We start from the raw sequence: 89,132 nt of genomic DNA, 5'->3' as shown, positions 1-89,132 counted from the left end.
GTCAAAATCGCGTCGGAGATAATTTAAGCACTTGCGTAACGCCCCGCGCATGCGCGCGAACTTGTGAGCGTCGCAAGGGCCGCAGGCCCTGAATGACGCGGATTGTTATATTTTTTATGCTACAAATCTCTTGGCAACATTGGCAACACGCTGCCCCAGATACTTTGCCGTTACTAAATCGATTGCATTTAGTTCGCCATCAGTAGAGTGTGCAATTAAGCCAGATTGAGCGCCAAGCCTGTTACGCCCTTCAGCATCACAGTTACCTGGTACATCTAAACTTGCCCATAACATGCCATGTTGGCTTGCGAAAATTTGCATGTATTGAATGGTGTTTAACTGATCACCACTCAGATTTGAGCCAATGGTAAAACCACTAGCAATTTTATTAGACCACGCTTTTTCAGCCCAAAGATCACCCGTTGCATCAGCAAAAGCTTTGAATTGTGCCGATACACAACCCATAAATGTAGGTGAACCGAAAACCATTGCATCGACATTTTTAAGTTGCTCTATCTGGGCTAAGTTTTTAAAACGTCCATCAACAATATCAGTACCGACAATTTCAGCAAAAACAACATCAACCTCAGAGACAGAACGAATGCCCGAAGCTACTCCTTCAGCAAGCTTCTTTGTCGTGCCTGATGCTGAGTAAAAAATAATGGCGACTTTTACCACTTAACTATCCTTAAAAAATATAACATCTATATATTGCGCGTGCGCACTTAGGAGCTCGTTCACCCGATAATTTTGGTTGTTAAATTACTGATAAAGCTAGCATTAATGCCTTGAAAGGCTCCAGCTTAGCAAAGGCAAGTTGAGCATGCTCAGTCACACTCTGCCTAGCGGACAATATTTAATTTTTTACTTTTTGTTATGTCATTGATAGTAAACGACTTAAATACACTACACAATAACAACACGCGTAATATTTCAGAGATAAGCATGCCGTGCCTGGTTCACGTCATCCTTCGTTATTAATGACAGGAAAGCGAGTCACTAGTTGAATTAAGCAAAAAGCCCGATGGTTCGTTCATCGCTCACAACAGACTCTCAGCTTAGAGCCAGTAGCGAAATATCAAAACTACCAATAAGAACAACTAAGTTTCACAAACTTTCTTAGGAAGTTTTGACTCAGACTTTTGTAGTTTCAGACCAAATACAAAGCGAGTAGGATTATAAGGTCTGATTAGGTAGTGATATATCCCCCAGGTCACCACAACGGTGCTAACTGTGACCAAAGCAAATTTGGTAAACCAGTGCAACGTTAGTGGTACTAAAAAGTACACGGCTATGAGAGTTACGGTCTGATGCAAAATATAGAAGGGATAAACCGCTTCATTGCAGTAAGTGAGGAAACGGTTGGAAAAGGTTAAATAGCGTCGACCATAACCTAGTGCGGCTAATATAATCATCCAGCTTGAGCCAACGTTAATAAAGTCATACAGGCGATGAATCAAGCCGGAGTCGGGTACTGTCACCATATTAAATAACACCAAATAGCGTATTACGAAGAGTCCAATACCAGTCACCAAAAAGGTGCGACGGGAATCAAGTAAAACTCTCCAGTACTTCTGGTTCGAGCAAAATAAGAAGCCAATAAGCAATATCATTGTCAGCACGCTGAAGCGGGTCCAGTCGCCAATCAGATACTGGTCAGTTGGGGGGAAAATAGGCGCCAGAAACCAATCGGCCGCAACTATCGGCACTGCGAGTAAATGAATGCCGTAAGGATGGCAGGTAATACGATACAGCCAGTTCAACCGACCTTGACTATTTTTCTGCCGTATCCAGCTAAACAGTGGCAACAGAACCATAATACTGGCAACCAGGTACACAACGAACCAAAGGTGATGCCATGAAAAATTACCTTCCGGGTAAATTCCATCAAAAAAACGAGGGTAAAATTGCCAGTAAGATAGAGTCATCCCCTCGGTCAACCGCTGCACGTATATTTGCGGAGGAACGACCACCAAAATGCCAAATATAAGTGGTAATAGCAGCCGTGTAGCACGCTCCTTAATAAACCGTACTATTCCCCGACTATTAAGGCTAAACCAGATTCCCGCTCCAGAAATAAGATAAAGCAAAGGGATACGCCATTGATGAGGAAAGTACATCAAATCAGTTAACCACTCACTTTGCTCCGTATTTTTGATATGCCAGCCCCAACTATTAAACGCCATCCCGGCGTGAAACAGTATTAATAAGAAAAACGCCAATACCCTTAACCAGTCCAGCTCGTAGTACCGTTGATGCTCGACGTTCATTACCTGACTCCTGCCTACATCGTAGACGACAATTTATTAACAGGCTTTGATAATGGCATTCAGCAATTAGGTCTACCGCCAGTTTGTGACCAGTCGCAAAACTATGTGATAAGCAGGTTAAGGGGGCATAAAAGATCGCAAGGTGCGATCAACCCTCACCTAAATCTTGAAAAGAAGGCGTCGCGATAATAGCGACTCAATTTGACCGTGTTTCCATCACTCATCGTCAGTTGATAGTCGCCCTTAAATACCGCTTCAACCTTACGGACCTCATCCAGCTTAACTGAAAAGCTGCGATGAACCCGAATGAAACGAGAATCTAAACGGGAAAGGAAATTATTCATTGTATCGCGTTCGATAAACTTGCCGTCTTCGGTATGCAGCTCCAGATAGTTGCCCATGCTGGCAATCCAGTTAATGCTAGAGATGGATAACGGCAACATTCGCTCACCAGTCCGAACCAATATGCGTGGCGCGTGTTGGGGGGACAGATTTTTTGCTAAGGCCAGAAGCTCTTTGCTCGGTATTGTAGCGGGTTTATCAATGCGCGAGTAGGCTCGCTGCATGGCAACGTCCAGCCTTTGTAGAGAATAAGGTTTAAGTAAGTAGTCAACGGCAAACACTTCAAAGGCTCTTATAGCATACTCGTCATAAGCGGTAACAAATATAACGGGGAACCTATCTCCAATCTCCAGTGCCACTTCAAGTCCAGTCATTTCCGGCATATGAATATCAAGCACTAAAATGTCAGGCTTCTGCTGCTCAATCAGCTCCATTGCTTCAAGCCCATCTCTTGCCTCAATAATGCCATGGTCTGGCGCTAATTGACTTAACATGCGCTTAAGCTTTTCCCGTGAAGGAGCTTCATCATCAGCAATAAGGATCGTCATGCCTCTGCCCTTGTGGCGGGAAACACGATCTCCAACCGTGCTCGATTATGACCGACGTCGAGCGTCAACTCGCCCTCGTCGCCGTACAACAATTCCAGTTGTTTTTGGACACTTTTCAGGCCAATACCTAAAGATTCTGATGCCGGTTCAGCAGTCGGCAGGGTATTGGTCATCTCAATATGAATATTTCCTTCATACATTACTATTTTCAACGCGATTGATACTTCACCACGGCTGCGGTGAACCGTATGCATCACCGCATTCTCCAGAACCGGTTGCAACAACATCGAAGGTACATTCTGATGCAGTAACTCATCCGCTATGCTTTCCTCATAATGGATTTGAGAGGGAAACCGCTTTTGTAGGATAGCCAAATAACTATGCAAAATAGTCATTTCCTGTGACAACTTCACCAGGGAGGTTTCTGACTGAGCCAGATAGTAACGAAGCAAGTCAGACAGCTGTTGTAGAAGCCCTTCTGCCAACAGAGGATCTGTCACTATTTTTTCCGAAATCATATTCAATGTATTGAACAGAAAGTGCGGACGCAACTGAGACTTAAGCTGCAACAGTTTTACGCTGCTTAACTCGCTTTGCACTTGCATGCTTCGCTGTTTCTCTTTCCCTCGCTTTAGTTCCTCCTTCCGATAAAAAATGGCGAGTACCATAGATAGATAAATCACACCGATACGCGGCCACTCCAACAAGATTCGCTTTGAGAAATGCTCGTTGAGCCACAGATAGTGATCCATGCCATAGGCTGCGGGCAGATTGGCATAGAATGGATAACGAACAATATCCATCAACACACATATCAGCAAAATAACAACAGGTAAGATAGCAATATGTCGCAGCCACTGGCCAAGCGTCGACCAATGACTAAAATAGGGCAACTCGTAGTATTTTTTTACTAACGGAAAAATCAGCCCGAGCAGATAAGCCGCGGTCATTTCCGTATACCAGATAACCCACCAGGGTATATCGTTATCTGTTTGTTCCGTTGTTCTCGCTATGCTCAGGTAAACGCCCAGAAGGGTCCATATTAGCCCATAACGTAAGGCACTTTTCCACGAACTAGGCATAAAATGGACTCTCAACTTTATCAGACTTAAGCCATATTAAGAGAACAGCCTTATTGATCAACTTAATTGTGACCAGACGCAAAATTGAGGGACTAGTAGCATAAAGTGCATTACTAATTTCCGCTTTGAGCGAAGAGCGGACCATCGGGAGCTTTGCTTAATTCAACTAATGACTCGCTTTCCTATCATTAATAACGAAGGATGACGTGAATCAGGCACGGCATGTTTATTTCTGAAATACTGCTAGTGTTGTTATTGTGTTGTGTATTTAAGTCGTTTACTATCAATGACATAACAAAAAGTAAAAATTAAAAATTGTCCGCTAGGCAGAGCGTGACTGAGCAAGCTCAACTTGCCTTTGCTAAGCTGGAGCCTTTCAAGGCAGGAATGGCTGCTTGATCGGTAAGTTAAAAACCGAAAACTATCGATTGGACGAGTTTCTAAATGCGCATGCACAATATACAAATATTATATCGCTAAATGTTCGCGTTAGTATTGATGTTAGATTATGTAATTTTTAATCTGTAATGGAAAATAATATGAGTGTTTTTGATAACTTCCTGCATCTTAAAAAAGATATGGAGGATAATGGTTGGGTTATTGATGCTTTTCCATTTCAATACAATAACTTTAACTATATAGTTTTAGCTAAGTTATATCAGGATAATGAAAAAAAACCTAAATTTGCTCTCATGAAAACTAAAATAATGAGAAGGTGTGATGTAAGTATAAATATAACCATTCCTGTGAATGTAAATGGATTTATTATCAAAGATATAAGAGAATTCAGAGAGTTTTTTGGTATAGAATATGCTCCAAATCTTGGTGAGATTTTGACTCAGTTTACTGAAAACTTTGCTAGGTTTATTCCCTCCCAAATTACTTTAAATAAACCGGATTGGTTAAAAGATCCAATGGTTAACGATTTATCTACAAGTGACAGTGAGAACCCCAATAGACGGTTCTGCTATGACGTCCGAAGAAGTGGAAATAGATCGCCATTTAATGATAATAAGACAAGATTGCTTAGGCCTAACCTTTATTCACTATTTTGTGATGATCAATCAATTAGTTTTCTCTATTCAGTAGAGATCGAGCAAGAAGAAACTGATGAAGAAATACTAGCAAAATTTAGTAGAAGGCAATCTACTTAAATAACACTTCTTTAAGAGCAATATAACAAGGCAACTAAACGGAACTAAAACAGTGGGTTAGGTTTCGCTTCGCTACACATTATAACCCACCATTTTAGTCCGCTTATTGCGGCGTTAGCTTGACGAGGAAGTTATGTGGAAGTTCTCCGGACAAATTGAGTATGAATGCCTAAATTGCGGCCATACTGAAACTGTCGACATGGATTTTTTCGAGTGCGATTGGGTGGGTTCACAAGAAAGGCAAATGGGGCCGGAAAATATTTATGAACTGAGTTACGGAATTGACTGCAATAATTGCAGAAGCGACATCAACATCAATTTCACGGCATATGAATACCCGGTTGAGTCGCTAAATTATGTTGAGCCTGAAGTTACGGGGGCCTCTACGAGAGATAAGCCTTACCTTGAGCACTTGCCAGACTTATATGAAGTGCAACAGTTTGAACGTGCCAGAGCAAGTACTAAAGAGATAATCCTTGAAGTTCAAAATAACCCAGCCCTCATCCGCAATATAGATTCACGTCAATTTGAAGAGTTAGTTGCCGAGCTTTTTAGGAATAAAGGGTACGAAGTAGAGTTGACTAAACGAACCCGTGACGGTGGAAAAGACATCATTGCCATTAGCAAAGACCACTTTGGGATAAGGCTTAAATACTTCATTGAGTGTAAATATTACGGCGAGTCGAATAAAGTTGGGGTAGATGTAGTGCGGGCTCTGCATGGTGTAAAAAATACTAAAGACGGGCCGAACAAGACAATTGTAGCAACAACATCTTCATTCACGGCTGACGCGGTAAGCTTTGTCGAAAAAGAGGCCGCTAGTAGTTGGGATATATCGCTAGCCGATTATGATCAAATTATGGAATGGATTGGTTCGTATGGCCGTGCAAGCTAACGCCGTATTGCAGCGGACGAGCCGCTGCAATGCGGCGTTAGGAGGCAGAAATGTCAGACATCATCGATGACCTCTTAGGCGGAAGAATGAGGGAGCTCAAGGGGGATGATCAGCTTTTTATTGAGGCGGAAGACTGGTGGATGAATGCTTGTCTTGATTGGTATCACGATCCAACAGAGCTTTACATCGTCGGATACAAAGAGGCAGGAGACTCTCTTGTAAACTCTGTGGCTGATCGTAGCGGCACTGCCGACTCGCTGATTTTTCCCATTGTATTCCTGTATCGGCATTACATTGAGCTTAGGCTAAAGTCCTTGTTGCATGATGGCAGGCGCCTGCTTGATATAGAGTATAAGCAAAAGTCCGAACATCAACTATCTAAGCTGTGGCCAAAGGTGCGCGATATTTTAGTTGAACTATGGCCAGACGGTAGTAAAAGTGACTTGGCGGCATTTGACAGCTTGATTAATCAGTTTGAGCAAGTCGATCCACGTTCGACGACTTTTAGATACCCAAAGGATTTTAACGGAAATAACTCTCTTCAAATGGACTCCCCGAGAGTTAACCTGAGGAACTTGAAGGAGGTGGTGGGAGCAATGGCAATCATCCTGGAAGGTTCGGCAGCAGCCATTTCAGAATATCAGGGCTACAAAAATGACATGCAGCGCGACTGTTGGTAAGGCTCCTAACAATCAACTGCAGCGGATCAATTTTCGCTGCGCAAAAATTGCCGGCTCAGTTGGGCGTTAATGTCCGCTCTTGGCACTGAGCCGACTGTCAGGTAGGTTTTAGACCAATTCAATTGACTTTGGTAGTCAATATTTCTAGTATTTATTTGGTGAGCTTCGGGTATCACTGCATTCGCAGCCCTCCGAAGACAAAGAAAGCCTATCTAACATGATGGGCTTTTTCTTTTTCTGGCCATTATGTGATCCCAAAATTGTTTGGGTTTGTTGATAGCGTATCTGCTATTAGTTGCATAGTTGAGGCTTGAGCTCCCGAACGTCACGTTTATATTGCGAAGATAACTAATATCTTATAAGCGCAATGGAGTTCTTTATGAGGCGGTAGCCAACTATGTACTGGTTTGGCTCCTTTTGACTGATTAGTTCCATCATCGACAGCGAGTAAACTCGTTGGTTCGTTCGCAAAGTACTCTCGTTTTCCATAATTCTATGTTGAAGCATCACTGTTCCATTCGAGCTTTAACGCTACGATATGATCTATATCCACATCAGAGCTGTTGAGGAATATTTGACCGGTATAAGAGTCATTCTAGTGGCGACGTATCACCCGAAAGGGCCCATCTGAATAATGGACGGAACCAGTCTCCGAATACAACTTTGATGAGCTATTGTCCCAAAGCTCTTCAAAAGCTTTCTCTTTGGAATTAGGAGATAAGCAGTGGTTAATTGGATTGCTTATTTGAAGAGTCTAGGGTTATCTAATTAATTCTATTGCTCGTAGCTGCTTTCCCTCAATGGCCAGCTCTTTAAACCGAGGCTTTTTCTGCGGAAAAGCATTAGTATTCACATGGATAGTTACCGAAATCAAATTTAGTAGTCTTTAAAAGTAGCACTACTAAAATCAAAGTATTGATATATATAGGTAAAAATATAAATAGTAGTTTTTAGAGGGTGCTTTCGATCAATCCGCGTTCTCAGATCTATCGCCTAAGCTCGCCGCCCACGACACCTTCTCCACTGTTTCGCGGCGCTCCACCCGCCAAAGGTGTTCAAGCTCCTGTTGCAACTTTTCATAACCGCCACGGGTAATTAAATTGGTTTTCATACGCTTATTCGTTACTGCCTGCGTTTAAAGATAACTCATGATTTTACTGGGTTATTGCTCCGAAGGAAATGGCAGCGAGGGGAATGTTAGATTGTCTAGCGGGCTAGACGTACCAGCGTAATGTTGACCAATAACATGCGTATATATTTGAGTGGTTTTAACATCGTTATGGCCCAGCAGCTCCTGAACCGTACGAATATCGCAACCGCCTTGTAGCAAGTGCGTGGCGAAGGAGTGACGAAAGGTATGACAATTTACCTTTTTATAAACCTTTGCTTGAACGACTGCTGGTTTAAGGGCCTTTCTAATGACGCTACTGTGAAGATGATGTCGACAAAGAACGCCGGTGTAAGGGTGTGCGCACAAGGAAGTTGATGGAAAGACAAACATCCAACCGGGTTGCTTAAAAGCGTTGGGATATTTTCTATCAAGCGCACTAGGTAAGGATGGGCCGACACCTTTTTTGTTATCATCAGCTTGTACCTTTAATGCTGTACTTATCGCCTCCTTAATCTGAGGAACTAAGCGTTCGCTCAACAACGTTTGCCGGTCTTTTTTACCTTTTCCATCACGAATAGTAAGAGAAAGATTTTCTAGGTTTACATCCTGAACTCGTAAGCCTAGTGCCTCACTTATTCTAAGACCGCTACCGTAAAGCAACTCGATAACTAAGCGATTACGTCCGGTTAATTGGCTCAAAATATCGATGACTTCGCTGGGCGATAAAACAACAGGTAACTGTCGCTGTTTGGTTGCTAAACTGAAGTTTAAATCGCCGAGTTTTTTGCCAAGAGCTTTATGATAGAGATAGACCAAAGCATTAAGCGCCGTTTTCTGAGTATTTATGGCGACATGGCGTTCGTTAGCTAGCCAACTTAGAAACTCTCGAACTTCATTACTGCCCAGTTTTTTAGGGTGCTGTTTTTTATGAAAATAAATGTACTGACGAATCCAGCCTAAGTAGGACTTCTCTGTTCTTAAACTGTAACCACGTAAACGCATATCAGCGCGTATTTGTTCAATAAATGGGCTAGGCATAAACTCTCATCCTTGAGTTTTGAAATTAGCCATTAACTTTAGCCTAACTTGCGGCTCACTTTTGTCAGCAATATTGCATAGTTTGTTGTTGTATTGCGTATTTAACTCGTTTAATGTCAGTTACATAATAAAAAAGTAAAGTTGGATATTGTGCACTCGTGAGATCAAAAATGAGCATGCTCGAATTAGTTTGTCTGTTTTTGGTGGTTTTTTTGAAAAATAAAACGAGTTATTAAAGGGTTGCAAAGAAAAAGGGAGCAATTTAATGAACGCGCAAAGTGCGCACGCACAATATACAAATGTTAGCTGGTAGTGCCTCGGGTCTTTTTGGGGTGTTTCGGTGCCATCGGGCCTTGGCCGAAAACTGGCAGCAGAACTGAGATTTTCGGGGTTCCGCCAAGGCCGTTAAAACTCGCGATCTTGCTGGCAGCTCAATCGGAATATTGGGTAAGTATCAAGCTCGGTGTTCACCGTGCGGGGCAATCCGCCGAAAACTGAATCTCGATCTGCTACTCTGAAGTTCAGGTTCATTCACCGCATCAAAGGCGGTGGTTTTAATTACGTTGCATTGGCAGGTGTCGGTGCAAGGGCAATGGAGCAGGCCGTGATGTTGGTTGCCAGGGAATGGTCTTCAGAGTTACCCCCAGCTAACCAGTCGCTTAAGTTTGTTCCCGGCCTGACGGCCGTCCACCGGACGCCCTTGTCAGGGCGCCGCTTAGCTTCGCGTTATGTGTTAGACATCTGGAGAGCATTATCGTTATGAAAATTGAGTTTCAGGTTATTGTAAACAATGAGATTAACGATTCTGTTCGAAAAGTTGTCGCCGAAGCTCTTTATCGGCAAGGGAAGGTTCAAGGCAACTTGAGCGAAAAAGCTGATAGATGCAAATTCCTTTGCATCGCAAGAATTAATGGTGAAGTTGTTGGCATAGGCGCGATTAAGCCCAAAACGAAATCGGATTTTTCTGAGCAAAAAGCTGATCTCTCGAAGCTGGCTGATGATTTTAATGCGGAACTGGGTTACTTGCATACTAACCCTGCTCATGCCCGTAAAGGTATCGCTAGGAATATTGCGAAGCTGTTGGTTGATGCGTACGGGAAAAAAAACCTTATGGCTTCAACAGAAGTTTCTGCTAACCCTGGAATGGTGAAGATCTTAGAAACACTAGGCTTTCGACATTATGGCAAGCCGTGGAAGAGTGTTATTCATGGTAACTACCTTGGCTTGTTTTTGAAGTTTCAGTGAGAGAGCCAATAATAACAATGACTTGAAGTACATTTTTAATTAGAGATACGCTCGTGGATAAAAAAGATAGCTTTAAAGAAAAGTTTAGTCTCTGGGAGAGCCTTCCAGAGCGGAGTAGCTTCTACTCTTTTGCCTTTCATGGCTCTATGATTGTTTTGTTAGGTGGTATTTTTACGGGAACTATTGGTCTATATGGGGTGTATATACTTGCTATCGTTATATCAGCGCAACTCATAGATTTTATTAGGTTAAAATATTTAAAAAATGTATTGATGAAAAATCAGTCGAGTCAGACAATATTGGCCATGATGCTTTCTGGAATTATAAAAATTCACTTTTTTTGTATGGCCTTTTTTACAGTTATTGGCTTTATTGTGATGACATACAATGCCTTTGAGTTTTTTGAGAACAGTACTTATTTAAAATTCATACTAACCTATTGGAATAGAGGAACGCCCGCATAGTAGAGCACATAACCAAGCCATTAAATGCGCTTCCTTCGGTCGCCGGACGCTCGTTCCTCGCGCCGTTTATGGCGGCGTTATGTGTCGGGATAGGAAATGACATCACCACTAGAAGGCGCAAAAGAAGCTCGGCACGAACTTAAGAAATTTCATGTCTTGCTGAACCAAGAAAATTTAGTTCCTGAGCAGTGCTACCGGAGGAATCATAGGAACTATCCCATGGTTTCATATGTTAGCCAAATAGCTGCCTTATTCTTCAGTCATAACTACGAAGTCATTCCCGTATTTATTAACCGTACTATAACTGAGCTTGATAGAAACGTAGGGCAACCAGTTACGGAGAACTATAGAAAGATTGTTAAAGATTATCTTTGCCAAATGGCGTATTTTTTGGAAAAGTTCACGCAAGTTGATCGCGAAAAACTTGAAAGCTATATCCCAGAAGAGATCCGTAGTGCTGGACCAACAAAGGCGCCAGAAATTGATCATCAGACTTTGCAGTTTAAAAACACATAACCAGGCGCGTCAGTCGGATGTCCTTTACGCCGCTTCGCTACGTAAAGGCCACCGCTGCGCTCAGCGTTATGTTTCTAGGAGAGAAATTTGAGTATCTGCCTCAACCTTACATCAGCAGACATCAGCCTCACTAAAGATTTAGTGGCGATCATTGGAACTTTCGGGGCGCTGGCAATCGGTATCCTTGGGTTGAATACATGGCGTCGTCAGCTGCATGGAACCTCCAAGTTCGAAGTTGCTAAAAATATACTTACAACAACTTACAAGATTGAGGACGCGATTCAGGCGGTAAGGAGCCCAATGCTTCATCTGCGAAAAGAGGAAGTTGAGGCAGGCAGAGCCCTGGAGGAAGAGCAACGAATATACTCTGAACGGTTGCAAAGGCTGAATGAAAAGCGAGCGGAATTGAGAACCTTGGCTCTCGAAGCACGAGCCATATGGGGAGAGCAAGATCACTTCGATGCACTTCAAAAGCTTATCGGTAAGCTCCATTCCGAAATTTGGCTCCATTTCTGGTTAAAGGGCGCTTATGCAGGGCCTGGTGCCCAAGTAGATCGAAGCCCCGAGCGAGTAGCCGCGAATGATAAAATTGTCTATTTCATTAATGATGAAGATGACTTTACTCAGCAGATCAAAAATGCTGTCAGTGATATTGAGTCAGTTTACAAGAAGCGGCTCCGCGAATGACGAAACATAACCAAGCAATTAAGTACGCTCCCTGCGGTCGCCGGACGCTCGTTCCTCGCGCCGCTTATTGCGGGCGTTATAACGCAAGCTACTACGCCAATATCATCATCTTAGAGGTACAGAATGGCAAAAATTGTGAGAGATGACGGGAGTTGGGTTCCAGACCCAAGCGGTGCTACCTCCGGCGATTTGCAGGCTTGGCGAGAGAGAATGTACCAGGAGTGCCCTAATCCGAATGCTGGAGACATTGTCATTGTGCTCCATGCACAGCAGGGCAAAAGAACTGGATATAGGGCATTGAATTCAGAGGGCTATGATACTCGTTGGCAAAGAGTGTCAACCGAGGAAATTGAAAAGCACCTGCGTCTAATTGACGTAAAGGATGGCGGTGACAGTCTGACTAATCCAGATGACTATGTTTACCTTGCGGACGGGGTTTACGTTCACAAAGATGATGCTTGGTTTTAGCCAAGCGTTATAACAAATCGCAGCAGTACGCGGCCGATGGCCGCCGGACGCCCTTTCCATGGCTCCTTCGTCGCCATTCCAAGGTCGCCGCTGTGCTCAGCGTTAGCTTTACAAACCAACCACAATGAAACAAGGAGACGTTATGTCGACAATAACCGAACTAAAAGACTCAATTAACACAAAAACGGTGAATTTGGTCTTGCTTACTATTGCAACCGGAGGAATCTACCCGATTCTTTGGATGTATAAAAATTGCTCAATACTGGAGTCAATAACTAAAAAGAAAATCTCCGATAATGTATTTATTATATGGTTAGCAGTTTGCGTTGGTCTTGGTGGTGCTCTTACTGGCACTGGCGAAGAAGCGCTCGATATTATAGCTGGACTTTTAACGATCGCGTCATGGGTTCTGTACATTGTTTGGTCATTTAAAGCCAAGGCTGCCCTGCAAGAATATGCTCTAAATGAGCATAAAATCGACCTGCGCATGAATGCTTTTTATACGTTTATATTTACCATTTATTATATTAATTACTGTGTAAACGACTTGCCTGAAGCAAAGCGTAAGCAAGACATTTTATCTGGCCAACCAGCTACAACCGAAAGCTAACAAGCACAGTCAGCAGGACTCAAAAACCGCCGCTTCGCTTTGGTTTTTGAGCCTCTGCTGTGGGCGTTAGCATTCTCCTATTAAGAGGATCGTGATGAACACTAAACCTCAAATATTATTTTTGTCTCATGGCGGCGGGCCGATGCCACTTCTAGGTGATGTTGGGCATAAAGAAATGATTGATTGCTTGCAAAAAATCTCATCTATTTTGCGTAAGCCATCAGCCATTTTAGTGGTAAGTGCGCACTGGGAAGAAAAAATCCCAACCATTACTTCGGGCGCCAACCCTTCCCTTATTTACGATTACTATGGATTTCCAGAAAAGTCTTATAGTATTACCTATCCTTGTCAGGGAGAGCCATCACTGGCGGAGCAGACCTATAAGCGGCTGGAGCATTCAGGTATTTCCGCAAAACTTGATGAGCAGCGCGGTTTTGACCACGGTCTATTTATTCCTCTGAAAATCATGTACCCGGAGGCAGATATTCCGTGCATTCAGCTCTCTCTTGTCGATAATCTCAGTCCAGCAGCTCATGTCGGGATAGGGCGAGCAATCCAAGACTTGGAGTATGAAAATTTACTTATAATTGGTTCTGGTTTCTCCTTTCATAATATGAAAGCATTTTTTTCATCTGAAACCAGTGAATCAAAAACTTTAAATGAATCTTTTGAAGCGTGGCTGCTAGAGACTTGCACTAACAGTAGTATTACTGAAGAAGAAAGAGAACAAAGATTTATCCAATGGGAAAAAGCCCCCGGTGCTCGTTACTGTCACCCAAGAGAAGAGCATTTATTGCCGTTGCACGTTTGCTATGGAATAGCTAATAGTGTTTGCACTAAGTCGTTTGAGCTAAAGATTCTAAATAAAAAATCGAGCATGTACATCTGGTCATAAAATGCTAACAAACGCGTCAATTAGGACGCTCGCAAGCTCTCGCCTATTACCCGGGCGTTAGGCAGAAAGCTTAGTTTTAATTATTGCTTCCTTAGCTGCTGATAATTCGAAGGGGTCATTTTCATTTTTTGTTTGAAGAGGCGACGAAATACACTATCGTCTGAATAACCTAGAGAGAAAGCGATCTCTTTTACCGATTTGTTGGTAGTGACCAATAATGTACATGCATGGCTTATTCGAACTCCATCAATAAAGGCTTTGGGTGTTTCACCTGTTAGCTCTTTTAGCCTCCGGTTTAATGTGCGCTCAGAAACGGCCATGATTTTGGATAAGTCTTTAGCATTCATCGTTTGATAGTGCGCCTTACGAATGGCGTATTCTGCTTTTGCTAAAAATGAGTTTTTTGAAGTTTGATAACCTTCTGGTACATACAAATTTTGAGACTTAGGTATTGCATCAACCACTGAAAAATCAGCGACTACTTTTGCGGTTTCGGCACCCGCTAGCTTTTTGACTATATGGAGTGTAATCGTTACCCAAGACAGTGGGCCACCCGCAGTAATAATCCCTCTATCATCAATTAATTCGCTGGCCCACTCTGCACTTGCTCTAGGGAATCGTTGTTTTAATTCATCATGTAACCACCATGTGGTGGTGCATCGCTTACCATTCAGAACCCCTGCTTCACCGAGCGCAAATACGCCACTGCATGAACCGCATACCAGTGCGCCTTGTTGGTAGCGCGCGCGCAACCAAGATTGCGTCTTCGAGTTGGTCATAATTTGTGGTGGGCAGCCTTCTCCATTGGGGATGAAGCCAGGTACTAAAATAGCATCGCAGTGATCAATGGAACCAAGATCAGAGTCAGCCTCAAAAGCTCGTCCGTGTCCATCTGTGATAGGCTTTCCATCATGGCTCGCCAATTTGACGGTTGGATTCCAGTCTACATTGCCAGAATCGCTATCTTCAGATTTTTGAAAAAAGTTCAAACCGCTTAATGCCATCATATCATTTATGCCCATTAGGGCTGATGGTAGTACGCCTTCAATAGCTAGAATCACAATTGTCGTCATAAATTAAGGTTTATCTGTGCTTGGCAAATATTGCACGTATAGTGTCTTTTTTGCCTATGCGGGTCAAGTGATTTTAAGGCATAGAATTGTGCTTCAATTCAAACATGAGGACAAAAAGATGAAAGTACCGAACCTAATGCGTAGCGCGACAGTTTATTTAGCAACATCGCTTTTTATTTTAACCAATGCATCACTATCACATGCTCAAAACACACTACACCAGGAGCCAACCATGAAAGAAGCAACTTATATTCCATTTACAGCTAAATCTGAGCAGGACAAAAACCTAGCTAATTTTCTGACTGAAGGCGCAAAGCTCGTCACTCAAACTGAGCCTAATACCTTATATTGGTATGCACTTAAAAAAACAGACGGTAGTTTTGGTATTTTTGATTTTTTCCCAAATGCAGCCGGTAGAGAAGAGCATTTCGTTGGGCAAGTGGCTGCTGCATTAAATGAGAATGCAGACATCTTAGTTGCCCAAGGCTGGGATAAAGGCGTTGTCGCTAATATCACTGATTCTGCTGTCTTATCATACAAAGAACCGAGTGAAAATTCGCTAAGCGCAACTCAAGCGACTTATATTGTGCTTAACGCACAAGCAGGCAAAGAGCAAGCACTAGAGGAGTTATTAACAGGGGCAGCTTCTGTTATCGAGCAAACAGAGCCAAAGACGTTGTTATGGACAGCACTTAAATTAAACGATAACACGTTTGGCATTTTTGATACCTTTACTGATGAAAGTGGCAGAGAAGCTCATTTTGCCGGCAAAGTTGCTGCCGCACTCAACGCTCAAGCTGACGACCTTGTTGTGGGAGGCTGGGAAAACGGTGTTCTACCCAATATTCACAACTTTGAAGTTATCGCAGAAGCAGAAAAATAATTTTTAACCCCTAATTTGCTAAGTTACAATATGCCTAACAAGTTAATTGTGTGGGGTGCGCTAAACGCGCACCCCACATTATGGTGTTAACTGTCTCTATCTATGAAAGTTGTAACCTGGAACTGTAATGGAGCACTCAGACGAAAGCTTGCAGAAGCAGATAGCTTGCGAGCTGATGTTTTGGTGGTTCAGGAGTGTGAAGACCCTGCGCTATCGACCCCCGAATATAGAGAGTGGGCCGGTTCTTACTTGTGGGTGGGTGAGTCCAAAAATCGTGGCATCGGAATTTTTCCCCGAAACGGTCATCGAGTTGAAAAATTAGATTGGAGGGGCAGCTTTTCCGTCCCTGGGCTGTTCAGCAAAAGTGAAACGCTGAATTGGAGCACGGAAGATCTCAGGCTTTTTCTCCCTTTTACTGTCAACAGAGATTTCACTGTGCTGGCTGTCTGGACGAAGGGGCGTAACGAAGAAGCCTTTGGCTACATGGGGAAATTCTGGAAGTACCTTCAGATTCACCGTGACGATCTTAGCGGGTCAAAGACAGTCATTCTCGGCGATTTTAATAGCAATGTGCGTTGGGATAAGCCGGATAGCTGGTGGAATCACTCAGACGTAGTTGCTGAGCTCGGAGATATGGGTTTCAAGAGCCAGTATCATCGAGTATTCGAGGAAGAGCAGGGTAGTGAAAGCAGTCCAACATTTTTCTTGCAACGGAACCGCGAGAAGGCGTATCACATTGATTATGTTTTTACCTCGTCAGACTTTTCCGAAGAATGTAATTTGCAGGTTGGTCAGCACGACGAGTGGATTTCAATAAGTGACCACGTCCCGTTGACGTTGGACATCAACAGTTAACAATCGGCTGCACAGCGACCGATTTTCCGCCGCTGCGCGGCTCCAAACCGGCGCGTGAGCCGGGCGTTAAATTTTCAATCGGGTTTAGTGATGAATATTGAGATCGTAGAAAAAGCAGATTACCTTAAGCTGATAGAAATCTGGGAAGCGTCGGTCAGGGCAACGCATGATTTTCTGGCTGAAGATGATCTACAGGAGTTAAAGCCGTTAATTCTGGAGCAGTATTTTGGCGCAGTTGATTTAAGGTGCGCTAAAAGCGGTAACGGTGAAATTCAGGGATTCAGTGGAGTACATGACGGTAATATTGAGATGTTGTTCATCTCACCTGATGCACGAGGGAAAGGCATTGGTGCCATGTTGGCGGCCCATGCTATCGAAGAGCTGGGAGCATCTAAGGTCGATGTAAACGAGCAGAATGAACAGGCGGTGGGTTTTTATCAGCATATTGGCTTTAAAGTGAGAGATCGGTCACCAGTCGATGGCCAGGGTAAGCCATATCCGCTGTTGCATATGGCGCTATAAAAATTTAACAAGGCCTGGCACGCGCGGCTATTTAACATAAGGAAATAAAATGTATCAGGGTAGCTGTTTGTGCGGTGCTGTAACAATAGAAGTACATGGTGGTATTGATTCAATTATTTACTGCCATTGCTCAATGTGTAGAAAAAGCAGTGGCACTGCATACGCGACAAATGGTTTTGTAGCTAAAGCGGGTCTCCTAATTAAAACTGGCGAGGAGCAAATTAATTATTATGAAATTGCTCCTGGCAAGAAACGGCATTTCTGTAGCGTCTGTGCATCGCCAATTTTTAGCAGTAACGACGAATCACCAGAACTATTACGCTTACGGTTAGGCATTTTAGATACTGATATTGTGGAGAGGCCGATATCGCACAATTTTGTATCTTCTAGCGCAAACTGGGATGATATTGATGCAGAACTACCTCGGTACAATGGGCATGAACCAAGCCGTGCAGTTAAGAAGTAGAAGCAAAGAGTGCCAACAAACAAGTCTTATCGCCGGCAAAAGGCGCTGGCTGCGACATCAACCCGCTGCGCGGCTTTCCGCGCTAAATTTAGGCGTTTTACGGTTTATCGGGCGCGGGGGCCATTAAGCGTTTGCCTTTTACAAAGTTAGCGTTAATTCTTATTGCCGGAATATTCTTACTGCGTGGTGTTTTCTTTGTAGGGTTAATGCCAATGTTCCCAGAAAATAGCCCAACGTTTTGGTTAATTAGCTCAGGTATCTGTTTGTCTATTGGTGGGCTTTTTGCTTTAGGTGTTTGGCAGCAATGGTCAATTCTAGGTCGTAAGACTGCCTAACAATGTGTTGTACTAGCGGCCAGTCGCTCGTGTGCGCGGCGTTACGTGTATTGAAACTGGAGGCTCCGTGAAGCCTGAAATAAGGGATAAATTTTCGACATACCCTGACAAGGCGAAGAAGCAGCTTATAGCCGTTCGTCAGCTCATTCTTGACGTCGCAGAAGAAAACGATTTGGATACAGTTGAAGAAGCTCTTAAGTGGGGCGAGGCCAGCTACCTGGTAAAAGGCGGCACTGCGATTCGCTTGGATTGGAAGCCAAAGAGTCCGGATTCTATAAAGGTATATTTTCATTGTCAGACTAAATTGATCGAAACCTTTAGGGAAATATATCGAGATGAGTTTGAATATGAGGGTAAACGAGCGATCGTTGTACCTCTGGACGCCGATATCAAAGATGGGCCCCTAGGCCATTGTCTTCAAATGGCGCTGAAGTACCATAGCTTGAAACACCGTCCTCTGCTTGGAGCTTGAGATGACGGAAATACGCAACAAAACCATTAAATTCGTCCCCCTTCGGTTGCCCGGTTCCCGTTTCACTCGGTTGTTTATGTAGGCCGCTATATTTCTGGAGAAACAGTTTGAAAACAAAAGCTTTATTATTTGCCTTAACTTGTTTTGCATTCAGCTTAAACACAATGGCAAATGCTATAGATAACAAGGAAGAACTTGAAGCATTAGTTAATAGCTACGAAAAGCTCGCGATAGATGCGCAAGAATGCACGGATTCAAGTAACCTTAAATCTGCTCCCTGTAGAAAATTTATTAGAGTTTTTAATGACGGTGAAATCAATGATCGACTAGGTTCATTTGGAAATAACCTGGAGCTCTATATCAGTATCGATCAAGAAATGGCACTTAAAGGGATAATTGCAGTAGGCACCATAGCTGACACTTTAGGTTTTGTATTTGAAGAGCGAGCCGAAACTGTACAAAAGCGAAAATAACAATCGCATCAAAAGGGTGGCCTAACAGTTGGCTGGTGTTCATTCTTCGCTAATTTTAGCTAAGTGTTAGCCGCAGTTTATGCGGGGCGTTAGTTTTTAAGAGGGTTCTATGAAAAAGTTTTTAAAATTGAGCATTTTAAGCATTGCTTTTTTTGTAACGGGTTGCGCCAACATGATTGGATTTACAGGCGCAGATGCGGGCAAGAGAGTGGGCGACTGGGTTGAATACAATGTGAATCACCCCGGGCTAACCATCAGAATCATAGAGCCATACAGTGAAGAGTTGCTGCCAATTTCAACGGTAGGTAAAACGTCACCATCACCACTACGGCACACTGTTATTTTTGGCGCGCAATCAAATCAGCACAAATTGGAAATTATTGGTCGCTATAACAAAGAATTGTATCTGGACAATAAATTTTATGGTTCAGTTTGGTTTGGAGATATTTTAATTCGCGCCGGAAGTCTTTCAATAGACGGCAAGTTAGTAGCGGCAGTTGAAAATTAACAAGTGGTATAGCAATGAGCACACATAAGAAGGGTTATCACAAACGTATATTGTCGGAATGGTCGGCCAACTATGACCTAAAGGCAATGCAATGTGGAAGCATGTAATAATATCTAGTATTCAAGCCGCTTTTGTAGGGGCTATGCTACTCATTTTAGTTAGCCTGCCAGCGTTTGGCGGTGCAGCAACAATATTTGGTGTAATGGCATTTCCTATCGCACTTTTTTGGTGCCTTGCTTTGGCGTATCCATTAATTAAGCTTCGCCAGAATTCTCAGCTTTCAGAATATGCCTATTTTATGATTTATTTAGTTTCTGGGGCTATATTGGGTGCTCTCACGCCAGTGTTAATGTTTGGCACACCGTTCGGCCTTCAATCAGCCGCTTTTCTTAGTTTTTATGGTCTATGCGGTGCGGCGTGTGCCGTTAGTGCGTGGAACTATGTGCGTAAAAATGTCAGTTTATAACAAGGCTAAGCAGGGCTTCGCTTCAACCTTGTCGCTTTTCTTGAACCGATAAACAAGCAGCTAAAGATCTCAGGCATGGTGGGCGTTAGGAGAGTTTAAAAAATGATGGAGCTGTACTTTTTAGTCAGCGTCTTTGTAGGAATGGCTGTAATTGTTGATGGTGTTGTTTTATATAAAGCCAGAGGCGTTTGCTGGACAAACAAAATACAGTCGTTTACAACCACTATTGAGTTTTTATGGGTTATTGCCTCTATTATTGCTGTTTTTACGCTAGAGTTCTCACAGCTCCAAATATTAATCCCTTCTCTTTACGTCGCGCATAATATTTTTGGCTGGGCGTACGGCTCTTATCTTGTGTCAAAGTCACCTGAAGTGAAGAATGGTACAGAAGCATTGGTTATACCGTACTGGTATCTTATGTTTGGCTTAACCGTTGGTATCGTATTCAGCATAAGCAGTTTATGGGCATTCATACTCCTATAATCAATGGCTTAAATAATTAACATGAAAATGGAAACACTTAGGTACCCAAATGGCATTACAGGCAACTCCTTATAAAATCTCACTGGATATATCAGATACTGATCGCGGTGTTTACGAGAGTGTGAAATTTACTGTTGCACGCCATCCATCCGAGACAGAGCAGCGTTTAGCCTCACGAGTACTGGCTTATGCGATGTTCTATCATCCGCATTTAGCCTTTGGCCGGGGGTTATCCGATACCGATGAAGCGGCACTCTGGGAAATTGATCTCACCGGTGAAATTCAGCATTGGATTGATGTTGGCCTACCGGATGCTGCGCGGGTTATCAAAGCCAGTCGGCGTGCACCAAGGATGTCTGTAGTTGTGTATGGCAATGCGCGTTTGTGGCGAGAAAAAGTGCTACCGAAGTTTGCCCATTTAACCAACGTGAATGTGTTTGTTTTACCGCAAAATGAGCTAGCGGAAATTGCTGAAAAATTACATCGCTCAACACACTGGGGCGTAATGATAAGCGATGGTCAGCTGTATATCAGTGATGGTGATGAGCAGGTGATTGTTGCGCTTGAGTGTTGGCATGGTGAAATGCCCGAGGCATCGCTGTAGGTTAATGGGCATTACAAATAAGTGGTGCAGTGGTTCTTCGTTGCGGCTTTGAATGCACTCCAAAGCCGCGCAGCGTCATTTCGTTAACTTTCAGTCAGATAGCCAAGTTCAATCAGTGTTTCGCGGACTCGCTTTTTGATGTCTTTGGAGTTCCGTATAAAGTACCGCTGAACAGAGGTGTTTTCTGCGTCGACTTTATCCAGCATCTCGTCTTTAAGCTTACGTGCTACGTGAGCTGGCGCTAAAGGGTCAGTGACTAAACCGATAGTGTGACTGCCAAGTCTGCTTTGTATCGCCATTGTGTCCGCGTACCGGCCTGATTCAGTTACTTTGGTATAAACTTCGTTAGCTGGCAAATCATAGATGTCCGCATAAATTTCACGTAATTCGTCGAGGCCTTCCTGCAGTTCCTGATCGGTGTAATCTCGCATACTCATCGCGTGCTCTACTGAAAGTTCCGCTGTGGTCAGCGGGTTGATAACACCGTCGTAGATGTCGCGGGCTCCAACGGCTACGGTTTCCCAATACGGAGCCATTGTTTCTGTAATTTTAGGTAAAGGGTCCTCTCTGGGCCAGGATGCGACTAAGTTGTAACCTAGATGAGGAGCTTCGGACTCCCAACTGAGCTCGTAACTGCCGTCGGGGTTGGTTGTGGTTTTAGGATCTTTTGAGTTGCATGCGAGGGTTCTTTTTAAATCGGCGCAGACTTCCACGTTGCCGACTCCCTCTTCAAATATAACCTTGCCGGATACTTTAATCGTACGGGTTTCTGGCTCGGCATTCGTCTGTTCAGCAGGGCTTTCATTGCTCTGAACCTGAGTCTCTTTAACTTCCGTTTCTGAATCGGAGTCGTTGCAACCGATTAAAACTGTACTCATTAAAATAAGACCAAAAAGCTTTGTTGGCATTTCAAAATCCTTTCGAAACAAAATGTAAGTATGTATATTCACATAGCGTAGTGGAAAGTAAAAGTTAAGAAAGCGTTAAGACAAGATGCCAGATGAAATTGGAGTTCAAAATCAAACATGCAGAATTCAAATAATGTTGTCGGGAAGCAGAGTAGTTACGACGAGCCAATGAATTCACCTGAAGAGAGGGTTAAGTCGTTTATTTCCCATTGGTATGAACAATGGTTGCAAGCCGAGGCAAAAAGCGAGACTGAAAAGAATAACGGTCAGGGGTTTGATTTTGGCTACTGGCGTGATCTTATGTCCGCTGTCGATAAAGCTCACTTTGTTGCCGGCAGTGGTTCAGGGTCTGACAATTCGTTTGGGCCCGCTGACTACGACCCGAATAACGAAAAAATCATTGAATGTGATATTCAAGGCGACTTTGCTCAAGTGCTTACCGAGCTGCGCCAGGATGAGGGTAGGCCTTCAAACTATCATGCCTACGAGCTCAAGTTAGATGCAGAAAAAGACTGGAAAATAACGCGGATACATACTCTTTTTCATCCTCCCAAAAGCCCGGTTATTGCCCCTGAACAACATGCTGATATTCTTGCTATGTCGAGCTCCGCTGCTCCGCTTATGAATAAACAAGAGAATTTAAACCTTAATGAACAGACTCTTTTTCAGCAAAACCGGCGTGTCACAATCCCGCATTTAGATGAAGGAGAGACAAAACTGGAAGAGGTTGGAAAGCTCCAAATTAGCTCAGGTATTCTCGGGATTCTAGATTTTGGCTATGATATTTACCGGTTTGAACCGCTGCAGCGAAAGGTAAAGCCCGGCGACTATCTCGTTGAAACAGTTACAGCATATAACCGGGTTGCCGGTATTCGGGTAAAGCTAAGTGAAAGCGAGCAGGCTGTAAAATGGTATGCAGCGAATACACCGAGCGGTAATGGCGTTTATGGTGTCGACGCTGGGAACTTGGCTATATTCGATGTTGCGAACCTTTTGGAATTAAGCCATTTGAGAAAAGAAAAACTCTTTAACGAATGGATTCTGGAGGGGAAAACAGAGCTGTTATCAATGACAGGGCAAGATGACTGCGTTATTTGCACCAGCGGTTTTGGCGATGGCGCTTATCCCGCATTTTGGGGCGTTAATGAGCAAGATGAAGTGGTCTCGCTGTACATTGATTTCATGATCCTTGTACAAGAAACTGAAAACGGCTCATATGAGTCGATTTAAAATATTCTGTCAGTACTTTGCAGCCTTTGAACAAACCGCTTATATTGGAAGCAGCGCTTAATAGGAAGAGGTAAGTCATTGCAACATGCATTGTTAGTGGTGAATCCGAAGAGTCGGAATGGTCACTCTGAGGTGCTAACAGAAGCTATCGATTTGCTCAGAAACTCCGGCATTGAGGTAGAGGTTTGCGTTACTGAGAGTGCATCTCATATGGCTTCCTGCATCGAAAATTACCGTGAGCAAGATGGTGTAGTTATTGTTGCCGGTGGCGATGGAACTATCAGCTCTGCGTTAGAGTCAATTTATAAAAGCAAACAAACCTTAGCCATTTTACCTATGGGTACGGCGAATGATTTTGCGCGGTCGCTGGGGCTGCCACAGGACGTTGTCCCGGCCGTACAGGCTATCATTGACGACGAGCGGGAACGCATAAACCTGGCAAAGGTGAACGGTAATTACTTTGTGAATGTTGCTCATGTTGGCTTAGGCGTAGAGGTGACCCGCGAGCTGACATCAGAAATGAAGAAGTATTTCGGAGTATTTGCTTATCTGGGTGCCTTTACCAGCGTGGTAAAGCGTAATAAAAGTTTTAAAGTCGCTATAAAAGCCGATGACTGGGAAGGCTCAGTAAGAGCTATTCATCTGGCGGTGGGTAATGGGCGCTTTTATGGTGGAGGGAATATTGTCGATGATGACTCCACATTGCTGGATGGACAACTGAACTTATTTTGTTTGAAGCCAATACGTTGGTGGCGGTTGCTATTGCTGGGGGTAAATTTCCGTCATGGTAATTTAGAAAAGGCAGAACGTGTGGTCTGTAAAAAAGCCCGGAAAATTAGCGTTAAAACTTCCAGGCCTAAGCGGATTCAGGCCGACGGTGAGTTTAAAACAGAGACACCGGCTGAGTTTGAAGTGATCCCAAAAGCTATTGAAGTTATTGTTGGCGATATGCCAGTGCCAAATAAAAACAAGGAATAATATGTCGATATTACGCACAGATAATCAGGCCGATAGCATGGAAATTCTGAAGCTCGTCATTGAGACAAAGGATTACTACCGTGAAATAGCGAAGGTGGTCGAGGATGATAGCCTTGCCAACGAGCTTGATAGTATTGCCAGTAAAAGAGCCTCCTTTATTGAGCCGTTTGAAAATATCGTTAAGGACTTCGGCGAGCTGCCGGCTAAACCCGACCCTGATAAAGAGCTGATGCAAATAATTGAAGGGGAGCTCACTCAATTTTTCTCTGCGGATTCTAAAACCGCTATTTTGGATAAGTGCCTGCAGGAAGATGAAGAGCTGGCATCTGTGGTAAATAGTACCAAACTGGGCGAAAATTCGGCGGAGTATCAGAAGCTACTCGACGCGTTGGCTGAGAACCTTAGTGCCACAAAAAAATCAATTCAGGCGTTAAAAAATTAGTATGTAATACGGCGAGCGGGTAAATAACCTAACCTACGATTCAGAACCATTCACACCTAAATTCCTACCGCTCACGCATTCCTTGTTTGTATCTGCACGGCAGAAAAGTGAGCAGAGAACCTTTGCAGGATTACGCCAATCCTGGGTTCTTTCAGTACATGAAGTTGTTTTTTGGGTTTGAGGTGTAGGAGAGCGTAAAAAAGTACTGCAAAACGGTGCATAAAAGGTCAGAATTAGAAGATACCGGATGTACAAAATTACCGTTTAGGCAGGGAAAGACGTTGTCACAAGAACAAAAACAATACGACATACATTGGCTGACGGGGCAGTTTTTCGATTCCAGCAAAGAGTCCCGGTATCGCGACTCCATTAAAGCGCGGGTACGTTTCGAGTCCCGTCTTGCATTGCCTCTGGTGTCGGTGGTTGTTGCCATGTTTGGCATTACTGATTACAACTTGCTGGGGTTAACCCGCGAGTTTTATTGGTTGCTTACTATGCGTATAGCCGTGGTGAGCTCTTGTCTTGTGCTGGCTTTCGCTATCGGGCGCTGGGGTGGTTATTCCCGTAACGCCTGGCTGCATAGTTTGCCGCTATGGATTCTGGCAACGGGCATTATTCTCATTGTTCCGTTGCGCCCGGAAAGTATTTCCACCCAGATAACCGCAGTGGTGGTTGCGATAATGGCTTTCTATCTTCTCATTCCAAACCTGCTCACAGTGGCAGCGTTAGCGAGCCTCTATTTAACCGTCGGATTTTTGTCTGCAGCGGCAGTTTATGCCGGAATTCCTTCAGAGAATGTGCTTCGCGTTAGTCTTTTGCTGATTATGGCCAATATTGTGGGCTACTGTGCTTTATTACGTATAGAGTTTCTGCAGCGCAAGCAATTTGCACTACTTCAGGATGAGCGTGATCAAAACCGTGATCTGCTCAAGGAAATAAAGCATCGAAAATCATTGGAAGCGCAATTGCGCATGGTGGCTGAGCGGGACGCTCTGACGGGGCTGGATAGCCGAAGCCATTTTATGAAGCGGGCCGAAGCTTTATTGCAACGAGCTCAGTTGGAAAAAACGCCGTTTTGCCTCTTTATGATCGACGTAGACCATTTTAAGCGCATTAATGATACCTGGGGTCATACTCGCGGAGATTTAATTTTGACGAAAATAGCCGAGGTTTGTGAACAGTCGCTGCGACCCACTGATGTTATAGGACGCTTTGGTGGTGAAGAGTTCGTCGTAGGCCTGCCGCATACCAGCCCCAGCGAAGCGCAAACCATAGCCGAGCGTCTCAAAGAGAACGTTGAAGCACTGCCATTAACCGACGAATTAAGTGAGTTGCGTTTGAGTGTTACTATAGGTATCGCAGTAGCACACGGAGAAGATGATGACCTGGACGCCCTCATCACACGTGCAGATAACATGCTGTATGAAGGTAAGCGCGAAGGCAGAAACAGGGTGGTGATGTTTGGAGAGGGGATGGATTCTTGAGTAATCAGCATTGATATCTAAATTACCTAAATGGATTGAGTATGGGGCGTTTGTGCTGGCGTTTGTCGCCGGCTGTATAAACGCTATTGGCTTGCTTGGTTTTGAACACCAGGCGGTTTCTCATGTTTCAGGTACTGCCACTTTGTTTGGTACCAGTATGCTATCGGGCTCTTTCGATGAGGTGCTGCATTTGGCCGGTGTGTTGTTCTCGTTTTTTGTCGGTGCCGGTCTGTCTGGATATCTATTGCACGGCACACAGCTAAAGTTAAGCCGTCGTTACGACATTGCTCTCGCAGCTGAATCACTGCTGATATTTGCTTCGTTTTACTTACTGTCTGAAGGATCATTTTACGGTCATTTCACCGCATCATTAGCCTGCGGTATGCAGAATGCCCTGGCAACGACGTACAGCGGTGCCATTGTACGGACCACGCACCTCACCGGTATTTTTACTGACTTAGGCATTATGTTTGGATCGGTTATGCGCGGCAAAGCTTTCGATAAAAGAAAAGCGGTATTGTTTGGATTAATCATTGCCGGCTTTGTTACCGGAGGAACATCCGGCGCCTATCTGTTCATGTTATTACAGTTCCAGGCGTTGTTAGTACCAGCCGTTATTTGTCTGGCGCTCGCTTTCTTGTATCGTGTGTATTATAGAAAATCAGGCCAGCATAAATAAACTCGCCTAAAAGGTGGCTATGTGCCGCTGGAGCTTGGGTGGGTTAATATTCTGAAATGAATTAATTAGGGGAAGTCATGCACGGAGAATATAAAGTACCAGGCGGTAAGTTAGTCGTTGCTGATGTTAATTTAGAAGATGGTTGTCTGAGTGAGGTCAGTATTTCAGGCGACTTTTTCTTAGAACCTGACTCTGCGCTAAACTTAATCAATGAGGCTTTAACCGGACTACCCGAAACATCAAGCCATAAAACGCTCGCTGCCGCAATTGATGAAGCACTTGATGAAGACGTAATGATGTTTGGTTTTTCCGCCGAAGCTGTTGCTACAGCTGTACGACGTGCCTTAGGTAAGGCGAGCAGCTGGTTAGATCATCAATTTACTCTTATTCCACCAGTAACACTGCCCGCAGCAGAACATGCCGCGTTAGACGAAGTGATAGCAGATTCAGTTGCCAAAGGTTTACGAGGCCCAACATTAAGATTTTGGGACTGGGACGATTCTGTGGTGGTTATCGGTTCTTTCCAGTCAGTAAAAAATGAAGTGGATATGGCCGCCGCGAAAGAGGCCAATGTCCAAGTTGTACGTCGGGCGACAGGTGGCGGTGCTATGTTCATGGAGCCCGGTAATTGCATTACTTACTCATTAACGGTACCCACCTCATTAGTCGATGGTATGAGCATTGAAAAGTCTTATGAGTTTTTAGATGCCTGGGTTTTGGCTGCGTTAGCTGAGGTTGGTATCAAAGCCTACTATAAACCGCTAAATGATATAGCTTCTGCGCAAGGCAAAATAGGCGGAGCAGCACAAAAACGCTTTGCCAATGGTGTTGTCGTGCATCATGCGACTCTCGCTTATGATATCGACGCCAATAAAATGCTACAGGTATTACGTACTGGCCGTGAGAAACTCTCGGATAAAGGGATTACCAGTGCCAATAAACGAGTTGACCCTATGCGTAGCCAGACAGGCTTAACCAGAACCGCCATTATCGATGCTTTTATGAATCAGTTTACCCAGGCTTATCAAACCCAGGTCGACGACTATTTACCGCAAGAGTTATCCGCGGCAAGGGCTCTGGTAGAAACAAAATATTTAACGGAAGAATGGTTATACAAGGTAACTTAAACATGGGAAGTTATTATAATTACCTTCCGTCCCGCTAAGAACCTGGCTAGCGCTGCAGAGCTGACCCTTGCCATTACGTACACAAAAAAACTCTCTTTACAGACATAAAACTCCGCGCTCCATACTGTCTAGATTGCTATGTTTAGTTTAGAGTATTTGCACGCTTTTAAAATATACCCTAATGGAGTATACTTTGATTTATAAGACAAAGGAATTTGCTTCTTTAATGAAAAAAGAAGCAATGTCTGACGAAGATCTGATTAATGCTTGCAAGGAAATGAGTAAAGGTCTTATTGATGCAGACTTAGGCGGTAATGTTTATAAAAAGCGTATTGCCTATAGCAATAAAGGAAAACGCGGCGGATATAGAACAATTGTTGGTGCTGTTATAGGTAACAAGTACTTTTTTCTCTATATATTTGCGAAAAATAAAAAGACTAATATCAGTTCTAAAGAGAAGGTTGCTTTAAAAGAGCTAGCTAGAATGTTCATCAGCTTTGATGAAAAGCGGTTATGTAAGCTTGTCAATGAGGGCGAGCTTATTGAGGTAGGTGATTTATGAGTGATATTTTAAAGTCTGTTCATAAAACGGCTAAGGGCCTGAAAAACTCGGGTGTGATAGATAAGACAACGATGCGCAAATTTGATGCGTTATGCTTGACCACTGTCCATGAATTTTCCGCTGAACAGGTTAGAGCTCTTAGACTGAAATATAAGTTATCACAGCCCGTATTCGCACAATACCTGAATGTCAGCGATAAACTGGTTAAGAAGTGGGAGCAGGGCGACAGTAAGCCACGCGGAGCGGCGCTTAAAATGCTTTCTATTGCCGAGAAAAAAGGTTTAGAAGTTATTGCTTAAACTAATTTGGAACCCTGAGAATGTACGTACCGAAGCATTTCGAGGAAGATGACAACGCAAAGTTGCACCAATATATTCGCGATTATGGTTTTGGTGTTTTAATCGTTGCCGATGATCAGGGCATTGAGGCAAACCATCTTCCTTTTCATTTAAGTTGTGAAGAAGGCGAATCTCATGGAACGCTTCAGTGTCACGTGGCACGTAATAACCCGGTATGGCAGCGTCTTAAAAATGGTGGTCGCGTGTTAGCCGTTTTTCAGGGGCCGGACGGTTACGTTTCTCCTTCGTGGTATCCCTCCAAAGCAGAAACCGGGCGAGTTGTACCAACCTGGAATTATCTGGCTGTGCATGCGGCAGGTAAAGCTAGGGTTGTTGAAGATGCAACTTGGCTGAAGCAACATTTAGCGAAACTAACAGATCAGCATGAGTCAGGAATGAAAGAGCCCTGGCAGGTAGATGATGCTCCTGAGGATTTCACCGACCGCTTAGTTAAGGCTATTGTTGGTATAGAGATAGAAATTGAAACGCTGACGGGTAAATTGAAAGCGAGCCAGAACTTGCCGGAACGAAATAGAGCAGGAGTTAAAGCAGGTCTTGAAGGCAGTGAGCAGCCGCAGAGCCGTGCAATGTCTAAATTCGTTAGTTAGCAAAAGCGGGCCGTTTGGGTTACTAGATAAATAAACCTAAGGAGAAACTCCTGTGCTACAAAACAGTTATGTTTGTCTGATGGCCGAATATAACCAATGGATGAATCTCAAACTCTATGATGCATGCTCTCAGTTATCTGACGAGCAACTCAGCGAGGACCGGGGGGCATTCTTTGGTTCTATAATAGGCACACTGAATCATCTGGCAGTTGCTGATACCATTTGGTTAAAGCGTATGTCTACCGACTTAAGCCATCACCAGGAACTAGACGCACTGTCCCGCCTATCTATGCCGCAGGCATTGAATACCATTCTCCATCCAAAACTAAAAGATCTGGCTGAATACAGGCAACATCTCGATAATCTATTTCTGTCGCTATCAAAAGTTGTAACGGACGGCGAATTGCAACAAACAGTCACCTACAAAAACACCAAAGGCATTGAGTTTAAGAAGGTGCTCTTTAGTTTACTGGTTCATGTTTTTAACCATCAAACACACCACCGAGGGCAAACCACTACGTTACTCTCACAAGCCGGTGTCGACGTTGGTGTCACTGATTTATTGGCTATTATTCCGGGCGAGTAGCGAAGCGTTAAGTTTTCTGTCATTAAACCGTCATGCCACTGACACATTCATTCGATAGCATCCGCCTCCGTGATTCAACCACAACAATTGAGCTTCGCTATATGTCCGTGATCCGAGTCTTATCTGTTATTTCCCTGCTAGTATGCCTGACCTTAACGAGCGCTTTTGGTGCCGAGTCCTCTCATTCCAATGATAATCTGGTATTGAGGTTTGCCGTGCTAGGCGATGCAGAGCCTAAGCCTAAAGCGGAATTCCCGGGTGTGTCAGCCGCGGTTGATGATGTAAACAAATTGGCGGAAAACGGCACTATGGATTTTGTTGTCGGGGTAGGTGACATTGCGCATAAAGGCACGGTGATTCAATACGAAAACGTGACACCGGTACTGCAGCGCCTGAGCCTGCCGTTCTATCCTATTATGGGCAACGAGGAGCATGGCTCTACTGTAGAGCGCTACCTGAAATATGCGAACTTGTGGAATGACGGTAAAATTTCCATAGAGAAACCAAGCTATGTTCTGGAGCGCGACTCTGTTGCTTTGGTGTTCGCTTCTCCGGATTTCGGTCGGGATTTTGGCGACGAGGGCATTGCCTGGATGAAGGAGCAAATAGAGCGTTTGGCTCCGAAACCTGTACTGCTTGTTGTTCACGGTGCACAAACGGGTGTGTACCCTGAAAATGCAGATAAAGGCGTGACGCATGAAGGGTTTAAAGACATTGTTGCGCAACCGAATTTAGCAGCAGTGCTGTCAGGCGACTTGCATATGGATATGGAACGAGTTAACCACTCTAAGCAAATTGACGGTGTTCATTATTTACATATGCCCGCACTGGAACGCACAAAAATACCGGACGAAACCCGTCACACGCCAATGTTCCGTGTGTTCAGTATTTTTGATGACGGACAGGTATTGGTAGAAACTTACCAGGTAGACGTTGAAAAACCGCTGGCGCGTCATGAATATCGGTTTGAACTCCCTGGTAAATAATGTTTTAAAAAGCCTGTCGGAATAGTTTCCGGCAGGCTATTCTCTATGTTTTTGCCCATCAACTAGCCTTTCTGATAAGTTGTAAAGATAAAGCAAACCTTCCCCAAAGTGCCTGAAGTATCGATAATATAAACAAGTTCAACTATCTCATTAAACGCACAAGGGATTGTAATGACACACTTCAAAATGGATGAAAAACTACCTAACTCTTTGCGATGGTTTATGAGCCAAAACCTGCATAACTTTGCTCCCTGGACCTTGTTGGACAGGAACTCCCAATACGAATTTATTACCGAAGGTGTTGGGGGAGGAGGAGCTGGCACAGGAAAGGTTTATGTTTTTGCTCGCCGTGAAGATAACGGTAATTTTGCGGGGTTGGAAATAGTTGCGAATAAAATTACTGATAGAGTGGTTTGTTTTCATCCATATGCTTTGGCCGGTGAATCGGAATTAAGCTGGAACGTCGTTAACGCAGTATACGAGGATGTATTCGTATTTGTGGGGAAGCAAGTTATGCCGGACATGCAGGCGATGGCAAGAGAGAAAGACGCTGCTGATTTATTCTGGAAAGAATAAAGGCGAGCTAACGTATTAACTACAAGGAGGTTTTATTTATGTCTTCACCGCAGGTTGGAGTGGGTGTTCTTATCATTCGAAATGGTCGTGTACTTCTGGGTAAAAGGAAAGGCGCTCACGGTGCTGGTACCTGGTCTGCGCCAGGCGGACATCTTGAATTTGGCGAGTCGATTGAAGACTGTGCACGACGTGAAGTTCTGGAAGAAACCGGGCTTGAACTGTCGAGTGTTCGGAGCGGGCCTTTCACCAACAATGTGTTTCAGGCAGATAATAAGCACTATGTAACCATTTTTGCGCTGGCGGAGCCTTTGAACGGAGAAGCTAAAACTCTGGAACCGGATAAGTGTGAAGGTTGGGACTGGTTTGACTGGAATGAGCTTCCGCAGCCGTTATTCCCGCCGTTAGCGACGCTTATCAGCCAGGGTTATACACCCCCGCTAACAAGCAACTCAAAAGCTTGAGCAGCAGAGCAAAAAAAGCTACCAATTATTGGTAGCTTTTTTGTTTTAGCTGGCTTATTCCGTAATCTAAATTAGAACGAGTAACGCACGCCCAATGCAAATGTGCGTGAGTAAATAGCGTTACTAAAGTTGAACAGATTATCGTTTCCTTCGCCGTAATAGCTCTGGTAAACGTCATCAAGAATATTAGTTGCATCAAATGTAACTACAAAATCATCGGTAACGTCGTAGCTAAATTGGAAATCTAAACTTTGTTCTGGACGATTCCAAAATTGTAATGGGTTAGCGAATATAGCTGCTTCATTGCCCGTGTAGAACTCTGAACGCCATACATAGGATAAACGCATGTCGAACGAGTCACGCTCGTAAATACCGACAATGCTGTATGATTCATCTGAAACACCAGCCATGTTCGAGTCAATATAATTAGAGATATTACCTTCTTCATCATAATCCGGGGTATCTTGTGACGAATCAAGCAAAGTGAAGCTGGCCTGTACGCCTAACCCGTCGAGCATAGAGGGTAAGTTTTCAGGGAAATAAACAGCCCCTAATTCAAAGCCAGACAACTCGCCATTAGACGCATTTACAGGTGCACTTAAAACATAAGGACGGGTTACACCATCATTACCTTCACGAACAACGGTTTTACGGCCAGGAACTACAAGCCCCTCTATTTCCCGCTTAAAGTAAGCACCATAAATTGAACTGGAATCTGCAAAATACCACTCTAATGATAAATCGTAGTTTTTCGATTCGGTCGGTTCAAGATCCGGATTACCGCCGGTGCCTTCACCATAAGTAGCACCTTCGGTGAGCGGGTCAGTCCAGTACTGCAGTGCGTTTAAGTCAGCAAAGGCAGGCATACGTAGAGTTTCGGTATAAGCAACACGACCAACAACATCGTCAGTAATATTCCAGTTTAACATTAAACTAGGCAGTATTTTGCTCGCCTCAGCTTTAGCTGAACTTGACTCAAACACATTAGTATTTGTGCCCGTTTCAGCTGTAAACGCCATATCTTGTTTATATTTAACGTAACGGACGCCAACTTCACCACTGATATTCTCTGTTAAGAAGAAATTTGTCGTAGCGTATAACGCATAAGATTCTTCTTGAATATCAAAGGTTTTATAGACATCTTCGGCTTCGAGCCCATAAATATCGCGTATTACACTGGCATTCTCAAGTAAGTAGCCGCCATCCGAAGTAATAAAGCTGTCGAATACATCGGCACGCCCATCGAGGTAGTCATCAACTTGGTACACTACGCCCGAACCATCGCCCGATGCACCACCGGCTTCCAGTTGTTCAATTAAACTGGCTACCGATGTATTTGCAATTCCACTTTCTTGAGTACGAGTAAAGGCTTCAGCTGTACGGTCTTCATAACGCCCACCAAACGTCACTTTATTAATGTAGGCATTACCAACTAAATACTCGGCATCAAAGGTAAAGGCTAAAGAGTCACCCCGGTTACCGTCGCCGTTATCATAGAGAGTGCCCGCGTTCCAGTTCTCAACCGCCGCCATATCGGCTTCGTTTACAGCAGTATTCGGGTCATCCCAAAATGAGATGCCAGGCATGCCATCATTATCATTGAAATCAACATCCAGGCCTGGCGCTACACGGTCAAAACGCATAGCAAAAAAGTCACTTTCATACTCACTTTCCTGGTACACAATTTCAGAGTTAATAGTCAAGTAATCGTTGGGTAGCCACTCGGCACCTAAGGCATATAGGTAACTATCCGTTTTTTCTGCGTTAGAGTCACCACTTTGAAAACCACCCGCACCAATCGCTTGCTTTTCTTTGACTACGTTAGTGCCATCAAAAACGACTGGCGTATCAATAGTGCCATTACCGTTTTCAAAAGTGTTTGAAAACCATAAAGCATTTTGAGAGTTATTTTCATACCCGGTATAAAAACCTTCCGCTGTAATCTCTAGTGTCTCATCAAGTGCCCATTGTAATGAAACAGAAGCTGCCGGACGTTTTCTTAGACCTGTAAAAGAAGTACCAAATATGGCATCACGGGCTAGTAAATACTCTGTCGGTACACCATTAACATCGAGCGTTGACCCCGGTGCTGTTGGCAATCCGCTTTCTCGGCCACCCTGCCAAATCAGATTATCTTGTGAATCTCTATTGGGAATACGTGAGTAAGGCGAATAACCTGTTGCTGGTTGATCGGTAAAAAATGGAAATGCTGCGCCTGCAGTAATAGTGTCATCGCGGTAATGAGTTTCTGCGTAAGACACATTAAGCAGTGCCCCGAACTCGCCTGCACCATCAATCTCCCAGCGATCACTGACCAGTGCACTGATATTGGGATCGATTTCATCCGGTTGATCTGAATAAATACCTCGGGCCGCTAAAACAAACTTTCCGTCATCGAAGTCGAATGGGCGATGAGTTTTTATGTCAATTGAACCTGCAATACCACGTTCAACGTGCGCCGCTGAACGGGTTTTATAAACGGTAACACCCGATAGTAAACTGGCAGGAATATCTTGTAGTGAGACGTCTCGACCCGCACCGGTAAAAATATTACGGCCGTTCACTGTCGTATGCACATCAGTTAAGCCGCGGATTGACACAGTGCTAACTTCGCCCGCACCACGCCCTGTAGTTTGCACACCGGTTACACGCTGCAATGCCTCAACTACGTTGTTATCAGGGAATTTACCGATATCTTCAGCAATAATTGCATCGACAATTTGCACACTGCCGCGCTTTTCAGCTAATGCCTGATTCAAACTGCCACGTATGCCTGATACCTGAATTACTTCCATAGCATCAGTGGATTCTTCTTGTTGCGCCGCATTTTCGTCTTCAGCTTGTTGCTGGGCTAAAGCCATTCCTGGCATTAAAGCCAGCATAATTGACGTTGCTAGTAATTTTTTCTTAAACATGAAAATTTCCCTTCCTATCTTGCCGCTAACTTTTTTTGTTTTATTGATAGTGGCGTTTATTATTCGAATAAAACCCGAAGGTAACCTTACTGCTATAAGTTATTGTTCTACTGCACTTGTCTTATAAAAAAATGCTGACATAAGGTGTCATTAGCGGGAGCCTGGTTAATGGACATCCCCTCCTTAAGTCCGCAGCTTGCTAAATCGAGCGTTAAACCAGAGTGACGTGAAATAACTTCCATAGCGCCGCTGCTATGAAGTTGTAGTTTCCACTGACCAGCATCACTCGCACACTCACCTGTGGTGACAGTTGCACCGGCGGCTAGTGAGTTATTTTCAATAGCCAGACACTTTTCGTTTGCTGTATTAACCAGATTTACAAAGCCGTGTTCGGCGTTGCGAATATGCCAGTGTTGCGAAGTCTCATTCATCCAATTCTGTTGTACTAATGTGTTGTTTTTCAGGCTGGCAACTTTGCCGCTTTGACGACTCTGCATTACGACCGGCTCATTCGTGCTTAACTGCCACTGGCCCTGCAATGTCTCGTCCGATTCAAGGTTGGTGAAGGACAAGTAGCCATTGTCGTCGGTGCTGACTTGCCATTTCTGGCAACTTTTATTTTCCCAGGCACTATTATCAGTGCCGCATTTGGCTGCTGTCAGAAACTCACCTTCAGCATTAGCCAGACGAAACTCACCGTGACCAACTGGGTCAATAACCCACTGGTTCTCGTTGGTGCATTCAGCTGTCGAATCAGCATCAGCCAAACATTGGTTATCTGCAGCATTACGAATAACAAAAGAGGTGCCTTGTGGAGTCACCTTGAATGGACCGTCTTCGCCTGAAGGTACTTTTATGGGTTCTCCTGCCGATACAGGCTCGCCAAAGTTCGGGGTTCCATCGTCGTTCCAGGTAAATGGTTGTGCCCGCAATGAGCGAGTCGCGCTGCACCCATCCGTTTCTTTGCTGTTGCCGTGGTATATGATCCAGTCTTCGGTACCGTCAGGAGAAGAAAAGAAGCCGTTATGTCCGGGACCATACACACCATTGCCGCGTTCAAAAACGGGTTCTGGGTTTTTCTCCCAATGGTCTGGATTCAGAGGGTCGCTCCCGGTTAGTTCGATAAGCCCCAACTTATAGTCCGGCGTGTCGCAATAACTGGCAGAGTAAATAACAAAGGTTCTGCCGTCTTTCTGTAAGGTTTCGGCTCCTTCAGTTACTGGGCGACCAGAGCGCTCCCAGTCGTATTCCGGGCGGGTTAATACCTTGCGCTCGCCGGTTATGGTCCACGGGTTTTCCATTTCAGCAATCCAGTTCAACTGAGCTTCGTCTTCCTGGCCGGCGTTTACCCATTCGGACCACAGTAAGTACAGTTTGTCGTCGTACTGTAGATAGTTTCCGTCAATGTTCCAGCTGTCAGGCATAGGTGAGCCTTTAAGCGTGTAAGGACCCATGGGATCATCACCGGCACTTTCGAGTACCGTTAAGTGTTGTCCGCCAAGATCTTCCTGACGGCCAGAAGTAAACATCATGTACCAACGGTAACCGTCGGGACCCTCTAACCGATGAAATTCGTATGCCCAAAAGTTACAGCAACGTTCAGCGCTTGTTTCTGACCAAAGGTAAACCGGCTCGGCGTCGGCCAGACCGGCTAAAGTTGGGGATTTACGCATGACGAGCTGAGACGTCCAGGTGGTCGTTGTCAGGTAATAGTTACCATCAAAGTACTCCAGCCAGGGGTCTGCGCCGTTTTCGTAAATTGGGTTTGTAAAAGTGTCAGATGCACTTTCTTCGGCGTAAGTGCCAAAAGCTGGCAGCAGGAAACCTGCGATGACCAATGCTTTTAACTTCAATGATGAAAACTTACCTAAAGCCATATTCTCGTCTGCCTTATTCTTATTCGTTTATTAACACTCGGCTAATGAGGTTGACGTTCACGTTAACTGTATTTGTATTACTATATTACGGTTGAGTGTATGACCAGTATTTAACCGTTGCAACCCTAATGTTAAAAAAAATCAGTTGACGTTTACGTTAACTGATTTTTTCAGAGCAAAAATAAGAGAAGCTTTTTCAGAGTTGATTAACTCCTCAAAACGCTTCCCTGTATAGGATGTCAGGCTGATTTTAGTCTTCTTTTATGAGCTCACTTTTGTAGTTTTCAAGTACCGACTTATCGATTTCTGGCCACCCATCCGACCAGTTAACCGGGGCTATTTTTAGCTTTTGCAATCCATTATCGGCGGCTTCATAAGCATGAAAAACTAAATAATCAGTGTCTCCAAAATTATAAATACTGTTGTGACCAACGCCGTACCATTCGTCATTACCCTTCAGCACGATAGAGCCACCACCTTTCGCCATATCGACACCGTCTTTATCGAGGTAAGGGCCTTTTACATCTTTTGAACGACCAACGGCCATATGGTAGGTGCTATCTGCTCCCCGGCAGCATTTTCCATAGGAAACGAATAAGTAGTAGTAATCGTTATGCTTGAAAATAAAGGGCGCTTCAATTTCAGCAGGTCCGGCTTCAGCGTCAGGTGTAAACGCGGGTCGGTCGAGTTTAGCCAGGGTATACCACTCTTCGGGCTGGGCAATCTCGGTCAGGTTATCTTTCATTTTTACCAGCTTCATACCAGCCCAGAAAGAACCAAAACTCATCCAGGGCGTACCGTCGTCATCAATAATGATGTTCGGATCAATTGCATTCCAGAGGTCACGGTTAGGTACCGACTGAACGACAATGCCTTTGTCTTCCCATTCGTACTCAGAAGAGTCTTGGTCTAAAGTTTTATTCACTGTCACGCCAATAGCAGAAGTATTTTCGCCAAATTGTGAAACAGAATAATACAGGTAGTACTGATCATTGTGGTGAAAAACATCCGGAGCCCATAAGTGACCACCAAATTCTGGTGCAACTTCTTTAGCCCACTCGGGTTCGCCGGCAAAAACGCGTCCTTCATGTTGCCAGTTTTCCATATCGTCTGAGCTATAAAACGTAATACCAGGGCCGGTGGAAAAGAGGTAATAGGTATCCCCTTCTTTAGCCATGACCGGATCGTGAATACTCACTTGTTCTGCATTGACGAAGGAACTCAGGCTGATAGAAGCTGAGATGGCCAGTGCGCTAAGCCACTTAACTGAATTGTTTTTAGGCATAGGTGGAACCCCTTATTTATCTATGTACGCTTTAATTATAAGAAAATTATTTACGTTAACGTAAACTGAATTACCTACTGTCAGGTATCTTGACACCCACTTATAAGTAATACAATATGACCAATCAAAAAATTCGATAACAAATTTATAATGATGTGCCGGACGGGGGATGTGTGAAAACACAAAAATTAACAACGCTGGAGAAGGTTGGTTTTGGCTCTGGGGATATGGCTGTAAACGTCGTCATATCCTCCATGATGCTCATTATAACTTTCTTCTACACCGATATTTTCGGTCTAAAACCTGAAGATGTCGGGCTACTTTTACTTTTAGTCCGGTTTGTAGATGCTTTCACCGACCCGTTGATGGGGGTTATTACGGACAAAGTGGATACTCGCTGGGGACGTTATCGTCCTTATTTTTTATTCTTCTCCGTTCCCTTTGGCATTTCTGTTTTCCTGACATTTACCACGCCTGATTTAGACTACGCCAGCAAGTTAGTGTGGGCATATTCCACTTATATCTTCATGACTATCATGACGACGGCGGTCACTATCCCTTACATCTCGCTTATTGGGGTGCTGACCAACGACCCTAAAGACCGCTTGTCTGCCAACGGTTATCGTCTGTTTTTTGCGAAAATAGCGGCGTTTCTGGTCACTATTATTGTACCTATTTTGGCGGCGCGCTGGGGCGAAGGGCAGGAAGCTCAGGGCTATCAGTTTGCTATGGGGCTAATGGCTTTAATGGCAACAATACTCTTCCTGTTTTGCTTCTTTACAACAACAGAGCGGGTACGTCATGAAATTAACCCGAAATCGTTGTGGCAGCAGTTTAAAGTCCTGTTAAAAAATGACCAATGGCAAGTTCTGGTGGGCGCCTGTGTTCTGGGAACTATAGGTTATGTCATTCGTGGTTCTGTCGCGGCTTACTATGCTAAGTATTATCTCGGGGGAGGAAGTACTCTGTTATCAATGTTCCTGGCGACAGGGGTGATAGCCGCATTACTCGCTATGATAGCGTCTACCTGGATCACTAAGCGCTATTGCAAAGTAAAGTTGTTTCGCTATAGCCAGGTAGCCGTTGGTGTATTAAGTGTCATGTTGTTCTTTTTCGTTAACCCTAACGACGTTGTCATGGCTTTTGTCTTGTATTTTCTTGTGTCTTTCGTGGTTGATTTGCATGCTCCCGTCTTCTGGTCAGCTATATCAGAGTCTGTCGATTACGGTCACCATGAAACCGGTGAACGGGTTTCGGGTCTTGCTTTTGGTGGTATTTCTTTTGCGCAAAAAGCGGGAATGGGGCTAGCTGGATTTATTGTCGGGTCTCTTCTGACCTTTTTCGGTTACGTTCCTGACCAGGAACAGTCAGACTTTGCGCTGTTTGGCATTGCCCTGATGCTTAGTGTTGTTCCGGGCTTATTCCATACGTTAACAGGCATGCTGATGTTTAAATATAAAATTACAGACAGTTACTTCAAGACCATCAAAGCCGATGGGTTAGAAGGCGAAGAAGTGGTTATTCCAACGTTAAAATCTGAAAAGAAATAAAGTATTAACAATAGCGATAGAGGGCATATGTCAATTTTAAAACCTTTAATAGAACAACGAGCTGATCCTTTTATTTATAAGCATAGCGATGGATTCTATTACTTTACTGCGTCGGTGCCCGCCTACGACAGAATAGAGTTAAGAAGAGCGCAGACTATAGAGGGGCTTGCTGCTGCTGAAACGGTCTCGGTATGGCATAAGCCGGATACCGGCCCTTATTCTGAGCTTATCTGGGCTCCTGAAATTCATTTCAATGAAGGCGCCTGGTATGTGTATTTTGCCGCGGCTCCCAGTCGCGAAATTAAAGATGATTTGTTCCAGCATCGTATGTACGCCATTCGCTGTAAAGACGAAAATCCGCTAACTGGGGAGTGGGAATTTCTGGGGCAGATAGACACGGGTATTGATACCTTTTGTCTTGATGCAACTACCTTTACTCACAAGGGCCAGCTTTACTACATGTGGGCTCAAAAAGAGAAAGACATTCCGGGTAACTCTAACCTTCTGATCGCGACGATGGAGAACCCATGGACGCTGTCGTCAGAGCCTGTTCGCCTGACCATTCCTGAATTTGAGTGGGAGTGCCGAGGCTTTATGGTAAATGAAGGACCCGCGGTGCTGCAGCGTAACGGTAAAGTCTTCGTGACTTACTCTGCCAGCGCAACCGACGAAAACTACGCCATGGGTCTATTGTGGGCGGATGAAAACGCCGATTTAATGGATCCGTCCAGCTGGCATAAGTCGACAAAACCTGTGTTAGTAAGCGAACCCAAAGATGACGTTTTCGGTCCCGGACATAACAGTTTTACTGTCGCCGAAGACGATGAGTCTGTGCTGCTCGTTTACCATGCCCGTACTTACACTGAAATTGAAGGTGACCCATTGTGGGATCCAAACCGCCATACTTATGTGAAGCATTTACGCTGGGATGAAGATGGCATGCCCGTTTTTGGCAAAGCGTCCAGAGACGAGTAACAACGAAAACGAGTAGTGTCCCCTTGACCCCGCCCGAGCGGGGTCTTTTTTGGAGTTGACTATGAAATACCTTATTCCATTATTGCTTGCCCTTTCTTTCCTTTCCCATGCCCAAAGTCAGTCGGTAGAGACGGTGCCTTTACAGAAGGTTAGTTTGTTACCCAGCCCTTTTAAACACGCGCAGGATACTAATCTAAACTACTTACTTGAGCTGGATGCTGATCGTTTGCTCGCACCTTATCGCCAGCAGGCAGGTATTGAGAGCCCAGAGCCAAGCTACGGTAACTGGGAAGGCGACGGTTTGGGTGGACACATAGGCGGACACTACCTAAGTGGGTTAGCATTGACTTATGCTGCAACCGGCAATGAAGAAATACACCAGCGTTTGCAGTATATGCTGAACTCACTGGCAGAAGTGCAGAAAGCTAATGGCAATGGTTATTTAGGTGGCATTCCAGGTGGTGAAGCCATGTGGGAAGAAATTCAGGCTGGTAATATTGATGCCGATCTTTTTGTGCTGAACGATAAATGGGTTCCCTGGTATAACCTGGATAAAGTCTATGCCGGACTGCGTGACGTTTATCGCTATACAGATAACGAGAAAGCGCTGCAGATGTTGCTGGCTCTGACAGACTGGACAATTGAATTAGTCAGTGAATTGTCTGATGAACAAATTCAGCAAATGTTGGTGAGTGAGCACGGTGGACTGAATATTGTATTTGCCGATGTCTATGAAATTACGGGCGAAGAGAAATACCTGCATCTGGCACGGCAATTTTCCCACCAGCAAATTTTACAGCCTTTAAGTCAGCATAAGGACCAGCTGGACGGTCTGCATGCCAATACCCAAATCCCAAAAGTGGTAGGTTTTGAGCGTGTGCATGGTGTCGCGGGTGATGAGGCTTATGGTGAGGCCGCCGAGTATTTCTGGCGGAATGTTGTCAAAAAACGCACTGTTGCTATTGGTGGTAACAGTGTGCGTGAACACTTTCATGACAGTGACGATTTCAGCGACATGATTGAGGACGTTGAAGGGCCGGAAACCTGTAACAGTTATAACATGCTCAAGCTGTCCAGGTTGCTTTATCAGCGCGGTGCTGAAACCCGTTATATTGATTACTATGAGCGCACTCTGTACAACCATATTTTATCTTCGCAGCATCCGCAAAGTGGCGGTTTGGTTTACTTCACGCCTATGCGGCCGAATCACTACCGGGTTTATTCTGCAGTGCATGATGCCATGTGGTGCTGTGTTGGCTCGGGTATTGAGAGTCATGCCAAGTACGGGCGTATGATTTATGCCAGTGATGAACAGTCTTTATATGTGAATCTGTTTATTCCTTCACGTCTGCAATGGCAGGAGCGGGGACTGGATTTAACCATGAGCACCCGCTTTCCGGACGACGACTCCGTTAGCATTACCATTAACCAAAAAACTGATGTGGCTCTGAAGTTACGTTACCCCAGATGGGTGGAAGCGGATCAGCTGAGCCTCAGCGTTAATGGCGAAGCGCAGGAGGTAAGCGCGTCACCCGGGGAATACATTAGCATTCAACGCAACTGGGAACCGGGTGATAAGGTTGAACTGAAGCTTCCTATGCAGCTTTCCTTAGAGCAAATGCCGGATAAAAGCGATTACTATGCGGTGTTATTCGGGCCTATTGTTCTGGCCGCGAAAACCGACCCAATGCCGGGCGAACAGCTTAATTTTGTCGCCGACGATAGCCGCATGGGACACATTGCTCAGGGAGAGCAGTGCCCGCTTGAGTCTGTGCCTATGTTTGTTGCCGACAGTCCTGACTTTTTGGACAAAATAAAACCAGTACCCGGTGAACCACTGACCTTTGAGGTTAAAGATCTGGTGCATCCAGCACAGAATGGCAGTACGCGGTTAATTCCATTTTTCCGGCTGCACGATTCGCGTTACATGCTGTATTGGCCTTATAGCCCGGAAGAAAAGGTCGACCAATTCCGCGCCGCTCAGTCGTCGTTGAGTGAAGAGCGCCAACAGTTAGAAGAGCTGACGGTAGACAGCTTAATACCGGGCGAGCAGCAACCTGAGGCGGATCATTACTTCAAAGGGGAAGATACTCAGGCGGGGGTTAATAATGGCGACCACTGGCGTGATGCCTCTGGCTGGTTCAGTTATGAAATGAAGAACCCGGAAGGGCAGGCCAGAGTATTAAGACTGACCTACTTTGGTGGCGACAGCGGTCGCCGGTTTGACGTTTTGGTTAACGGTGAGCGATTGACCAGAGTGCACTTAAAGGGAGAGCAGGGGGCTAAGCTGTTTAGTCGCGAGTACGAGCTACCTGACAAGTTGCACGATGAAAGTACGTTAACAGTACGCTTTGAAGCACATGAAGGCAGCATTGCTGGTGGCATCTACGGCGTTCGCTTGCTAAAACACGCCGTAGATTAGCCACCTTAACTTATTGGAGTTTCAGATCGGGTTCCTGTTGCGCAAAGTCAGGGAACTCGTCGTCGCTCCAGCGCAGTAACCGAACCCGGGTGTTGCGATTGGGATCATGTAGTGAGTTACCGTCAATTTCACGGTAGCTGCGTGCATGATAAATCACTAAATCGCGATCATCTTTATCAACGGTAAAGCTGCCATGTCCTGGTCCGTAACGTCTTAGTTCTGGGTTAGTATAAAATACTGGCTCCTCTGACTTCTGCCAGGTGCTGGCATCCAGTAAGTCCGCATCGGCATCAGCCCATAGCAACCCGGTAGCATAGTTTTCGTCGGTTGCGCTGGCTGAAAAGCTCAGGAAGATACGGCCATTTCGAATTAACGCCGAAGCCCCTTCATTCACCGAGTATCCTTTCGTTTCCCATTCAAATTCAGGCTCCGAAATTTTGGTCTGTGGGCCTACTTTTGTCGGGCTGATCAGTTCTGCTATGAAAAGGGCAGAGTTATAATCATATTTAGGATGATGCTGAGCCCAGACAAGATAATTGGTACCCTTATGACGAAAATGTGTCGCATCCAGATTGAATGTGTCCCAGGCGGTCTGTAACTGTCCAAGTTCCTTCCATTCACCAGTGAGTGGGTCTTCACTTTTGTTTTCTAAAACGTAGGTTCTTATATTGAAAGGAGCGTCGGCTCGGCCTGCAGCAAAATAAATGTACCAGGCGTCATCAATGCGGTGTATTTCCGGAGCCCAGATATTGGCGCTCATATCCCCTTGTTCGCGTTGCTGCCATATGGTTTTAACGTCAGCTTCGGCTAAACCTGCTACCGACTCGGCACGTCGCAATTCAATGCGGTTAAACTCTGGCACTGAAGCGGTAAAATAGTAGTTACTGTCAACTTTGAGCACCCAGGGGTCTGCACGCTGTGGAATTAACACGTCGGCTGCAGCGAATAAAGGAAAGCAAAGTAAACTGAGTAAGGCCAGATAGTTAGTCATAATAATTCACTTTAGGTTCTGGCAGGCCGCGAGCGCCTGTCTGGTAGATAAGAACAGAACCGGCTAACGGCTCGCTGGCCTTTTGCTCCGGTGTAAGTCCTTCGGTGGCGGAGGTGACAAAAAGTATGTCCATATTAGGGCCGCCGAAAGCAACACAGGTAGGCTGCGACACTGGCAGTTCAAGTATACCTTCGAGTTTTCCAGCAGAACTAAAGCGCGCCACGCCATTACCACCCCAAAGAGCAACCCATAAACGGCCTTGCGCATCGACAATTGCCCCATCGGGCTCGCCCTGTGGAACCGAAGCAAATACTTGAGAGTTTGAAGGAACCCCGTTTAATGGATCAAAGTCATACTGACGAATAGTCCCTGTTGGCGTATCTGCGTGATACATACGCGTGCCTTCCGGGTTCCAACACAGTGCGTTAGGAATTTGGAAGCCTCCAAGCACCGCATGGCAGCCAGTTACATCAACACGATAGAGGCTACCTTTTAGGCCTTCGTCCTGTTCGACCATAGTGGCTGACCAAAAACGTCCCTGGCGATCAGTGCGACCGTCGTTAAAACGGTGCCCGTTAAGCTCTTGTTCTGGTCGGGCTATCCATTCAACCTGCTGTGTTTCGGGTTCGTAAGTGGCGAAACCTGAAGCAAAACTGACCATCATTTTTACGGGCTCTGTGCCAATGATAGAAAACGCAGTCAGGCGTTCCGGTGTGCTCCAGGTTTCCAGTTTTTTAGTGTGCCAGTGGTAACAATAGAGTTGGCAACCGTGAATGTCTGTCCACCACAGGGTATTGGTTAATGAATGCCAGACAATGCCTTCACCAAGTCGGTTAGTCACATCAATGCTGGTTATAAAATGACAATTATCCACGTTGAGAACTCCGGTTGAGAACTTTCTGTAAGGCAATGAAAACGAACAACAGTAAGCCTATAGCAATGCGCGCCCACCAGCTATTTAAGGTGCCCTCAAAGATAATATAGGTCTGGATAATGCCCATTAGCATCACCCCTAATAATGTCCCTAAAATATACCCACTACCGCCGGTTAACAGCGTACCACCAATAACCACCGCGGCGATGGCGTCGAGCTCCATGCCAATACCGGTTAAGGCATAGCCGGAAAAGGTATAAAAGGTATAGAGAATGCCTGCAAAAGCAGCCAGAAAACTGGACATGGCGTAAATGCCAATAGTACTTCGTGCTATAGGCACGCCCATTAGTGCTGCTGACTGGCTATTGCCACCAATAGCGTAAATGTAGCCGCCAAAACGACTGTAGTGAGTGAGCAAAAAAAGCCCGGCTAATACCGCAATAACAATAATAGCGTAACTCGGGAGCCAGGCATTGCCGGGAAGTGCAATGCCGGAATCAGCAACGGCATAATATAAAGGATGATCAATGCCTACGGACTCTTCACTAATGGTGGTTGCCAGCCCTCGCGCAAAAAACATACCCGCCAGGGTTACAATAAAAGGTTGAAGCTTGTAAAAGTAAATCAGGCTGCCCATTAGAGTACCGAACAGCGTCCCGATAACCAGTACCAAAGGAAAGACCAGCAGCGGGTGCCATTGATATTCACTGATAAGCACGGCACAGAGTACGCCACTTAGAGCGACCACAGCACCAACAGACAAATCGATGCCGCCGGAAAGAATAACCAGCGTCATGCCTAAGGCGACGACTAATAAAAACGCATTATCAGTCAGTAAGTTAGTAACGACCTGCAAACTGGCGAAGCCTTCAAACTGAAAACCGCCAATAATAAACATGACCACCAATAAAGAGAATGTGGCGAGCAGGGGAACAAATCGACGTGCAATCATGAGTGTCTCCATTTGCCGGCCAGTCCGCTAATTTGCTTGCGGAAAATATCGGACTGCAGTAGCAATACCAGCACCACTGCCAGTGCTTTTATCAATAAATTAAGTTTAGAGGGCATTCCGCTGACCATAATGGTTGTGTTCAGGGTTTGAATAATGAGTACGCCAATTAGTGACAAGGGAATAGAAAAGCGCCCACCGCTTAACGCAGCACCGCCGAGAACCACCGCCAGGATGGCATCGAGCTCGAGCCACAAACCCACATTATTCGCATCTGAACCGTTGATATCGGCAGCGCTTATAATGCCGGCCAGCGCGGCGCAAAACCCGGTTAATAGATAGGCCATCAGTTTTACGGTGCGGTCATTAATTCCGAGGTAGCGGCTGGCGCTTGAATTGCAGCCAACGGCTTCGACAAAAAGCCCCAATGCAGTGCGCCGCAGCATTAACTGACTGATGCCAAAAACCAGCAGCACCAGCCATATAGTGACGGGAATGCCAAGCAGAGTGCCGCTTCCCAACCAGCTGAAACCGGCATGTTGAAAGGTGACTATCTGACCGTCGTTAAGGAGCTGGGCGATGCCGCGACCGGTCACCATTAATAGCAGCGTCGCTATAATAGGCTGAATGCCCATATAACTGACCAGAGCGCCGTTGATTAAGCCGCATAACAAGCCACTGGCGATACCGGCCACGAGAACCGTAAACAGACTGACGTCCGTGGCCACCAGTAAATTGGCACAAACTGCTCCGGCAATGGCCATCACGGCACCTACCGAGAGGTCAATTCCGCCGGTGGCAATTACAACTGTCATGCCAATGGCTAACAACGCGACCGGAGCACTGCGGTGGAGAATATCAATGGGGTTACCGTAGAAACGGCCGTTATCAAAATGAATGTCTAAGAATGAGGCGTCCAGCAGCAAATTAAATATTAACATTAACAGCAGGGCGGCCAGGGGCCAGATGTAGCGTGATTTAAGCAGCCGCTCTGTAAAAGAATGTGATGTTTCTGTGTTCATTGATTTACACCTCGGCTATCGAATGCATTATGGATTGAGAGGTTAATTCTGCGCCTTGTAGCTCCGCGACTTTGCGGTGGTCACGCATAACGACAACACGGTTAGCAAAGGCGACCAGCTCATCCAGTTCGGATGACGCCACTAATAACGACATGCCTTCATCGCACAGAGATTTAATTAACTTAATGATTTCGGCGTGTGCACCAATATCGATACCGCGAGTGGGTTCGTCTAAAATCAATAGCTGCGGGCTAATAGCCAGCCAGCGGGCAAGAATGACTTTTTGCTGGTTTCCACCGCTGAGTTCTTCAATCGGCTTTTCTGAATCGGGCGTGGCGATGTGAAAAGATTCAATGTACTGATTGGCCAGAGTTCTTTGTTTTTCCGGTGATATATAGCGCCACCAGCCAGCCTGCACCTGAAGGGCCAGAGCGATATTCTCGCGGATGGAAAGTGGGCCAATAATACCGTCAGTTTTACGATCTTCAGGGCAGAGTGCAATGCCTTGCTGCATAGCGTCTGCCGGCTGGTTAAGAGTAACGGGCTGCTGGCGTATTTTAATCTCTCCGCTTTTCAGTGTGTCGATGCCGAATAACGCGCGGCATACCTCAGTACGACCAGACCCCAGTAGGCCGGCCATGCCCACGGCCTCACCTTTATGGACTGTCAGTGATACATCATCGACTGAGTGCGGCACAGTGGCGTTTGATACCGTCAGTAAAGGTTCACGTTTTGTCGGCTCGGTGGCCTCTGTTTGTTCTCCGGTAACCTGTTGCAGTTCCTGACCCAGCATGGCTTCAATTAAGCGGTTGCGCGGCAGATCAGCAATGGGGTATTCACCTATTAACTTGCCGGAACGTAAAACGGTGATGCGATCAGAAATTTGATAGACCTGTTCCAGAAAGTGAGTAATAAACAAAATGGCGATGCCTTCACTTTTCAGCTGACGCAGAATATCAAAAAGAGTGTCTACTTCGCTGCTATCGAGGCTGGCGGTGGGCTCGTCCAGTACCAGAACTTTAGCGTTCATGGCAACGCCACGGGCAATAGCAACTAATTGTTGTATGGCCACGGAGTAGTGAGATAAAGACTCTGTGACATCAATATTCAGTTTGAAACGCTTTAATAACTGGCGGGCGTCTTCCGCCATTTGTTGCCAGCGAATGCAGCCGAAACGCGTCGGTTCGCGCCCAAGGAACAAGTTATGGGCAACGCTTAAGTTCGGCAGTAAATTCACTTCTTGATACACAGGCGCTATTCCCAGCTTCTGGGCTTCTGCGGTATTGGACGGGCTTATTTCTTGTTGCTGCAGCTGAATGCTTCCGCTGTCTTTTGGTAATACGCCGGTCATTATTTTTACCAACGTGGATTTGCCGGCGCCATTTTCCCCCAGCAGCGCGTGAACTTCGCCCGGGAATAAGCGGAAATTAACGGCATCCAGGGCTTTTACTCCGGGGAATTGCTTACTGATATTACTGAGTTCAAATAGCGCTTTTTCTGATTGTTCTTGTTGCATGATTTTCTCCCAACGACAAAGGCGGCCTATTGGCTTCGCTTTTGATATTCCTCAGCTGCAGTGGCTTGAGTGTAAACATCGCCAGTGGTACGGATCAGTTTTGGTATGTCCGTGTCGCCCTTTAAATAGCGTTGAATAACGTCGTAAGTCGGTGCACCTAAATGCGGGTCTAACTCAACGGTGACATTCGCCAGGCCGTTAGCCATAGCCAGGAAATAGTCCGGAATACCGTCTACGGAAATCACTTTGATATCTTCTCCGGGAGCAAGGCCAGACTCTTTAATTGCCTGAATGGCACCTAACGCCATCTCATCGTTATGTGCCCAAAGGGCACAGATGCTGTTTGGGTCTTCTGCTCTGAGAAAGCTTTCCATTACTTCTTTACCACGGTTGCGGGTGAACTCCGCAGTCTGACTCCGTACTATGGTAATGTTGTCGTGTTTATTGATAACGCTGTTGAAGCCCGTTCCCCGGTCAATAGCCGCAGTGGAACCAACGGTACCTTGCAGCTCGACTACTCGACATTCGTCCTGTTCGTTCTCAACTAACCATTGAGCGGCCTTCACTCCCTCCTCAACAAAGTCTGAGGCAATGCGGGTAAGGTATAGGTCTTCGTCTGCGCGAATGTTGCGATCCAGAATAATGACTGGAATGTCGGAGCGTTGTGCCTGGCGGAGAATGGGTGTCCAGCCGGTTTCAACTACCGGGGCGATGACAATGGCGTCTACCCGCATGGCAATAAAGGTGCGTACCGCCCGAATTTGATTGGCTTGTTGCTGTTGAGAGTCTGCAAATTTCAGCGTGATGCCGCGCCGTTTTGCTTCTTCTCGCATGTCGTTACTAAAGTTGGTTCGCCAGCCGCTTTCTGAGCCAACTTGAGCAAAACCTACCACAATTTCAGCCATAGCATTCTGATTGAGCAGGAGTAACGACATCATTGCTAATGTCTTTATGTTCATGTTTTTCGCCTTTATCTTATTGTTTACTTATTATTTGGGGCAAATTCATGTTGCTGTGTTTTCAGCCGCCGCTTAGCTGCTGGAAAACTTATAGAGACTGCTTTGTTGATACTTCTGCCCCGGGGACAGAATGACCGAAGGGAATGAGGACTGATTTACCGCATCGGGGTGAATATGAGGCTCGAGACAAAGTCCTCCGTATTGTGGTAACGGTTTACCAGAAGCTCCGGGTATCGAGGAGTCCAGGAAGTTGCCACTGTAAAACTGAACGCCTGGCTCTGTGCTGAACAGCTCCATTGTACGTCCGGAAACCGGATCTCGTAATTTAGCCATTTTTTGCAAGGTACGGCTTTTCTCGTCTCGCGCTACCCAAAAATGGTCATAGCCCTGTTCGGTTTTCGCAATATCCTGCCCTATGGTTTTGGCCCGTTGGAAGTCCATAGGCGAATCTGCTGTATCCATTAAGCGACCAGTAGGAATGAGTTCTTTGTCAACTTCTACGTAGCGGCCAGCGTGAAGAGTCAGTTCATGATCGAGAATGGACCCCGCGCCTGCCAGATTAAAATACATATGACTGGTCATATTGACCGGGCATGTTTTATCTGTGGTGGCCTGGTAGTCGATAAGCAACTCGTTCTTTTCATTCAGTGAATAAGTTACCGCGGCTTTAAAGTTACCAGGGTAGCCCTGGTCACCATCTGCACTAAAAATATGGAATGTGACACTAACGTTATCAGCTGCTTCCCTGCTCTCTGTATCCCAAAAACGGAAAGATAACCCTTCCGGGCCGCCGTGCAGCTGATTTTCGCCTTCATTACTGACCAGATGAATGTTCTGATCATCGACTGAAAACTGACTCTGGCCTATACGGTTAGCGCAACGGCCAACAATAACGCCAAAGTAGTAAGGGTTTTTCAACCACAGAGTCGGGTCCTGATAATTAAGGGTAACTTCCTGAACGCCTTGGTTTCCGGGTACTTTCAATGAACGGACGCTGGCGCCAAAGTTAGCCAGAGTAACTTGCATACCCTGGCTGTTATTTAACGTAAAAAAGCGCAGAGGCTGGCTAAAGCCAGCGTGCACTTCTTTACTTTCTGTAATGAACAAAGCCATGGCTTAGTTCTCAACAGCCTTGTTAGTGCGTTCGCCATTTATCCAACGGCTGATGCCCCATGGGTTTTCGTTCTTCAGAGCGTCCGGCAGTAAGTCATGCGGATAGTTCTGGAAGCAAATAGGACGTACAAAACGGTCAATTGCTTTCGTACCGACAGAAGTAAAGCGGCTGTCTGTTGATGCCGGAGAAGGACCACCGTGCATCATTGCGTCACAAACTTCTACGCCAGTAGGGAAGTTATTCACAACCATACGACCCACTTTATCCTGTAACAGGCTTAGCAGTTCAGAGTAGTTCTTCAGTTCGCTTTCTGTAGCCTGCAGTGTGCCGGTTAGCTGGCCGCCTAAATGACTGACAACTGTATTCAGTTCTTCAGCATTTTTACATTTAATGACTAAAGAGCTGGGGCCGAAGTTTTCTGCCTGAAGCTCTGGGTTTTTGACAAAATCTGATGCTGAAACCGTAAATAATTCAGCCTGTCCACAGAAACCTTTTTCACCTTCTTTTACTGGCTGGCCTGTTGCAACTGATTTAACACCTGGCTGGCCTGACAGCTTTTGACGACCCGACTGATAAGTTTCAGCAATGCCTTGATTCAGCATAACGCCAGCGTTTACATCAGCTAATGCTTTGGCAGTAGAATCAATAAAGGTATCCAGCTCATCGCCTTCAATACCTAATACCAAGCCTGGGTTTACACAGAACTGACCCACGCCCAGTGTTAGCGAACCGACAAAGCCTTCAGCAATGCTTTGTGCTGAGTTTTTTAATGCTTCTGGTAAGACAACAATGGGGTTAATGCTGCCCATTTCGGCAAATACCGGAATTGGGTTTTTACGTTCGCTGGCCAGTTTGTATAGCGCCATACCGCCAGAGTGAGAGCCGGTAAAGCCAACGGCTTTAACTTGTTCTGCTTTGACTAATGCCGCGCCGACATCTTTGCCAGGGCCCGTTACGTACGAGAACGTACCTTTCGGCATTTGGCATTTGTCAGCCGCTTTTTGTACTGCCTGTGCAACTAATTCTGCTGAGCCAGCGTGAGAGTTGTGGCCTTTAACAATAACCGGACAACCTGCCGCTAATGCGGACGCTGTGTCACCGCCGGCAGTAGAGAAGGCCATTGGAAAGTTAGAAGCACCAAACACAGCGACTGGACCAAGCGCTTGTTTATAAAAGCGAATGTCAGCGCGTGGCATAGGCTGACGATCCGGCATTGCTTTATCAATACGCGCATCCAGGAACTCGCCACTTTGAATGGTGTTAGCGAAGAGTTTTAACTGGTTGCACGTACGACCGCGCTCGCCTTCAACACGAGCCTGCGGGTAGCCGGTTTCAGCTTTTAAACGATCTAATAATTCATCGCCTAAAGCCATAATTTCATCGGCACAAGCTTGTAAAAATTCGCCGCGTTGCTTCAGTGTCGTTGCTGCGTAGACAGGAGCCGCTTTCGCTGCGCCTTCAACCGCTGCGTCAACCTGACTGCCGTCAGCATGGTTTATTGTTGGCTCCAGCGCTTCACCTGTAGCTGGATTGACCGCCTGGTAAGAGGCACCTTTGCCTGCTTGCCATTCGCCTTGAATAAGTTGTTTACCTGTAATAGTCATAATATATCCTGTTACTTAAAGGTACTCTGCCGCGCGGCGCGCGACCCGAAATATCCTGTTACACCCACCCGGCATCGACAATAAAGTCTTGAGCAGTACACATGCTGCTATCGTCTGACGCTAAAAATAACGCCATTGCTGCGATGCTTTCGGGCATTAGTGGTGCATTAATGCATTGGTTTTTAGCAATGTCTTTTTTGGTTTCTTCTGTAACCCACAAAGATAATTGACGTTCAGTCATAACCCATCCCGGGGTTAGTGTATTGACCCGGATATTATCCTCGCCCATATCACGGGCCAGGCCTCGGGTCAGGCCCAGTACGGCCGACTTTGCACTGGTATACCCAGGCATATTGCCCTGACTTTCGTGCCAGCTCATTGAGCCAAAGTTAATGATGGAACCGCCACCCAGTTCTTTCATTTGCGAGTACACTGCCTGTGCTGCAAAGAACTGCGGACGCAGATTAATATGCATGCGTTCATCCCAGTATTCCGGGGTCACATCACGGAAGTCGTGACGGGTATCACTGGCAGCGTTGTTTATCAGTACGCCAATGGCACCAAGTTCACTTTTGACTTGCTCAACAACTTGGCGTAAGTGCTCAATATCAACCAGGTTACACGGGTAAAAATGTGCCTTACCTGAGCTTGAATTTTCATTAACTTTCTCGACCAGCGCTTTTGATTCATCTTCCAGAATGTCGACGAAAGCCACTTGGCTTCCCTGCGCGACAAACGCTTCTACTAATGCCGCGCCAATACCAGAGCCGCCGCCGGTGATAAATACCGTACGGCCTCTGAGGCTAGGATATTGATTCGTTAATGTCTTTTGTTCTGCCATTGAACACCTGTTTAATGTGAATGTTTTGGTACTGCGGCACCACGGCAACCCACCAGAAAGTCCAGGTCACAGCCTTCATCGGCTTGTAGCACCCGTTCCCGGTAAATTTCTAAATAACCGCCAGATTTTGCGATTACCTGAGTTGCTTTCAGTTTCTCCAGACGTGCTTTCAATTCTTCGTCACTGACCTCTAACTGAAGAACTCCGGCATCCGCATCTAATTGAATGTAATCGCCTTCCTCGACCGCAGCCAGAGGACCAAGTTCCATCGCCTCGGGAGCAACGTGCAGCACGACCGTACCAAATGCTGTGCCACTCATGCGGGCATCAGATATTCGAACCATGTCTTTTACCCCTTTTTTCAGAACTTTAGGAGGTAAACCCATGTTTCCGACTTCTGCCATTCCCGGGTAACCTTTCGGCCCACAGTTTTTGAGCACCATGACGCTGTTTTCATCAATATCCAGATCTGGATCGGCAATACGTGCTTTATAATCTTCGAAGCTCTCAAAGACCACGGCTTTACCGCGATGCTTCATTAGATGAGGGCTTGCCGCCGACGGCTTAAGTACCGCGCCACGTGGCGCCAGATTACCGCGTAATACGCAGATTCCGCCATGTTTCAGTAAAGGCTCGTCAAAGGTACGGATGACATCATCGTTATAGCAAGGCGCTTCCTCTACGTTTTTCCAGATAGATTTGCCATTAACTGTTAAAGCGTCTTTGGTCAGTATGCCTTCCTCACCTAAACGGCGCAGCACAACCGGTAGTCCGCCGGAGTAATAGAAGTCTTCCATCAGGTAGCGACCCGAGGGCTGCAAGTTAACAATAGTCGGAACTTCTTTGCCTTCCAGCCAGTCATCCAAATCCAGATCGACGCCCATACGGCCAGCGATGGCTTTAAGGTGAATCACCGCATTGGTTGACCCGCCGATTGCAGCATTGGTTTTAATCGCATTTAAGAACGCGTCGCGGGTTAACACTTTAGACAGTTTCAGGTCTTCATGAACCATTTCCACAGCGCGCATGCCCGACATATGAGCTAATACGTATCTCCGCGAATCCACCGCTGGAATAGCGGCGTTATGCGGCAGGCTCACGCCTAGTGACTCTGCCATAGAAGCCATAGTAGAAGCCGTGCCCATCGTGTTACAGGTACCGGCCGAACGAGACATGCTGGCTTCGGCATCCATAAATTCTTGTAGAGAAATATTGCCGGCTTTGTATTCTTCGTGCATTTTCCATACAAGGGTGCCTGAGCCTACATCTTTACCATGGTGCTTACCGTTAAGCATCGGCCCGCCGCTGACTACAATTGTTGGTAGGTCGCAACTCGCTGCACCCATTAACAAGGCTGGCGTGGTCTTATCGCAGCCGACCATCAGAACGACACCGTCAATTGGGTTGCCGCGAATCGCTTCTTCTGTGTCCATGGCCGCCAGGTTGCGAGTTAACATAGCCGTTGGTCGTAGGTTTGACTCACCGTTAGAAAACACGGGAAATTCCACCGGAATACCACCCGCTTCGCGAATGCCGTTCTTAACACGGTCGGCTAAGTCGCGAAAATGCGCGTTACAAGGGGTCAGTTCCGACCATGTGTTACAAATTCCAATAACCGGCTTGTTGTCAAAGTGATGATCAGGAATTCCCTGGTTTTTCATCCAGCTACGATACATAAAACCGTTTTTGTCTGCGGTCCCAAACCATTGGGCGGAGCGCAGTTTAGATTTATTTTTGTCGTCGTTGTTCAAGGCTACACCTGTTAATTAGTAATACAATACTACGTTATGGTCGCGATTCTTCCTTCGAATGTCAATCGCTGACTCAATTCTGTACAGCATTAACCAAAATTTATAGCGGGCTCGATCATTGCTCAAGCCTAAAAGGTAATATAGTATTACTTTTTAAATTTTGTAGTATAAATTCATAGCAGGAGCCTATCTAATGCGTCTGATTCAATACGTCACAGAGGCTGGCAAGCAACAGGCCGGTGTCGTTAACGGTGAGCATATTCACCCTTTAAAGGAAGTTGTCAGTGTTTATGAGCTTGCGGAAAAAGCTCTGCAGGAGAAAACCGGTTTAGAGTCGTTAATAGAAAAACTGCAAAGCGATGAGCAAATTTCTTACGTTGAATTAATTAACGAGAACCGCTTACTCAGCCCGTTTCATCATGAAGACCCTGCGCATCTGTTCGTAACTGGCACAGGTCTGACGCATTTAGGCAGTGCTGACACGCGCGCAAATATGCATGCACAAGGCTCGGACAGTTCAAACGCCGAACTGACGGACTCTATGAAAATGTTTAAAGCCGGAGTACAAAACGGCAAGCCGAAATCTGGTGAGCAGGGCGCTCAGCCGGAATGGTTCTACAAAGGTGATGGCAGTATCGTGGTTGCGCCAGGCCAGGCCCTGACTTCTCCGCATTTTGCTCTGGACGCTGGCGAAGAACCAGAAATTGCAGGCTTATATATAAATGATAGAGACGGCCAACCGCACCGCATTGGTTTTGCATTGGGTAACGAATTTTCTGACCATATTACGGAAAAAGAAAACTACCTGTTATTAGCCCACTCTAAATTGCGCCAATGCTCAATTGGACCTGAAATTCTCATCGGCGATTTACCGGCGAATATCAAAGGCTATTCGCGCATTATCCGCGACAACGAAGTATTGTGGGAAAAAGAGTTTTTGAGTGGTGAAGAGAATATGTCTCACACTATTGAGAACCTGGAGAACCACCACTTTAAGTATCCTATTTTCCGCCAACCGGGTGACGCGCATATGCACTTTTATGGCACAGCAACGTTAAGTTTCGGTGACGGAATTAGCACTCAGGCGGGTGATGTCTTTGAAATTGCGGCGGATACCTTTGGTAAACCGTTGCGCAATAAACTGCAGATAGAAAAACAAAGCCCGATTCAAAAGGTTACCAAGCTGTAACCTTAAACCGGTGTTTTGTGCAGTTCCGCCAGTGTGTGCTCCAGAGCATGCCTGGCGTTGACTAAAAGTGTCTGCATTTCTTCCCGTGCGACTACCGGATTCTGCTCTTTAATGGCCATGAACACTGCCTTGTGACCGGGTAGTGAATCGACATACTCTTCCGCTATAGCACTGCTTAAGCGAAATGAATTTTCCAGAGCCGTTTCAATGGTTACGCCTAACGAAGCCATAAACTCGTTATTAGTGGCTTCCAGTAAGGCTAAGTGGAACTCTAAATCGCTTTTGTATACAGCGTCAGTACCAATTTGAGCTTCTTCCATTGCCTTGTATGCTTCAGTTAATGCCGCTAACTGGTCATCAGTGCGGTGCATTGCCGCCAGACTGGCCGCATTAGGCTCGATAATTTCCCGCATTTCATACAGCGACATGTAAAACTTAGTGTCCGGGTTGCTGCTAAAACACCAGCGCAAAACTTCCGCGTCAAACATGTTCCAGTTTTTACGGGGGCGGACTCTGGTGCCCAGTTTTGGACGGGATTCGATTAATCCTTTCGCGGTTAACAGCTTAAAGGCTTCACGCAGTGCTGTGCGCGATACGCCAAGCTCTTCACCAATGTCATTTTCATTCGGGATATACTGACCAGGCAAATAGACGCCACCCACGATTCGAGAGCCCAGTTCCTGAGCAACCCATGAGTGGATACTTTGTGGTCTGTTTCGGGTTGCGCTTTTCATGTGTCTTCCCTTGCATGTGATGATGGTGCGAATTTGTTCATATTAGCGTTTTTTCTCTGTAAGCGTAACCCGCATGAAATAGTGAGTGTAAATAAGTGTAATTTTTGTGCCTAAAGCTGGTGCGATGCATGCAAGTTAGTCTAAATATTCTAAGCTTTATCCAAAAAATGACTAACGGGCGTGTGCGCCCACTTAAAGGAGAAAATTATGTCACGGCTTTTATTATCAGGCATGCTGCTTTTAGCCTGCTCTTCCTCGGTTTTGGCTAATGACCTGAAACCGGGCTTATGGGAAATTACTTCTTCAATGGAAGGAGAGGGTATTCCTAAGCAGCTTACGCGAGAACAAAGCTCGCAGGAGTGTCTCACAGCTGAGGAAGGTAGCGATATGGTCGCTACTATGCGCAAACGTTGGAATGAGACCGGGTGTAAGGATATGGATATCTCCCGGGATGGAGATAAAATTGAAGTTGCGGCGTCGTGCGAAGCCGGTGGGCGCACTACGGAAGTCGATGCATTGATTACGGTGCACAGCAACGAACATTATTCCAGTGAGGTTACAACCACTAACGATAGCTCAGTAACCACCTATCGAGAAGCTTCCTGGGTATCGTCGGAGTGCAAGCAATAAGAGGATGCAATGACTCCCGCAATTGATGTTGCCAGAAAGAATAAGGTTTCTTTTAAGGTACATGAGTATTCCCATGACCCGGCCAGTGAGTCTTATGGTGACGAAGCTGCCGAGAAGTTGGCCGTTCCGCAGGAGCAAGTATTCAAAACCGTGGTTGTAAGCCTTGATGGTAAAGAACTGGCTGTCGGCATCATTCCGGTTTCATCACGGTTAAGCCTTAAGTTGATAGCAAAAGCTTTGGGGGCAAAGAAGGCTGCAATGGCGACTAAACGTGATGTCGAACGTGCTACGGGTTATGTTCTGGGAGGCGTTAGTCCGCTTGGCCAGAAAAAGCAGCTCAGAACCATAATTGATACCTCTGCAACTTATAACCCCACCGTATTTATAAGCGCCGGGCGCCGGGGCTTAGATATGGAGTTGAATCCCGAGGATTTAAAAACTATGGTGAGCGGGGAGTTTGTTAATATTACTTAATGGAACAGCGTATTCAAAAGGATTCAGCAGCAAAGCCATCAGGTGGGCGATACGCGAATATTGGTATCTTATGATCGTCTGACCAGCCGGTTTAAAATTTCTGATGGAAACGATGTGATATACAGCCGCTCTCTGCTGCTGTTGCCACTTATCCGCTCAAATATCGTTATTTCCAATAGCACCCATTCTTTAAAGGTGATTTCTTTTATTTTCTGGCGCGCAAAGTTGGAGCAGGGCGGGAACATTGTTATTTCTGAGCTACTCCGGCCTCGACGCGCTAAATCCATAGCTTCAATTGCGTACAGCGCAGTAATGAGTGTACTGCGGTTTTTGGCGGGTTAAGCCACTTACTTGGCAGCGTTAAAGTTCTGTAAAAATAGATGAGGCTTCATATATTTCGGTACACTTTAAAAAGCGTTGGTGGTTAGGGAACAATAAGCGGATGAAAAGCATAGGCATGAAAGGAGTCGGTGTCGCCGTAATGTTAGCAACATTGCTTTGGCAAGTAGACGCTGAACCAAAGGAAAAGATCTCTATGCAGCAACAGATAGAGCAGCGAAAACAACTCAATAACGCACGCTATAAGCAACTCCGTACTCTTGATGACAAAGCATTGGCTAAGTTCTTATGGATGGAAGAAGAGTCTAATTATTATGAAGTGATGGAATCACTCTCATTAGATATGAAGCCTTACGAAATTGAGTATTCGACTTCTGTGCTGGCGCGTTTGAGCGACTATAATGATTACCAGGCAATGAGTGCTGCCTTCCTGAGCAGTCTCCTGGCAGTGAAACGTATGGATTTCATGGAGTGTAGGAGATACTCAGACGGGCACGGTTTTGCTTTGCGCAAAGGCTTTTCCTTTCCTTTTGCTAACGAACTGAAGCTTGATGCGTTGCTACTGGATAATGGCGAAAAGCTCCGTATTCCGGACTTTACAAAAGGGGAAATGGAAACTAGAGATATTGTCCGCCGGGGTGAAGTTTATTGTGTGCCAGCTCTGGAAAATAAGAGCGCGCCGCAGCCAACAGCGATTAAGGGAGAGTTCTCTACTGACTTACCGGAGAAGCTAATTCAGTTTGAGTTAACCGCAGATGATGTTGGGAAAGCTCAAGATAAAGATGGTTACAGAGTCACCCTAGTTGAAATGAATGACTATTCTTATGTCATTGAAGTCCATGTTAAAACGAACCCTCAAACGACTTTGAGTAAGCTGGATATTATTGGCGAAGCGAAAGCTAAGAACGGACGATATATCCGGAATCGTATTACTGACAGGGTTCCGATGAAAAACTATGAGCGCGTGGAGTCTCTGTTAGGAGAACTAATTGATAAGGCCGCAAACGGTAACCTCAATAAATCCGAGGCAAAGAAAGCTCTTAATGATTTAAATGAGAGTATGGCCGAAGATGAGAGCTCGACGCTTTATAGTGCGTTTGCGTTTCATGGTCCGGTTGAGACTGCCGAAGTAACGATATTAGCCGGTGGCGAGTCACGAAAAGAAGTTAAGCAGATATTTGAATTACCCGTATATTCGTTTGCACAAAAAGCTCCAGCGAAGCAGATTGATTTCGATGAATTACCGACGGTTAAGACAACATTACCGATATACAACGGCGATTCAGAGGTGAATGCCAGCTATGTGGATTTGAGCGCAGAAGCAATGCACGACGAAATTGAAATTCGTCAGCGAAATATTACATATGACCCGGGAATAAAGCATCCGAAGCAAGTGTTTTTGCATTATCCGACAGTGCAAAGTGACTTATTTATTCATATTTTTGATCGTTACGATATAGCGTACAGTAGCGACGTGCAGTTTTTTGACGCCGACGGTGAACCGGTAACGGAAATTGATGACAAGAACAGCGCTTTTCGCTTCACCGTTAGTCGGCTGGAATATGATCCTGAACTTTTCAGTGCGCCGCCAACGCGCGTGAAAGCAAATATATCGGTGTTAACCGCGCCCAATATCATTAAAGAGAACTACGCAAAAAATGACCTCCCGACAGGCGTGAATATCGAAGGAAACAAGCTAATTGTTGATTATGCGGAGTTTACGCCAAGAGAAATTGAGGACGTTGAGTCGCGGTTGGTGCAACGGCGCAATCACGTTTTTGCCAAAGACTCTCAGGGTTACTTAGCTGAGATAAGTACACTAAGTTTACCGCGCCAAGATGGCAAGCCAGTAGATGTCTATTATTTTTATGGTCATCCGGAAAGCTTTGAAATTTGGTATAAGGGTGAAACTAAATCAGTAGATTTTGAATTGGATCTTGAGCTTTAATTTAATGCTTTTCAGATCCTTATAAGGCGATTTTTGAAGCAGTAAAAAGTCAGCTTTCATTCCTTCTCTAATGCGGCCTCGATCTGCTAGTGAGAAAGCATCCGCGGGTTTTGATGTAGCTGACTTTAAAATGGTTTCAGTTGGCATGCCTGCCTCCTGGAAAAGAAGCAGTTCAACTAATAATGACCAGCCATGAGCTGTATTAGGGTTGGGAGCATCGCTACCAGCCAAAATAGGAATACCAGCATTGTGCATACGTTTTGTATTGGTGAGTAAGTTGGTGTAGAAGTGTTCAGGAAATCGGCCGCCGTTAGGAAAGTTACGATTGAGTGTCGATTTTGCGCTGGCACTTATTTCTAGCGTCTCGTTATTCAGTAGAATTTCATCATTGATGGAGCCGCGCAGCATCCCCTCATAAACTGTCATTGTTGGAATTACAAACACACCGTTGATTTTTAGAAGGGTGAGCAGTTCGTCAGAAACAGGCTGGTCAAAAAAACTGTGTACCAAGCCATCGGCTCCGGCTTCAACGGCATCGAGCGCAGAACCATGATCGGCAATGTGAACAACGGCTAAGTAGTCTTGTTCATGCGCAGCCTTAATAGCTGCCTGCAGACCCTGCTTTGAAATAGATGGTGCATGTGCGTAGGCTGAACCGGTGCGGGTATACACTATCTTGATGAAATCTGAGCCTGCATTAATACGTTGTTTTATCAGTTTTTCGGCCTCTTGAGGTTTGGAAAGTGTAGATACCTCAATACCATACTGTGTCCCGTGCCCATTCGGTGCCGTTATTAATAATCCGGCACCAAAAATATCAGCCTTACGGCTAAACTTCGTTGTTGCCCTCTGGGGTTGATGTTGCCGTAGGAAGTTTGGATGACCAAACATATCAATAACGGTGGTTACGCCTCGTTCAAGATTTTGTTCTAATGCATCGCCCCAGGCATGCACGTGTGCATCGATGAGTCCGGGAGCGAGCCAGCGGTTTTGTCCATCTATTTTCCGTAACTGACTGTCCGGTCGTTCCATGTGCAAGTCTTTGATATACCCATCGCGTACTTCAACATAAGCAGCTTTTGAGATGGTTTCCCCGTCAAAAATATTCACCGGGCCCAGGATAAAACTGTTACTGGTTTTGGCGCTTTCTTCCCGGGGTGTTGGCAGCGAGAGAATGATCAAAGCAATAACGACTACAAAAAGTGCTGCGATAATTTTAATCTTCATTTATCTAAACCTTTTAACGAGAAAGTCGCTGATAACGCCAATAAATGACAGCGATTAATACGCCACAAAAAGCGACAAGATAGATCCCGTGTAGCCATAAGTTATGGCCTTGATTCGTACCGATAACGGCATGTGCCAGTTGAGAATAGTGATACGATGGAAGCCCATAAGCGATGTAGCGAACGGTGTCTGGTAAAAACTGAATTGGCACCCATAGACCGGATAAAAACGCCATGGGTAAATAAACTAAGTTGACGACAGCAGGGGCCGCTTTGTCAGACAGGCACAGACCCATGAGTAACCCAGTTAAGGCAAATGGTAGGGTTCCTACTAACAGAACAATGAACAGTAGACTCCACTGCCATAGCCATAATTGCACGTCGGCAAAAAGTGCTGCCGTAATAAACAACAGTAAGGCAATGCAGGCTGCAAAAACTAAACTACTAGAGAACTTAGCAACCACATATGCAGAAAGAGGCATGGGCGAAATGCGCTTCAGTGTAAGCCAGCCTTGTGCCCTGTCGCTAGCAACAGCGGTTGCGTAGTTAAATAATGCTGGACCCATCATGCCAAAACAGGCGTATGAAACCAGCATATACTCGCCTTGTGCGGCGCTAAAGTTAAAGACAATACCGAAGAACACGTAAAACACGAGTGGAAAAAGCATGGCAGGTAAAAAGAATGCCGGGGTGCGCCACAAGCTAAGTAAGTCGTAGAGGCTTTCTTTTAAATAAATGGCCGAATTAAGCATGAGTGGGCTCCCGAATAAGGTGTAAGTAAGCTGACTCCAGAGAATCGTGATCGGAGATAACCTCGTTGACTGAACCCTGTGCAATAATTTGTCCGTCCTGCAAGACAGCAACACGATCGGCAAGTCGCTCTGCTTCTTCAATGTAATGAGTGGTTAGTACTAAAGCGCAGCCATGCTGTCGGCGTTTTTTTATCTGCTCCCAAAGCAAGTGGCGCGCTTCAACATCCATACCTACGGTAGGCTCATCAAGAAAAAGTAAATCGGGGTTTCCAGCCATCGCGATGGCAAACAGAACTTGCTGACGCTGGCCCCCTGATAACTTCCCGAAGCGTTGCTTAGCAATGTCGGTTAAATCAAACTCCTCCAGTAAAAATTCCGGAGTGGCGCCTGACGGATAATAACTACAAAATAAATCCAGTTGTTCAGCGACGGTTAAGTTGGCGTTTAAGGTACCAAGCTGCATCATGACCCCAACACGCTGACGGATGGTTAACGGTCTATGCTGACTATTGAGTTGAGTCCCCAGAATTTCTAAATGCTGAGCCTCATAATCATGCATGCCAAGTATGCTGTTAATTAAGGTTGTTTTGCCTGCTCCGTTTTTTCCAAGTACGGCAATGACTTCACCCGCATAGGCATTAAGGCTGACATTGGTCAGCGCCGCTTTTGCGCCATAGTGTTTATTAAGCGACTGTACTTTAAGGTTTATCTGACTCATGGGCGGCCTTTGTTAGTTATCTGTTGTTAATAAGTCTATTCAGCCAGCCTTTGAGCCGATAGTTGCGTATGTCACCAATTAGGCATGACATTTGTCACTGGTGTGCTTGCTTCGTAGCGGCCATAATAAAAATGGTAAATAGCAAAGAGTGGCGATATGTCAGATAAGCAGCGAACACGCGAACAAAAACATGCGTGGATTTACCTTTTTAACCTCGGTTTCTATATTTTACCGATGGTGCTTTTCCCGTATCCGGTTTGGGAAATTGCCGTCATGGTGGCGGCGATGCTGGTTTTTATTGGTCTTTATTATTATTGCTATTCGGTGCCGCGGGAGAAAATGCTGTGGTCAATCCTTGGCATGTACATTATTGCTTGTGCAGTGACACCGTTAAACCCCGGGTCTATTGCTCTTTTTAGTTACGCGGGATTTTTTGTTGGTTTTGCTTATAACTGGAGGCTCGCGCTCGCGGCTGTTACCGGCATCATTCTTACCTTAGCCGCATTCCATTTTGGTCCTGGAACCAGTTGGGATCTCTTTTTGCCTTATGGCATCGTCATTGTCGTTACTGTCTCTATTTTTGGCCGGGTTGAACGACTCAGGCAACAACACGCTGAAGAGCATGAACGTGATGCTGAAGAGATTGAGCGTTTAGCAACCAGTGTTGAACGAGAGAGGATAGCAAGGGACTTGCACGACATTTTGGGTCACACGCTTTCGAGTATTATTTTGAAATCGGATCTCGCCAAGGCGCAACTTTCTAAGCAGCGTTACGATGAAGCTTCTGAGCAGTTAGTAGAGCTGAGTGAAATTGCTCGTGAATCCCTTTCGCAGGTGCGGCAAAGTGTTTCTGGGTACAAGCATGGTGGGTTACATCTTGAGCTGAGACGGCTTGAGCAGCGTTTGACTGACGGAGGCTTCAGTACTCGGGTAACCGGTACACCGCCGATAATAGATGAGCAACGGGAAACCTCACTGGTGTTAGCAATAACCGAATTGGTAACCAATATTATTCGTCACAGCAATGGTCAACAATGTTTGATTCATTTTGATGAAACAGCAAACACTTACTGTATTAAAGTTGTGGATAATGGTCGTTGTCATGACGTGAGTGTGGGCAATGGTTTGAGCGGCGTTGAGCTGAGAATACAGGAGCTTGGCGGCTCCATGTCCATCTCAACAAACAAAGGGTGTGAGGTGGCTCTCTTCTTACCAAAACTCGCAGAGCAACAGCCATGAAAATTCTCTTAGCTGAAGATCAAACCATGGTGAGAACTGCGCTGGCAAGTCTGTTGCGACTGGAGTCTGATTATCACGTCGATGAAGCCGTGGATGGCGTTGATGCTCAGAAAAAATTACAAGAAGCTGATTACGATGTATTGCTGAGCGATATTGAAATGCCTAACCTTTCCGGCCTTGAGCTTGTCCAGTGGGCGCAGCAGCAACAACCAAACCTTAGTTCGGTTATTATCACCACCTTTAACCGTGCCGGTTATATTAAGCGAGCTATTGACTCCGGTGTCCGTGGTTTTCTACTAAAAGATGCGCCGATTAATGAACTGATCGCGTCGTTGCAACGGGTATGTCTGGGTGAGCAAGTGATAAGTAATGATCTTCTTCTTCAGGCTCTTGGAGAGCGTGACCCGTTGACAGAAAAAGAGCGTAAGGCACTACGTCTGGCAAGTCAGGGGTTAAGCACTCAAGCCATCGCAGAACAGTTATTCATTGCTCCAGGTACGGCTCGAAATTACCTTTCTGAGGCAATCAATAAACTGCATGCGAGCAACCGGACTGAGGCTGCTCGCATCGCTCATCAAAAAGGCTGGTTGTAATAAGCTATACGCCTTTTATAAAAGGCTTAAAGCTTCACAATCAACTTACCTTTATTGTCGCCGGTAAAGAACATGTTCAGTCCCTCAATGGCTGATTCCAGCCCTTCAAGAATATGCGAACGGTGTTTTATTTTGCCGGACATAACGTAAGGCGTCAGTTGTTGCAGCAAGCTTGGAATTTGGTCGAAGTGATCTGGCATGGTAAAGCCCTGAATTGTCAGGCGCTTTTTAATAACAGGCACCCAGCTTGGTCCGGGGCTGGGCACTTCTTTATCGTAGTCGGCTATCATGCCGCAAACCACCACACGACCGTGCGCGTTCATACGTTCAACCACCAGGTTTTGAATGGGGCCGCCGGTATTTTCAAAGTATAAATCTACGCCATCAGGAGTCAGCTTAGTCAGTTGGTCGCGCAAATCATCAGTTTTATAATTAATCGCGCCGTCAAAACCAAGTTCGTTGACTATCCAGTTGGCTTTTTCGTCACTCCCGACAACACCTATCACGTTAAGGCCTTCGGCTTTTGCTATCTGACCGACAATTGAGCCGACTGAACCTGCAGCGCCTGTTACTACGATGGTTTCTCCATTTTTAGGTTTACCTACATTAAGTAACCCTTGCGTAGCAGTTAACCCGGGTAAGGCAAATACTGAGAGTACAGTTTCGTCAGGTACGTCGGCCTGAACCTTGTTAATACCTTTACCGTCGCTCAGTGCATATTCCTGCCAGCCCATCATGCCCATAACCCGGTCGCCGACTTCAAAGTCAGGATGGTTACTCTCGACAACCTCGCCAACACCCGAGCTGCGCATTACCGTGTTTAATTCAACCGGTGGTATGTAGCTCTCGGTATCGGGACTCATCCAGCCAAACATGGCTGGATCAAGCGACATTTGCCGTTGTTTAATCAATATTTCACCGGAGCCTGCTTTTGGAAGCTCTTTTTCTGTTACTTCAAAAATGTCCGCGGAGACAGGGCCCGGTTCCGGGCGCTTAATTAGTTTTATGGCTTTATAAGTCGTCATATAGTTCCCTCTTTATTAGGTTGCGTTTAAATCTATATGGTTACTACAGTCGGTTAATGAAAGGTCAACCCTGTGAGATTTATCACATTCTTTTGTAAACAGTAGTTGCCGGATATTGTTAACTTTACCTAAGTCGATTAACATCAAATAGATAGTTGTTGTTCTGAAAGGGATATCAGGCATTGCGTAAACTCTGTCGGCTTATTCTTTTCTTACTATAAAAACTGTTTACGCCTATATAACAAGGAGATAAAAATGAAAGACGTTCTATTTTTTAACAATATGCTGACGCCGAAGATTATTACTTTCGTATACTGGATTCTGCTTTTGGCCGCGGTCATTGGTGGCATAAGTACTATGTTTGCCGGATACGAAGGTTTTACCTTTGGTAGCTTTATTATGGGGTTACTTGCTGCCGCCGGTGGGGCACTTGGCGCCAGAATTTGGTGTGAGCTGCTTATTGTTCTGTTTAAAATGAACGAGGCTCTGCAGGATCTCCGTAAGAAGTAAGTGATAGAAATAAAGAGATGCAACACTTCTTAGTGAAGCATTTCATCAGTTGCGCGGCCCTCCTGTTGGAGGGCCTTTTATTTTAGGTCTTTTCTCAGGACTCAAATGAGCCTATTCTAGGGTTATACAACTCACTAACATCAGGTGTCACCCTCTTGCGAAACCTTCTTGCTATTGCTTTGTTGCTACTTGCTTCGGAGTCAATGGCTCAGGATGTAACACTGAAAGTGGGGGTTTACGACAACCCACCTAAAATCATGTTCGATGAATACGGCCAGTTAAGCGGTATTCATGGCCAGATCCTTATGACTATTGCACAGCGCCACAACTGGCAACTGGTGCCGGTAGAATGTGACTGGGATCAATGCTTAAAGCTTTTGCGCGAAGGGCGAATTGATATTTTCCCGGATGTCGTGAAAAACGATGAAAGAGAGACTTGGGCTAGTTTTCATAATGAGCCAGCTTTATTGAGTTGGTCACAGCTTTATGCGCCGAAAGAAGAGAAGATTACTAACCTTTTAGATTTGAACAACAAACGTGTGGCGGTACTGCGGGACTCTGTTCAGGAAGAGTATCTAAAACAATTAATTGAGAATTTTGATCTAAACAGTGAGCTTTATCCGGTGCAGAGCCTTGCTGAAGGGTTTGATGCGGTTGTTGCAGGAAAGGTCAACGCCACTTCGGCAGATCAGCTTTTTGGTGATAAGCAGGTGGCAGAATATGACATTGAAATGACTCCCATCATGTTTCTTCCGAATGAGGTGTTCTTTGCTGTTCCTAAAGGCTTTCATTCAGATATTCTGACAACTCTCGACAGAGAACTAAAGCGTTTAAAAGCCGATGAAAACTCCGTTTATTATGAAATTATTGAACGCTGGAGTTCAGGCCAAAGTCGTTTAACAATTCCTGTTTACGTTTGGTGGTTAATTGCGGTACTGGCTTTACTGTTCTCGACTGTTGTTGGGTTTAATCTGCTTCTGCGTCGCAAGGTTGCCGAAAAAACAAAAGCGCTGGCCGAAAGTAAGTATCGTTTGAATACTATTTTAGACAGCGTTGAAGCTTATATTTTTATTAAAGATAAAGAACTTAAGTATCAGTACGCGAACCAGCAGGTTTTAAAACTGTTTAAGTTAAACCTTGATAGCGTCATTGGCAGAACCGACTACGATTTATTTGATAAAAGCACCGCCGATACGCTTAAAGCTTTCGACAACAAAGTGATAAAAAGCGGTAAGCGAGCTGCTCAGGGGGAAGTGAATACTCTGCCCGGCGAAAAAAAGCCACTTCATTTTTGGTCTGTAAAAGTACCGTTATATGATACCAATAGAAATGTTATTGGTTTATGCGGAATTTCGACAGATATTTCAGAATATCAGAGTATGAAAGAGGAAATTCAGTCTCTTGCGTACTTCGATCCTTTAACCGGCCTGGCAAATCGACGGTTCATGCTGGAGCGTTTAAAAGACGAGTTTTATCGTTACCTGAATGGCGGAGATGATGGTGTGCTGGCAATGCTGGATATTGACCAGTTCAAGAAAGTTAATGACAGCGTAAGCCATGACGCAGGAGACGAGTTGCTGGTTTTATTTGGCCAGAGGCTGGAGTCTGAGCTGCTTCAGACTGAAATTGCCGGCCGTCTGGGGGCGGATGAATTTATGGTGCTGTTAAAGAGTAAAAGCGGTACTAATCTGCTGGAAGACAAGAATTTGCGCCAGCGCCTTCAGGTATTGGTAGAGCGTTTAAGTGAGCCCTATCAATTAGGTGAAAAAACGGAGTCGGTATCAGTCAGTATGGGTGTCACTTTGTTTTCCGATGCGCAAAACACTGGCGATCTACTTCAGGGAGCTGACTTGGCACTGTCGCAGGCAAAAGAGACCAAGGCATCAAAGCTGCAATTTTTTAATACGGGCATACAGCGCGAGTTTAATTATCGACAACAGATGATAGCCGGATTACGACAGGCAATAACGACAGAATCACTGGAAGTGTATTTGCAGCCGCAGTACCAACAGTTAACGGATGAAGCCAGCCTGTGTTGTTTGGGGTTTGAAGCTTTACTCCGCTGGCACGACGAAGAACTGGGCTGGGTGTCTCCTGCAGAGTTTATTCCGTTAGCTGAAAGTCAGGGGCTCATGCCCGACTTGCATCGGTTGGTGTTGAACCAGGTATTGGCAGCAATTCCCCAATTACCACACGATTTAAGTGATAAAGGCGCTCGTGTCGCGATAAACGTCAGTGCCAGTCAGTTTAAGTACCCCGGTTTTGTAGAAGATATTGAAGCCCGGTTAACGGCGGCGGGTATTTCCGGAGAGTTGCTTGAGCTGGAAGTAACCGAGAGTTTACTTATTGATGATATTGAAAACACAGCAGCGAATATGGAAAGGCTAAAACGCTTAGGAGTGACCTTTGCGCTGGATGACTTTGGTACCGGTTACGCCTCTTTGGGTTATTTGAAGCGGTTACCCTTAAATTCGTTGAAGATAGATCAATCTTTTGTGCGAGACATGAAAAACGGTAACAGCGATGAAGCTATAGTAAGAACCGTTATAGCACTGGGCAAAAGTCTTGATTTAGCCATTATCGCGGAAGGCGTCGAAACGGAGGAGCACTTGCATAAACTACAGGAAATGGGGTGTTTTTGTTTTCAGGGTTACTATTTTGCCAGACCAGAACCAAGCGATTTTTGGATTTCTGATGAGCGAGTTTAAGTAATGCTAATTTCCTTTATCTGCAATTCGATTATTGTCGGCTTAGCTGTTATTTTCCACTACGAAGCGCTTAACCGAATAGGCTGGTTGATTACTCACATGAGAGTGTTCAGTCAAATTCGACTGATGTTTGGGGTTATGCTCGCAATCATCGCGCATATTGTTGAAGTCGCTATTTTTGCGCTCGCTTATTACTTTATGCATCACGAGAAAGGTTTTGGCACTTTAGTCGGCAATTTTGATGGAAGTTTTTTGGATGCTTTGTACTTTTCTTTCACGGTTTTTAGTACGGTTGGATTCGGTGACATAGAGCCTTCCGGGGCACTCCGATTTTTAACTGGTGTGGAAAGCTTAACCGGATTAGTTTTAATTACCTGGACGGCTTCGTTTCTATACGTTGAAATGCAGCGTTACTGGCATCGTTAACTGAAACATTTGCTAACAGAAGCCTGCTTCTATAAAGCTGTCAGGCGGTGTATCTTTATGACTGAGGCATACCAGCTTGGAAAACAAAACTGATGATGCAGGAAACATTAAAAATTTTAGTGGTAGATGATGACGCGCGGCTGCGAAGCTTGCTGGAGCGTTATCTTACTGAGCAAAACTTTCAGGTACGGGTGGCGCAGGACTCTGAGCAAATGGACCGCTTGCTGACCCGGGAGAATTTTAATTTATTAGTACTGGATTTAATGCTGCCGGGCGAAGACGGGCTCTCCATTTGTAAGCGTTTGCGTAGCCAGGGAAATAATTTGCCTGTCATTATGCTGACCGCGAAGGGCGACGAGGTTGATCGTATTATTGGTCTGGAGCTCGGTGCCGATGACTATCTGGCTAAGCCCTTTAACCCCCGAGAGCTGCTGGCGCGGGTGAGAGCGGTGCTGCGCCGGCGAGGCACCGAAGCTCCGGGAGCTCCTTCGCAGGAAGATCAGGAAATTACCTTCGGTGAATTCCGGCTGAATCTGGGTACTCGCGAAATGTTCCGGGGCGACACACCTATGCCGCTAACCAGTGGTGAATTTGCGGTACTCAAAGCTCTTGTCAATAATGCACGGCAGCCACTTTCGCGCGACAAGTTAATGCATCTGGCTCGTGGTCGTGACTACAGCGCGCTTGAGCGTTCTATTGACGTTCAGGTGTCTCGTTTAAGACGTATGCTGGAAGCGGACCCGACTAAACCCCGATATATTCAGACGGTGTGGGGTCTGGGCTACGTGTTTGTGCCGGATGGTCAACTGAAGTCCTGATGAAACTTTTTCCTAAGTCAGCGTTTGCCCGCACGGTAGCGCTGCTGGCTCTTGTGTTGCTTATCAATCAGCTCGTTTCTTACGTGATGGTAAGCAATTATGTTGTCAGACCCTCCATAGAACAAATTAATGAACTGGTTGCTAAACACATCCGCACCATGTTTATCCCCCGTCAGCATCTAGCTGAAACCGAGCGGGGACTGATGACGAGTTATACTGAAGCCACCGGCATCGAAGTCTTTGATGATGAAGCTGCTGAGAAGCACGGCTTAGGTAACTCAACCTATTATGGTTATTTGTCGGATGACATGAGCGACATGCTGGGTGGCGAAGCCCAGGTGCGGGTAGCTCAGGGTAATAAATTCTATTTGTGGGTAAAACCTCCGCGTGCACCTGACTTCTGGATACGCGTGCCTCTGGATAGTATGCAGCAGGGACGCTTCTCGCCATTGGTGATGTACCTGGTACTCATTGGTTTGCTGAGCGTGTTCGGCGGTATGCTATTTGCCAACTGGTTAAACCGACCGTTAAAAGCTCTGGAGGATTCCGCCCGAAGAGTTGGACGAGGAGAATTCCCTGAGCAATTGTCTGAAAAAGGTGCCACAGAAATTGTGGCGGTGACCCGCGCTTTTAATCAAATGTCGCGCGGTATCCGAGAACTTGAAAATGACCGTAACCTTTTAATGGCCGGTGTTTCTCACGACTTAAGAACCCCTCTTACTCGCATTCGTCTGGCTGCGGAAATGATGCCGCAGGGCGAAGATTGTCTGGCTCAGGGCATTATTGAAGATATAGACGACATGAACGACATTATTGATCAGTTTATCGATTATGTTCGTCTTGATCAGCAGGAGTCCAGCAGCAGAGAGTCGTTGAATGAGCTGATAGAGCAAACTGTGGCGAATGTTCCGGATAACTGGCAAAAGCAGTTTGAGCTGGATTTAGGCAAGTTGCCCAGAGTTTGGTTACGCCCCTTGTCTATGAAGCGCGTCATTATTAATTTGCTGGAAAACGCCGAACGTTACGGTAAAAGTCAGGTGGTGGTCAGTTCCGGGCATGATAAGAAGCAAAAACGTGTCTGGTTCAGGGTAACAGATGACGGACCGGGCATTCCCGAAGAGCAGCAGGCAACATTATTTGAACCCTTTACTCAGGGCGATAAAGCGCGTGGTGGTGTTGGTTCCGGTCTGGGACTGGCTATTATTAAGCGTATTGTCGATCGGCACGATGGCAGTATAAAACTGCAAAACCGCCCGGAAGGCGGCTTGTGCGTGCGTATTGAACTGCCGTTGAATCAGCAACGGCAGTAATCTTGATTACAGCAACAGGCGGTTAATACCGTTAAGTGCCGCAACCCGGTAGGCTTCCGCCATGGTCGGGTAATTAAAGGTGGTGTTAACGAAGTAGTCGATGGTGTTACCACCGTTTTTCTGCTCCATAATAGCCTGACCAATGTGGATGATTTCTGAAGCCCGCTCGCCAAAACAGTGAAGCCCCAGAAGCTCGCGCGTTTCTCGGTGGAATAACAACTTCAGGCAGCCCACATCGGCACCGGAAATTTGCGCCCGTGCAAGGTGCTTAAACTGCGCACGACCGACCTCATAAGGCACTTTCATTTCAGTCAGTTCTTCTTCGGCTTTACCAACCGAGCTGATTTCCGGAATGGTGTAAATACCGGTAGGAATATCGCTGATAAGTGCTTTGTCGCAATTACCGTTAATAATAGCGGAAGCACAGATCCGTCCCTGATCGTATGCTGCGCTGGCTAAACTGGGGTAACCAATAATGTCGCCGACTGCATAAATATTATCGACACTGGTCTGGTAATTTTCATTTACCTCCAATTGGCCGCGATAGTTGGGTTCAAGCCCTACCGCCTGGCAGTCAAGCTGTTCAATGTTACCGGAACGACCGTTAGCAAAAAGCAGACAGTCGGCAGCCATGGTCTTACCGGACTTGGTTTTCAGCACCACTTTGTCGTCATGTCCGGTAATGCTTTCGTATTCTTCATTGTGGCGAATGACAACGCCACTGTTGCGCAAGTGATAACTCAGCGCATCCGAAATTTCAGCATCCAGAAAAGAAAGCAGGCGTTCACGCTGGTTTATTAAGTCCACTTTAACGCCCATACCCCGGAAAATACTGGCGTATTCACTGCCCACCACACCTGCACCGTATATCAGAATGGTTTTAGGTTCATGAGACAACGACAACACTTTATCTGAGTCGTAAATGCGCGGATGCGAAAAGTCGACGTCTTTCGGGTTGTATGGGCGTGACCCTGTAGCGATAACGACATGTTTTGTGATCAAGTCATCGACCGAGCCGTCGAGTTTTGTGACCCTAATACGGTTTTTATCTAAAAAAGAAGCTGTACCGTGCACCACAGTAACGCCGTTACGGTCGTAAAACGAACTGCGTAATTTCACCTGTTTACGAATAACCGATTCTGCATAGTGCAATATGTGACTGAAAGTCATACCGCTCTGCCAGCCAGGCCCGGAAAACAATGGATTATTATTGTATTCAATTAGACGACTGACGGAGTGTCGCAAAGCTTTGGATGGAATGGTTCCCCAATGCGTGCAACCGCCGCCAAGGGCTTTATGTTTTTCTACTATGGCAACGTTGTAGCCGCTTTTGGCCAATTGCATGGCAGCGCCTTCGCCGCCGGGACCAGTACCGATGACAACGACATCGAATTCTGTTTCGGTTTCAGGCTTTATTGCAGTCATATTACTCGCTTCACTACCGGTGTACGGGCTTTAGATAGTAGCACTGTATAAGAAAAGCGTAAATTGACACTGTTTTCTGTGCGCAGAGTCGTTATAGTAAAGAGAGACAATGACTTGGAACCGTTGTATGAGTAAAGAAAAACAAGTCCCGCAAATTCTGGCTCGTCGTGTCGTAGCGCAAAGCCGCTTAATGCGTATTGAGGCCGTCGATCTTAAATTTAGCAATGGTGAGCAGCGTCAGTTTGAGCGCATGAAAGGCAGCGGTCGCGGCGCGGTTATGATTGTTCCCTGCCTGGATGAAGAAACTTTGTTACTGATTCGGGAATACGCCGCAGGCCTGCACGACTATCAACTCGGTTTTCCCAAAGGCCTGATTGACCCGGGCGAAACCCCGGAAGAGGCTGCTCAGCGTGAGCTAAAAGAAGAAGTTGGTTACGGCAGCCGTCAACTTGAATTCTTAATGGAAGTGTCTCTCGCGCCTCAGTTTTTCTCAGCCAAAATGAGTGTTTTCGTAGCTCGCGATTTATACCCCGAAAGCTTGCCGGGCGACGAACCTGAGCCGTTGGAAAAAGTGACCTGGCCATTAAACGATATTGACAACCTGCTGGCTCAACCCGATTTTTCTGAAGCGCGCAGTGTTGCGGCGCTGTTAATGCTTTTGCGTAATCTGAGTGAGGCACAGTAGTGGCAGAAAAAATGCTGGAGAAACTGAAGGAAATAGCATTCGAGGCAGGTGGGGTTATTTTGTCAATGTACGAGCGGCATGACTATAAAACGGCCGAGAAGAAAGACGACTCTCCAGTAACCACCGCAGATCTTGTTGCCAGTGAGCTAATAGAAGATCGACTCAAGCAGTCATTTCCTGAAATCCCGGTGATTTCTGAGGAAAGCGAGCATCAGGACTATAATGAGCGCCGTCAGTGGAAAGCCTATTTTATTATTGACCCGATAGATGGTACTCAGGAGTTTATTTCCCGCTCCGGTGACTTTGCTGTCAACATTGCTTACGTAGAAAACAACGAGCCTGTCATTGGCGTTATTTTCTGGCCGGTCGGGGAAACGCTTTACTATGCTCGGAAAGGCGCTGGCGCCTTTAAGCAAAAAGAGAACGAAAAGCAGTCCATAAGCGTGCGCAAGTTTAGTGACCCTCAGGCTGACCCTATTATTATTGCAATAAGTCGCCAACAGGCACGAGAGCCTGTGTTTAATCGTTTGCAGACAAAGCGCGATATTCAGCCTTTACCAACCGGTAGCTGTTCACTAAAAGCCTGTTTTATTGCCGAGGGCAAAGCTGATTGTTTTTTACGTCTGGGACCTACCGGAGAATGGGATACCGCCGCATCGCAAGTTATTGTTGGGGAAGCTGGCGGTCGCATAGTGAATGAGAATTTTGAGCCCATTACCTACAACCGCACGGTTAGTCTGCTGAACCCGAACTTCTTAGTTCTGGGTGACCAGAACGTGCCCTGGGAAGAAATATTTATTGCCCGTCAGGCCCGTTTCCGGTAACACTGTCTTTGTCGACCACATCGACACTTTCGTGCAGTTCAGAGTAAACAATAACGGCTTCGCCGGACTTCAGGCGTTGCTTCAGTTGCTCCACTTTCGTTTCAAAGCTGAGCTCCTGACTGCCGTAATCGGTTCCTTCGCGCAGTACAATAGATTCCATTAAATTGTTCAGGGTTTCCTGATCAATTTCCTGCCAGGGAATGATCATTTATCCTCCGCTTGCTGCAACTCTTCTGTTAATTCTGCCAGTTCTTCTTCTGCTGTCATCCAGAGGTTTTCCTGTTGTTGCAGATCTTTTTGCGCCTGTGCCTGCTGGTCTAATAGCTTTTGCAATTTGGCTTTATTGGCTTCGTCATAGAGACTACTGTCACTTAATTTTTCGTGAATATCGGCTAGGGTCAGTTCCAGAGCATGAATATTCTTTTCTGCCTTCTCTATTTGCTGGCGTAAAGGCTTGGTTTTTTGCCGAGCTTCAGCTTCTTTGCGTTTCTGCTGCTTGCGATCGTCGCGCTGGCGAGTAGCGGGTTGCTCGCTGCGTTTGTCATTAGCGGCCTGTAGTTGTAACCAATCGTGATAGGCATCTAAATCGCCGTCGAAGGTTTCTGCTTTGCCGTCGGCAACCAGACAAAATTCATCTACCGTAGTACGCAGTAAATGTCTGTCGTGCGAAACCACAATTAACGCGCCTTCGTATTCCTGCAAAGCCGCAACCAGTGCGTCACGCAAGCCAAGATCCAGGTGGTTGGTTGGCTCATCCAGCAGTAACAGGTTAGGACGCTGATAAATAATGAGCGCTAATGCCAATCGGGCTTTTTCCCCACCGGACATGGGTTCGACCGACCGTGTGGCCTGATCACCGGAAAAACCAAAGTTACCTAAAAAGTCACGTAACTTTTGTTCAGTCGCTTGCTTATCTATGCGCTGCAAGTGCAACAGAGCTGAGGCTGCCAAGTCCAGAGTTTCTAGCTGATGCTGAGCAAAATAACCAATGCTGAGACCAGGGTTAACTAACCGCTCGCCAGCCATAGGTTCCAATTCCCCCGCCAGCAGTTTAATCAGCGTTGATTTACCGGCGCCGTTTCGGCCAAGCAAGCCTAACCGGGTTCCTGGCACCAAATTTAGCTTAATCTGCTCAAGAATGGTGGTGTCACCATAGCCCGCTTTGGCGTCGCGCAGCGTTAGCAGCGGATTCGGCAGTTTCTCTGGTGTTAAAAAGTGAAAGTCGATACCACTTTCGGCGCGCAGTGGCGCCTGGTTAGGCAGCTTCTCAATAGCTTTCAAGCGGCTCTGTGCTTGTTTAGCCTTGCTGGCCTTATAGCGAAAACGATCAACGTAGGCTTGCAAATGTTGACGCATAACCTGTGCTTTTTCGTACTCACTTTGTTGCTGAGCCATGTGTTCTGCGCGTTGCCGTTCGAACTGCGAGTAGTTACCGCGGTAGCTGTTCAGTTTTTTATGCTCAATATGCGTAATATCAGTGGTAACCGAGTCGAGAAAGTCACGATCGTGTGATATCAGCAAAAGCGTTCCGTCGTACTGCTTCAGCCAGCTTTCCAGCCAGAAAATCGCGTCCACGTCCAGATGGTTAGTGGGCTCATCCAGCAGCATTAAGTCGGCTCGGGCTATGAGTACTTGTGCCAAATTCAGGCGCATACGCCAACCACCGGAAAAGGCTTTTACCGGCTGTTGCAGTTGTTCCTGGGTAAAACCAAGGCCAGCCATTAAACTGGCGGTTCTGGGCTGAATATCATAAGCTCCGATGGAAGCCAGCTTGTCGTGACAGTGCGCAATAGCTTCGCCGTTGTTATCGCTCTCGGCTTGCGCGAGTTGTGCTTCCAGTTGGCGAAACTCGGTGTCACCGTCCATTACGTAGTCGATAGCAGACTTATCCAGTGCCGGAGTGTCCTGCGCTACGCTGGCAATGCGCCAGTCTGCCGGCAGGTGAATATTACCGCTGTCGGCACTCAGTTCACCACGTAACAGGGCAAACAACGACGATTTGCCACAGCCATTGCGACCGACTAAGCCAACGCGGTGCCCCGGGAATACTTGTAAGTCACTGTCTTCAAATAAAACATCACCGCCACGCAGTAAGGTGATAGCTTCAGCACGGATCATAAACTACTCTTCATTTTGTACAGCTGTTCAGCTGCGGTATCATAGACGTGTTCTGCTCACAATTCTAACACAGGAGCTGTTGTGGCTAGAGAAAAGAAGCGATTTATTGCCGGGGCCGTTTGTCCCAAATGCGATGCCATGGACACGCTCATGCTCTTTATCGAAAACGATACCGAACAAGTTGAGTGCGTGCAATGTAAGCACCGGTTTAGTGAACCTAAAGAGCAGGGTGGTGGTAGCCAGCGTCAGTTTGATCAGGTCATTGGGGTGTTTAAGCCAGACTAAACAAATTGTAGGGAACCATTATGACAGACACCGGCGGCAACCGTTTTAGCAATTGTCTTTATCGCGTTGAGCAAGTACAGCAGGGCGAACAAAAAGCCGCTGAAGCCTGTTCAATGAACATGACGCAACTGATGTCGGCGGCCGGGAAAGCAGTTTTTTCTCAGCTGCAGTCGTACTTTCCGGCACCGGCACGCATTGCGGTCTGTTGTGGAGAAGGGAATAACGGTGGTGATGGCTATATTGTCGCCCGGCTGGCTCAGAAAGCGGGCTACCAGGTGCAAGTTTTTGCGCTCAAACCCAATATTGAATTGCCGGAACCAATGGAGTCTGACGCGCACAAAGCCCGCGCTGCGTGGCGTGAACAAGGCGGTAGTGAAAAGCCCTTATTGGATTGCTCGCCCGAGCAGTTTGATGTGTTGGTGGATGCCTTATTTGGTGTCGGTCTGAATCGTGCGCTTGAGGGTGACCCGGTAAGCTGGGTTCAGCGAGTGAATGGCAGCACGACGCCGGTGGTTTCAGTGGACGTGCCGTCGGGGTTAAATGCTGATACAGGTGATGTGCCCGGTGCTGCGGTTCGCGCTCATCTTACCGTCTGTCTGGTGGCGTTAAAGCGTGGCTTGCTGACCGGGAAGGCTCAAGAGCATACCGGTGAGTTAAAACTTGAAGATTTAGGTATTGGCAGCGCGTTTAAACAGCAAAACGAACCCGACTGGTTCAGAGTCAACGCCGGCCGGGTTGGTGACTGGCTGGCACCGCGTTCACGCTGCACTCATAAAGGTGAGCAGGGACATGTGCTAATTGTCGGTGGCCAGCCAGGCATGTCCGGAGCTGTGATACTGGCAATGCAGTCGGCGCTGCGTGCGGGAGCGGGCAAAGTGTCAGTGGCGTGTCATCCGCAGGTGCAGGGCATAGTTGCGGCAGCGCAGCCGGAAGCTATGGTGCATGGCATAAAAGAAACCGATGCTCTTAAGCCGCTGCTGCGAGAAGCTTCTGCTGTTGCTTTGGGGCCCGGGCTGGGGCAAGGCTCCTGGAGTCAGGAGGTTTTTTCGCAGGTGATGGAAACCGATGTACTGAAAGTTATTGATGCCGATGGTTTAAACCTGTTAGCGAGTAACCCCGTGCGTTCGCCCAAATTATTACTGACACCACACCCTGGTGAAGCTGCACGGTTACTGCAAATGACGACCGATGAAATAGCGTCGGATCGTTTTGCTGCGGCAACAAAACTGCGCGAAAAATACGGTGCGCAGGTATTACTGAAAGGGGCAGGGTCTTTGCTGGTAACCGACAGAGGTAGGTGTTTGATTGACCGCGGTTCACCAGCAATGGCCTCCGGTGGCATGGGCGACCTGTTAACCGGATTAATCGCGGGCTTATTAGCGCAAAGAATGGCTCCGGCACAAGCGCTGATTGCGGGTAGCCTATGGCATGCTATAGCGGGCGAAGAGGCAGGAAACGATGGTGAGAGGGGAACCTTAGCTTCGGATCTGTTGCCTTATATACGACAGTTGGTGAATGGATATGGAAGGGATGATGACTGAGGTACACCAATGTGAGTTGGCTGATGAAGAGGGGACGTTAGCACTTGCGAAGAAATTTTCACAAGTTTTACAGACCCCTTTAGTGGTTTATCTGAGAGGCGAGTTAGGTGCCGGAAAAACGGCGTTTTGTCGCGGTGTTATTCAGGCTATGGGGCATTCAGGGGCGGTGAAAAGTCCGACCTATACTCTTGTTGAGCCCTACCAGCTGCAAGGCTGGCGTATTCATCATTTCGATTTATATCGACTGGCAGATCCGGAAGAGCTCGAATATATGGGAATTCGAGATTATTTTTCTGAAGATACGTTAAACTTTATAGAGTGGCCCGATAAAGGCTATGGTTGGCTTCCCGGTGCGGACATTGAGATAAGAATCGAGTATGCTGGCACGGGTCGTAAACTTACTTTCAGTGCGCTAACTGAAGCCGGACAACAAATAATTAAAACATTATGATGAAGCGATTTTGGGTGTTTTTGTTTGCTTGTGTTCCTTTGTGGGCCTGGGCCGACAACAGTATAGACAGTGTGCGTGTGTGGCCATCTCCGGATAAAACGCGGGTGGTTTTCGACTTGTCGGACACTCCCGACTATTCTTACTTTACGTTGTATCAGCAAAAGCCTTACCGGCTGGTTATTGATTTTAACAATACTTCGTTAAAAGCGGGTTTGGCGAACTTGGGCGAAGAATCGCTGCTGGTCGATAAAATTCGTACAAGCTCACCTAAAAACGCTAACAGTACCCGTATTGTTATTGAGCTGGACTCTAAAAGCGACGCTAACCTTTTTACCTTGCCAGCTAATGAGTCCTATAAAGATCGGTTGGTGGTTGATTTACCCGGTAAATCCAAAGAGCTGAGCGGGCCGGCAAAATCGGTTTCAGAGCTGAAAGACAGGCGCGTAACCATAGCAATTGATGCCGGGCATGGTGGTGATGACCCCGGCTCTATTGGTCCACGCGGAACTTACGAAAAACACGTCGTTATTCGTATTGCCCGTGCATTGGCCAAACTCATTAATGATGACCCTGGTATGCAGGCTTATTTGATTCGAACCGGGGACTACTATGTTGGCCTTAACGAGCGACCGCAAAAAGCCTGGGATGTAAAAGCGGATTTTTTTGTTTCGATTCATGCAGACGCTTTTCGAACACCACAGCCCAGCGGTGGCTCGGTCTGGGTGTTGTCCAAACGCCGGGCAGAATCCGAAGTTGGTCGCTGGTTAGAAAATCGGGAGCAGCAATCTGAGTTATTGGGTGGCGTTACTGATATTTTGCGGAAGAACGGGCACGAACCCTATTTGGCCGAGACTCTGTTGGATATGTCAATGGACAGTTCCATTGCCGGGGCCTACAGTGCCGCGAAACATATAATCGATGAAATGTCGACGGTAACCAAAATGCATAAAAAGACCCCTCAGGCAGCGAGTTTCGCGGTTTTGAAGTCACCGGATAAACCGTCATTGCTGGTGGAAACTGGATTCATTTCAAATCCGCGTGAAGAGCAGTTGTTAACCAGTAATGCTCATCAGCAAAAGCTGGCGCGGGCTCTTTACAACGGGATTCGCCGTTATTTTGTTAGCAACCCAATAGACAATACCTACTTAGCTAACCAAAGCAGTTTTACTTATACCGTTAAGTCCGGAGATTCCTTATCGGTGCTGGCACAGAAGTATAATACTACCGTCAAAGCCATTAAAACCGAGAATAACCTGACCACCAGTAGCTTGAAAATTGGTCAGAAACTGACAATTCCGAGTCGCTGATGGCCATTCAACAATTACCGATAGAGCTCGCGAACCAAATTGCTGCGGGCGAAGTGGTTGAGCGCCCTTCGTCGGTGGTTAAAGAACTGGTAGAAAATGCATTGGATGCCGGGGCTACGCAATTAATTCTGGATATTGAGCAGGGCGGTAGCAAACGCATTCGAATTCGCGATAACGGCGGTGGTATTGTTAAGCAGGAGCTGACACTGGCACTGAGCCGTCACGCCACCAGTAAAATTCAGAGTCTGGACGATTTAGAGCATATTGGTAGCCTGGGGTTTCGGGGAGAAGCTCTGGCCAGTATCAGTTCTGTGTCGCGATTGCGCTTAATATCCAAGCCGCCAGAGCAGAAAGAAGCTTGGCAGGCGTGGGCCGAAGGTAGGGATATGCAAGTGACTGTTGAACCAGCTGCGCATCCGGACGGCACAACCGTCGATATACAGGATCTATTCTTTAATACGCCAGCCAGACGTAAGTTTTTACGCACAGAAAAAACTGAATTCAGCCACATAGATGAAGTTATAAAACGGATTGCGCTTAGCCGTTTTGAAGTTGGATTCCAGCTTAATCATAACGGCAAATCGGTAAGAGCGTTTCCTTCTGCTCAGACTGAAAAACAGCAATTACAACGGTTGGCGAAAATTTGCGGCGGTGGATTTGCTGAGCAGGCTTCAGCAATTGACGCTGTTGATGGTGACTTCCACTTAAGTGGCTGGTTAGTCCCGCCGGAGCATTGTCGGCATCAGGGGGATATTCAGCATTTTTTTGTCAACGGCCGAATGATGCGCGATAAATTGTTATCGCATGCGGTACGTCAGGCCTACGAAAAATATTTGCCGAACGAGCGCGTTCCGACGTTTGTGCTTTATTTTGAACTTCCTGCTGAAGAAGTCGATGTGAATGTACATCCGGCAAAGCATGAAGTCCGTTTTCACCGCCAGCGACAAGTGCATGACTTTATTCTGACCCGCATTGAACAGGCTTTAAACCAGCTGGTTGCGATAGAAAATGAACAACCTGCGATGAGTCATCAGCATTCTTACAGCTTGCAAGAACGGTCATCAGGCGTGACGTCGGACTCCTGTCGGGGAGCGTCAGGTGCGAGCTTTCTGGGCGAGAGAAAAGCATCGGGTTCGTTGTTGCCGAATGCTGCCAGGATTCCTCATGGTAATGCTGGAGCGCAGCTAAGCACCGAGCCAGAGGCAAAGTCAAAGGCGGAACAAAACTGGCGTGTTCTGTCTGTGTTTAATGATGTTTATGCCCTTATTCGCAATGAGTACAGTCTGGCCTGGCTTAATCTGGCTAAAGTTCATACTGAATGTGTCAGCAGAAAACTTACTCAGCAATTGCAGGACGGACTGAACGGGCAGCCGTTACTGGTTCCTGTGGCAGTCAGTTTGGCGAACCTGCCCGGGCCTGCGAGCCAGTGGCCGCAACAGCAATTAAACCAGTGCGGTGTGGTGTATAAAATTCAGCGTGAGCAGGCAATTATTGAGCAAATGCCGGAAATGTTACGTCAGGGCAATGTAGTGAGTGGTTTTACTGACTTATTAACCTTACTGACCGAAGACGCTGAAACTGACCAACTGGCTCGTTGGTTGGCACAGTTTGCTGGTCTTGAGTCGTACAGTCTGACTCAGGCGGAGCACTGGCTTATTCAGTGGCGTTCGCAATTGGCTGAAAGCGCGGATGCGTTACAAAAGTTGCCGTTACCCGGAGAGAATAATGCATAGCAAGGACGCCGTTATTGCCATTTATGGGCCAACAGCTTCAGGCAAAACAGCGTTGTCGCTGGCGCTTTGTGAGCAACTGGATTGTGAGATTATTTCTGTCGATTCCGCGTTGATTTATCGGGGAATGGATATTGGTACCGCGAAACCCAGCGCCGAAGAGCAAAACTTAGTTCCTCATCACTTGCTGGATATTCGCGACCCTGCCGAAACTTATTCGGCGGCCGACTTCCAAAAAGACGCTTTGGCTTTAATTGATGATATTCAGCAACGTGGCAAGGTGCCTTTGTTGGTTGGCGGAACCATGTTGTACTTTAAGGCGTTGCTGGAAGGGCTTTCCCATTTGCCCGAGTCCGATACCAGCGTGCGTGAGAAACTGACCGCCGAACTGCATGAGAAAGGTTTAGCCGAACTGCACAGTCGGCTGCAAAAGGTTGATCCCACAAGTGCGAAACGCATTCACCCTAACGATCCTCAGCGAATTCTGCGAGCTTTGGAGGTTTATGAAATTGCGGGCAAACCCCTGACAGAACTTACCAGGGAGCGTCATGGTCAGTTAACTAAACCCATTTATCAGTTTGCGGTGGCGCCAGTTGACCGGAAAGTTTTACATCAGCGTATAGAACAGCGTTTCGACCATATGTTGGCGCAACCTTTTAAAGAGGAAGTTGCAACTTTGTTTGCCAGATCCGATTTGCATCCGGACCTTCCGTCCTTACGCAGTGTTGGCTATCGGCAAATGTGGCAGCACCTGGCCGGAGAGCTAAGCTATGATGAAATGCGCGAACGCGGAATTATTGCTACCCGACAGTTGGCGAAAAGACAAATGACCTGGCTGCGGGGCTGGCCGGGAGTGCACTGGCTGGAAACCGGCGACCTCAATATGCAGGCGAAAGTCATGACAGCAATGCAGCAGCCCGCAGAGATTTTTAATAGTAAGGATTGAAATTAGACGACCAAGGCCGCAGATCCAATTCTGGACTAAATGAGTAATTCTTAACGTTTTTCTTATTGCAAAAATTCTTTACTGGTCTAGTGTGTCTATACAGGGAACTGCAAATTGGCAGTGCTGTAGCTTACTATTTACACATTGGATATTAATAACGATAAAAAGGAATCCAAGATGGCTAAGGGGCAAACTTTACAAGACCCATTCTTAAATGCGTTACGTCGTGAGCGCATACCAGTATCTATTTACTTAGTTAATGGCATTAAACTGCAGGGACAAATTGAGTCTTTTGATCAATTCGTTGTCTTATTAAAGAATACGGTTAGCCAAATGGTGTATAAGCATGCAATTTCAACAGTTGTACCTGCGCGTATTCCTCAAAATTATTTGCCGCAACAAGCTGGCGAAGATATGGCTGAAATAGAAGATTAATGGTGAAAGAGAGGTCTGAACAACTTGTTCGATAGGTATGAAGGTGGCGACTACGCAATATTGGTTCATGTGGATTTACCCGCGGAAGTTGACCGAGAAGATCTCTCCGAATTACAACTTTTAGCTGATTCTTCGGGCGTGAAAACTATGGGAGTGATGACTACAAGTCGTAACTCCCCAACCCCCAGATACTTTGTTGGTAGTGGTAAGGCAGAAGAAATTGCCGAGCAGGTAAAGCTGCTGGACGCTAACATTGTTATCTTTAATCACGCGTTATCACCAACGCAAGAGCGAAATCTGGAAGCCATTTGCAAATGTCGGGTGTTAGATCGTACGGGTCTTATTCTAGATATTTTTGCGCAGCGGGCACGAACCCACGAAGGTAAGTTGCAGGTTGAATTAGCGCAACTGCGTCATATATCGACACGACTGGTGCGAGGCTGGACTCACCTTGAGAGACAAAAAGGTGGTATTGGTTTACGTGGGCCAGGTGAAACCCAGCTTGAGACCGACAGACGCTTAATTCGCGGACGTATTAAAAATATTTTAAAGCGCCTGGAGAAAGTCCAGAAACAGCGGGAGCAGGGGCGTCGGGCTCGTAAAAAGGCGGATATTCCTACCGTATCGCTGGTGGGTTATACCAACGCAGGTAAATCGACGCTATTTAATCGCCTGACTGAAGCCGGCGTTTATGCCGCGGATCAGCTATTCGCAACACTTGACCCAACCCTTAGAAAACTTGCAGTAGAAGATATTGGTGAAGTGATTCTGGCTGACACCGTTGGTTTTATTCGTCACTTACCTCATGACCTGGTCGCAGCTTTTAAAGCGACGCTTCAGGAAACTCAAGAGGCCGATTTATTGTTACATGTGGTTGATGTCAGCGACGAACAGCAGCAAAATAATATTGATCAGGTTGCTGAGGTTTTGGAAGAAATCGATGCTGGCGATGTACCACAGTTAATTATTTGTAATAAAATAGATCAAGTGGAAGGGGCCGAGCCCCGGATTGATTACGATGACAATCAAAGGCCAATAAGGGTCTGGGTTTCAGCGCAGCAAGACCTTGGCATTGAGGAAGTACTGGAGGCTTTACGGCAGATACTTGGCCCGCAGATGGTCGAGCTGACTCTGAAAATCCCCCACTCAATGGGTAAATTACGTGGTACATTATACCGTTGGAATAGCGTGACATCGGAAGATGTTAACGAAAATGGTGAACTTGCGTTGCAAGTGCGCATGTCATCGGTAGACTGGCAGCGTTTACACAAGGCTTATGGCGACCAACTGGACGACTTAGTCGTGCAGCAATAGAATTTTTTATAGCAACAGTTTTCTTAAAAAACTTGGAGCACTCAATGGCTTGGAATCAACCGGGAAACGGTAATAACAATGACCGTGACCCATGGAAAAATCAAGGTGGCAAAGATCAAGGCCCGCCTGATCTCGACGAAGCAGTTCGCAAACTGTTTTCCAAATTCGGTTTTGGTGGGAAAAAAGGCGGCGGCTCGGGCGGCAGTTCAGGTATCCCGGCAAAAGGCGTCGGTATCATCGCAATTATCGCATTAATTGTTTGGTTTATTGCCGGTTTCTACACAGTAAAAGAAGCAGACCGCGGCGTTGTACTGCGTTTTGGTCAGTTTCATACTTTGGTTGAGTCGGGGTTGCATTGGCGCCCGGTATTTATCGACTCGGTAGAACATGTCGACGTAAACAATATCCGTTCGGACAAAACCGACGGCTACATGCTGACTCAGGATGAAAACGTGGTTCGTGTTGAGCTGGATGTTCAGTATCGCGTTGTTGATCCGCGTGCGTATTTATTTAACGTAGAAAATGCCGACGGTGTTTTATCACGAGCGACTGACAGCGCTTTACGTTTTGTAGTGGGTCACACCACCATGGATGAAGTGCTGACTCGTGGTCGTGAGGAAGTCAGAGCGAATACTCTGGATATGCTCGAAAAAACCATGAATCCATACACGGTTGGTTTGCAGGTAGTTGATATTAACTTGCTGCCAGCACGGCCACCGGAGGCGGTTAAAGACGCCTTTGATGATGCTATATCGGCTCAGGAAGATGAAGAGCGCTTCATTAGAGAAGCTGAAGCTTATGCCCGCGAAGTAGAACCCTTGGCACGAGGCCAGGTACGTCGTATGTTGCAGGAAGCGCAAGCTTATCGTGAGCAAATTATTCTTGAGGCTCAGGGTGAAGTTGCTCGCTTTGAAGAATTGCTGCCTCAATATCAAAACGCACCTGAAGTTACGCGTCAGCGTATCTACCTTGATACTCTGCAGGAGCTTTATGCGAAAACGCCTAAGGTACTGGTTGACGTTGAAGGTGGTAACAACATGATGTACTTACCACTAGAAAAACTTCTCGAAAAGCAAGGTCGTAATACAAATTCATTCTCTCCGACGCGTATTCCTGAAGATGTTTCAGGTGGTTCCTCAAGTACTGGAACAGAGACACAAAATACGCGCAGCAGTAACCGCAGCGGAGGTCGAAACTAATGAAAAACCTAATCGCAATAATTGTTGTGGTCCTGGTCGTTCTGGGTCTTTCCTCCGTTTATGTAGTTAAGGAAGGCGAACGCGCCATCTTAATTCAGTTCGGTAAGGTCGAGCGTAATGCAGAAACTGGTGAAGCTATGGTTTTCGAACCCGGTTTACACTTTAAAATCCCTTTCATTGAACAAGTGAAAAGACTGGATGCCCGTCTGCAAACATTAGACGGAGATCCTGACCGCTTTGTCACCAGTGAGAAAAAGGATTTGATTGTTGATACCTACGTTATGTGGCGTATTAATGACTTCTCTACTTTCTATCTGAGTACTAATGGCGGTAACTACCTCCAGGCTGAAGCTCTGTTAACTCGTCGTATTAACAGCGGTTTGCGTAGTGAATTTGGTAACCGTACCATTTCTGACATTGTTTCCGGTGAGCGTGATGAGTTAATGCGTGAAGCGTTAATACAAGGTTCAGAAAGTGCTTCCGACTTAGGTGTTGAAGTGCTGGATGTCCGCGTTATGCAAATTAATTTACCGGATGAAGTCAGTCAATCTATTTACCAGCGTATGCGCGCTGAACGTCAGGCTGTTGCGACAGAACACCGTTCTGAAGGTCGCGAACAAGCTGAGTTTATCCGTGCCGATGTTGACGCGCGTGTAACGGTAATGCTTGCCGACGCCAAACGTCAATCACGCGAGTTACGTGGTGAGGGTGATGCACAGGCGGCGAAAATCTACGCTGATGCTTATCAGAAAGACGCCGAGTTCTTTGCCTTTATCCGTAGTATGGAAGCTTATGGTGAATCATTCGGTTCCGGCAATGACATGTTAGTGCTTGATGCAAACAGTGACTTTTTCCGTTATTTACAAAATATGATGGGAAAAACTGAAGAGTAATCATGAATGAGCGTCTGATGTTTCCATCAGGCGCTCACCTCCGATGTACAAACCCTCCGATTAAAGGTAAGATCGCTCCGATTTTTTTTACGCGGGGCAATCATGAGTCAGAACGTTGTAATTCTAGGCACCCAGTGGGGTGACGAAGGCAAAGGTAAAATTGTTGACCTGTTAACCGATAAAGCCACTATGGTTGTGCGGTATCAGGGCGGACATAATGCTGGGCACACATTGGTTATTGACGGTGAAAAAACCGTCCTGCATTTAATTCCTTCAGGTATTCTACGCAAAAATGTTCAATGCGTTATTGGCAACGGCGTGGTTTTATCACCCGAAGCACTGATGGAAGAAATGGCTATGCTGGAAGCACGACATGTTCCAGTGGCAGACCGTTTGCGTATCAGCAAAGCTTGTCCATTAATTCTGCCATTCCATGTAGCTCTTGACCAGGCACGTGAACGTGCGCGCGGTAAAGAAGCCATTGGTACAACGGGGCGTGGCATTGGTCCTGCGTATGAAGACAAAGTTGCCCGTCGCGGTCTGCGCGTTGGTGACTTATTTGATATGAAGCGTTTTGGTGAGAAGCTGAAAGAGCTGGTGGATTATCACAACTTCTCCTTAGTTGAATACTATAAAGCCGATGCAATTGATTTCGATACCGTACTTAAGCAATGCGAAGAGTTCGCCGAAGTATTGAAACCTATGGTGATTGATGTACCTGCTTTACTTGATAAAGCACGTAAAAATGGCGAGTCAATCATGTTCGAAGGTGCACAGGGCACTTTGCTGGATATAGACCATGGTACTTACCCTTATGTAACCTCTTCCAATACAACCGCAGGCGGTGTTGCGACCGGAGCTGGCTTTGGTCCTCGTTATATTGATTACGTGTTGGGTATTGTCAAAGCCTACACCACTCGCGTGGGTAGTGGACCCTTCCCGACTGAACTTGACTGTGAAGTAGGCCAGCACTTAGGTGAGAAAGGTCATGAGTTTGGTGCAACCACCGGGCGCAAACGCCGTACCGGTTGGATAGACGCTGTAGCGATGCGGCGGGCAGTACAAATTAACTCTATCAGTGGCTTCTGCTTAACTAAGTTAGATGTACTGGACGGCCTTGAAGAGTTAAAGATTTGTATTGGTTATCAGCTCTCCGATGGCAGTGTGACAGAGCATCCTCCGCTGTCTGCAGAAGACTATGAAGTGGTAGAGCCCATTTACGAAACAATGCCGGGCTGGCAGCAAAGCACTGTTGGCATAACTGAACATAAAGAGTTACCGCCAGAAGCTTTAGCTTATATTGCCCGTATCGAAGCGTTAACCGGTGTACCGGTAGATATCATTTCAACCGGTCCAGATCGTAAAGAAACCATTGTCTTACGGCACCCGTTTGGGCAGTAAGAAAAAGTAGTGTATGTTACTAAAAGACGGTCAGTTTTCATCCGATGTAGATAAAAACTGACCAGTCAGAACAAAAAACTTAAAAAAATTACGCGCACCTATTGCACTATCAAATCTAGTACCATAGAATGCGCTCCACCTAACCGGTGGTGCCGGCATAGCTCAGTTGGTAGAGCAACTGACTTGTAATCAGTAGGTCCCGAGTTCGACTCTTGGTGCCGGCACCAATTTAAATTGCAAGACACGGGAGGGGTTCCCGAGTGGCCAAAGGGATCAGACTGTAAATCTGACGGCTCAGCCTTCGCAGGTTCGAATCCTGCCCCCTCCACCACGCAATTTCCTTGGTTTTGAAGTGGCCTCATAAAATTGTGAATTTGCGGGTGTCGTATAGTGGCTATTACCTCAGCCTTCCAAGCTGATGACGCGGGTTCGATTCCCGCCACCCGCTCCACATTCCGTCAGTGCTGATATAGCTCAGTTGGTAGAGCGCACCCTTGGTAAGGGTGAGGTCGGCGGTTCGAATCCGCCTATCAGCACCATTTCAATTTAGGCCCCTAATAAACCTCGGTAATGCTTTTTAGCTTAGGTAACACACCGAAGAATTTTGTTAGAGAGGCTGCAATGTCTAAAGAAAAATTTGAACGTTCGAAGCCGCACGTAAACGTCGGCACCATCGGTCACGTTGACCACGGTAAAACAACACTAACTGCTGCTATCACAACTGTTTTGGCAAAAGTTTATGGTGGTGCGGCGAAAGACTTCGCAGCCATCGATAACGCGCCAGAAGAGAAAGAGCGTGGTATTACCATTTCAACGTCACACGTTGAATATGACACACCAACTCGTCACTACGCACACGTAGACTGCCCAGGGCACGCTGACTATGTTAAAAACATGATCACCGGTGCGGCGCAGATGGACGGCGCAATCTTAGTAGTAGCAGCAACAGACGGCCCAATGCCACAGACTCGTGAGCACATCCTGCTTTCACGTCAGGTAGGCGTACCATTCATCGTTGTATTCATGAACAAATGTGACATGGTCGACGACGAAGAGCTGTTAGAGCTGGTAGAAATGGAAGTTCGTGAACTGTTGTCAGAATATGACTTCCCGGGCGACGACCTGCCAGTAATTCAAGGCTCTGCACTGAAAGCGCTGGAAGGCGACGAAGAGTGGAGCAAGAA

At 46.1% G+C, this 89,132-nt stretch carries 91 protein-coding genes, 4 tRNA genes and 1 pseudogene (1 of these 96 cut by a window edge); 67 read left to right on the top strand and 29 right to left on the bottom strand.

Annotated elements, in window-relative coordinates:
• Positions 1-114: 114 nt before the first annotated feature.
• The 4 genes from DET62_RS09075 to DET62_RS09060 all read right to left on the bottom strand — a co-directional run bounded on the left by DET62_RS09075 (position 115) and on the right by DET62_RS09060 (position 4,242).
• A complete protein-coding gene (locus tag DET62_RS09075) occupies positions 115-678 on the bottom strand; it encodes a flavodoxin family protein (RefSeq protein ID WP_110014224.1) in 564 nt (187 codons plus the stop codon).
• Between the two features lie 422 nt (positions 679-1,100).
• Positions 1,101-2,270: an acyltransferase family protein gene (locus DET62_RS09070; RefSeq protein WP_110014223.1), complete on the bottom strand. Its 1,170-nt coding sequence runs from the start codon at positions 2,268-2,270 to the stop codon at positions 1,101-1,103.
• Positions 2,271-2,425: 155 nt separating this feature from the next.
• Entirely contained in the window at positions 2,426-3,160 is a 735-nt protein-coding gene (locus tag DET62_RS09065) for a LytTR family DNA-binding domain-containing protein (protein WP_110014222.1), read from the bottom strand.
• Positions 3,157-4,242: a histidine kinase gene (locus DET62_RS09060; RefSeq protein WP_110014221.1), complete on the bottom strand. Its 1,086-nt coding sequence runs from the start codon at positions 4,240-4,242 to the stop codon at positions 3,157-3,159. Before DET62_RS09060 ends, DET62_RS09065 begins: the two co-directional genes overlap by 4 nt.
• Before the next feature lie 539 nt (positions 4,243-4,781).
• On the opposite strand from DET62_RS09060, the gene DET62_RS09055 reads away from it, so the two are divergent.
• From DET62_RS09055 to DET62_RS09045, 3 genes are all read left to right on the top strand, one after another.
• Entirely contained in the window at positions 4,782-5,396 is a 615-nt protein-coding gene (locus DET62_RS09055) for a DUF6037 family protein (protein ID WP_110014220.1), read from the top strand.
• A gap of 133 nt (positions 5,397-5,529) precedes the next feature.
• Positions 5,530-6,291, top strand: coding sequence for a restriction endonuclease (locus DET62_RS09050; protein ID WP_110014219.1), 762 nt, complete (start codon positions 5,530-5,532; stop codon positions 6,289-6,291).
• 50 nt (positions 6,292-6,341) lie between these two features.
• Entirely contained in the window at positions 6,342-6,971 is a 630-nt protein-coding gene (locus DET62_RS09045) for a hypothetical protein (protein ID WP_110014218.1), read from the top strand.
• A gap of 970 nt (positions 6,972-7,941) precedes the next feature.
• On the opposite strand, the pseudogene DET62_RS09040 reads toward DET62_RS09045, so the two are convergent.
• Both DET62_RS09040 and DET62_RS09035 read right to left on the bottom strand, forming a co-directional pair.
• A pseudogene (locus DET62_RS09040) lies at positions 7,942-8,082 on the bottom strand (transcription elongation factor GreB); the annotation flags it as partial.
• A 51-nt stretch (positions 8,083-8,133) separates the two neighbouring features.
• Complete coding sequence (locus DET62_RS09035; protein WP_110014216.1) at positions 8,134-9,120, bottom strand: integron integrase; 987 nt, start codon at positions 9,118-9,120, stop codon at positions 8,134-8,136.
• Positions 9,121-9,592: 472 nt separating this feature from the next.
• Between DET62_RS09035 and DET62_RS09030 the strand changes: the two genes are divergently transcribed.
• The 8 genes from DET62_RS09030 to DET62_RS08995 all read left to right on the top strand — a co-directional run bounded on the left by DET62_RS09030 (position 9,593) and on the right by DET62_RS08995 (position 14,005).
• The gene (locus DET62_RS09030; RefSeq protein WP_110014215.1) at positions 9,593-9,883 is read left to right on the top strand and encodes a hypothetical protein; all 291 of its coding nucleotides are present in this window, start codon (positions 9,593-9,595) and stop codon (positions 9,881-9,883) included.
• Positions 9,880-10,365: a GNAT family N-acetyltransferase gene (locus tag DET62_RS09025; RefSeq protein ID WP_110014214.1), complete on the top strand. Its 486-nt coding sequence runs from the start codon at positions 9,880-9,882 to the stop codon at positions 10,363-10,365. Before DET62_RS09030 ends, DET62_RS09025 begins: the two co-directional genes overlap by 4 nt.
• Positions 10,366-10,418: 53 nt before the next feature.
• A complete protein-coding gene (locus tag DET62_RS09020; RefSeq protein ID WP_110014213.1) occupies positions 10,419-10,829 on the top strand; it encodes a hypothetical protein in 411 nt (136 codons plus the stop codon).
• 96 nt (positions 10,830-10,925) lie between these two features.
• Positions 10,926-11,345: a hypothetical protein gene (locus DET62_RS09015; protein WP_110014212.1), complete on the top strand. Its 420-nt coding sequence runs from the start codon at positions 10,926-10,928 to the stop codon at positions 11,343-11,345.
• Between the two features lie 87 nt (positions 11,346-11,432).
• Entirely contained in the window at positions 11,433-12,032 is a 600-nt protein-coding gene (locus DET62_RS09010; RefSeq protein WP_110014211.1) for a hypothetical protein, read from the top strand.
• A gap of 123 nt (positions 12,033-12,155) precedes the next feature.
• The gene (locus DET62_RS09005) at positions 12,156-12,500 is read left to right on the top strand and encodes a hypothetical protein (protein WP_110014210.1); all 345 of its coding nucleotides are present in this window, start codon (positions 12,156-12,158) and stop codon (positions 12,498-12,500) included.
• A 142-nt stretch (positions 12,501-12,642) separates the two neighbouring features.
• Positions 12,643-13,110 (top strand): DUF4234 domain-containing protein, encoded by a 468-nt coding sequence (locus DET62_RS09000; RefSeq protein WP_110014209.1) that lies wholly within the window; start codon positions 12,643-12,645, stop codon positions 13,108-13,110.
• A 94-nt stretch (positions 13,111-13,204) separates the two neighbouring features.
• Positions 13,205-14,005 (top strand): class III extradiol ring-cleavage dioxygenase, encoded by an 801-nt coding sequence (locus tag DET62_RS08995; protein ID WP_086994183.1) that lies wholly within the window; start codon positions 13,205-13,207, stop codon positions 14,003-14,005.
• Between the two features lie 80 nt (positions 14,006-14,085).
• Here DET62_RS08995 and DET62_RS08990 read toward each other — a convergent pair whose 3' ends face one another.
• Positions 14,086-15,078: a helix-turn-helix domain-containing protein gene (locus DET62_RS08990; RefSeq protein ID WP_034818881.1), complete on the bottom strand. Its 993-nt coding sequence runs from the start codon at positions 15,076-15,078 to the stop codon at positions 14,086-14,088.
• 232 nt (positions 15,079-15,310) lie between these two features.
• On the opposite strand from DET62_RS08990, the gene DET62_RS08985 reads away from it, so the two are divergent.
• From DET62_RS08985 to DET62_RS08935, 11 genes are all read left to right on the top strand, one after another.
• Positions 15,311-15,961, top strand: a complete 651-nt coding sequence (locus DET62_RS08985) for a hypothetical protein (RefSeq protein WP_051018717.1) — start codon at positions 15,311-15,313, stop codon at positions 15,959-15,961.
• Between the two features lie 102 nt (positions 15,962-16,063).
• Complete coding sequence (locus DET62_RS08980) at positions 16,064-16,816, top strand: endonuclease/exonuclease/phosphatase family protein (protein ID WP_110014208.1); 753 nt, start codon at positions 16,064-16,066, stop codon at positions 16,814-16,816.
• 90 nt (positions 16,817-16,906) lie between these two features.
• Positions 16,907-17,338 carry an acetyltransferase gene (locus DET62_RS08975; RefSeq protein ID WP_034819122.1) on the top strand — a complete coding sequence of 144 codons (432 nt, stop codon included), beginning with the start codon at positions 16,907-16,909 and terminating at the stop codon, positions 17,336-17,338.
• Between the two features lie 49 nt (positions 17,339-17,387).
• The gene (locus DET62_RS08970; RefSeq protein ID WP_034818878.1) at positions 17,388-17,804 is read left to right on the top strand and encodes a GFA family protein; all 417 of its coding nucleotides are present in this window, start codon (positions 17,388-17,390) and stop codon (positions 17,802-17,804) included.
• Positions 17,805-17,935: 131 nt separating this feature from the next.
• Entirely contained in the window at positions 17,936-18,139 is a 204-nt protein-coding gene (locus DET62_RS08965; protein ID WP_227016364.1) for a hypothetical protein, read from the top strand.
• A 67-nt stretch (positions 18,140-18,206) separates the two neighbouring features.
• Positions 18,207-18,611, top strand: a complete 405-nt coding sequence (locus DET62_RS08960) for a DUF1801 domain-containing protein (RefSeq protein WP_110014207.1) — start codon at positions 18,207-18,209, stop codon at positions 18,609-18,611.
• A 107-nt stretch (positions 18,612-18,718) separates the two neighbouring features.
• Positions 18,719-19,084: a hypothetical protein gene (locus DET62_RS08955; protein WP_034818871.1), complete on the top strand. Its 366-nt coding sequence runs from the start codon at positions 18,719-18,721 to the stop codon at positions 19,082-19,084.
• A 109-nt stretch (positions 19,085-19,193) separates the two neighbouring features.
• Positions 19,194-19,592, top strand: a complete 399-nt coding sequence (locus DET62_RS08950) for a hypothetical protein (protein ID WP_034818869.1) — start codon at positions 19,194-19,196, stop codon at positions 19,590-19,592.
• 91 nt (positions 19,593-19,683) lie between these two features.
• Positions 19,684-20,058, top strand: coding sequence for a hypothetical protein (locus DET62_RS08945; protein ID WP_034818867.1), 375 nt, complete (start codon positions 19,684-19,686; stop codon positions 20,056-20,058).
• A gap of 102 nt (positions 20,059-20,160) precedes the next feature.
• Positions 20,161-20,541, top strand: coding sequence for a hypothetical protein (locus tag DET62_RS08940; RefSeq protein WP_034818865.1), 381 nt, complete (start codon positions 20,161-20,163; stop codon positions 20,539-20,541).
• Between the two features lie 49 nt (positions 20,542-20,590).
• On the top strand, positions 20,591-21,145 hold the full coding sequence (locus DET62_RS08935) for a YaeQ family protein (protein ID WP_110014206.1): 555 nt from the start codon (positions 20,591-20,593) through the stop codon (positions 21,143-21,145).
• An 83-nt stretch (positions 21,146-21,228) separates the two neighbouring features.
• On the opposite strand, the gene DET62_RS08930 is transcribed toward DET62_RS08935, so the two are convergent.
• Positions 21,229-22,053, bottom strand: coding sequence for a hypothetical protein (locus DET62_RS08930; RefSeq protein ID WP_110014205.1), 825 nt, complete (start codon positions 22,051-22,053; stop codon positions 21,229-21,231).
• A 117-nt stretch (positions 22,054-22,170) separates the two neighbouring features.
• On the opposite strand from DET62_RS08930, the gene DET62_RS08925 reads away from it, so the two are divergent.
• The 13 genes from DET62_RS08925 to DET62_RS08865 all read left to right on the top strand — a co-directional run bounded on the left by DET62_RS08925 (position 22,171) and on the right by DET62_RS08865 (position 32,110).
• Entirely contained in the window at positions 22,171-23,283 is a 1,113-nt protein-coding gene (locus DET62_RS08925) for a DUF4241 domain-containing protein (protein WP_110014204.1), read from the top strand.
• A 78-nt stretch (positions 23,284-23,361) separates the two neighbouring features.
• Positions 23,362-24,261, top strand: coding sequence for a lipid kinase (locus DET62_RS08920; RefSeq protein ID WP_110014203.1), 900 nt, complete (start codon positions 23,362-23,364; stop codon positions 24,259-24,261).
• Between the two features lies 1 nt (position 24,262).
• Complete coding sequence (locus DET62_RS08915) at positions 24,263-24,703, top strand: hypothetical protein (protein ID WP_110014202.1); 441 nt, start codon at positions 24,263-24,265, stop codon at positions 24,701-24,703.
• Positions 24,704-24,984: 281 nt separating this feature from the next.
• Positions 24,985-26,187 carry a diguanylate cyclase gene (locus tag DET62_RS08910; protein ID WP_110014201.1) on the top strand — a complete coding sequence of 401 codons (1,203 nt, stop codon included), beginning with the start codon at positions 24,985-24,987 and terminating at the stop codon, positions 26,185-26,187.
• Positions 26,188-26,197: 10 nt separating this feature from the next.
• Positions 26,198-26,866, top strand: coding sequence for a YoaK family protein (locus tag DET62_RS08905; protein ID WP_110014200.1), 669 nt, complete (start codon positions 26,198-26,200; stop codon positions 26,864-26,866).
• A gap of 77 nt (positions 26,867-26,943) precedes the next feature.
• Positions 26,944-27,993 (top strand): biotin/lipoate A/B protein ligase family protein, encoded by a 1,050-nt coding sequence (locus tag DET62_RS08900; protein ID WP_110014199.1) that lies wholly within the window; start codon positions 26,944-26,946, stop codon positions 27,991-27,993.
• A 181-nt stretch (positions 27,994-28,174) separates the two neighbouring features.
• Positions 28,175-28,555, top strand: coding sequence for a type II toxin-antitoxin system RelE/ParE family toxin (locus DET62_RS08895; protein ID WP_110014198.1), 381 nt, complete (start codon positions 28,175-28,177; stop codon positions 28,553-28,555).
• Positions 28,552-28,854 carry a DNA-binding transcriptional regulator gene (locus DET62_RS08890; RefSeq protein WP_011233564.1) on the top strand — a complete coding sequence of 101 codons (303 nt, stop codon included), beginning with the start codon at positions 28,552-28,554 and terminating at the stop codon, positions 28,852-28,854. Before DET62_RS08895 ends, DET62_RS08890 begins: the two co-directional genes overlap by 4 nt.
• Positions 28,855-28,874: 20 nt before the next feature.
• Positions 28,875-29,501 (top strand): FMN-binding negative transcriptional regulator, encoded by a 627-nt coding sequence (locus DET62_RS08885; protein WP_110014197.1) that lies wholly within the window; start codon positions 28,875-28,877, stop codon positions 29,499-29,501.
• A 52-nt stretch (positions 29,502-29,553) separates the two neighbouring features.
• Complete coding sequence (locus DET62_RS08880) at positions 29,554-30,087, top strand: DinB family protein (protein ID WP_110014196.1); 534 nt, start codon at positions 29,554-29,556, stop codon at positions 30,085-30,087.
• Positions 30,088-30,302: 215 nt separating this feature from the next.
• Entirely contained in the window at positions 30,303-31,073 is a 771-nt protein-coding gene (locus DET62_RS08875) for a metallophosphoesterase (RefSeq protein WP_243833597.1), read from the top strand.
• Between the two features lie 171 nt (positions 31,074-31,244).
• Positions 31,245-31,649, top strand: a complete 405-nt coding sequence (locus tag DET62_RS08870; RefSeq protein WP_110014194.1) for a hypothetical protein — start codon at positions 31,245-31,247, stop codon at positions 31,647-31,649.
• A gap of 38 nt (positions 31,650-31,687) precedes the next feature.
• Positions 31,688-32,110 (top strand): NUDIX hydrolase, encoded by a 423-nt coding sequence (locus tag DET62_RS08865; RefSeq protein ID WP_034818820.1) that lies wholly within the window; start codon positions 31,688-31,690, stop codon positions 32,108-32,110.
• Positions 32,111-32,181: 71 nt separating this feature from the next.
• Here DET62_RS08865 and DET62_RS08860 read toward each other — a convergent pair whose 3' ends face one another.
• The 3 genes from DET62_RS08860 to DET62_RS08850 form a co-directional block, all read right to left on the bottom strand.
• Positions 32,182-35,025, bottom strand: coding sequence for a TonB-dependent receptor (locus tag DET62_RS08860; RefSeq protein ID WP_110014193.1), 2,844 nt, complete (start codon positions 35,023-35,025; stop codon positions 32,182-32,184).
• Positions 35,026-35,132: 107 nt separating this feature from the next.
• Positions 35,133-36,902, bottom strand: coding sequence for a family 43 glycosylhydrolase (locus DET62_RS08855; RefSeq protein WP_110014192.1), 1,770 nt, complete (start codon positions 36,900-36,902; stop codon positions 35,133-35,135).
• A gap of 250 nt (positions 36,903-37,152) precedes the next feature.
• Positions 37,153-38,187, bottom strand: a complete 1,035-nt coding sequence (locus tag DET62_RS08850) for an arabinan endo-1,5-alpha-L-arabinosidase (RefSeq protein WP_110014191.1) — start codon at positions 38,185-38,187, stop codon at positions 37,153-37,155.
• A gap of 173 nt (positions 38,188-38,360) precedes the next feature.
• Between DET62_RS08850 and DET62_RS08845 the strand changes: the two genes are divergently transcribed.
• The 3 genes from DET62_RS08845 to DET62_RS08835 all read left to right on the top strand — a co-directional run bounded on the left by DET62_RS08845 (position 38,361) and on the right by DET62_RS08835 (position 43,134).
• On the top strand, positions 38,361-39,737 hold the full coding sequence (locus tag DET62_RS08845) for an MFS transporter (RefSeq protein ID WP_110014190.1): 1,377 nt from the start codon (positions 38,361-38,363) through the stop codon (positions 39,735-39,737).
• 27 nt (positions 39,738-39,764) lie between these two features.
• Entirely contained in the window at positions 39,765-40,712 is a 948-nt protein-coding gene (locus DET62_RS08840) for a glycoside hydrolase family 43 protein (protein ID WP_110014189.1), read from the top strand.
• A gap of 61 nt (positions 40,713-40,773) precedes the next feature.
• A complete protein-coding gene (locus DET62_RS08835) occupies positions 40,774-43,134 on the top strand; it encodes a glycoside hydrolase family 127 protein (protein ID WP_110014188.1) in 2,361 nt (786 codons plus the stop codon).
• 10 nt (positions 43,135-43,144) lie between these two features.
• On the opposite strand, the gene DET62_RS08830 is transcribed toward DET62_RS08835, so the two are convergent.
• From DET62_RS08830 to DET62_RS08785, 10 genes are all read right to left on the bottom strand, one after another.
• Entirely contained in the window at positions 43,145-44,125 is a 981-nt protein-coding gene (locus DET62_RS08830) for a family 43 glycosylhydrolase (protein ID WP_110014187.1), read from the bottom strand.
• A complete protein-coding gene (locus DET62_RS08825; protein WP_110014186.1) occupies positions 44,118-44,999 on the bottom strand; it encodes an SMP-30/gluconolactonase/LRE family protein in 882 nt (293 codons plus the stop codon). Before DET62_RS08825 ends, DET62_RS08830 begins: the two co-directional genes overlap by 8 nt.
• Complete coding sequence (gene yjfF, locus DET62_RS08820) at positions 44,992-45,951, bottom strand: galactofuranose ABC transporter, permease protein YjfF (protein ID WP_110014185.1); 960 nt, start codon at positions 45,949-45,951, stop codon at positions 44,992-44,994. The genes DET62_RS08825 and yjfF overlap by 8 nt, the downstream gene beginning before the upstream one ends.
• A complete protein-coding gene (locus tag DET62_RS08815) occupies positions 45,948-46,970 on the bottom strand; it encodes an ABC transporter permease (RefSeq protein WP_110014184.1) in 1,023 nt (340 codons plus the stop codon). Before DET62_RS08815 ends, yjfF begins: the two co-directional genes overlap by 4 nt.
• A 4-nt stretch (positions 46,971-46,974) precedes the next feature.
• Positions 46,975-48,486, bottom strand: a complete 1,512-nt coding sequence (locus DET62_RS08810) for a sugar ABC transporter ATP-binding protein (protein WP_110014183.1) — start codon at positions 48,484-48,486, stop codon at positions 46,975-46,977.
• A gap of 26 nt (positions 48,487-48,512) precedes the next feature.
• Positions 48,513-49,445 carry an ABC transporter substrate-binding protein gene (locus tag DET62_RS08805; RefSeq protein ID WP_110014182.1) on the bottom strand — a complete coding sequence of 311 codons (933 nt, stop codon included), beginning with the start codon at positions 49,443-49,445 and terminating at the stop codon, positions 48,513-48,515.
• 72 nt (positions 49,446-49,517) lie between these two features.
• Complete coding sequence (locus tag DET62_RS08800) at positions 49,518-50,558, bottom strand: aldose epimerase family protein (RefSeq protein ID WP_110014181.1); 1,041 nt, start codon at positions 50,556-50,558, stop codon at positions 49,518-49,520.
• A gap of 3 nt (positions 50,559-50,561) precedes the next feature.
• Positions 50,562-52,163 carry an aldehyde dehydrogenase (NADP(+)) gene (locus DET62_RS08795; protein ID WP_110014180.1) on the bottom strand — a complete coding sequence of 534 codons (1,602 nt, stop codon included), beginning with the start codon at positions 52,161-52,163 and terminating at the stop codon, positions 50,562-50,564.
• Between the two features lie 58 nt (positions 52,164-52,221).
• On the bottom strand, positions 52,222-53,004 hold the full coding sequence (locus DET62_RS08790; protein ID WP_110014179.1) for an SDR family oxidoreductase: 783 nt from the start codon (positions 53,002-53,004) through the stop codon (positions 52,222-52,224).
• 11 nt (positions 53,005-53,015) lie between these two features.
• The gene (locus DET62_RS08785) at positions 53,016-54,755 is read right to left on the bottom strand and encodes an IlvD/Edd family dehydratase (protein ID WP_110014178.1); all 1,740 of its coding nucleotides are present in this window, start codon (positions 54,753-54,755) and stop codon (positions 53,016-53,018) included.
• 193 nt (positions 54,756-54,948) lie between these two features.
• On the opposite strand from DET62_RS08785, the gene araD1 reads away from it, so the two are divergent.
• Positions 54,949-55,944, top strand: coding sequence for an AraD1 family protein (araD1, locus tag DET62_RS08780; protein WP_110014177.1), 996 nt, complete (start codon positions 54,949-54,951; stop codon positions 55,942-55,944).
• 2 nt (positions 55,945-55,946) lie between these two features.
• Here araD1 and DET62_RS08775 read toward each other — a convergent pair whose 3' ends face one another.
• Complete coding sequence (locus tag DET62_RS08775) at positions 55,947-56,678, bottom strand: FadR/GntR family transcriptional regulator (RefSeq protein ID WP_110014176.1); 732 nt, start codon at positions 56,676-56,678, stop codon at positions 55,947-55,949.
• 207 nt (positions 56,679-56,885) lie between these two features.
• On the opposite strand from DET62_RS08775, the gene DET62_RS08770 reads away from it, so the two are divergent.
• The 3 genes from DET62_RS08770 to DET62_RS08755 all read left to right on the top strand — a co-directional run bounded on the left by DET62_RS08770 (position 56,886) and on the right by DET62_RS08755 (position 60,069).
• A complete protein-coding gene (locus DET62_RS08770) occupies positions 56,886-57,308 on the top strand; it encodes a DUF3617 family protein (protein WP_110014175.1) in 423 nt (140 codons plus the stop codon).
• Between the two features lie 9 nt (positions 57,309-57,317).
• Complete coding sequence (ybaK, locus tag DET62_RS08765) at positions 57,318-57,782, top strand: Cys-tRNA(Pro) deacylase (protein ID WP_110014174.1); 465 nt, start codon at positions 57,318-57,320, stop codon at positions 57,780-57,782.
• Between the two features lie 481 nt (positions 57,783-58,263).
• Positions 58,264-60,069, top strand: coding sequence for a hypothetical protein (locus DET62_RS08755; RefSeq protein WP_110014172.1), 1,806 nt, complete (start codon positions 58,264-58,266; stop codon positions 60,067-60,069).
• On the opposite strand, the gene DET62_RS08750 is transcribed toward DET62_RS08755, so the two are convergent.
• Genes DET62_RS08750 through DET62_RS08740 form a run of 3 tightly spaced genes read right to left on the bottom strand, consistent with a single transcriptional unit; the run spans position 60,037 to position 62,765 of the window.
• Positions 60,037-61,296: an amidohydrolase family protein gene (locus tag DET62_RS08750; RefSeq protein ID WP_110014171.1), complete on the bottom strand. Its 1,260-nt coding sequence runs from the start codon at positions 61,294-61,296 to the stop codon at positions 60,037-60,039. The genes DET62_RS08755 and DET62_RS08750 overlap by 33 nt on opposite strands.
• A gap of 13 nt (positions 61,297-61,309) precedes the next feature.
• The gene (locus DET62_RS08745; RefSeq protein ID WP_110014170.1) at positions 61,310-62,047 is read right to left on the bottom strand and encodes an ABC transporter permease; all 738 of its coding nucleotides are present in this window, start codon (positions 62,045-62,047) and stop codon (positions 61,310-61,312) included.
• Complete coding sequence (locus DET62_RS08740) at positions 62,040-62,765, bottom strand: ABC transporter ATP-binding protein (protein WP_110014169.1); 726 nt, start codon at positions 62,763-62,765, stop codon at positions 62,040-62,042. The genes DET62_RS08745 and DET62_RS08740 overlap by 8 nt, the downstream gene beginning before the upstream one ends.
• Before the next feature lie 156 nt (positions 62,766-62,921).
• Here DET62_RS08740 and DET62_RS08735 point away from each other — a divergent pair, with 156 nt between their 5' ends.
• Positions 62,922-64,004 carry a sensor histidine kinase gene (locus tag DET62_RS08735; RefSeq protein WP_110014168.1) on the top strand — a complete coding sequence of 361 codons (1,083 nt, stop codon included), beginning with the start codon at positions 62,922-62,924 and terminating at the stop codon, positions 64,002-64,004.
• Positions 64,001-64,597: a response regulator transcription factor gene (locus tag DET62_RS08730; protein WP_110014167.1), complete on the top strand. Its 597-nt coding sequence runs from the start codon at positions 64,001-64,003 to the stop codon at positions 64,595-64,597. Before DET62_RS08735 ends, DET62_RS08730 begins: the two co-directional genes overlap by 4 nt.
• Positions 64,598-64,623: 26 nt before the next feature.
• Here the strand turns inward: DET62_RS08730 and DET62_RS08725 are convergent, their stop codons facing one another.
• Positions 64,624-65,622, bottom strand: a complete 999-nt coding sequence (locus DET62_RS08725; RefSeq protein WP_110014166.1) for an NADP-dependent oxidoreductase — start codon at positions 65,620-65,622, stop codon at positions 64,624-64,626.
• Positions 65,623-65,877: 255 nt separating this feature from the next.
• Here DET62_RS08725 and DET62_RS08720 point away from each other — a divergent pair, with 255 nt between their 5' ends.
• The 5 genes from DET62_RS08720 to envZ all read left to right on the top strand — a co-directional run bounded on the left by DET62_RS08720 (position 65,878) and on the right by envZ (position 71,394).
• Positions 65,878-66,132 (top strand): DUF4282 domain-containing protein, encoded by a 255-nt coding sequence (locus DET62_RS08720; RefSeq protein ID WP_110014165.1) that lies wholly within the window; start codon positions 65,878-65,880, stop codon positions 66,130-66,132.
• A 155-nt stretch (positions 66,133-66,287) separates the two neighbouring features.
• Positions 66,288-68,840, top strand: coding sequence for an EAL domain-containing protein (locus DET62_RS08715; RefSeq protein ID WP_110014164.1), 2,553 nt, complete (start codon positions 66,288-66,290; stop codon positions 68,838-68,840).
• A gap of 3 nt (positions 68,841-68,843) precedes the next feature.
• Complete coding sequence (locus tag DET62_RS08710) at positions 68,844-69,266, top strand: potassium channel family protein (protein ID WP_110014163.1); 423 nt, start codon at positions 68,844-68,846, stop codon at positions 69,264-69,266.
• Between the two features lie 92 nt (positions 69,267-69,358).
• Complete coding sequence (gene ompR, locus DET62_RS08705; RefSeq protein ID WP_146203639.1) at positions 69,359-70,084, top strand: two-component system response regulator OmpR; 726 nt, start codon at positions 69,359-69,361, stop codon at positions 70,082-70,084.
• Positions 70,084-71,394 (top strand): two-component system sensor histidine kinase EnvZ, encoded by a 1,311-nt coding sequence (gene envZ, locus DET62_RS08700; protein WP_110014162.1) that lies wholly within the window; start codon positions 70,084-70,086, stop codon positions 71,392-71,394. The genes ompR and envZ overlap by 1 nt, the downstream gene beginning before the upstream one ends.
• Before the next feature lie 6 nt (positions 71,395-71,400).
• On the opposite strand, the gene sthA is transcribed toward envZ, so the two are convergent.
• Positions 71,401-72,819, bottom strand: a complete 1,419-nt coding sequence (sthA, locus tag DET62_RS08695) for a Si-specific NAD(P)(+) transhydrogenase (RefSeq protein WP_110014161.1) — start codon at positions 72,817-72,819, stop codon at positions 71,401-71,403.
• 127 nt (positions 72,820-72,946) lie between these two features.
• On the opposite strand from sthA, the gene nudE reads away from it, so the two are divergent.
• Together nudE and cysQ are read left to right on the top strand one after the other, a co-directional pair.
• Complete coding sequence (nudE, locus tag DET62_RS08690; RefSeq protein WP_016341264.1) at positions 72,947-73,504, top strand: ADP compounds hydrolase NudE; 558 nt, start codon at positions 72,947-72,949, stop codon at positions 73,502-73,504.
• A gap of 11 nt (positions 73,505-73,515) precedes the next feature.
• Positions 73,516-74,328, top strand: coding sequence for a 3'(2'),5'-bisphosphate nucleotidase CysQ (gene cysQ / locus DET62_RS08685; RefSeq protein ID WP_181396977.1), 813 nt, complete (start codon positions 73,516-73,518; stop codon positions 74,326-74,328).
• On the opposite strand, the gene DET62_RS08680 is transcribed toward cysQ, so the two are convergent.
• Both DET62_RS08680 and abc-f read right to left on the bottom strand, forming a co-directional pair.
• Complete coding sequence (locus DET62_RS08680) at positions 74,300-74,536, bottom strand: YheU family protein (RefSeq protein ID WP_110014159.1); 237 nt, start codon at positions 74,534-74,536, stop codon at positions 74,300-74,302. The genes cysQ and DET62_RS08680 overlap by 29 nt on opposite strands.
• The gene (abc-f, locus tag DET62_RS08675; protein ID WP_110014158.1) at positions 74,533-76,446 is read right to left on the bottom strand and encodes a ribosomal protection-like ABC-F family protein; all 1,914 of its coding nucleotides are present in this window, start codon (positions 76,444-76,446) and stop codon (positions 74,533-74,535) included. The genes DET62_RS08680 and abc-f overlap by 4 nt, the downstream gene beginning before the upstream one ends.
• Positions 76,447-76,527: 81 nt before the next feature.
• Here abc-f and DET62_RS08670 point away from each other — a divergent pair, with 81 nt between their 5' ends.
• From DET62_RS08670 to tuf, 16 genes are all read left to right on the top strand, one after another.
• Positions 76,528-76,731 (top strand): YheV family putative zinc ribbon protein, encoded by a 204-nt coding sequence (locus DET62_RS08670; RefSeq protein ID WP_011233589.1) that lies wholly within the window; start codon positions 76,528-76,530, stop codon positions 76,729-76,731.
• A gap of 20 nt (positions 76,732-76,751) precedes the next feature.
• Positions 76,752-78,272 (top strand): NAD(P)H-hydrate dehydratase, encoded by a 1,521-nt coding sequence (locus tag DET62_RS08665; protein WP_110014157.1) that lies wholly within the window; start codon positions 76,752-76,754, stop codon positions 78,270-78,272.
• Positions 78,265-78,723: a tRNA (adenosine(37)-N6)-threonylcarbamoyltransferase complex ATPase subunit type 1 TsaE gene (gene tsaE, locus DET62_RS08660; protein ID WP_110014156.1), complete on the top strand. Its 459-nt coding sequence runs from the start codon at positions 78,265-78,267 to the stop codon at positions 78,721-78,723. Before DET62_RS08665 ends, tsaE begins: the two co-directional genes overlap by 8 nt.
• On the top strand, positions 78,720-80,030 hold the full coding sequence (locus DET62_RS08655) for an N-acetylmuramoyl-L-alanine amidase (protein WP_110014155.1): 1,311 nt from the start codon (positions 78,720-78,722) through the stop codon (positions 80,028-80,030). Before tsaE ends, DET62_RS08655 begins: the two co-directional genes overlap by 4 nt.
• Positions 80,030-81,763 carry a DNA mismatch repair endonuclease MutL gene (gene mutL, locus DET62_RS08650; RefSeq protein WP_110014154.1) on the top strand — a complete coding sequence of 578 codons (1,734 nt, stop codon included), beginning with the start codon at positions 80,030-80,032 and terminating at the stop codon, positions 81,761-81,763. The genes DET62_RS08655 and mutL overlap by 1 nt, the downstream gene beginning before the upstream one ends.
• A complete protein-coding gene (gene miaA / locus DET62_RS08645; RefSeq protein WP_034818795.1) occupies positions 81,756-82,706 on the top strand; it encodes a tRNA (adenosine(37)-N6)-dimethylallyltransferase MiaA in 951 nt (316 codons plus the stop codon). Before mutL ends, miaA begins: the two co-directional genes overlap by 8 nt.
• 177 nt (positions 82,707-82,883) lie before the next feature.
• Positions 82,884-83,141 (top strand): RNA chaperone Hfq, encoded by a 258-nt coding sequence (gene hfq / locus DET62_RS08640; RefSeq protein WP_011233595.1) that lies wholly within the window; start codon positions 82,884-82,886, stop codon positions 83,139-83,141.
• Between the two features lie 24 nt (positions 83,142-83,165).
• Positions 83,166-84,455, top strand: coding sequence for a ribosome rescue GTPase HflX (gene hflX / locus DET62_RS08635; protein WP_034818792.1), 1,290 nt, complete (start codon positions 83,166-83,168; stop codon positions 84,453-84,455).
• 44 nt (positions 84,456-84,499) lie between these two features.
• Positions 84,500-85,654 carry an FtsH protease activity modulator HflK gene (hflK, locus tag DET62_RS08630; protein ID WP_110014153.1) on the top strand — a complete coding sequence of 385 codons (1,155 nt, stop codon included), beginning with the start codon at positions 84,500-84,502 and terminating at the stop codon, positions 85,652-85,654.
• Positions 85,654-86,547, top strand: coding sequence for a protease modulator HflC (gene hflC / locus DET62_RS08625; protein ID WP_011233598.1), 894 nt, complete (start codon positions 85,654-85,656; stop codon positions 86,545-86,547). The genes hflK and hflC overlap by 1 nt, the downstream gene beginning before the upstream one ends.
• Before the next feature lie 102 nt (positions 86,548-86,649).
• On the top strand, positions 86,650-87,948 hold the full coding sequence (locus DET62_RS08620; protein WP_011233599.1) for an adenylosuccinate synthase: 1,299 nt from the start codon (positions 86,650-86,652) through the stop codon (positions 87,946-87,948).
• Positions 87,949-88,099: 151 nt separating this feature from the next.
• A tRNA-Thr gene (locus DET62_RS08615) sits at positions 88,100-88,175 on the top strand.
• A 19-nt stretch (positions 88,176-88,194) separates the two neighbouring features.
• Positions 88,195-88,279 (top strand) — tRNA-Tyr (locus DET62_RS08610).
• A gap of 45 nt (positions 88,280-88,324) precedes the next feature.
• Positions 88,325-88,399: transfer RNA gene (locus tag DET62_RS08605), tRNA-Gly, on the top strand.
• 12 nt (positions 88,400-88,411) lie between these two features.
• Positions 88,412-88,487, top strand: a tRNA-Thr gene (locus tag DET62_RS08600).
• 82 nt (positions 88,488-88,569) lie between these two features.
• Positions 88,570-89,132: the 5' end (the start) of an elongation factor Tu gene (tuf, locus tag DET62_RS08595; RefSeq protein WP_011233600.1), read on the top strand. It continues 622 nt past the right edge of the window; 563 of the gene's 1,185 nt are visible here — the first part of the coding sequence; its start codon is at positions 88,570-88,572; its stop codon lies beyond the right edge, outside the window.

The organism is Idiomarina sp. H2, assembly GCF_004364275.1.
Taxonomy (GTDB): Bacteria; Pseudomonadota; Gammaproteobacteria; order Enterobacterales; family Alteromonadaceae; genus Idiomarina; species Idiomarina loihiensis.
This window is presented reverse-complemented; position numbering and strand designations above follow the sequence as displayed.

Coding starts and splice junctions, on each gene's coding strand:
- DET62_RS09070 (WP_110014223.1), bottom strand. CDS start 2,270: ATGAACGTCGAGCATCAACGGTACTACGAGCTGGACTGGTTAAGGGTA.
- DET62_RS09065 (WP_110014222.1), bottom strand. CDS start 3,160: ATGACGATCCTTATTGCTGATGATGAAGCTCCTTCACGGGAAAAGCTT.
- DET62_RS09060 (WP_110014221.1), bottom strand. CDS start 4,242: ATGCCTAGTTCGTGGAAAAGTGCCTTACGTTATGGGCTAATATGGACC.
- DET62_RS09055 (WP_110014220.1), top strand. CDS start 4,782: ATGAGTGTTTTTGATAACTTCCTGCATCTTAAAAAAGATATGGAGGAT.
- DET62_RS09050 (WP_110014219.1), top strand. CDS start 5,530: ATGTGGAAGTTCTCCGGACAAATTGAGTATGAATGCCTAAATTGCGGC.
- DET62_RS09045 (WP_110014218.1), top strand. CDS start 6,342: ATGTCAGACATCATCGATGACCTCTTAGGCGGAAGAATGAGGGAGCTC.
- DET62_RS09035 (WP_110014216.1), bottom strand. CDS start 9,120: ATGCCTAGCCCATTTATTGAACAAATACGCGCTGATATGCGTTTACGT.
- DET62_RS09025 (WP_110014214.1), top strand. CDS start 9,880: ATGAAAATTGAGTTTCAGGTTATTGTAAACAATGAGATTAACGATTCT.
- DET62_RS09015 (WP_110014212.1), top strand. CDS start 10,926: ATGACATCACCACTAGAAGGCGCAAAAGAAGCTCGGCACGAACTTAAG.
- DET62_RS09005 (WP_110014210.1), top strand. CDS start 12,156: ATGGCAAAAATTGTGAGAGATGACGGGAGTTGGGTTCCAGACCCAAGC.
- DET62_RS09000 (WP_110014209.1), top strand. CDS start 12,643: ATGTCGACAATAACCGAACTAAAAGACTCAATTAACACAAAAACGGTG.
- DET62_RS08995 (WP_086994183.1), top strand. CDS start 13,205: ATGAACACTAAACCTCAAATATTATTTTTGTCTCATGGCGGCGGGCCG.
- DET62_RS08990 (WP_034818881.1), bottom strand. CDS start 15,078: ATGACGACAATTGTGATTCTAGCTATTGAAGGCGTACTACCATCAGCC.
- DET62_RS08985 (WP_051018717.1), top strand. CDS start 15,311: ATGAAAGAAGCAACTTATATTCCATTTACAGCTAAATCTGAGCAGGAC.
- DET62_RS08980 (WP_110014208.1), top strand. CDS start 16,064: ATGAAAGTTGTAACCTGGAACTGTAATGGAGCACTCAGACGAAAGCTT.
- DET62_RS08975 (WP_034819122.1), top strand. CDS start 16,907: ATGAATATTGAGATCGTAGAAAAAGCAGATTACCTTAAGCTGATAGAA.
- DET62_RS08970 (WP_034818878.1), top strand. CDS start 17,388: ATGTATCAGGGTAGCTGTTTGTGCGGTGCTGTAACAATAGAAGTACAT.
- DET62_RS08950 (WP_034818869.1), top strand. CDS start 19,194: ATGAAAAAGTTTTTAAAATTGAGCATTTTAAGCATTGCTTTTTTTGTA.
- DET62_RS08945 (WP_034818867.1), top strand. CDS start 19,684: ATGTGGAAGCATGTAATAATATCTAGTATTCAAGCCGCTTTTGTAGGG.
- DET62_RS08940 (WP_034818865.1), top strand. CDS start 20,161: ATGATGGAGCTGTACTTTTTAGTCAGCGTCTTTGTAGGAATGGCTGTA.
- DET62_RS08935 (WP_110014206.1), top strand. CDS start 20,591: ATGGCATTACAGGCAACTCCTTATAAAATCTCACTGGATATATCAGAT.
- DET62_RS08930 (WP_110014205.1), bottom strand. CDS start 22,053: ATGCCAACAAAGCTTTTTGGTCTTATTTTAATGAGTACAGTTTTAATC.
- DET62_RS08925 (WP_110014204.1), top strand. CDS start 22,171: ATGCAGAATTCAAATAATGTTGTCGGGAAGCAGAGTAGTTACGACGAG.
- DET62_RS08915 (WP_110014202.1), top strand. CDS start 24,263: ATGTCGATATTACGCACAGATAATCAGGCCGATAGCATGGAAATTCTG.
- DET62_RS08900 (WP_110014199.1), top strand. CDS start 26,944: ATGCACGGAGAATATAAAGTACCAGGCGGTAAGTTAGTCGTTGCTGAT.
- DET62_RS08895 (WP_110014198.1), top strand. CDS start 28,175: ATGGAGTATACTTTGATTTATAAGACAAAGGAATTTGCTTCTTTAATG.
- DET62_RS08890 (WP_011233564.1), top strand. CDS start 28,552: ATGAGTGATATTTTAAAGTCTGTTCATAAAACGGCTAAGGGCCTGAAA.
- DET62_RS08885 (WP_110014197.1), top strand. CDS start 28,875: ATGTACGTACCGAAGCATTTCGAGGAAGATGACAACGCAAAGTTGCAC.
- DET62_RS08870 (WP_110014194.1), top strand. CDS start 31,245: ATGACACACTTCAAAATGGATGAAAAACTACCTAACTCTTTGCGATGG.
- DET62_RS08865 (WP_034818820.1), top strand. CDS start 31,688: ATGTCTTCACCGCAGGTTGGAGTGGGTGTTCTTATCATTCGAAATGGT.
- DET62_RS08860 (WP_110014193.1), bottom strand. CDS start 35,025: ATGTTTAAGAAAAAATTACTAGCAACGTCAATTATGCTGGCTTTAATG.
- DET62_RS08855 (WP_110014192.1), bottom strand. CDS start 36,902: ATGGCTTTAGGTAAGTTTTCATCATTGAAGTTAAAAGCATTGGTCATC.
- DET62_RS08850 (WP_110014191.1), bottom strand. CDS start 38,187: ATGCCTAAAAACAATTCAGTTAAGTGGCTTAGCGCACTGGCCATCTCA.
- DET62_RS08840 (WP_110014189.1), top strand. CDS start 39,765: ATGTCAATTTTAAAACCTTTAATAGAACAACGAGCTGATCCTTTTATT.
- DET62_RS08835 (WP_110014188.1), top strand. CDS start 40,774: ATGAAATACCTTATTCCATTATTGCTTGCCCTTTCTTTCCTTTCCCAT.
- DET62_RS08830 (WP_110014187.1), bottom strand. CDS start 44,125: ATGACTAACTATCTGGCCTTACTCAGTTTACTTTGCTTTCCTTTATTC.
- yjfF (WP_110014185.1), bottom strand. CDS start 45,951: ATGATTGCACGTCGATTTGTTCCCCTGCTCGCCACATTCTCTTTATTG.
- DET62_RS08815 (WP_110014184.1), bottom strand. CDS start 46,970: ATGAACACAGAAACATCACATTCTTTTACAGAGCGGCTGCTTAAATCA.
- DET62_RS08810 (WP_110014183.1), bottom strand. CDS start 48,486: ATGCAACAAGAACAATCAGAAAAAGCGCTATTTGAACTCAGTAATATC.
- DET62_RS08805 (WP_110014182.1), bottom strand. CDS start 49,445: ATGAACATAAAGACATTAGCAATGATGTCGTTACTCCTGCTCAATCAG.
- DET62_RS08800 (WP_110014181.1), bottom strand. CDS start 50,558: ATGGCTTTGTTCATTACAGAAAGTAAAGAAGTGCACGCTGGCTTTAGC.
- DET62_RS08795 (WP_110014180.1), bottom strand. CDS start 52,163: ATGACTATTACAGGTAAACAACTTATTCAAGGCGAATGGCAAGCAGGC.
- DET62_RS08790 (WP_110014179.1), bottom strand. CDS start 53,004: ATGGCAGAACAAAAGACATTAACGAATCAATATCCTAGCCTCAGAGGC.
- araD1 (WP_110014177.1), top strand. CDS start 54,949: ATGCGTCTGATTCAATACGTCACAGAGGCTGGCAAGCAACAGGCCGGT.
- DET62_RS08775 (WP_110014176.1), bottom strand. CDS start 56,678: ATGAAAAGCGCAACCCGAAACAGACCACAAAGTATCCACTCATGGGTT.
- DET62_RS08770 (WP_110014175.1), top strand. CDS start 56,886: ATGTCACGGCTTTTATTATCAGGCATGCTGCTTTTAGCCTGCTCTTCC.
- ybaK (WP_110014174.1), top strand. CDS start 57,318: ATGACTCCCGCAATTGATGTTGCCAGAAAGAATAAGGTTTCTTTTAAG.
- DET62_RS08755 (WP_110014172.1), top strand. CDS start 58,264: ATGTTAGCAACATTGCTTTGGCAAGTAGACGCTGAACCAAAGGAAAAG.
- DET62_RS08750 (WP_110014171.1), bottom strand. CDS start 61,296: ATGAAGATTAAAATTATCGCAGCACTTTTTGTAGTCGTTATTGCTTTG.
- DET62_RS08745 (WP_110014170.1), bottom strand. CDS start 62,047: ATGCTTAATTCGGCCATTTATTTAAAAGAAAGCCTCTACGACTTACTT.
- DET62_RS08740 (WP_110014169.1), bottom strand. CDS start 62,765: ATGAGTCAGATAAACCTTAAAGTACAGTCGCTTAATAAACACTATGGC.
- DET62_RS08735 (WP_110014168.1), top strand. CDS start 62,922: ATGTCAGATAAGCAGCGAACACGCGAACAAAAACATGCGTGGATTTAC.
- DET62_RS08730 (WP_110014167.1), top strand. CDS start 64,001: ATGAAAATTCTCTTAGCTGAAGATCAAACCATGGTGAGAACTGCGCTG.
- DET62_RS08725 (WP_110014166.1), bottom strand. CDS start 65,622: ATGACGACTTATAAAGCCATAAAACTAATTAAGCGCCCGGAACCGGGC.
- DET62_RS08720 (WP_110014165.1), top strand. CDS start 65,878: ATGAAAGACGTTCTATTTTTTAACAATATGCTGACGCCGAAGATTATT.
- DET62_RS08710 (WP_110014163.1), top strand. CDS start 68,844: ATGCTAATTTCCTTTATCTGCAATTCGATTATTGTCGGCTTAGCTGTT.
- ompR (WP_146203639.1), top strand. CDS start 69,359: ATGATGCAGGAAACATTAAAAATTTTAGTGGTAGATGATGACGCGCGG.
- envZ (WP_110014162.1), top strand. CDS start 70,084: ATGAAACTTTTTCCTAAGTCAGCGTTTGCCCGCACGGTAGCGCTGCTG.
- sthA (WP_110014161.1), bottom strand. CDS start 72,819: ATGACTGCAATAAAGCCTGAAACCGAAACAGAATTCGATGTCGTTGTC.
- nudE (WP_016341264.1), top strand. CDS start 72,947: ATGAGTAAAGAAAAACAAGTCCCGCAAATTCTGGCTCGTCGTGTCGTA.
- cysQ (WP_181396977.1), top strand. CDS start 73,516: ATGCTGGAGAAACTGAAGGAAATAGCATTCGAGGCAGGTGGGGTTATT.
- DET62_RS08680 (WP_110014159.1), bottom strand. CDS start 74,536: ATGATCATTCCCTGGCAGGAAATTGATCAGGAAACCCTGAACAATTTA.
- abc-f (WP_110014158.1), bottom strand. CDS start 76,446: ATGATCCGTGCTGAAGCTATCACCTTACTGCGTGGCGGTGATGTTTTA.
- DET62_RS08665 (WP_110014157.1), top strand. CDS start 76,752: ATGACAGACACCGGCGGCAACCGTTTTAGCAATTGTCTTTATCGCGTT.
- tsaE (WP_110014156.1), top strand. CDS start 78,265: ATGACTGAGGTACACCAATGTGAGTTGGCTGATGAAGAGGGGACGTTA.
- DET62_RS08655 (WP_110014155.1), top strand. CDS start 78,720: ATGATGAAGCGATTTTGGGTGTTTTTGTTTGCTTGTGTTCCTTTGTGG.
- mutL (WP_110014154.1), top strand. CDS start 80,030: ATGGCCATTCAACAATTACCGATAGAGCTCGCGAACCAAATTGCTGCG.
- miaA (WP_034818795.1), top strand. CDS start 81,756: ATGCATAGCAAGGACGCCGTTATTGCCATTTATGGGCCAACAGCTTCA.
- hfq (WP_011233595.1), top strand. CDS start 82,884: ATGGCTAAGGGGCAAACTTTACAAGACCCATTCTTAAATGCGTTACGT.
- hflK (WP_110014153.1), top strand. CDS start 84,500: ATGGCTTGGAATCAACCGGGAAACGGTAATAACAATGACCGTGACCCA.
- hflC (WP_011233598.1), top strand. CDS start 85,654: ATGAAAAACCTAATCGCAATAATTGTTGTGGTCCTGGTCGTTCTGGGT.
- DET62_RS08620 (WP_011233599.1), top strand. CDS start 86,650: ATGAGTCAGAACGTTGTAATTCTAGGCACCCAGTGGGGTGACGAAGGC.